Annotated in this window: 95 protein-coding genes and 9 tRNA genes (2 of these 104 only partly in view); 58 read left to right on the top strand and 46 right to left on the bottom strand. The window is 44.3% G+C overall.

Annotated elements, in window-relative coordinates; translation table 11 throughout:
- The 3 genes from OZ660_RS07625 to OZ660_RS07615 form a co-directional block, all read left to right on the top strand.
- A protein-coding gene (locus tag OZ660_RS07625; protein ID WP_342455366.1) for a protein kinase domain-containing protein crosses the window boundary here: on the top strand, positions 1–1,399 show its 3' portion. The gene continues 344 nt to the left of window position 1, outside the view; only the last 1,399 of its 1,743 coding nucleotides appear in the window; its start codon lies beyond the left edge, outside the window; it ends in the stop codon at positions 1,397–1,399.
- Positions 1,400–1,412: 13 nt separating this feature from the next.
- Positions 1,413–1,862, top strand: coding sequence for a cyanase (cynS, locus tag OZ660_RS07620; RefSeq protein ID WP_202264933.1), 450 nt, complete (start codon positions 1,413–1,415; stop codon positions 1,860–1,862).
- 131 nt (positions 1,863–1,993) lie between these two features.
- A complete protein-coding gene (locus OZ660_RS07615; RefSeq protein ID WP_274743071.1) occupies positions 1,994–3,511 on the top strand; it encodes a S41 family peptidase in 1,518 nt (505 codons plus the stop codon).
- Positions 3,512–3,562: 51 nt separating this feature from the next.
- Here the strand turns inward: OZ660_RS07615 and OZ660_RS07610 are convergent, their stop codons facing one another.
- The 6 genes from OZ660_RS07610 to OZ660_RS07585 all read right to left on the bottom strand — a co-directional run bounded on the left by OZ660_RS07610 (position 3,563) and on the right by OZ660_RS07585 (position 9,499).
- The gene (locus tag OZ660_RS07610) at positions 3,563–3,931 is read right to left on the bottom strand and encodes an SGNH/GDSL hydrolase family protein (RefSeq protein WP_274743070.1); all 369 of its coding nucleotides are present in this window, start codon (positions 3,929–3,931) and stop codon (positions 3,563–3,565) included.
- Between the two features lie 183 nt (positions 3,932–4,114).
- On the bottom strand, positions 4,115–6,202 hold the full coding sequence (gene fusA, locus OZ660_RS07605; protein WP_274743069.1) for an elongation factor G: 2,088 nt from the start codon (positions 6,200–6,202) through the stop codon (positions 4,115–4,117).
- A gap of 183 nt (positions 6,203–6,385) precedes the next feature.
- A complete protein-coding gene (rlmM, locus tag OZ660_RS07600) occupies positions 6,386–7,480 on the bottom strand; it encodes a 23S rRNA (cytidine(2498)-2'-O)-methyltransferase RlmM (RefSeq protein ID WP_274743068.1) in 1,095 nt (364 codons plus the stop codon).
- Positions 7,470–7,898, bottom strand: a complete 429-nt coding sequence (locus OZ660_RS07595; RefSeq protein WP_274743067.1) for a DUF423 domain-containing protein — start codon at positions 7,896–7,898, stop codon at positions 7,470–7,472. The genes rlmM and OZ660_RS07595 overlap by 11 nt, the downstream gene beginning before the upstream one ends.
- Before the next feature lie 76 nt (positions 7,899–7,974).
- Entirely contained in the window at positions 7,975–8,607 is a 633-nt protein-coding gene (locus OZ660_RS07590) for an alpha/beta family hydrolase (RefSeq protein WP_274743066.1), read from the bottom strand.
- Positions 8,600–9,499, bottom strand: coding sequence for a transcriptional regulator GcvA (locus OZ660_RS07585; RefSeq protein WP_202264921.1), 900 nt, complete (start codon positions 9,497–9,499; stop codon positions 8,600–8,602). Before OZ660_RS07585 ends, OZ660_RS07590 begins: the two co-directional genes overlap by 8 nt.
- A gap of 216 nt (positions 9,500–9,715) precedes the next feature.
- Here OZ660_RS07585 and OZ660_RS07580 point away from each other — a divergent pair, with 216 nt between their 5' ends.
- Positions 9,716–9,994: a hypothetical protein gene (locus OZ660_RS07580; protein WP_159625326.1), complete on the top strand. Its 279-nt coding sequence runs from the start codon at positions 9,716–9,718 to the stop codon at positions 9,992–9,994.
- A gap of 84 nt (positions 9,995–10,078) precedes the next feature.
- Here the strand turns inward: OZ660_RS07580 and kdsA are convergent, their stop codons facing one another.
- The 6 genes from kdsA to hemA form a co-directional block, all read right to left on the bottom strand.
- Positions 10,079–10,933, bottom strand: coding sequence for a 3-deoxy-8-phosphooctulonate synthase (gene kdsA, locus OZ660_RS07575; protein WP_159625328.1), 855 nt, complete (start codon positions 10,931–10,933; stop codon positions 10,079–10,081).
- 18 nt (positions 10,934–10,951) lie between these two features.
- Positions 10,952–11,323: a SirB2 family protein gene (locus OZ660_RS07570; RefSeq protein ID WP_274743065.1), complete on the bottom strand. Its 372-nt coding sequence runs from the start codon at positions 11,321–11,323 to the stop codon at positions 10,952–10,954.
- Between the two features lie 151 nt (positions 11,324–11,474).
- The gene (locus OZ660_RS07565) at positions 11,475–13,061 is read right to left on the bottom strand and encodes a response regulator (protein ID WP_202264917.1); all 1,587 of its coding nucleotides are present in this window, start codon (positions 13,059–13,061) and stop codon (positions 11,475–11,477) included.
- 109 nt (positions 13,062–13,170) lie between these two features.
- Positions 13,171–14,025: a peptide chain release factor N(5)-glutamine methyltransferase gene (gene prmC / locus OZ660_RS07560; RefSeq protein WP_274743064.1), complete on the bottom strand. Its 855-nt coding sequence runs from the start codon at positions 14,023–14,025 to the stop codon at positions 13,171–13,173.
- A 2-nt stretch (positions 14,026–14,027) separates the two neighbouring features.
- A complete protein-coding gene (prfA, locus tag OZ660_RS07555) occupies positions 14,028–15,113 on the bottom strand; it encodes a peptide chain release factor 1 (RefSeq protein WP_226433048.1) in 1,086 nt (361 codons plus the stop codon).
- A gap of 15 nt (positions 15,114–15,128) precedes the next feature.
- The gene (hemA, locus tag OZ660_RS07550; protein WP_274743063.1) at positions 15,129–16,403 is read right to left on the bottom strand and encodes a glutamyl-tRNA reductase; all 1,275 of its coding nucleotides are present in this window, start codon (positions 16,401–16,403) and stop codon (positions 15,129–15,131) included.
- Between the two features lie 130 nt (positions 16,404–16,533).
- Between hemA and lolB the strand changes: the two genes are divergently transcribed.
- The 4 genes from lolB to OZ660_RS07530 all read left to right on the top strand — a co-directional run bounded on the left by lolB (position 16,534) and on the right by OZ660_RS07530 (position 19,110).
- Positions 16,534–17,163 carry a lipoprotein insertase outer membrane protein LolB gene (gene lolB, locus OZ660_RS07545; protein ID WP_274743062.1) on the top strand — a complete coding sequence of 210 codons (630 nt, stop codon included), beginning with the start codon at positions 16,534–16,536 and terminating at the stop codon, positions 17,161–17,163.
- Complete coding sequence (gene ispE / locus OZ660_RS07540) at positions 17,160–18,020, top strand: 4-(cytidine 5'-diphospho)-2-C-methyl-D-erythritol kinase (RefSeq protein WP_274743061.1); 861 nt, start codon at positions 17,160–17,162, stop codon at positions 18,018–18,020. The genes lolB and ispE overlap by 4 nt, the downstream gene beginning before the upstream one ends.
- Positions 18,021–18,053: 33 nt before the next feature.
- Positions 18,054–18,129: transfer RNA gene (locus tag OZ660_RS07535), tRNA-Gln, on the top strand.
- Positions 18,130–18,162: 33 nt separating this feature from the next.
- A complete protein-coding gene (locus OZ660_RS07530) occupies positions 18,163–19,110 on the top strand; it encodes a ribose-phosphate pyrophosphokinase (RefSeq protein WP_159625344.1) in 948 nt (315 codons plus the stop codon).
- Positions 19,111–19,186: 76 nt separating this feature from the next.
- On the opposite strand, the gene OZ660_RS07525 is transcribed toward OZ660_RS07530, so the two are convergent.
- A complete protein-coding gene (locus OZ660_RS07525) occupies positions 19,187–19,495 on the bottom strand; it encodes a hypothetical protein (RefSeq protein ID WP_201283861.1) in 309 nt (102 codons plus the stop codon).
- 688 nt (positions 19,496–20,183) lie between these two features.
- Here OZ660_RS07525 and OZ660_RS07520 point away from each other — a divergent pair.
- The 14 genes from OZ660_RS07520 (at position 20,184) to OZ660_RS07455 (ending at position 27,102) form a co-directional block, all read left to right on the top strand.
- A complete protein-coding gene (locus tag OZ660_RS07520) occupies positions 20,184–20,639 on the top strand; it encodes a ribose-phosphate pyrophosphokinase (RefSeq protein ID WP_226433044.1) in 456 nt (151 codons plus the stop codon).
- Between the two features lie 228 nt (positions 20,640–20,867).
- Entirely contained in the window at positions 20,868–21,494 is a 627-nt protein-coding gene (locus tag OZ660_RS07515; RefSeq protein WP_274743060.1) for a 50S ribosomal protein L25/general stress protein Ctc, read from the top strand.
- A gap of 5 nt (positions 21,495–21,499) precedes the next feature.
- Positions 21,500–22,081: an aminoacyl-tRNA hydrolase gene (gene pth, locus OZ660_RS07510; RefSeq protein ID WP_159625350.1), complete on the top strand. Its 582-nt coding sequence runs from the start codon at positions 21,500–21,502 to the stop codon at positions 22,079–22,081.
- A gap of 41 nt (positions 22,082–22,122) precedes the next feature.
- Positions 22,123–23,214 carry a redox-regulated ATPase YchF gene (gene ychF / locus OZ660_RS07505; protein WP_071814375.1) on the top strand — a complete coding sequence of 364 codons (1,092 nt, stop codon included), beginning with the start codon at positions 22,123–22,125 and terminating at the stop codon, positions 23,212–23,214.
- 139 nt (positions 23,215–23,353) lie between these two features.
- The gene (locus tag OZ660_RS07500) at positions 23,354–24,304 is read left to right on the top strand and encodes a peptidylprolyl isomerase (protein WP_274743059.1); all 951 of its coding nucleotides are present in this window, start codon (positions 23,354–23,356) and stop codon (positions 24,302–24,304) included.
- A gap of 334 nt (positions 24,305–24,638) precedes the next feature.
- Positions 24,639–24,715, top strand: a tRNA-Met gene (locus OZ660_RS07495).
- A 32-nt stretch (positions 24,716–24,747) separates the two neighbouring features.
- Positions 24,748–24,832 (top strand) — tRNA-Leu (locus tag OZ660_RS07490).
- Between the two features lie 4 nt (positions 24,833–24,836).
- Positions 24,837–24,912 (top strand) — tRNA-Gln (locus OZ660_RS07485).
- Positions 24,913–24,945: 33 nt separating this feature from the next.
- Positions 24,946–25,030: transfer RNA gene (locus OZ660_RS07480), tRNA-Leu, on the top strand.
- Positions 25,031–25,032: 2 nt separating this feature from the next.
- Positions 25,033–25,108, top strand: a tRNA-Gln gene (locus tag OZ660_RS07475).
- A 53-nt stretch (positions 25,109–25,161) separates the two neighbouring features.
- Positions 25,162–25,238 (top strand) — tRNA-Met (locus tag OZ660_RS07470).
- Positions 25,239–25,273: 35 nt separating this feature from the next.
- Positions 25,274–25,358 (top strand) — tRNA-Leu (locus tag OZ660_RS07465).
- A 4-nt stretch (positions 25,359–25,362) separates the two neighbouring features.
- Positions 25,363–25,438 (top strand) — tRNA-Gln (locus OZ660_RS07460).
- A gap of 257 nt (positions 25,439–25,695) precedes the next feature.
- Positions 25,696–27,102: an alanine/glycine:cation symporter family protein gene (locus tag OZ660_RS07455; RefSeq protein WP_274743058.1), complete on the top strand. Its 1,407-nt coding sequence runs from the start codon at positions 25,696–25,698 to the stop codon at positions 27,100–27,102.
- Positions 27,103–27,186: 84 nt separating this feature from the next.
- On the opposite strand, the gene OZ660_RS07450 is transcribed toward OZ660_RS07455, so the two are convergent.
- A complete protein-coding gene (locus OZ660_RS07450) occupies positions 27,187–27,843 on the bottom strand; it encodes a cupin domain-containing protein (RefSeq protein WP_274743057.1) in 657 nt (218 codons plus the stop codon).
- Positions 27,844–27,873: 30 nt separating this feature from the next.
- Positions 27,874–28,656, bottom strand: a complete 783-nt coding sequence (locus tag OZ660_RS07445; RefSeq protein ID WP_274743056.1) for an SDR family NAD(P)-dependent oxidoreductase — start codon at positions 28,654–28,656, stop codon at positions 27,874–27,876.
- Between the two features lie 105 nt (positions 28,657–28,761).
- Between OZ660_RS07445 and OZ660_RS07440 the strand changes: the two genes are divergently transcribed.
- On the top strand, positions 28,762–29,109 hold the full coding sequence (locus OZ660_RS07440; protein WP_202264892.1) for a winged helix-turn-helix transcriptional regulator: 348 nt from the start codon (positions 28,762–28,764) through the stop codon (positions 29,107–29,109).
- A 24-nt stretch (positions 29,110–29,133) separates the two neighbouring features.
- Here OZ660_RS07440 and OZ660_RS07435 read toward each other — a convergent pair whose 3' ends face one another.
- Entirely contained in the window at positions 29,134–29,754 is a 621-nt protein-coding gene (locus OZ660_RS07435; protein WP_274743055.1) for a flavin reductase family protein, read from the bottom strand.
- Between the two features lie 145 nt (positions 29,755–29,899).
- Between OZ660_RS07435 and OZ660_RS07430 the strand changes: the two genes are divergently transcribed.
- A complete protein-coding gene (locus tag OZ660_RS07430) occupies positions 29,900–30,451 on the top strand; it encodes an acyl-CoA thioesterase (protein ID WP_202264888.1) in 552 nt (183 codons plus the stop codon).
- A gap of 60 nt (positions 30,452–30,511) precedes the next feature.
- Here OZ660_RS07430 and OZ660_RS07425 read toward each other — a convergent pair whose 3' ends face one another.
- Complete coding sequence (locus OZ660_RS07425; protein WP_274743054.1) at positions 30,512–33,073, bottom strand: TonB-dependent receptor plug domain-containing protein; 2,562 nt, start codon at positions 33,071–33,073, stop codon at positions 30,512–30,514.
- A gap of 427 nt (positions 33,074–33,500) precedes the next feature.
- Here OZ660_RS07425 and OZ660_RS07420 point away from each other — a divergent pair, with 427 nt between their 5' ends.
- The gene (locus tag OZ660_RS07420) at positions 33,501–34,589 is read left to right on the top strand and encodes a glycosyltransferase family protein (RefSeq protein WP_274743053.1); all 1,089 of its coding nucleotides are present in this window, start codon (positions 33,501–33,503) and stop codon (positions 34,587–34,589) included.
- 239 nt (positions 34,590–34,828) lie between these two features.
- On the opposite strand, the gene OZ660_RS07415 is transcribed toward OZ660_RS07420, so the two are convergent.
- On the bottom strand, positions 34,829–35,008 hold the full coding sequence (locus OZ660_RS07415; protein WP_159628111.1) for a hypothetical protein: 180 nt from the start codon (positions 35,006–35,008) through the stop codon (positions 34,829–34,831).
- 184 nt (positions 35,009–35,192) lie between these two features.
- Between OZ660_RS07415 and OZ660_RS07410 the strand changes: the two genes are divergently transcribed.
- Together OZ660_RS07410 and OZ660_RS07405 are read left to right on the top strand one after the other, a co-directional pair.
- The gene (locus tag OZ660_RS07410) at positions 35,193–35,378 is read left to right on the top strand and encodes a hypothetical protein (RefSeq protein WP_226433280.1); all 186 of its coding nucleotides are present in this window, start codon (positions 35,193–35,195) and stop codon (positions 35,376–35,378) included.
- Between the two features lie 16 nt (positions 35,379–35,394).
- The gene (locus OZ660_RS07405; protein WP_274743052.1) at positions 35,395–35,832 is read left to right on the top strand and encodes a hypothetical protein; all 438 of its coding nucleotides are present in this window, start codon (positions 35,395–35,397) and stop codon (positions 35,830–35,832) included.
- 26 nt (positions 35,833–35,858) lie between these two features.
- On the opposite strand, the gene OZ660_RS07400 is transcribed toward OZ660_RS07405, so the two are convergent.
- A complete protein-coding gene (locus tag OZ660_RS07400) occupies positions 35,859–36,410 on the bottom strand; it encodes a carboxymuconolactone decarboxylase family protein (RefSeq protein ID WP_274743051.1) in 552 nt (183 codons plus the stop codon).
- A 155-nt stretch (positions 36,411–36,565) separates the two neighbouring features.
- On the opposite strand from OZ660_RS07400, the gene OZ660_RS07395 reads away from it, so the two are divergent.
- The 5 genes from OZ660_RS07395 to OZ660_RS07375 all read left to right on the top strand — a co-directional run bounded on the left by OZ660_RS07395 (position 36,566) and on the right by OZ660_RS07375 (position 44,523).
- Positions 36,566–37,165, top strand: a complete 600-nt coding sequence (locus OZ660_RS07395) for a TetR/AcrR family transcriptional regulator (RefSeq protein ID WP_202264873.1) — start codon at positions 36,566–36,568, stop codon at positions 37,163–37,165.
- A 167-nt stretch (positions 37,166–37,332) separates the two neighbouring features.
- Positions 37,333–38,058: a TetR/AcrR family transcriptional regulator gene (locus OZ660_RS07390; RefSeq protein WP_274743050.1), complete on the top strand. Its 726-nt coding sequence runs from the start codon at positions 37,333–37,335 to the stop codon at positions 38,056–38,058.
- 14 nt (positions 38,059–38,072) lie between these two features.
- Entirely contained in the window at positions 38,073–39,170 is a 1,098-nt protein-coding gene (locus OZ660_RS07385) for an efflux RND transporter periplasmic adaptor subunit (protein ID WP_274743049.1), read from the top strand.
- Positions 39,171–39,172: 2 nt separating this feature from the next.
- Positions 39,173–42,259: an efflux RND transporter permease subunit gene (locus OZ660_RS07380; RefSeq protein WP_274743048.1), complete on the top strand. Its 3,087-nt coding sequence runs from the start codon at positions 39,173–39,175 to the stop codon at positions 42,257–42,259.
- Positions 42,260–42,453: 194 nt separating this feature from the next.
- Positions 42,454–44,523 (top strand): tetratricopeptide repeat-containing diguanylate cyclase, encoded by a 2,070-nt coding sequence (locus OZ660_RS07375; protein ID WP_274743047.1) that lies wholly within the window; start codon positions 42,454–42,456, stop codon positions 44,521–44,523.
- On the opposite strand, the gene OZ660_RS07370 is transcribed toward OZ660_RS07375, so the two are convergent.
- Both OZ660_RS07370 and OZ660_RS07365 read right to left on the bottom strand, forming a co-directional pair.
- A complete protein-coding gene (locus tag OZ660_RS07370) occupies positions 44,503–44,679 on the bottom strand; it encodes a hypothetical protein (protein WP_201284048.1) in 177 nt (58 codons plus the stop codon). The two genes, OZ660_RS07375 and OZ660_RS07370, sit on opposite strands and share 21 nt — an antisense overlap.
- Positions 44,679–45,854 carry an FAD-dependent monooxygenase gene (locus tag OZ660_RS07365; protein ID WP_274743046.1) on the bottom strand — a complete coding sequence of 392 codons (1,176 nt, stop codon included), beginning with the start codon at positions 45,852–45,854 and terminating at the stop codon, positions 44,679–44,681. Before OZ660_RS07365 ends, OZ660_RS07370 begins: the two co-directional genes overlap by 1 nt.
- A gap of 255 nt (positions 45,855–46,109) precedes the next feature.
- Here OZ660_RS07365 and miaB point away from each other — a divergent pair, with 255 nt between their 5' ends.
- From miaB to OZ660_RS07335, 6 genes are all read left to right on the top strand, one after another.
- On the top strand, positions 46,110–47,543 hold the full coding sequence (miaB, locus tag OZ660_RS07360) for a tRNA (N6-isopentenyl adenosine(37)-C2)-methylthiotransferase MiaB (protein ID WP_226433270.1): 1,434 nt from the start codon (positions 46,110–46,112) through the stop codon (positions 47,541–47,543).
- 36 nt (positions 47,544–47,579) lie between these two features.
- Positions 47,580–48,698 carry a PhoH family protein gene (locus OZ660_RS07355; RefSeq protein WP_202264859.1) on the top strand — a complete coding sequence of 373 codons (1,119 nt, stop codon included), beginning with the start codon at positions 47,580–47,582 and terminating at the stop codon, positions 48,696–48,698.
- Positions 48,695–49,165, top strand: coding sequence for an rRNA maturation RNase YbeY (ybeY, locus tag OZ660_RS07350; protein ID WP_446698956.1), 471 nt, complete (start codon positions 48,695–48,697; stop codon positions 49,163–49,165). Before OZ660_RS07355 ends, ybeY begins: the two co-directional genes overlap by 4 nt.
- A 122-nt stretch (positions 49,166–49,287) precedes the next feature.
- A complete protein-coding gene (gene corC / locus OZ660_RS07345) occupies positions 49,288–50,145 on the top strand; it encodes a CNNM family magnesium/cobalt transport protein CorC (RefSeq protein WP_159628093.1) in 858 nt (285 codons plus the stop codon).
- A 135-nt stretch (positions 50,146–50,280) separates the two neighbouring features.
- Entirely contained in the window at positions 50,281–51,792 is a 1,512-nt protein-coding gene (gene lnt / locus OZ660_RS07340) for an apolipoprotein N-acyltransferase (RefSeq protein ID WP_274743045.1), read from the top strand.
- A 103-nt stretch (positions 51,793–51,895) separates the two neighbouring features.
- A complete protein-coding gene (locus tag OZ660_RS07335; protein ID WP_446698976.1) occupies positions 51,896–53,140 on the top strand; it encodes a Xaa-Pro dipeptidase in 1,245 nt (414 codons plus the stop codon).
- 92 nt (positions 53,141–53,232) lie between these two features.
- Here the strand turns inward: OZ660_RS07335 and pta are convergent, their stop codons facing one another.
- Both pta and OZ660_RS07325 read right to left on the bottom strand, forming a co-directional pair.
- Positions 53,233–55,374 (bottom strand): phosphate acetyltransferase, encoded by a 2,142-nt coding sequence (pta, locus tag OZ660_RS07330; RefSeq protein WP_274743043.1) that lies wholly within the window; start codon positions 55,372–55,374, stop codon positions 53,233–53,235.
- 53 nt (positions 55,375–55,427) lie between these two features.
- Positions 55,428–56,609: an acetate kinase gene (locus OZ660_RS07325; RefSeq protein ID WP_274743042.1), complete on the bottom strand. Its 1,182-nt coding sequence runs from the start codon at positions 56,607–56,609 to the stop codon at positions 55,428–55,430.
- A 214-nt stretch (positions 56,610–56,823) separates the two neighbouring features.
- Here OZ660_RS07325 and OZ660_RS07320 point away from each other — a divergent pair, with 214 nt between their 5' ends.
- Together OZ660_RS07320 and OZ660_RS07315 are read left to right on the top strand one after the other, a co-directional pair.
- Positions 56,824–58,674: a tetratricopeptide repeat-containing diguanylate cyclase gene (locus tag OZ660_RS07320; RefSeq protein ID WP_274743041.1), complete on the top strand. Its 1,851-nt coding sequence runs from the start codon at positions 56,824–56,826 to the stop codon at positions 58,672–58,674.
- A 171-nt stretch (positions 58,675–58,845) separates the two neighbouring features.
- Positions 58,846–59,289, top strand: coding sequence for an Hsp20 family protein (locus OZ660_RS07315; RefSeq protein ID WP_159628083.1), 444 nt, complete (start codon positions 58,846–58,848; stop codon positions 59,287–59,289).
- A 142-nt stretch (positions 59,290–59,431) separates the two neighbouring features.
- Here OZ660_RS07315 and OZ660_RS07310 read toward each other — a convergent pair whose 3' ends face one another.
- The 7 genes from OZ660_RS07310 to dapB all read right to left on the bottom strand — a co-directional run bounded on the left by OZ660_RS07310 (position 59,432) and on the right by dapB (position 68,937).
- On the bottom strand, positions 59,432–59,818 hold the full coding sequence (locus OZ660_RS07310; protein ID WP_274743040.1) for a DUF3224 domain-containing protein: 387 nt from the start codon (positions 59,816–59,818) through the stop codon (positions 59,432–59,434).
- Positions 59,819–59,894: 76 nt separating this feature from the next.
- Complete coding sequence (locus OZ660_RS07305) at positions 59,895–60,434, bottom strand: NUDIX domain-containing protein (protein ID WP_274743039.1); 540 nt, start codon at positions 60,432–60,434, stop codon at positions 59,895–59,897.
- A gap of 72 nt (positions 60,435–60,506) precedes the next feature.
- Positions 60,507–62,492, bottom strand: a complete 1,986-nt coding sequence (locus tag OZ660_RS07300; protein ID WP_274743038.1) for a methyl-accepting chemotaxis protein — start codon at positions 62,490–62,492, stop codon at positions 60,507–60,509.
- A gap of 328 nt (positions 62,493–62,820) precedes the next feature.
- Complete coding sequence (gene greA, locus OZ660_RS07295) at positions 62,821–63,297, bottom strand: transcription elongation factor GreA (RefSeq protein WP_025254739.1); 477 nt, start codon at positions 63,295–63,297, stop codon at positions 62,821–62,823.
- Positions 63,298–63,415: 118 nt separating this feature from the next.
- Positions 63,416–66,637, bottom strand: a complete 3,222-nt coding sequence (gene carB / locus OZ660_RS07290) for a carbamoyl-phosphate synthase large subunit (protein WP_274743037.1) — start codon at positions 66,635–66,637, stop codon at positions 63,416–63,418.
- A gap of 13 nt (positions 66,638–66,650) precedes the next feature.
- A complete protein-coding gene (gene carA / locus OZ660_RS07285; protein WP_274743036.1) occupies positions 66,651–67,781 on the bottom strand; it encodes a glutamine-hydrolyzing carbamoyl-phosphate synthase small subunit in 1,131 nt (376 codons plus the stop codon).
- A 352-nt stretch (positions 67,782–68,133) separates the two neighbouring features.
- Positions 68,134–68,937 carry a 4-hydroxy-tetrahydrodipicolinate reductase gene (gene dapB / locus OZ660_RS07280; protein WP_274743439.1) on the bottom strand — a complete coding sequence of 268 codons (804 nt, stop codon included), beginning with the start codon at positions 68,935–68,937 and terminating at the stop codon, positions 68,134–68,136.
- 226 nt (positions 68,938–69,163) lie between these two features.
- Between dapB and OZ660_RS07275 the strand changes: the two genes are divergently transcribed.
- Positions 69,164–69,850 carry a cytochrome b/b6 domain-containing protein gene (locus OZ660_RS07275; RefSeq protein ID WP_274743035.1) on the top strand — a complete coding sequence of 229 codons (687 nt, stop codon included), beginning with the start codon at positions 69,164–69,166 and terminating at the stop codon, positions 69,848–69,850.
- A 4-nt stretch (positions 69,851–69,854) separates the two neighbouring features.
- Here the strand turns inward: OZ660_RS07275 and OZ660_RS07270 are convergent, their stop codons facing one another.
- The 7 genes from OZ660_RS07270 to grpE form a co-directional block, all read right to left on the bottom strand.
- On the bottom strand, positions 69,855–71,753 hold the full coding sequence (locus OZ660_RS07270) for a propionyl-CoA synthetase (protein WP_274743034.1): 1,899 nt from the start codon (positions 71,751–71,753) through the stop codon (positions 69,855–69,857).
- 209 nt (positions 71,754–71,962) lie between these two features.
- Positions 71,963–74,542, bottom strand: a complete 2,580-nt coding sequence (locus OZ660_RS07265; RefSeq protein WP_274743033.1) for an EAL domain-containing protein — start codon at positions 74,540–74,542, stop codon at positions 71,963–71,965.
- 355 nt (positions 74,543–74,897) lie between these two features.
- A complete protein-coding gene (locus OZ660_RS07260) occupies positions 74,898–75,383 on the bottom strand; it encodes a c-type cytochrome (protein ID WP_274743032.1) in 486 nt (161 codons plus the stop codon).
- Positions 75,384–75,585: 202 nt separating this feature from the next.
- Complete coding sequence (locus OZ660_RS07255; RefSeq protein ID WP_274743031.1) at positions 75,586–76,404, bottom strand: hypothetical protein; 819 nt, start codon at positions 76,402–76,404, stop codon at positions 75,586–75,588.
- 172 nt (positions 76,405–76,576) lie between these two features.
- Entirely contained in the window at positions 76,577–77,710 is a 1,134-nt protein-coding gene (gene dnaJ / locus OZ660_RS07250) for a molecular chaperone DnaJ (RefSeq protein WP_202264805.1), read from the bottom strand.
- A gap of 198 nt (positions 77,711–77,908) precedes the next feature.
- A complete protein-coding gene (gene dnaK / locus OZ660_RS07245) occupies positions 77,909–79,834 on the bottom strand; it encodes a molecular chaperone DnaK (RefSeq protein WP_274743030.1) in 1,926 nt (641 codons plus the stop codon).
- A gap of 119 nt (positions 79,835–79,953) precedes the next feature.
- On the bottom strand, positions 79,954–80,580 hold the full coding sequence (grpE, locus tag OZ660_RS07240) for a nucleotide exchange factor GrpE (RefSeq protein ID WP_274743029.1): 627 nt from the start codon (positions 80,578–80,580) through the stop codon (positions 79,954–79,956).
- 189 nt (positions 80,581–80,769) lie between these two features.
- On the opposite strand from grpE, the gene OZ660_RS07235 reads away from it, so the two are divergent.
- Positions 80,770–82,380 carry an L-lactate permease gene (locus tag OZ660_RS07235; RefSeq protein WP_274743028.1) on the top strand — a complete coding sequence of 537 codons (1,611 nt, stop codon included), beginning with the start codon at positions 80,770–80,772 and terminating at the stop codon, positions 82,378–82,380.
- A 160-nt stretch (positions 82,381–82,540) separates the two neighbouring features.
- Complete coding sequence (locus tag OZ660_RS07230) at positions 82,541–85,960, top strand: hybrid sensor histidine kinase/response regulator (protein ID WP_274743027.1); 3,420 nt, start codon at positions 82,541–82,543, stop codon at positions 85,958–85,960.
- Between the two features lie 5 nt (positions 85,961–85,965).
- Here the strand turns inward: OZ660_RS07230 and OZ660_RS07225 are convergent, their stop codons facing one another.
- From OZ660_RS07225 to OZ660_RS07210, 4 genes are all read right to left on the bottom strand, one after another.
- Entirely contained in the window at positions 85,966–86,976 is a 1,011-nt protein-coding gene (locus tag OZ660_RS07225; RefSeq protein WP_202264782.1) for a sensor domain-containing diguanylate cyclase, read from the bottom strand.
- Between the two features lie 111 nt (positions 86,977–87,087).
- Complete coding sequence (locus tag OZ660_RS07220) at positions 87,088–88,821, bottom strand: ATP-binding protein (protein WP_274743026.1); 1,734 nt, start codon at positions 88,819–88,821, stop codon at positions 87,088–87,090.
- Between the two features lie 111 nt (positions 88,822–88,932).
- Positions 88,933–89,562, bottom strand: a complete 630-nt coding sequence (locus tag OZ660_RS07215; RefSeq protein WP_274743025.1) for a response regulator — start codon at positions 89,560–89,562, stop codon at positions 88,933–88,935.
- A 138-nt stretch (positions 89,563–89,700) separates the two neighbouring features.
- Positions 89,701–92,046: a TonB-dependent receptor gene (locus tag OZ660_RS07210; protein ID WP_274743024.1), complete on the bottom strand. Its 2,346-nt coding sequence runs from the start codon at positions 92,044–92,046 to the stop codon at positions 89,701–89,703.
- 282 nt (positions 92,047–92,328) lie between these two features.
- Between OZ660_RS07210 and OZ660_RS07205 the strand changes: the two genes are divergently transcribed.
- Genes OZ660_RS07205 through OZ660_RS07190 form a run of 4 tightly spaced genes read left to right on the top strand, consistent with a single transcriptional unit; the run spans position 92,329 to position 96,732 of the window.
- Positions 92,329–93,624: a GntP family permease gene (locus OZ660_RS07205; protein ID WP_159628046.1), complete on the top strand. Its 1,296-nt coding sequence runs from the start codon at positions 92,329–92,331 to the stop codon at positions 93,622–93,624.
- 15 nt (positions 93,625–93,639) lie between these two features.
- Positions 93,640–94,896 (top strand): E22 family MetX-like putative esterase, encoded by a 1,257-nt coding sequence (locus OZ660_RS07200; protein ID WP_446698955.1) that lies wholly within the window; start codon positions 93,640–93,642, stop codon positions 94,894–94,896.
- Complete coding sequence (locus OZ660_RS07195) at positions 94,893–95,960, top strand: extracellular catalytic domain type 2 short-chain-length polyhydroxyalkanoate depolymerase (RefSeq protein ID WP_446698975.1); 1,068 nt, start codon at positions 94,893–94,895, stop codon at positions 95,958–95,960. Before OZ660_RS07200 ends, OZ660_RS07195 begins: the two co-directional genes overlap by 4 nt.
- A complete protein-coding gene (locus OZ660_RS07190; protein WP_274743022.1) occupies positions 95,953–96,732 on the top strand; it encodes a 3-hydroxybutyrate dehydrogenase in 780 nt (259 codons plus the stop codon). The genes OZ660_RS07195 and OZ660_RS07190 overlap by 8 nt, the downstream gene beginning before the upstream one ends.
- A gap of 24 nt (positions 96,733–96,756) precedes the next feature.
- Here OZ660_RS07190 and OZ660_RS07185 read toward each other — a convergent pair whose 3' ends face one another.
- Positions 96,757–97,917 (bottom strand): iron-containing alcohol dehydrogenase, encoded by a 1,161-nt coding sequence (locus tag OZ660_RS07185; RefSeq protein ID WP_274743021.1) that lies wholly within the window; start codon positions 97,915–97,917, stop codon positions 96,757–96,759.
- 180 nt (positions 97,918–98,097) lie between these two features.
- On the opposite strand from OZ660_RS07185, the gene OZ660_RS07180 reads away from it, so the two are divergent.
- The 9 genes from OZ660_RS07180 (at position 98,098) to OZ660_RS07140 (ending at position 107,181) form a co-directional block, all read left to right on the top strand.
- On the top strand, positions 98,098–100,464 hold the full coding sequence (locus tag OZ660_RS07180) for a fatty acid cis/trans isomerase (RefSeq protein ID WP_274743020.1): 2,367 nt from the start codon (positions 98,098–98,100) through the stop codon (positions 100,462–100,464).
- A gap of 102 nt (positions 100,465–100,566) precedes the next feature.
- Positions 100,567–101,442, top strand: coding sequence for an NAD(+) kinase (gene nadK, locus OZ660_RS07175; protein ID WP_202264770.1), 876 nt, complete (start codon positions 100,567–100,569; stop codon positions 101,440–101,442).
- A gap of 244 nt (positions 101,443–101,686) precedes the next feature.
- Positions 101,687–102,193 carry a DNA starvation/stationary phase protection protein Dps gene (gene dps / locus OZ660_RS07170; RefSeq protein ID WP_202264768.1) on the top strand — a complete coding sequence of 169 codons (507 nt, stop codon included), beginning with the start codon at positions 101,687–101,689 and terminating at the stop codon, positions 102,191–102,193.
- A 234-nt stretch (positions 102,194–102,427) separates the two neighbouring features.
- Positions 102,428–104,113: a DNA repair protein RecN gene (gene recN, locus OZ660_RS07165; protein WP_274743019.1), complete on the top strand. Its 1,686-nt coding sequence runs from the start codon at positions 102,428–102,430 to the stop codon at positions 104,111–104,113.
- 120 nt (positions 104,114–104,233) lie between these two features.
- Positions 104,234–104,590, top strand: coding sequence for an outer membrane protein assembly factor BamE (locus OZ660_RS07160; RefSeq protein ID WP_202264764.1), 357 nt, complete (start codon positions 104,234–104,236; stop codon positions 104,588–104,590).
- Positions 104,591–104,694: 104 nt separating this feature from the next.
- Positions 104,695–105,348, top strand: coding sequence for a thiopurine S-methyltransferase (gene tmpT, locus OZ660_RS07155; protein WP_274743018.1), 654 nt, complete (start codon positions 104,695–104,697; stop codon positions 105,346–105,348).
- A gap of 123 nt (positions 105,349–105,471) precedes the next feature.
- Positions 105,472–105,822 carry a hypothetical protein gene (locus OZ660_RS07150; protein ID WP_202264761.1) on the top strand — a complete coding sequence of 117 codons (351 nt, stop codon included), beginning with the start codon at positions 105,472–105,474 and terminating at the stop codon, positions 105,820–105,822.
- Positions 105,823–105,943: 121 nt separating this feature from the next.
- Entirely contained in the window at positions 105,944–106,489 is a 546-nt protein-coding gene (locus OZ660_RS07145) for a TlpA family protein disulfide reductase (RefSeq protein ID WP_274743017.1), read from the top strand.
- An 89-nt stretch (positions 106,490–106,578) separates the two neighbouring features.
- Positions 106,579–107,181: a DUF998 domain-containing protein gene (locus tag OZ660_RS07140; RefSeq protein WP_202264757.1), complete on the top strand. Its 603-nt coding sequence runs from the start codon at positions 106,579–106,581 to the stop codon at positions 107,179–107,181.
- Between the two features lie 8 nt (positions 107,182–107,189).
- On the opposite strand, the gene OZ660_RS07135 is transcribed toward OZ660_RS07140, so the two are convergent.
- Positions 107,190–108,476: a DUF445 domain-containing protein gene (locus OZ660_RS07135; protein WP_274743016.1), complete on the bottom strand. Its 1,287-nt coding sequence runs from the start codon at positions 108,474–108,476 to the stop codon at positions 107,190–107,192.
- A 629-nt stretch (positions 108,477–109,105) separates the two neighbouring features.
- On the opposite strand from OZ660_RS07135, the gene OZ660_RS07130 reads away from it, so the two are divergent.
- Both OZ660_RS07130 and OZ660_RS07125 read left to right on the top strand, forming a co-directional pair.
- Positions 109,106–109,777 (top strand): hypothetical protein, encoded by a 672-nt coding sequence (locus OZ660_RS07130; protein ID WP_274743015.1) that lies wholly within the window; start codon positions 109,106–109,108, stop codon positions 109,775–109,777.
- A gap of 32 nt (positions 109,778–109,809) precedes the next feature.
- Entirely contained in the window at positions 109,810–110,391 is a 582-nt protein-coding gene (locus tag OZ660_RS07125) for a sugar O-acetyltransferase (RefSeq protein WP_274743014.1), read from the top strand.
- Between the two features lie 5 nt (positions 110,392–110,396).
- Here OZ660_RS07125 and OZ660_RS07120 read toward each other — a convergent pair whose 3' ends face one another.
- From OZ660_RS07120 to OZ660_RS07110, 3 genes are all read right to left on the bottom strand, one after another.
- The gene (locus OZ660_RS07120) at positions 110,397–112,451 is read right to left on the bottom strand and encodes an alpha/beta hydrolase family protein (protein WP_274743013.1); all 2,055 of its coding nucleotides are present in this window, start codon (positions 112,449–112,451) and stop codon (positions 110,397–110,399) included.
- A gap of 199 nt (positions 112,452–112,650) precedes the next feature.
- Positions 112,651–114,474 (bottom strand): hypothetical protein, encoded by a 1,824-nt coding sequence (locus tag OZ660_RS07115; RefSeq protein ID WP_274743012.1) that lies wholly within the window; start codon positions 114,472–114,474, stop codon positions 112,651–112,653.
- Positions 114,474–115,343, bottom strand: partial view of an ABC transporter ATP-binding protein gene (locus tag OZ660_RS07110; RefSeq protein WP_274743011.1) — the 3' portion only. Its footprint extends 45 nt past the window's final position; only the last 870 of its 915 coding nucleotides appear in the window; the start codon falls outside the window, past its right edge — the gene reads right to left on this strand; its stop codon occupies positions 114,474–114,476. Before OZ660_RS07110 ends, OZ660_RS07115 begins: the two co-directional genes overlap by 1 nt.

Here is a 115,343-nt window from a genome sequence, read left to right as displayed (position 1 = left end):
TTTTCACGTTGGTGATTGTGAAGTGCAAATCGCTACATCGTTAGTTTGCAAAACCCTTACTCGAGGGCATCGACAGCCAAGCACAGAGTCGCCTGACCATAGTTATCTAGCAAACGCCCTGGGCATTTCTTCGCAGATTGCGATTGACTATAGTACGTTGACGTTATCGGAACGCAGTAGCATTGCACTAAGTAGTGATGGTGTCTTTGAATTTACAAGTATTTCAGATGCGTTAAGAGAGGCGCAAACCTTTCAATCATTGCCCGACGAATTCGCCAAGCAACATGTAAATCGCGCGCTTGATAGTGGTAGTGATGACAATGCAACTTTATTGGTAATTACCATCACTCCCAATTTTGTATCCACGCCGGACACTTTATTCGTGCCTCAAAGTGACCAAGCCTTACACCTCACTGTTGGCGATAGCGTTGACGGGCTTATAGTAAAAAGGCAGCTTTATACATCGGCTCGCAGCCACGTTTATCTGGCGACATCAGCGTCAGGTAACAAGGAAAATGAAACCTCTGGCCGCCACCAACTCGTGCTAAAAACACTTGCGACAGACTTCATTACTACTGACAAACCCACAACGTTAGACTGTACACTACTTCCTAATATCGAAAGTTGGTTTGCCAGACGGATAGATTGCCCTCATATCATTAAGCATCCGCTGCATGTTGAACTGGGCTTTTCTAACCCTCCATCTAAGCAATATTGCTTAAGTCAGTACGTAGAAGGCCAAACGCTTGCGCAATGGATGATGGATAATGATACGCCAAGCCTTGAACAGGTGAGAAGTATAATCGAGCAAGTTGCTACAGGCCTTCAGTCCATGCATCGACAAGGCATTGTGCACCGTGATATTCGACCAGAGAATATTATTATCAACCCAGAAGGCCATTGCACACTTATCGACCTCGGTGCAGCCTGCCTATTACAAGCGCCGTCTCTTTATCATAGGCAAGGCATTCCTGGCACAGCACTCTATGCTGCTCCCGAGTATTTTTTGGGTGAAGCGGGCTCAGTACAGTCTGATCAATATTCACTCGCGGTGCTTTGCTACGTAATGCTTTGTGGCCGCTATCCGTACAATAACAAAGTTGCCCATGGCAATACATATGCAGCCCAATACAAATTGAAGTACCAAAGTGTGCTAGACGCACAGCGCCCTATTCCTAATTGGGTCGATATGACACTTCGCCGCGCGTTGCACATCAACCCTACGAAACGCTTTGCTGCACTATCAGAATTTGTTCATGCCCTTCGCTACCCCACCGTTAATCAACAGTCTCAACCTGTACCATTAGTAAGACGCAGCCCATTAGCGTTTTATCAGGCCCTTTCACTTGCACTTGTAATAAGCAATTTAATTACGCTTGTTCTTATTTATTCAACTTAACAGAGGAATCAACATGATTACATCTCGCACTCAAGTTACAGACATGATCCAGTCGTCAAAAATTTTAAAAGGTATCTCATGGCGACAAATCGCTGAAGTAATTGGCCAATCTAAAGAATGGAGTACCGCAGCGTGTTTAGGCCAAATGGCCATGACCAAGCAACAAGCTGAAAACGTCGGTTCACTGCTCGAACTCAGTGATGAAGCCATTGCATGGTTGCAAATTGTACCCTACAAAGGCTCACTCCCGACTGAAGTACCAACCGATCCGCTTATTTACCGTTGGTATGAGTTGGTAAGTGTGTACGGTACAACACTAAAAGAACTCATACATGAGGAATTTGGTGATGGCATTATGAGCGCCATCGACTTTTCTATGGACTTACAACGTGAAAACGACCCTAAAGGCGACAGAGTTAGCGTTGTTATGTCAGGTAAGTTTTTGCCCTACAAAATGTATTAATGGTATTTGAGATGGTCGGTGAATGGCTTACCGACCACTAATGATAAACCTTCACCTTCCATTCACCTTACCCACTTTACCCTTTCTCGCATACACAATTCGTTTTTTAACATTACGTAAGAGAGGGATATATGAACAAGACAATATTATCGCGACTTGGGTTGTCACTATTAGCTGCATCAGTCATTGCAGGTTGTGGTTCAAGCAACGATCCAATTAACATTAATCCTACAGCATCGCTCGAAGATCCCATTTCTGAGGAATATCAAGGGAATTGGATTGCACCTGGCTATGGTCTTAGCATTGCAATAGGTAACGATTCAGCAGCAATTTATCAATATACCAGCGACTACTGTTTTGTTATGGGCATAGAAACTGAAGTTGACACTCTGTCTCTTGAGCGACTTTTAAGAAAAACGGACAGTGTAAATACACTTGAATGGTACTCCGGTACAGGTACGGATACTTTTGGCCCTCCTGGCTATCGGTTTAATAAAGCCGACGCATTGCCGCAAGCATGTGAAACAGGCCCAATCACCATTGATGAGAATTACGAAAGTAGTTTCGATAGCGTAGAGCTATTTGCTATGTACACCCAGATCTTTGAAGAATATTACGTAGATTTCGAACGTATGGGTGTTAATTGGTCCGATGTTGTTCAAACGACAGGTGCTGAGTTAACAACAAATTCAAATAGTGAAGCGCTGTTCGCGGCAATGGCTTACGCCCTTGAACCACTAGCCGACGGTCATAACTATGTGATTTCGCCACAAGGGTTAGAGTACAAAGTTACCACCAAGCAAACTCTGCTTGAACGTCTTGTTGAAGAGTTCGCCAATGACAATAGCTTAAGCTATCCCATTTCTGGCGATGACGTGACCACGGCACTATTGGAACAGCTTGAAAGCTACATTTTGAATAATTTAACACTGCAGTGGCAAATTGTGGCTAACTACGCACAAGACTCAAGTGATGTTAAGTCTACTGAAAACGATGCCATCCGATGGTTTCAAAACGAAGGATTAGGATATCTTTTTATTGGCTCTATGCAGGGGTTTGCTGAAAGTACCGATGACGAGCTGACCTTTAATCGCAATACACTTGCAGCCGTAGATGCGGCGTTAGATGAAGCCCTAACCGATCTCAAAGATGTTGAAGGTCTAATCATTGATGTGAGAACCAATGACGGTGGATTCGATTATGTTAGCATGGCTATCGCCAGTCGTTTTGCTCAAGAAGAGTTTCACGCATTTAGCAAACAAGCTCGTGATGGCAATAATAGGACTGAACTATTAGACATCAATATAGCGCCCCGCTCAGAGATTAATTACCTTGGACCTATTGTTGTTTTAACCAGTGCTAGTACGGTATCGGCAGCAGAAACGTTTACGATGATTATGGACGAAATGCCAAACGTTACACTTATTGGTGAAGCGACACATGGTGCATTTTCAAACGTATTGGAGTGGACGCTTCCCAACGGTTTCAATATCGGTATGTCAAATGAGTTTTACCTTACACCTGACGGCGAATGGTACGAAGGAACGGGCATTCCTGTCGATATTGAAGTGCCATTTTTTACGCGTGAACAACGCGAACAGGGTGTTGATTTAGGTATCGAGACTGCCGCTGCTTATCTACTAAACTAAGTAGTGTTTACACTTTCGCCGCTTTGTGTACTAACTGCACAAAGTGGCGCTTTAACTCCAACGCTTAATTGCATCCAGCGAATCATAAGGTAATGAATTAAATGCAATTTTTGCTTTAGGTGCATTGGCATGAACAATATTTATTACCTGTTCAAACAAGAGGAAATGGTCTGGGTCCGTTCTTACACCTGCGCCGATTAAAACGATATCAGGCTTTTCCTTTGCTAACGCCTCTTCCACCTGCTGCGCAGCGGTCTCCCCTTGATCGGTTAAGCACCACAATGAGTCATAGCCATTGTTGTTTAGTTCGCTCACCACTTGTTCGAAAGCCGCATCGAGTTTTTCCTTCGATAACTGAGGCCATTTTTCATAGTTTACGTTGTCTGACCGCAGTCCGATTAATAAAACCTTTTTAGACATCGATATATTCCCTCTGCTTTTCCTCTGTCGATACTCTTTCATTGTAGACTAAAACGATAAACACCTGAGTATTTACTCTCAGTGGCACAGCGTATTGTTTTGACAAACACAAAAAAACCGGCCATTAAGACCGGTTTTTAAATTTCGAAGCTGTTAGTTAACTAACAGTCACGTTAGCGCTAATTACTTAGCGTCTTTACGAGCTTTTGCTTCTTCAATTACTTTGTCAGCTACGTTCTGAGGACATGCTGAGTAGTGGCTGAATTCCATAGAGAACTGACCACGACCAGATGTAATAGTACGTAGGTGACCGATGTAACCAAACATCTCAGATAGAGGTACGTCAGCCTTGATGCGAACGCCAGTAGCGCCAGCTTCTTGGTCTTTGATCATACCACGACGACGGTTAAGGTCACCGATTACGTCACCAACGTTGTCTTCTGGGCTGAACACGTCAACTTTCATTACAGGCTCAAGAATTTGAGGACCCGCTTTTGGCATTGACTGACGGAATGCACCTTTCGCTGCAATTTCGAACGCGATTGCTGATGAGTCAACTGCGTGGAAACCACCGTCGAATAGCTCAACTTCAACGTCTAGTACTGGGTAACCCGCTAGAGGACCTACTTCCATCATGCTCTTGAAGCCTTTTTCAATCGCAGGGAAGAATTCTTTAGGTACGTTACCGCCCACAACAGTAGAAGCGAACGTGAAGCCAGAGTTAGTTTCGCCCGGGCGGATGCGGTAATCAATCTTACCGAACTGACCAGAACCACCAGACTGCTTCTTGTGCGTGTAGCTGTCTTCAACTGCTTGCGTGATAGTTTCACGGTATGCAACCTGAGGCTGACCAACTTCTAGCTCAACGCCGTAAGTACGCTTCAAGATATCAACTTTGATGTCTAGGTGAAGCTCACCCATACCTTTAAGGATGGTTTCGCCTGAATCTTCGTCAGTTTCAACTTGGAAAGATGGATCTTCTGCTACTAGTTTACCGATAGCGATAGACATCTTTTCGTTAGCGCCTTTGTCTTTTGGCTTAACAGCAATTGAGATTACTGGCTCAGGGAAGATCATTGGCTCTAGTGTACAAGGGTTCTTCGGATCACATAGTGTGTGACCTGTTTGAACGTTCTTCATACCAACAACAGCTAGGATATCACCAGCTTGTGCTGAAGTAAGTTCAGTACGTTCGTCAGCGTGCATCTCAACCATACGGCCGATACGCTCAGTCTTACCAGTTGCACTGTTAAGAATAGTGTCGCCTTTGTTTAGTTTACCAGAGTAGATACGGATAAACGTAAGGGCACCGAAACGGTCGTCCATGATTTTGAACGCAAGCGCACGGAACGGCTCGTCAACAGATACTGTTGCAACTTCGCCAGTAGGCTCACCAGTTTCTTCGTCAGTTAGTGGCTGAGGATCTACTTCTGTTGGAGAAGGTAGGAAGTCTACAACTGCGTCAAGAACTAGCTGAATACCTTTGTTCTTAAATGCAGAACCACAGTAAGTTGGGAAGAACGCTAGATCACGAGTACCCTTACGGATACAACGCTTGATGTCTTCTAGAGACGGCTCTTCGCCATCCATGTAAGCCATCATTAGGTCGTCGTCTTGCTCAACAGCAGTTTCGATTAGTTGCTCACGGTATTCGTTCGCTTTTTCAACCATGTCTGCTGGAATATCTACAACTTCGTAGTTCTCAGGAAGACCTGAATCGTCCCAGATGTACGCTTTCATGTCTAGAAGGTTAACAACACCTTTGAAGTCGTCTTCGATACCGATTGGAAGCGTCATTACTAGTGGATTAGCAGCAAGTACTTTCTTAACTTGGCCAACAACACGGTAGAAGTCTGCACCCATACGGTCTAGCTTGTTAACGAAAATACAGCGAGCAACGCCAGATTCGTTAGCATAACGCCAGTTAGTTTCTGACTGAGGCTCAACACCACCAGAACCACAGAATACACCGATACCGCCGTCTAGTACTTTAAGTGAACGATATACTTCAACTGTAAAGTCAACGTGTCCCGGAGTATCGATGATGTTCATGCGATGATCTTTCCAGAAACAGGTAGTAGCCGCTGACTGGATAGTAATACCACGCTCAGCTTCCTGCTCCATGAAGTCAGTAGTTGATTCACCATCGTGAACCTCACCAGTTTTATGGATTTTACCAGTAAGCTTCAAGATACGTTCTGTTGTGGTAGTTTTACCCGCGTCTACGTGGGCGAAAATACCAATGTTTCTGTATAAAGATAAGTCTGACATTAGTTCACTTTCATTGGTTCAGAGTAAAAAAACGGCCGGATTATAAAGGATTTTTGTACCAGATTTACACCTTTTTTAGCATAAACCTCAAATTCGTTTGCTAAAATCCGCACCACCATCAATTCTTTTCTATAAGTATCAACAACTTAACATGTTATGACACTTTTTTGAAAAATAACAAAATCACACCTCATCTTTTGAAGTGCGAACAATTGTTACTGTAACTTCATCTCTGTCGTGGTAGAGATGCCTCACCTTTACCGCAAATGCATCTTCTAACGCATTTAAACGGCTTTTTAGCAACGTCATGGCTTCAACTACAGTTTCATAACGTTGTTTCATAGGTAGCTTCAAGTTGAAAATCGCGTGCGTTGCCCAGTGTTTAACCAGCCAGTCACCCATCAACTTTGCTACCCTATCGGGTTGCTCTATCATATCACATACAAGCAAATCTACACGACCAAATTGTGGTCGATACGTAAATCCGTCTGCGGCATGATGCTCAACTAACCCTGTACTCATTAAACTGTCTGCTACAAGGCCATTATCAATGGCCTCTACATACATTCCACGCTTAACCAGTTGATATGTCCAACCACCTGGGCACGCCCCCAAATCAACTGCTCGTCCGCCCGTTCGAAGCACTTGTTCCTGCTGTTTTGCGCTCAGCATATTCACTAATGCGTCTTCGAGTTTTAGCGTCGAACGACTTGGCGCATCGCTTGGGAATTTTAGACGACAAATCCCCAAATGATCCGCACTTGCGTAATTGGGCAATGTATAGCCAATATGGCAAATTTCAAATGATTCAAAGAAAATATGTAGTTTGGGTTTTCCTGCGTTTTCCTTTGTAGTAAGCCAATTGGCTTTTCGAAGCGCTTGTCGCAAAGGAACGGTAAACTTTCTACAAAACTTTGCTAGGGTCTTCCCTTCTTCGGTATCAGGATATTCAACATCGACTGCGCCAAACAGTGGAAACGGTTTTTCTATATTGTTTAGCGTCTCTAATACCTGCCCTACACGGTCTTCTTTTTCAATGTCTGCCATACTGGCAAACACCGCAACTAGTTGTCGGGGGAAAATGCTCTCGCTAACCGCGAACTGACTCACTGTGTCCTCTAGCTGAGCAGCATCGTATAAATGATAGTGAACAAAGCCATTATTTTTCTTCGATACTGGGTAACCATAGCACCCTGCTTCACCATAACGCGTTGTTAATTCGTTGGCGGTGTCATTCTCATAACCCGGCCTACAATACGCTAAAATACTAGTTGTCATTACTTACCTTAATGGCGCGCTGGCCACGTACTAGAGTGAAAGCAAGCACTGCCCACCCCATAATGAAGAATAGGCCGCCCAAAGGTGTTACCGGCCCAAACCATTTTATGCCAGTGAGTGCCAACGCATATAAACTTCCCGAAAACAAAACGCCGCCCACCACGAAACACATCGCTGCGCGGTTAAGCCATTTAACTTCTGCATAAGTGGATAAAACTGGCAGTACTAGGATAGCAAGGCCATGATACATTTGGTAACGAACGCCAATCTCAAAAGTATTTAGCATCTGAGCAGATAAAAGGCTTTTTAGTCCGTGAGCCCCAAATGCGCCAAGCATAACACTTGTTCCGGCAAATATAGCACCAGCTGCAAGCAGCATGGGAGCCATGGACGATGTATTGTAATTTGTTGAACTCATTTGACACTCTTTTAGCACTGTTTGCTAACGTTTACTCGGTAGCGAATAATGTTGTAAGGCGATTACAGCGTTAATGTTAAATCGTATTTTTGATAAAGGCTGCTATCAGCGTTGAAGCATGCTCAATGTGTTCTTGATGTGTTTTTCCACTAGCCTTTCGTGGTTTTAAGCTGTGATCACCGTCAAGAAGAAACTCACAATGAATCGATGATGAAAGTGTATACGTTTCTACTTCATTTTGTGTACCAAACGTGTCGCGCTCTCCTTGCACAATCAGTATGGGTTTGGTGATTGTTTCGAGGTGCTCTGTTCTAGTCTTTCCAGGCTTTCCTGGCGGATGGAAAGGGTAACCAAGAATTGCCGCACCTTTTACGCTTTCAATGTCGTCTACCAACATTGTGGCCATTCGCCCACCCATTGACTTCCCACCGATAAAAGTAGGCAGTGATTGACGCGTTTGAGAAACGTGATCAACAACGTCTGAAAAATGCGCTAGCAGCTTTTCAGCTTTATCCGGCGGGCGGCGCTTTCCTGTCTCTTTAATAACTTGCATATAGGGGAAGTTAAACAAAACAACCTCGATACGATGTGCATTTAGCGCTTGTGCCACTGCCTGCATAAACTCATGCTCTTTGCCCGCACCTGCACCATGAGCCAGTATAAGCCTAGCCGCTGGGTTGGCGCCTTTGTGCACTTCAATATCAAACATCGTCTTGCTCTTCCTCGACTAACGCTAAAATCCAATCTCTAAAGGCAGCAATTTTGCCTAACTCTGCTTGTGATTCCTCGCACACTAAATAGAAAGCATCTCTACTTTCTACACGCTCCTCAAATGGCATCACGAGTCGCCCTGCTTCAATCTCAGGACGCGCAAGCACAGTATTGCCCAAGGCAATACCCTGCCCCAGTGCAGCAGCTTGAAGCACTAACATTGAGTGACTAAATACCGGCCCCTGATTTACATTCACGCCCACAACACCAACCGTTTTAAGCCAGTTTTTCCACGCTGCCCGACTGAGATCGTGAAGCAATACATGATGACGCAAATCAGATAAATCATTTAGCGGTTTAGGTCCTTGGAACAACAATGGCGAGCACAAAGGCGTAAGAAACTCTCGATGTAATTGGTCGGCTTGTAACCCCGCCCATCGCCCTTTTCCGTAATAAATGGCAACGTCCACGTCGTCTTCTAAAAAGCCTTCGTCAAAATCCACCGCTTTGATTCGAACATCGATATCTGGGTGCGCAAGACTAAATTTATGAATACGGGGTACCAGCCATTGGCTTGCAAAACTCGGTGGCATCGCCACGGTAATTGCGCCTTTGCTCCCCTTTGCTAATAACCGCTCTGTCGCTTCTTGGAGATGCTTAAATATATCTTTAAGCTCCAAAAAATACGCCTGTCCTTCTTCAGTCAGCAGCAAAGTTCGATTTCGACGAAGAAACAACTTCATCGATAAAAAATCTTCTAACGCTTTTATCTGGTGACTCACCGCAGCTTGAGTCACAAAAAGCTCATCGGCGGCTTTTGTAAAACTCAAGTGTCTCGCAGCTGCCTCAAAGGCTTTGAGCGCATTTAAGGGGGGTAAACGTCGATGCATATAAACTTTTCAACCCAGTGTGACCAAAGCATGACAAAAGCATTAGTTTTTCTAATGACCACCCATACTTTAACTCGTTTTATTTTTAACCCAATACTGACTACTATTTACCCGAAATTTAAAAAGAACTTTGAATTTCAGCGTTTTATACAGCTTACTTGTTAATCATTTTAACAAAAAGCAACATATTTTTAATTATTTTTATTAGGTGTGAAAATGAAAAAACTACTACTAGCTAGCGTGTCTGTAATGGCATTCGCAAGTGCCGCTGCAAATGCTAACGCACAACCAGAAAAGATCAATCTTCAATCATTAATTAACACTGCAATGACCAGCGTTAAAATGGCAGATGTACTGCCTGAAAATGACGCACACATTCTTGTAAGAAAGCAGTCAAAAGCAATTTTGGCTGAAGCCGTGCAGATAAAACTGCATGAAAATCTAATTGCTATGAGCAAACGTGAAGAGCGCGTGACCGTCGCAGAAAGCGAATAAGCCACTCTCACACCTGATACGCATGCCGGTGCACGCACCGGCATACGCCATCAACCTTACAAGATAACTAACGTCACGTATCGCTTAGGTATTACTGGTATCTAACGCATCAAAGCCTTTTACAAGTTCATCCAACGCTTTCATTTGCTGTAAATAAGGCTCTAGCTTAGCCAACGGCAATGCACACGGTCCATCGCATTTTGCCTCGTCTGGATTAGGATGTGCTTCAATGAACAAACCTGCAAGGCCAAGTGCCATGCCACTTCTAGCTAATTGCGCAGCCTGTGCTCGACGGCCGTCAGCTGATGTTGCACGCCCACCAGGCATTTGTAATGCGTGAGTTGCATCAAATATAACTGGCGCATATTCCTTCATCGCGTCCATACCCAGCATGTCTACCACAAGGTTGTTATATCCAAAGCAACTGCCGCGCTCGCATAAAATAACATTGTCGTTACCCGCCTCGCTTAGCTTGCCCATTATATGTCGCATCTCATGAGGGGCTAAAAACTGAGGCTTCTTAACATTAATTACATTACCGGTTTTCGCCATAGCAACCACCAAGTCTGTTTGACGTGCTAAGAAAGCCGGAAGCTGAATAACGTCTACCACTTCTGCCACTGGGGCTGCTTGATGGGGCTCATGAACGTCAGTAATTAACGGGACGTTAAACGTCGACTTAATTTCTTCGAAAATGCGCAAGCCTTCTTCCATTCCTGGTCCGCGATAAGACGTTACCGAAGAACGATTCGCTTTGTCGAAAGACGCTTTAAATACATACGGAATATTCAGCTTTTGCGTAACTTCAACATAATGTTCTGCAATACGCATTGCTAAGTCTCTCGACTCTAAAACGTTCATTCCGCCAAACAATACAAAAGGAAGATGGTTAGCGACTTCAACGTCACCAACGCGAATAATCTGTTGAGATTCAGACATGTTTATATCCAATATTAACTAAAAGAGGGGTTGCTTGGTGACTGCCACCATCGCTGTCGCCATAAGCACAGCTAACGCAGCAACAAAAAAGCCCCAACGTGCGACAGAGGTCTTGGCTTTCTTTAGCGCAAATAGGCCGAACACAATATAAAGCACAACGCCTATGACTTTGAATGTTAGCCATGCATTAACCAAGGGGTATTGAGATAGAATAACACAAAGCCAAATTGCACTTGCAAGTAATACTGTATCGATAATGTGGGGCAGAATTTTTACCCATTTTTTGGTGAGCGCGCTTGCATCAAACTGTGACCAAATAAATCTAAAAACGAAAAAAAGGATACTTAGTGCAACAGCCGTCAAATGAAGATGTTTTGCCATCATGTACATGGTCAATGTCTCGCTTATTGTTGTTATGGTTGTAAAAAAATACAGGTGCAAAAGCACCTGTAATTATCGTTGATTTAATTCGAAAAGTGTTACGCTTTTATGTGATATTCAAACTAAATGCCCAAATATCAATCACGACAGCTTCGCTGAATTATTTTGTGTCGTCAGGGTATTGCGCCTGTATCGCTAAAAATGCAGGTAAGTCGCTTAAAAGCAAAGACACTAACTCAGGGTCGAAATGCTTCCCACTTTCTTCGCGGATCACCGCTTCCACTTTATCGATAGTCCATGCTGGCTTATACGGACGTTCGTTAATCAATGCATCAAACACGTCGACAAGCGTTGCTATGCGGCTTTCGATTTGAATGCCATCTTGCGCTTTACCATCAGGGTAACCACGCCCATCCCAGCGCTCATGATGCTCTTTGGCCAATGTTGCAGCTAACTGAATAGTGGGTCGACTTGAATTCTTCAGTATTTGGTAACCGAACTCGGCGTGTTTGCGAATTTCAAAAATCTCATCTTCAGTGAGAGGCGTAGATTTGTGCAAAATCGATTTTGGCACAAAAGAGGTACCGATATCATGAAGAGGAATGGCGAGTTTAAGCGCGTTAACATCTTTTTCTTTTAGCCCTGCTTTTTGCGCAAGCAGTACTGACATCTCAATCATGCGTTTAATATGATTTGATGACTCGTTTTCGTGCTCAAGCACCTTACCAAGTCGCTCAATAATTTCACGCTGAGTTGCTTCGACATCTACCGTTTTAAGTACATTATCAAACGCGAGTTGCACACTATCAGAAAAGCGCTTTACAAGGTGTCTATCGCTTTCGCCAATTCTTCTAGGTAAACCAGAAAGATATAACAACGCCCCTTTATGCGACTTGCTATTACAATAAGCCACGACATGGTCTTCAGCGTAAACTATTTGTTTTTCGCGCATAGCTTTGGCGCACAAAGCGTATTCTTGGGGGCTGATTGCCTCTTTTAGCGCTACACCTTCCTTACTTGCATACTCGCCGTTGCCAGCAAAAACATAGAGCTCGTCTTTACCCATTGAGGATTTGACATTGCTTGGTGAATTAACCGTGTTTAACGTTCGTGACGTTGTCGCTACCGCTGTCGTAATGTAGGCCGCATCTTTAGAGCACCCTAATATTGAGGCTAACTGCTGGATGATACCCTGCATAAATTTTTCAAGGGAACGAGACGAAAACAAGTCGACCGAGGCGTCAATTATCTTTTCTAAACCGCGTCGGTTTTCTTCGATAACGATAATGTCTCTGTAGGAGCGTAGCGCAGCGATGATAACGGTAAACAGTTTTTGAGCCGTTAATTCAGTTTTTGATTTATAGTCGTTTATATCGTAATTGATAATAACGTCTTTCTCTGGGGCTTGACCGGGTTGCCCTGTGCGCAGAATTATACGAGTGAAGTGGTTATCGAGTTCGTTGCGAATATACTCGGCCACTTTTAACCCAGCGTCATCCGTTTCCATTACGACATCAAGTAAAACTACTGCAATATCATCGTGGTCTCTAAAGCAATTTTTGGCTTCCTCACCGCTGTAAGCACTGACAAATTCAAGCGTTTTACCATTTAAGCTAAAGTCGTTCAGTGCAAGTTTGGTAACGGCATGTACTTCAGGTTCATCGTCAACAATAAGTACTTTCCAACTACCCAGATCGTCATATTCATTTTCGTCATCGTCTTCTGCGAATAGAAAGTCGTCATTCATCTGGTACATCCTGTAAGGTAAAAGATTGTTATGCTTTACACTTTTTATTTTTATAGTGCGTCACAAAGATACTAATGCAAAACAGAATATAAGCAAACTTGCACGTTTTTCAACCACTAATTACACCAAATGTCACTCTGTCGTTTCCTCCGTAATCTTTAACCGATTTAACATCGCTAAATCCAGCTTCAAGCAGCAATGCTTGTATACGAGAAGCTTGATCAAACCCGTGTTCAAAGGCCAATAGTCCCTGTGCCTTTAAGTAATGAGGTGCATGTTTGATGATATGCTTGATATCGTCTAAACCGTCTTGACCTGCAATAAGGGCTGACTTAGGTTCAAAACGCACATCACCTTGAGCTAAATAAGGGCTTGTATCTTCGATATAGGGTGGGTTTGACACAATAACGTCAAACCTCAGATCGCCAAGGTCGCTAAACCAGTCGCTTTGTTTGAAGGTCGCATTTGAAATGGCATTTAACTTGGCATTCGACGTGGCCAAAGTCACCGCTTCTAAAAGAAAGTCGACACCAAAAACTTTGCTATCTTTGAGCTCTGAAGCGACAGCCAACGCAATTGCGCCGGTCCCCGTGCCAAGGTCACAAATATCAAGTGGAATGTCGTGCGCGGTCTTTAGGCGTTGATGAGCCCAATGCAGTACTTGCTCTACCAGTATTTCGGTATCAGGGCGAGGTATTAACGTGTGCGGTGACGTTTTAAGCGAAAGCGTCCAAAAGTCTCGCTGCCCAATAATGTAAGCGACAGGCTCACCTGATTGCCTTCTTTTCACTGCAACCTCGTACTGCGATTGCTCAATCGGACTTATTGTTTTATCCGGCCAAGTGAATAAGTGGGTTTGTGTTTTATTTAACACATGAGCCAATAATACTTTGGCATCAACCGAGGGCGATTCACCGCCCTCGAGTTGTTTTATTGCCCAATTGAGGGCGGTGTCAATTCGCATCGTTATTCGTCAGAAAGCGACGCCAATAAGTCAGCTTGGTGCTCTTGTAATATAGGGTCAATTAGCTGCTTTAAATCACCCTCTACAACTTCATCAAGTCGATAGATTGTCAGGTTGATACGGTGATCTGTAACGCGACCTTGCGGGAAGTTGTATGTGCGAATGCGCTCTGAGCGATCGCCACTACCCACCAAGCTTTTGCGGGTTGAGGCCTCTTCAGCGGCACGTTTTTCTTCTTCAATCTGATTCAAACGCGCTTGCAATACAGACATCGCTTTCGCTCTGTTTTTATGCTGTGAGCGCTCGTCCTGACATTCAACCACTAAGCCTGACGGCAAGTGAGTAATACGAATAGCAGAATCAGTTTTGTTTACGTGCTGACCACCCGCACCTGATGCGCGGAACGTATCAATTCGAAGTTCAGCTGGATTAATCTCAATGGCTTCTGACTCAGGAATTTCCGGTAATACCGCAACAGTACATGCAGAAGTGTGGATACGTCCTTGCGATTCCGTTTCAGGCACTCGCTGAACGCGGTGACCGCCTGACTCGAATTTCATAACGCCATAAACCCCGTCACCGCTAATATTAGCAATAACTTCTTTATAACCACCATGTTCGCCTTCATTGGCATTGACCAATTCAACACGCCAGCCTCTGCTCTCTGCATAACGACTGTACATACGGAATAAGTCGCCAGCGAAAATGGCAGCTTCATCACCACCAGCGCCTGCTCGAATCTCTAAGAAACAGTTATTGTCGTCGTTAGGATCTTTAGGCAGTAACAGCACTTGAAGCTCTGTTTCTAAGCGTTCAATGTCCGCTTTCGCTTCTTTCATCTCTTCTTGTGCCATTTCACGCATTTCTGCATCATCTTCGTTTAGCATTTCTAACGCAGACGCAAGATTTTCTTGGGCTTGCTGATAGGCATTAAAGCCAGCAACAACGTCTTCAAGCTGGCTAAACTCTTTGGATAGATTGCGAAACTTCTCTTGATCGCCGATAACATCAGGGTCACCTAACAGGGCCTGAACTTCTTCGAAACGCTCAACAAGATGCTCGAGCTTCCTAACTACCGACTCTTTCATATGCTTCTTATTACCTTATTTATTCTCTTCTGACATATAGTCAGACAATGCTAATGCTTGCCCTAGCCAACGACTTAACGCTGGATCATCGTGCATGGCGGCTTCGCGTAACGCCAATGTGGTAGGATGCAATAGCGCATTGGTTAACTTATACGCCATTTCTTCTAATACCGCTTCAGCTTCTTTTCCTTCTGCCAATTGTGCTTTGGCTTTTTCAACAATATCGTCACGCTGCGCCATGCCTTTTTGGCGATACTGTCTCACTAAATCGATTGATTGCTGCGACTGTTTCCATGTCATGTAGTCGCCAGCTTGCTTATCTATAAGCTTTTCAGCTTCGATTGCTGCCTGTTCTCGGTTTTCTAAATTCTTTTGAACAATATGCTGTAAATCGTCAACGGTATAAAGGTAAGCATCACCTAAGTCATTGACTTCTGACTCTATATCTCTTGGAACTGCGAGGTCTACAAGAAACATGGGCATGTTCTTTCGCTGCTTTAAAGCTTTTTCGACCATGCCTTTACCTATTAAAGGTAGTTGACTGGCCGTAGAACTGATCACTATATCGAAATCTTTTAGGTGTTCTGGCACCTGGGAAAGTGTATAAACACTTGCTCCGAGGGTTTCAGCCAATGCTTCGGCGCGCGCTACGGTTCTATTCGCAACCGCTATCTTGCTTACACCCTGCTCTTTTAAATGCTGCGCGACCAATTCAATCGTCTCGCCGGCCCCTACCAGCAGCACTGAGCGCTTGGGTAACTCGGCGAATATATGCTTGGCCAGCTGAACAGCTGCATAGGCAACGCTTACTGCGTTAGCACCAATATCGGTTTCGCTTCTCACGCGTTTTGCAACAGAGAATGTATGTTGAAATAACTTATCAAACTCGCTGTTGATCATTCCTGAGTGTTTTGCGTCACCGAAAGCTTGTTTTACTTGTCCAAGAATTTGCGGCTCACCCAGTATTAGTGAATCTAACCCGCTTGCCACACGCATGATATGCTTTACCGCTTCATCCTGCGCTAACACATAACTGTTGTTTGAAATTTCCTGTACATCTAAATGATGAAAATCACTGAGCCATTGCAGCAGTTTCTGGCCACTTTCATCTTGGGTATTCACATACAGTTCTGTGCGATTACACGTAGACACAATCACTGACTCGTCTACTCCTTCAAGCTTTTTTAGGCTCGCAAGTGCTTCCACCAATGAGTCAGGTGTAAAGGCCACTTTTTCACGTAATGCGACTGGGGCTGTTTTGTGGTTAATACCGAGGGCGAGTAAAGTCATTAAAATCTGTGCTGGCAACGTCGGAGCGGCATTGTACGAAAAAGCCAAAATGATTGAAAGTGTTGGTGAAACTGTGTTCCCATATTGTTACTACTATTTGTATTAATATTAATCAGGCGCATTTACTGAAATGATTCGCATTCTATTTTTATGTATCAGCACGTTTATTATGCTAAGTGCGTGTACCACTGCACCAAAAGGGCCACAGCACACGGTAAACCTTACTGCACAACTACAAAAAGTTGCCGAAGTTAACAAATGGCAAGTGCGTGGCAAAATTGCCTTTCGTCAGGGTAAAGAAGCGGCGAGTTTAAATCTAGTTTGGAAAAACGATTCTGGTAATTTCGAATTTCGATTAGCCAACTTTCTTGGCGTCACCATGGTAGACCTTAATGTTACCGATAATAAATCCGTTTTAGAGGCCGATGGTGAAACTTATATAGACGCTCAACCAGAACCGCTTATATATAATATTACTGGCATGATCATTCCTGTAGAATCTCTGCTCTCTTGGGTCAAAGGCCTTCCTCTTGAAAACGATTCTTACACGCTTACTGAAAAAGGCTTAGTTAATACTTTAGAAAGTACGTGCACCTTATGCCGTAACTGGAAAGTAAGTTATGGCAACTATGGAAGCGTTGAAACAGCAGCCAGTGACAACGTTTGGCTTCCACATAGTATTACACTTACACAAGAACAAACGGAAAATACACCGAAAACACAACTTAAAATAAAAATTTACGAGTGGACGCTCAATTGAAAACACAAGTAAACACAAAAGACTGGTGGCCTTCACCTGCCAAGCTCAATCTTTTTCTTCATATTCTTGGTCGCTACGAAAATGGCTATCATCAGCTACAGAGCTTATTTCAAATGCTCGACTACGGTGACAAGCTGGCCTTTACTATCGCTCAAAATTCAACCATAAAAATGTCCATGCCGTTACAAGGCGTTGCCGATGACGACAACCTTATTATAAAAGCAGCGCGTTTATTGGCAGAAAGAACACAATGCAAGCTGGGCGCAACAATAACACTTGATAAATGTCTCCCAATGGGCGGTGGCATTGGAGGTGGTTCATCAAATGCAGCAACCACCTTAGTTGCACTCAACCACTTGTGGAACACGGGTTTAAGTGAAGATGAGCTGGCAGCTCTGGGATTATCACTTGGTGCCGATGTACCTATTTTTGTAAGAGGGCTAACGGCATTTGCTGGCGGTGTTGGAGAGGAAATTACCCCTGCACCACAACCTGAGATGTACTATTTGGTTGCCAACCCTAATGTGCATGTGAGCACTGCACAAGTGTTCACAGCACCTGAATTGCCAAGAAATACCCCTGCAATACAATGGCAAGATTATAAATTTGAAAAAACTCACAATGATTGTCAGCAATTAGTCGAGAATCGCTATCCTGAAGTTGCAAAATTATTACAGTGGTTGGTACACTACGCACCGTCGCGAATGACGGGCACAGGTGCCTGCGTGTTTGCCACTTTTTCTGACCGCGCTTTAGCCGAGCAAGTTCAAGCAGAAATGCCTGATAATTGGCAGAGCTTTGTCGCAAAAGGTGTGAACCGCTCACCACTATTAGATAAATTAGAACAACAAAAATAGCGTGTACGCCACATCGGACAAGAACTTAAAAATTGGGGTATAGCCAAGTTGGTAAGGCAGCGGGTTTTGATCCCGCCATTCGTAGGTTCGAGTCCTGCTACCCCAGCCAAACCTCTTTTATCAACGCACTGAGGAACCACTTGTGCCAGATATGAAGCTCTTTGCAGGTAATGCCGTACCAGAACTTGCCCAGAAAGTTGCCGATCGCCTCTATACCAAACTTGGAAATGCCAAAGTTGGCCGTTTCAGTGACGGTGAAATCAGCGTAGAAATTCATGAAAACGTCCGTGGCTCGGACGTTTTTATTATTCAGTCTACCTGTGCACCTACTAACGATAACCTAATGGAATTGATCGTGATGATCGACGCATTGCGTCGCGCATCAGCTGGTCGTATCACGGCAGTGATCCCTTATTTTGGTTATGCACGCCAAGACCGTCGTGTTCGTTCAGCTAGGGTACCAATCACTGCGAAAGTAGTGGCTGACTTCCTGTCTAATGTTGGTGTTGACCGCGTTCTTACTATCGACCTCCACGCCGAGCAGATTCAAGGGTTCTTTGACGTTCCTGTAGATAATGCGTTCGGTACGCCTATCCTTCTTGCTGATATGGTAAGAAGAGATTTTGTAGACCCGGTTGTTGTATCACCTGATATTGGTGGTGTTGTACGCGCTCGTGCAACGGCTAAGCTACTTAACGATACGGATCTTGCCATTATTGATAAGCGTCGCCCTAAAGCGAACGTCGCTCAGGTAATGAACATCATTGGTGATGTGAAAGACCGCGACTGTATTATTGTCGACGACATGATTGACACAGGCGGTACGCTGGCAAAAGCAGCGGAAGCGTTGAAAGCGCATGGTGCTCGAAAAGTATATGCTTATGCTACTCACGCTATCTTCTCTGGAAATGCTGTAAACAATCTTAAAGAGTCTGTGATCGATGAAATTATTGTGACTGACTCTATCCCACTAAGTGCAGAAATGCAGAAAATGGGTAAAGTTAAGCAACTTACGTTGTCTGAGATGCTTGCAGAAACCATTCGACGTATTAGCAACGAAGAATCTATTTCTGCGATGTTTGAGTACTAATTGCACTTGATGTAAGCAAACAGCAAAAAGGCGAGCATGGCTCGCCTTTTTTAATTACATTCGCGAATGCAGCCCATTAGTTATCGTCGGTATCGTCATCTTCTTCGGGCATTTCAACATCAACTACCGGAACTTCGACTTCTTTAGTGACAGTACGCACTTCAACATCAGCTGTTTCTACTTCGTACTCTGGAAGTTCACCACCGTCGACGTCGACTGTTGGCATTTCTCCGTCCTCTGTTTTAACGACTTCATACTCAGGAATTTCGCCTGCATCAACGTCAACATCTGGCATCTCACCATCTTTCGTTTTATTTACATCGCACGCGCCCAGAGTAAGCGCAAAACTTGAGATTGCTAGAATTTTACCTAAATGTTTCATCATTTTCTCCTTAACGTATTGTTTCGCTGCGCTTATACATCCATGCACAGAAAATAAGGTATTGTGCTAAATAGCCCTTGAACCCAAAAACATATTTTGGGTTTAACACGCTCGTGCGACCTTAAAGACACCCTACCTTTCTTTGACAAAACGATTGTTGCAGTCATTATACCAAAGTGAATTACGTCTCAATTCTTATGAGATTCAAACGAATCTCGCCTGCTAAAAAATTTGCATTCAAAAAAGTGATAAAAAAGAATACTTTTTCTATGTATTACTCGTATGCACGACAACGCTAACCTACTGATTAAATTGCGTTTAATTCCTTCCCCTTCAATTAGATAGCGACGACATCAACGTTACAAAAGACACAATAATGCAGACTTTATTTTGTGACATGCATCAGGTAAATAGAGGTTAGTGACAAAATAATACAGGTGTGATTTGAAGTGATTTAAACCGGCTGTTAAGAAATGGTTATGGTCACAAGTGTATAATATGGTGTTAATCAATGTAGAAATTACTCAAGCTGAAAAAGAAGGAATGGCGTTTTACTCAATGCTTATCGCGCTAAACATATTTTGCCTCCACCTTCACTTTCTGCTAACACTATAGCCAAATAGTAGGTAAACACCTACCAGCTCGGTTGTTAATGTGTACAGCCGTAATTCTATTTACAAAAGGAAGAGAAATGAAAATATCCTCGCTATGTCTAATTACTGTAGCGACATCAACTCTGCTACTGTCTGGTTGCAATAATAAAGAAGAGAATGGAGACGCTACTGTGGCTGATAAAAAAGAGATGCAGAGTAATGCCGAAAGCGCCAAACCTAAAGCGCTAGAAGCAGAACCCGTCAAGCAAAGTGCGGCAATAGAATCGTCAAAAACGCAATCTGTCACACTCACAGGCTCTATTATATATAAAGAGCTGGAAGGCGGTTTTTATGCCTTTATTGCCGAAAATGGCGACCGCTATACCCTACATGGGCTAGACGAAACCTATCAAAAGAATGGGTTAATTGTCGAAGTTAATGGTGTTACAAAACCCGATGTAATGACATTCACTCAATTCGGTACCGTATTGCAAGTAAACACTATCAAGGTACTTGATACCAGTAAGGTGATTGATAACATTCAAACACAATAAACACACTATATAAGTTGCATCCGCATAAATAGTGTGATTACAAGCGCCTTAGTGGGCGCTTTTTGTTTGCTAGTAATTGTATGTTTGTAGTTGTGGTGTTAGAATTCGCCGCCCTTGAAATTCGAGGTGGTGTAATGACGTGCTTTTTGAGTACGGATAAACACAATTTAACAGTAGGTTTTGGTCGCAAAAACCTACACCATTAGACTTTATAATTGGAGACAGACAATGTCTGAAGCAATTTTTAACCTAGACGCATCTGTTCGTTCAGACCTAGGGAAAGGTGCGAGCCGCCGCCTACGTCGCGAAGATAAGCTTCCAGGTATCATTTACGGTGGTGAAGAAGCGCCAGTTTCTATCACGCTTGCACACAACAAAGTATTTCAAGCTTCTGAATTTGAAGCGTTTTACTCACACGTTCTTACTTTGAATGTAGACGGTAAAGCAACTGAAGTTCTTGTTAAAGATATGCAACGTCACCCGTACAAGCCAAAGATCATGCACATCGATTTCCAACGTGTAATCGCTGGTCAAGCTGTACACACTAACGTTCCTGTTCACTTCATCAACGAAGAGAAATCTGCAGCGGTTAAAGCTGGCGGTGTTGCTGAGCATCACCTAACAGAAATCGAAGTGACTTGTCAGCCTAAAGATCTACCAGAGTTCATCGAAGTAGACATGGCAGGCGTTGAAATGGGTCAAACACTACACTTGTCTGACCTAACACTTCCAGCTGGTGTAGCTTCTGTTGAACTTGCTAAGAACGACGAAGCACACGACCTAGCGGTTGTAACTGTTAAGCCTGCTAAAGGCGCAGCAGCTGAAGACAGCGAAGAAGAAGCTACTGAGGAATAATCCTCTTGGCTGATATTCGCCTTATCGTGGGTCTGGGTAATCCAGGCCCCGAATATGACAATACCCGACACAATGCCGGCGAATGGTTTCTAAACCAACTTGCCGACACCTATAACGCCCCGCTAAAACCAGAAACAAAATTCTTCGGTAAAACGGCTCGCATTACCATTGCAGGCAAAGACATTCGATTGCTCTACCCCACCACCTTTATGAATAAGAGTGGTCAAGCGGTTGCAGCACTTGCTAACTTCTACCGAATAGAACCAGAACAAATATTAGTTGCGTTTGACGAGCTCGATTTACCCCCTGGTGTAGCAAAGTACAAAGTGGGTGGCAGCTCCAGTCAGAACGGCGTGCGTGACATTGTGGCTAAAATGGGTAACAACAAGAATTTTTTACGTTTGCGTATAGGCATTGGGCATCCTGGACACAAAAGCCGTGTAACCGGTCACGTGCTAGGTAAGCCACCTGCAGATGAAAAAGCAGCAATTGACAGCGCGATTGATGAAGCGGTTCGCTGCACCGAAATTCTGCTTAAAGAAGACCTAAAGCAAGCGCAGAACAGGTTACACTCGCATAAAGCGTAACCGATTAACAGTGATTACTTTTCCAGACAAGGATCCATACCATGGGTTTTAAATGCGGTATTGTTGGCCTACCGAACGTAGGTAAATCAACACTTTTCAATGCATTAACTAAAGCGGGTATTGAAGCGGCTAACTTTCCCTTCTGTACCATCGAACCGAACACTGGTGTAGTACCTGTGCCAGACCTTCGTTTGGACAAGCTAGCTGAAATTGTAAATCCTCAGCGCGTTATTCCTACCACGATGGAATTCGTAGATATTGCAGGGTTAGTTGAAGGCGCGTCTAAAGGTGAAGGTCTTGGTAACAAGTTCTTGGCTAACATTCGTGAAACTGACGCAATTGGCCATGTAGTTCGCTGCTTTGACGATGAAAACATCGTGCACGTTGCTGGTCGCGTTAGTCCGAAGGACGACATTGACGTTATCAATACCGAGTTAGCACTTGCTGACCTTGAAACAACTGAAAAAGCGCTTCACCGTGTAGCAAAACGTGCTAAAGGTGGTGACGCAGACGCCAAGTACGAAATGAAAGTACTTGAGAAGATTAAGCCGCATCTTGACGAAGGCTTATTGCTTCGTTCACTTGAGCTTTCAAAAGAAGAACTGGCAGCTATTAGCTACATGAACATGCTTACGCTTAAGCCTACCATGTATGTAGCGAACGTTAACGAAGACGGTTTTGAAAACAACCCATATCTTGATCAAGTTCGCGAAATTGCAGCAGGTGAAAATGCGACTGTAGTGGCAGTGTGTGCTGCTATTGAAGCAGACATTGCTGAACTTGAAGATGACGAGCGTGAAGAATTCATGCAAGACATGGGTTTAGAAGAGCCAGGCCTTAACCGCGTTATTCGCGCAGGCTACAGCCTACTTACGCTGCAAACCTACTTTACTGCTGGTGTAAAAGAAGTGCGCGCATGGACCTTCCCTGAAGGCTCAACTGCACCGCAGGCAGCAGGTAAAATTCACACCGATTTCGAAAAAGGCTTTATTCGTGCGGAAATCGTAAGCTACGACCATTATGTAGAGTTTAATGGCGAACAAGGTGCGAAGGACGCGGGTAAATGGCGTTTAGAAGGTAAAGACTACATTGTAAAAGACGGCGACGTTATCCACTTCCGTTTTAATGTATAAAAGCGTTACCTTGATGTGTAAGCATCAATGACAAACTTTTGTTAAAGCCACCTGTTCAGGTGGCTTTTTTGTTTTAAGTTTGAGCAAACCTAAACACCCTGATATAAAAGTGTTTTCACGTCTCATCAACGGAAGCGAAATGAGTAGAAACACCGTATCTGACAAAAAAGCAGCCATCATTAAGCGTTTTACGCTAAAAACACTTATTCTGATGTCGTTGGGCGTGCCAATAGCAACGCTACCAGCGCTTGCTTCTGAACCTAGCGAGAAGTTGGCAAACACAAGTCAATCCACTGTGAACAGTAACACCGGTAAATGGTTTGAAGTCGCTCAACAACAAACTGTCACGTTTACTACACCATTAGGTGATGTGGTTATCGCGCTACACCCTGCCCTTGCACCTAAACATGTCGCTCGGTTTAAAGCGCTGATTAACGCTAAGTTTTACGACAATCAACATTTTTACCGGGTTGTTGATGGCTTTGTCGCACAAGCAGGAAGTAATGACAGCCATGATGCGACTAAATTCGAGCCTGCACTTTTGTCCGATATTGACGCTGAGTTTACGCAGCCCCTTTCTGGGAATGTCGTATCGATTGAAGACAAAGATATGTTTGCCCCTAAGACCGGTTTTTTAGACGGGTTTGCTGTTGGCATCGACAAAGATAAACAACAAATGTGGGGGTTACATTGTCCAGGTGTTGTTGCTTTTGCTCGTAACAGCGAAAAAGATACCGCGAGTACTGAGTTTTATATTGTGATTGGTCAAGCGCCGCGACATTTAGACCGAAATATGTCTGTGGTCGGCCGCGTTGTTAAAGGCATGGATGTTTTACAAAAACTGCCAAGAGGTAATCTCGCAAATGGCGGTGTACTCGATACATTGGTGGAAAACAGCACTATTCTTAGCGCCAAAGTACATAAGCCCCAAGATACCCCGTACTTTATACAGACTACAAACAATGAAGAGTTTAAACAGCGCATTCACATAGGTAGAACGCTCGATAACCCGTTTTTTCACGATAACAGTTATGGCCCTCGCCCAATCGATGTGTGCTATCACCAAACCAAAGCGACGACGACACCATAAACTCAATTATTTTGGTTAGCATGGAATTAAAATACGGCTTCAATGGTACGAGGCCGTATTTGTTAATCGCGGTTTAGCACTAAAGCATTGTATAAAACTTGTCCAATATGCTTTATTGATACTGCCTATCACTGCACTTTTGGCAAATGACAAACTATAATTCTATGCGGCAAGAATCTCTCAAGTTGTTCAAATTCGCCACTTTTTGAGTGTTATTCGTACCCCAGCGAACACTTAATAAGCATTTAGAAAAAGTTAGTAAAAAAGGGGTTGACGGTTGCCAGTCATATACGCATAATACGCGCCACTTCCTGAGAGGGAAGAGAAATAAAGAGGCTACGTAGCTCAGTTGGTTAGAGCACATCACTCATAATGATGGGGTCGCAAGTTCGAATCTCGCCGTAGCCACCATATTTCTCGATAATCTTAGGAAAATTAGCTGCGCGGAAGTGGTGGAATTGGTAGACACGCTGGATTTAGGTTCCAGTGCTTCACGGCGTGAGAGTTCAAGTCTCTCCTTCCGCACCACGACTGGGGTATAGCCAAGTTGGTAAGGCAGCGGGTTTTGATCCCGCCATTCATAGGTTCGAGTCCTGTTACCCCAGCCATTCTTTTTTAAGAATATTGCAGTTAATGTCTATGCGGAAGTGGTGGAATTGGTAGACACGCTGGATTTAGGTTCCAGTGCTTCACGGCGTGAGAGTTCAAGTCTCTCCTTCCGCACCAATTGGGGTATAGCCAAGTTGGTAAGGCAGCGGGTTTTGATCCCGCCATTCATAGGTTCGAGTCCTGTTACCCCAGCCAAATTCTTGAGAAACCGCTCACAGAGCGGTTTTTTATTGAAAATAAAAGTGTAAGGCTACGTAGCTCAGTTGGTTAGAGCACATCACTCATAATGATGGGGTCGCAAGTTCGAATCTCGCCGTAGCCACCAACTTTTATATTTCCTTAATTGGAAAGTCTACACATGCGGAAGTGGTGGAATTGGTAGACACGCTGGATTTAGGTTCCAGTGCTTCACGGCGTGAGAGTTCAAGTCTCTCCTTCCGCACCAATATTGGGGTATAGCCAAGTTGGTAAGGCAGCGGGTTTTGATCCCGCCATTCATAGGTTCGAGTCCTGTTACCCCAGCCATATTCTTGAAAAGCCGCTCTTTTGAGCGGTTTTTTATTATTTGCTATATCCAAGTTCAAAACTTCATAGTCACCCGCTTTTTTCTTCCCCCATTTTTGATAATGTCATGCTAGTATTGAGCTTTTATGACTGATGGACCTACTCTTTTCTATACCAGATCGGCAATTTAACCACGCGAAACTGCTATGCGGGTACGGTAGTGTTAATTTGCTGCGATGTGTTGTCTGAGTCCTAATAACAATAACAAAGGAAAGTGCGTGATCAACGAACTCGTTTCTATTGTAAACAACGTGTTGTGGGGAGATGGCCAAGTACTCATTATCATGCTTCTGGCGTGTGGTATTTGGTTTACGGTAAAGCTTGGCGGCGTGCAGCTGCGACACTTTGGCCATATGTTTTCCCTGCTAAAAGGCAGTAATACAGCAACAAAAGACGGCATAAGCTCATTTCAAGCGCTTTGTACAAGCCTATCAGCTCGGGTTGGAACCGGTAACTTAGCGGGTGTTGCCGTTGCCATATCTTTAGGTGGCTCTGGCGCTATATTCTGGATGTGGATGATTGCACTTTTGGGTATGGCAACGGGCTTTGCCGAAAGTGTGCTAGGCCAGCTTTATAAAGTGCGCGATGAAAACGGTGAATTTCGTGGCGGTCCTGCTTATTACATCAAACAAGGCTTAAATAAAACCTGGCTTGCAGTAGCATTTTCTTTGTGCCTTTTCTTCGGCTATGGGTTTGTATTTAGCGCCGTACAGGCCAATACCATTACAGATGCACTTAACAACGCCTATGCATTTCCAAGTGAATACGTAGGTGTTGCTATTATTGCCTTGGCAGCACTTATCGTTGTAGGTGGTTTACGCGGTATCGCACGCTTTGCTGAGTACGTTGTGCCTTTCATGGGTATAGGCTACGTATTAGTGGCACTTGCAATCACGTTTATCAATATTTCAGAACTGCCAGCTATGCTTCTCGATATCGTTAAATCAGCATTTGGTTTACAAGAAGCCGGTGCTGGTGCACTTGGCGCGGCGATTAAAAACGGTATTCAGCGCGGTTTGTACTCTAACGAAGCCGGAAGCGGCTCTGTACCTCATGCTGCAGCAAGTGCAGTGCCTAACCCTAATCATCCCGTTTCACAGGGTTATATACAAATGCTAGGCGTGTTTTTGGACACCATGGTGCTGTGTACCGCCACGGCATTTATTATTTTACTTGCCGGCGGTTCAAGCTCAGAGCAAATGGAAGGTATTCGCCTAACGCAAGACGCCATGAGCAGTCATTTGGGTGAAGGCGGAACAGACTTTGTTGCCGCTGCCATTAGCTTATTTGCCTTTACTTCTGTGGTAGCAAACTACGCCTATGGCGAAAGTAACCTGCACATGTTTAAGCTAGATAACCGCGCTGGACGCGCTGCGTATACCATTGGTTATTTGGGAATGATTTACTGGGGTGCGCAGGCAGCGCTTCCACAAGTGTGGGCAATGGCAGATATGGCGTTAGGCTTAATGACGGTAATTAATATTATCGCTATTGTGTGGATGACGCCGACTATTGTTTCTATCAGTAAAGACTACTTCAAGAAAAAAGACAGTGGCGAGAAAGTGGAATACAAAGCGGGCGATTGCGACATTCAAGGTAAGTCTGAAGACGGGGTGTGGGACTAACGCGCTCTAGTTAACGACTAGAAAAGGAGGCGAAGGCCTCCTTTTTTTGTTTTAGGTACTTGCCGTAATAGACAAGGCGGAATTTCACAACGCGACTGGCAAGTGTCCAGTCTTAACCCAAATCACTGTTTCTTCCTCAACGAAGGGGTGGTGTTGACTCATATGAGGGCTTCGAAGCCAAGTACCTTGAGGATAGCTACCATGTTCATCTTTAAACGTGCCAGACAGCACAAAGATTTCTTCGCCACCAAAATGTCGGTGAGGTTTAAACACTTCATTCGCTGGCCATTTTACCAACGCTACACTTTCATGCTCAAACTGATGCAAAGGCATCACCTGTAAACCACCCTGCCCCTGAAGCCATGGTGTCGTGTTCGTATTGACTCTCACCTCATCAAGGTCGCGCTTATCAAACTGGTTTAGCTTCACCAAAATTACGCACCCTTCTTTACTAAAAGGGCTGTGCTTGCTCCCAGGCGGGTTGCGAATATAAGTCCCTGCGGGATAGTCGCCATGTTCGTCAGAAAACACGCCTTCAAGTACAAAGATTTCTTCCCCTAACGGATGGCTGTGTTGTTTAAAACTGGCTCCTGCTTCGTACTTCACTATGCTGGTTGTGTGGCCCGACTCTCTCGCTTCGCGCTCAAGGGGCTTACGCCAAACCGTGCTTGACGGCGACGCCTGCCATGGCTCACTTTGCGTTTCAATAGCGAGTCGTATGTCAAAATTCATGTTTAGCATAAGCTACCTTCTCGTTTAACTTGTTAATACTTAATTTCTACCTGCCATCACGCCGCCATCTACATCGATAATGGCGCCAGTCGTCCAACTTGCTTGGTCAGACAATAGAAAAGCAATACTGCTGGCGACATCGTCTGGTGTACCTATACGTCCAATTGGATGAAAAGCGTCAAAAGAAGCGAGTACTTCATCCGTTTCATTCTCTGGAATAAAGGCATTGTAAATGGGTGTTTTTACCACCGCTGGCGAAACAGCGTTAACTCGAATATTGTGCTCGGCGAGCTCCATAGCAAGGTGTTGCGTCATCGCATGTAAACCTGCTTTTGCCATTGAGTACGCAGACGATGGCGTAGCCTTAACCGCTTGCTTTGCCCACATAGAGCCGACATTAACGATATTGCCGCCCCCCGCACTTTGCATTGCAATAGCCACTGCTTGGGTAATAAAAAACACGCTTTTATTAAGCGTATGGTATTGATCATAGTCACTCGGCGTGTGTTGCGTAAAGGCTGTCGGATTAAAATAGCCAGCCGCATTAACCAAATACTGATATGGTGTGGCTTGCGCTTTTACGTGTGCAATTAACGCTTCCACATCGCTATCTTTATATAAATCGACACTCAATGAGTCTACATTCACTCGACTATCTTGAACTGCGTTTTTAAGCGTTGCGACGGCACGTTCAAGCTTCTCGGTATTTTTACCCACAATGGTCACACTTACGCCACTGCTAACTAAGCTAACAGCTGTTGCTAAACCGATACCACTTGAACCACCTACAATTAAAGCTTTACCACTAAATGAAAACGTCATAATAACTGTCCTTCAATTTGAAAATTCGTGGTAACCTTACGCTTCAGATAAGCCAATGAATAGTAAGTATAATTTGGTACGGTAGGTACTTTTTGGTACATCTTTATGAATACTAAAGAAAAACAAATTGAAAGAAAGTTGCCGCCTCAAGACAGCGCGCGCATGGTCGAAACCATTTACGGCTGCAAATGGTCGCTTACGGTGTATCAATTGTTAGCTAATGGCGTCAATCGACCAGGGGAAATGGTACGCTCGGTTGAAGGGTTGAGTACAAAAGTGCTAAATCAGTGTTTAAAGCGCAATGTAGATTTTGGCATTCTTAAAAAACAGGTCTACCACGAATTACCGCCAAGAGTGGAATATGAAGTTACGCCTTTTGGTGAACGCTTTTTATCAGTACTAGAACAGATTGAGGCCTTACAAGAAGACCTCACGAGTACCGCCGAAAATTAGGCGTCTTTGCCTATTGTAACGCTATTATTGTGGCCTCAGCATTTCAAAATAATCTGCTTCACTGATGCTATAGTAGTCACCAGCACCACCACCTCGCATAACAGGCTCGCCTTTTAGTGTCTTATACACACCGTTTTCAATTAGCGATTTATCGATATGCACGCCCACTACTTCACCCATAATAAACCAGCTATTTACAGCCTCACCTCGCGCATCTTTTAGTTGAACAATGTCAGTCAACTTACATTCCATGCTCACAAGGCTCTCTTTTACGCGGGGTACGGATACGACTTTACTGTTGACAGTTTTAAGCCCTGAAATTGCAAATTCACTTTCTTCAGGGGGTAAGGACTTACTTGTCTGATTCATTGCGCTTGCCAGAGGTCTAGACACTAAGTTCCAACAAAATTCTCCGGTTTCTTGCACATTGACTAAAGAGTCTTTTTTTCCGCCTACACAGGAAAAGCCAATAATGGGAGGCGTGTAGTTAAGGGCATTAAAAAAACTGTAGGGCGCCAGGTTAAGCACGCCTGCTTTGGACTGTGTTGAAATCCAGCCAATGGGACGCGGCGCAATAATGGCGTTAAATGGATCATGGGCTAAGCCATGTCCATGCTGCGGTTCATAAAAGTGAAAATTAGCCAAGAAAACTCCTTATTGATAAATGCACCGAAAAATAGGAAGTCACGTCGCAAGCTTACGTTAGTTGCAAACATATCGCATGTCGTGCTTACTGTAATACTATACTGAACTTATATGTACGCTAATTCACTTAAATTCAAGGTGATCAATGAACGCAAGAACCGTCGCATTTTCACGAACTCGTCTTACCGAGCTCATGGTCCCCTCTTTCGCTAATTTTGGTGGCAAAGTACATGGCGGCGTTATTCTTTCGCTAATGGATAAAGTTGCCTATGCATGCGCTAGCAAACATGCGGGAGCCTACTGTGTAACGGTTACCGTTGATGGCGTCGAGTTCTTGCAACCTGTGGAAGTCGGCGACCTTTTGCACTTAGATGCAACCGTACACTACGTGGGTAACACCTCGTTAGTGGTTGGTATAAAAGTAACCACAGAAAGCATTAAAAGTAATGAAGTTAAACATACTAATAATAGCTTTTTTACCATGGTGGCTAAAAACGACACTGGCGAACCTGTGACGGTGCCAGAACTTGAACTTTCTACGCAACAGGAGATTCGCCACTTTGTGACAGCGATACGTAGAAGTAAGATGCGAAAAGAATCACAAGCTCGTCTTCAGCAAGACTACGACGCTTTTATCCCTGACGATGATGTTGCTCTATTAGCGACACACCGCTGCTTAATTAACCTTAACCAGTAAAAGCCGCAATGAAAAAAGGCCGATACAAGGTATCGGCCTTTAGCGTGCTGCACGTGTTGTTTAGAAAGCGTAGTTCACTTTTGTGTAAACAAAACGACCTGTGAACCCATAAGGTGAAAAACCTGAATACGGGAAGATGTTTGAGAATGTAGTCACATCGTCAACGAGATTTCTTGTCGCTTCTGGATATACATCAAATAGGTTATTCGCCCCTACTGAAATGCTCAAACCGTCGGTGATTGCAACGCGAACATCAAGATCAGTGATCCATTCTGATGGAATAATCTCGTTGCGCGCTTCAATTGAGCTAGGATCTTCAACCTCACCATAGCGCGTGGTGCGCAAGGTAGCGTTATAACGGTCATATGACCATGTTACCCCAAGGTTTACCTTACTCTCCGGTGACGCGGTTTCAAAGCGACGAAGCTCAACATCATTGAACAAGTTGCTTTGGTCGAAACCTGCACCTTGCAATACTTCTGGTGCATCAAGAATGTCAGTTACTTCATTATCATTGAAGTTAATACCTGCGTTAAAATTAAACGCACCTAGATTTGATGTATTCAACGTATAGGTCGACACAATATCAACACCTTCGGTACGTGAATTAATCGCATTTAGGAAGAAACGCGCACGGTTAGCGCCAGTACCCGCCAACAATGCTTCAATAGCATCACCTGATAGGTTATTAGACAGTACAATTCTATCGTCAATATCAATACGATAAAAATCAACCGTTAAGTTAAAGTCTGGTGTCGGAGAGTAAGTAAAACCGGCACTGAAGTTATCTGACTCTTCCGCATCCAAGCCCGGGCTACCTAACGCTTGCGCAACATCGCTTGACGGTGCAAATGTACCGGTTTCAGTGGGTACGCCATCAACAAATACCGTAGCAATTGAAGTGAAGTATTGCTGCTGCAGTGATGGTGCTCTAAACCCTGTCGAGACAGATGCGCGCAGTGCAAATGCATCGGTTAACGTTACACGGTGAGACATTTTCCAATTAAACGTACTGCCAAAGTCAGAATAATCTTCGTAGCGCCCAGCCACTGCGACATTCCAATTTTCAACAACATCGGCTTCTAGGTCCACGTAAAAACTGTAATTATGACGACTATTGTCACCCGCAGACGCTGGTGTGAACCCTGGGAATACCTGAGAACCAGCGGCACCAAAAGGGCCATTTACAGGGTCAGTTACCGCCCCGCCTGGGCCAAACGTACCACGAATGTATGAGCTTTCTTCGCCAGCTGTAATTTCGTAGCTTTCTCGACGATATTCAGCGCCCATTGCAAAGTTCATCTCGCTGTAGAAATATCCGGTATCAAGCAAGCGAGATGCATCAGCATTAACAATGGTAGTGGTATATTCTAAAGCCCCTGCGTCGAAACGGGTTTGGCTACTTGGGCCTAATGAGGTGTTTAAGCTGTTGACCACACTGTACTCAAGCTCATTGCCGCCATGAGTAAGCGACAAATCATAATTCCATACATTGCCATAACCCTTAATGCCGGCAAGCACTGACATGTCTGTAATATCAGTTTGAATGGATGGCAAGAAACCGTTTGGATAGATATCGAGTACATTTCGGCTATCTTGGGCACGACGATAAAAACCGCCACCGATAGAATCGCGAGTACTCACCCCCGCTGTGGCATAGAATTCAGCATTGTTAGACACGGCTTTACCTGCATTAACAAATAGCGCGTAGTCTTCAACTTCACCATTGCCATACACATGGTTATAGCGATTTACTGTAAGCTCTCGTTCATCCAGCGCGCCGTTTTCATCGCGGGCGTAGTTTTCCCTAGGGTCAAAGTCTGCGCGGTTTGATTGGCCTCGGTCGCGGTACTCCGCCGAAATATTAACAAAGCCGTCATCACCCCATTCAAACCCCATATTGCCACGCAGCGTAAACGTTTGGCCATCAGTGAGGTCACGGTCTGAACCGGTGTTAAATGCTAAATTCCCCTCTGTGTCAACACTGACACTCTCTAAATTCGCAACCCCATCCATAGAGGTAACATTCGCGCCGTAGGTCGCAGATACGTCACCGCCTTCGCTGGCGTCTTTCAATACAATATTAATAACACCTGCAATGGCGTCTGAACCGTATTGTGCGGCTGCACCATCACGCAATACTTCAATGCGCTTAATCGCGTTAGCTGGAATGGCGTTTAAATCAACCGCAGACGAGCCACGCCCCACTGAACCATTTAGATTTAGTAATGCTGATGTATGGCGTCGTTTTCCATTCACCAACACGAGTGTGTGATCAGGCGCCAAACCTCTAAGCTGAGCAGGACGCACGTGGTCGGTACCATCAGTAATTGAGGGTTGAGGAAAGTTAAAACTTGGCAGTAATGTATTGAGGATCATGTTGGTCTCTGTGAGACCTGTTGCTTCAATAGAAGACGAATCGATGATATCAATTGGAACTGGTGAGTCGTTAACCGTACGACCTACGCGACGTGAACCGACAATTTGTATTTGTTCGACGTCTTGTTCATCAATGGAGGTTTGCTCCTGTGCGAACGCACTAGAAGAAAACGGCATGCCTGCCATTGCACCAGCAATTAAGGAAAACTTGAAAACCGAAGCGTTAAATTTTGCCTGTTGCATTGTGATGTTCCTGAATGTTGTGAATTTTATTCAAAGCGCAGTGTGTTTTCACGCTTGCACATGATCAACTTTCCCTTTCGGCTACTTGTTAAAGTAGCCACTACAAAGTGGTCAAAGCTGATTTCTTTTTTCTGTCGTTGGAGTACTGTTAAATGCTAGGCGCGTCTGAACAGACTTATTATTGTTAGAAGTGAGGAGTCACTAGCATTAGCGTGAGTAAATCATAAATCAAATTACACATACAAGACTAAAGTTGTAATAAATTCTTAACTTCTGCTTACACTGACACACACCGCACGGTAATATTGTAAAAATGTGGGAGTTATTGTCTATTTTTCAGCATCTTCATGCATTTTGAGATCGGCTTAAAATAAACACTACATCAGTAAAATCAATCAACTTGGAAAAGTGGCAGCATCAATCAATTATGAAAGCACTCGTGCTAACAGGGCAAAATCAATATCAGGTCGTTTCTTACTTTTTAGACGGTATCGCCCACGATTTAACGTTACTTGGCTATGATGTTGATTTTCTCAATGTGCAAAGCGAGTCGACAATCAAAGACGGTCTAGTTCACATATTACCCTTGAATGACTATGACATGATCTTCAGCTTCAATGGTGTTGGACTTGGGGAAGTTTCTGAAAACTACAACACATTAGACTACGCAAAAGAAAAGCCCCTCTACGTATTCTGTGTCGACAACCCAATTCATTTAATGTTGAGATTTTTTGGTCAACCGGTAAAGGTGCTGTGCGTGGCGCAGGAGCACGAAGCTTTCCTACGCGCATGTGGTGTCGAGGCATATTACTTTCCTCATGCAGTACCATCCAATTTTTCAGTTCCATCTAGTCAGCCTGCTTCTGATACTTGTGCTATACCTCTTCTTTTCCCAGTGTCCTTTATAGACAAAAAGGCGTTTAAGAAGGAATTAGCACCTGTATGGGGTAAACTTGGGCAGGTCATTGAAGCCAGCCATACTGTCACTGACTTTCTTCAATTTATTGGTGTTATGCCCTCACCACAGGGTCCAGCCCGAACGCAGCTAAATGAAATGATTTTGCGGATTTCGGCAACGGTAGATAAATACCTGCGCGCCAAACAGCGAGAGGCCTGCCTTATTGACTGTGCAAATCAGAATCGAAGACTAACGGTAATTGGGAGAGATGTTACACGCTACAGTGAAGTATGTGACTTTCATCAATACAAAGATAGTGTGTCGTTTTCTGAACTCCTGTCTTTAATAGCACAATCTGATTTTGTTGTGCATCAATCACCAGGTTTTGAAAGAGGTTTGCATGAAAGAGTGCTTTATGCACTAGCCTCTGGCACGGGCGTATTGTCGTATCACGCGCAATTTGCTGAGTCTATATTTGCAAGCAAGGGCGTTTTTGGTTTTGAACACACCTTACCCAAGGCAACAGATAACGCTTATTTAGAAGCAGTAAAAAAAGGACAAGAAACCGTGCTTACACAACACACGTGGCACAATCGCCTCGCGCTTTTACTTAAATGACAGGTCGATAATAAAAAGAGCGCCTATCGCGCTCTTCAAAACTAATAAGTTCAAGTCGTTTCGGCAATAAAGGTGTAGCCGAAAAAAATTGACTGCCTATTTCGCTTTTTTTAGTTTCTTTTTCAATTTCTTAAGCTTCCCTTCTTGCTTTGAAATTTTCGCTTTTGTCACTTTAATCTCTTTCTTAAGCTTTTTAACTTTAGCCATTGTTCTATCCTTATTTTCAGTGTTTTGCTGACTTACAGCGTGTTTTGTTCATTGTGTTTGGCAATGAACTCGCGAATAAAGCGGCGTACTTCACGCGCAGCTGACGTATCGAGATCTTCGCATAACGAAATAAACTCAGCGCGTTCTTGATCATTGATGCGAATAATCATCTGGCTATTCTTTTTCTTCTTTTTGTTGTTTTTATCAGGCACTGACCACTCCACGCGCTATACACCATTCATTCGGTATATAAAAAATATATGCAGTGTATATACATTTCAAGTATTGATTTTGTATTGTGTTTTCGCTATTCATAAAAAAGTAACACTCATGTAATGAGATTGTCTTTTTGATTCGACAAAGTGAAAACCCAATAAGTAGTAAAAGAAGCGCTTTATGATTAATACCGAATCTTCCTCTCACCTTTCTTGTTTCATTGAAGCAATCGCTATTGCAAAGCACACAACATGCACAAGTTGTGAAGACCTAGTGCAACAGCTTCAAGAAAAAGGTTATGAGGACATTGTTACTGTAGATACAGTCAATGAATTACGCTCACAGCTAACTTGGGTGACACAGTAAGCTAAGGAGCTATCGTGTGACGCAGTTTATACCTCACGGTGAAGTCGCTGTAACCCGTGACGGAAGAATTATGACGGTAGAAGGCCGCGGGCCTTGGAATTTAGAAGCAGTGAAACGCTCCGAGCAGGCTGCACAAACTATTCTGCAAGATTTGTCGGATGGACCTTGGGGGGTGGTAATCGTAATTTACGGTGAGCCTATTCATGTTCCAGATGCAAAAAATCGTCTAGTAGAATTAGTCAAACAAGATATCGAAAACGGTCGAGTGGCCACGGCATTGGTTGTTGGAGAGTGTGACTCTCCAAACTTTGCCAAAAATCATTTAGGCAGCATATACCAAGACGCCGGTGACAACTTGGCATTCTTTGAAGATGTAACACAGGCGAGAAGCTGGGTACAAAAACAAATCGAAGACACTGGCGGTAAAAAGCTAATTACTAAAAACGGAAGCTAGGCTTCCGTTTTCACTTAGTAAACTTCTTACTTCGGTGACCAATCGAACTTTTTAAACGGCTCATCCACTGGCGTATCGGCCAGGTGATTCGTGTAATTACTCATTACCTTCTGTGCAAGAATAAGGATAATTTCTAGCAACTGTTGATGAGAATAGCCCGCATCATAAAATGCGCTCAATTGAGCTTGTTCTATATGTCCTCTCCCTCGCGTTACAGCAAGAACAGTTTCTTTTAGCGTATTAAGTTTTGTATCAGACAAGGTTTCGTCATTGCGAAGCTCTTCAATAAGGTCATCGCGTACCTTCATGCTTTTTGCAATGCCAGTATGGGCAGGCACGCAATAATGACAAGCATGCTCTACATTTACCACCTGCCAAACAACGGTTAGTTCTTCTGCGTTAAACGACGTTTCTTGTGCAAGCTTATGAAGTACTTGATAGCCTTCTAGCAACGTTGGGGCCTCTGCCATTACCGCATGCAAATTAGGAATCATGCCAAACGCTTTCTGCGAATTATCAAGTAGCGGCTTTGCTGCTTCAGGGGCTGTTTCTTTTGTATGTAACGTAAAATCGCTCATGTCACTCTCCTATCGATGTGAACAAAAAATCGAGATGCCGGTATGTACCACCACTCTTCTATACTGTACTGATGACAATAATAGGTTTACTTGAACGATCGTTCAAGCAATAATTGAACACATGTTCAAAACTTTCGTGAATAAGGTATGCGCCAATGAAATATGACCAAGACGATATTATCGAAAAGGCTACTGCTCTTTTTTGGAAACGAGGTTTCCAAGCAGCCGGAATGCGTGATATTCAGCAAGCTTTGGACATGAGACCAGGCAGCATATACGCGCGTTTTCAAAGCAAAGAAGGCCTTTTCAAATTGGTCGTCGATAAGTATGCGCAAGTAAGTCAGCAAAAGCTTAATGCTGTCGCTGAATCATCTTCGCCGCTTCAAGCGCTTCGCTCTTTTTTTGAAGATTCACTTGTTCATCCAAATGAGCAGCGCTATATGCGCCAATGTCTTTTGGTGAAATCTATCGCTGAACTCGACTTAATTGGTGAGATGGCCAAAAAGGCCGTACTGGAGGGCATGGAGAATGCAAAGGTCTGTTTCGAGAACGTAGTGGCCTCAGCGATAGATAAAGAGGAACTGCCTGCACATACGCCAGTTAAGCTCGCTGCAGACTGGTTACAAAATCAGTTTGTCGGCCTACGAGCATTTGCACTGATGCAAGAAGACACTGACAAGATCCAATCAATGATCGACAAAGTGCTGCTCGATCTTAAAGGTCAATGGCCCTCTAGTATTGAATCTAGCCATTAAGCAAACCTAAACCGATACATCCAGCACCACAAACTAGGTGACAAAACACACTTTTGGACTATACTTGAACTTCATTCGAACATTATTCGAATGGTACTCAAGTGTATCTCAAGGCATAAGTCACAAGACTATGCTTATCATTATTTAGTTCAAAAAGTGATTTAGTCATGGCACCAGCCCCCAAATTTAGCGTTGAAGAACAACAAGTAAAAATAGTAAACGCTGCTATAGAATGTATTCTGACGTCGTCTGTTACCAGCTTTACAATGGCAAACGTTGCCTCAAAAGCAGAATTATCCATGGGTTCTGTCTACAAACACTTTCAGTGTAAAGAAGATATTGTCATGGCACTTGCCCACCAATCTTTTTCACATATTTCTACCGTCTTTCAACGCGTTTTTGATCTCGCTCTTACTACTCCTGAGAAAGTCATTGCTATTTGCTTGCTCTCTCCAGAAAAAATGCAGTGCTTCCCATTTGCTAATGAACTCGAGTCTTTTGCTACCAATGATGCGGTCATCCAAAAAGCTTCAGCGCAATGGACTCAAAAAATGATAGATGCAGGTGCGCGATGCGAGCAGACGTTTAAAGCGCGTTTGTCAGACGGCATTACGGCTGATGAGTTTAAAGATGCGGTCAATGTTGAAGAGTTTATAGAAGAAATAACCGTTAGTGGGTGGGCAATGAACGTTGGTTACGAGCAAGTATTACGCGTTCAACAGTCGCGACAGATTGTCGAGGGCACAGCATCAATTATGGCGCCCCTTTCTCCTTCAGACCCACTTATTCGCAGTATGATACGCCTCATAAATAGTTACCCATGGCGTCACCCGCTCACACAAGACGCTGTAACTCGCGTCGTGAATCTGCTTACAGAATTACATTTTCGCTAATTGAGACCACTATTATGAATATTAAACGCTGGCTTATCAGTATCGCGCTTATCTTTGTTGTGATTGCCTCTTTGGGGTTTTTGAAGTTTCAACAAATTCAGGCAGCCATTGCTTTTGGAGAATCGTTCCCCGAACCATCGGGAAGTGTACAAAGTGCCTTTGCAAAAATTATGGAAATTGAAAATAGCTACGAGGTCATCGGTGAAGCAAAAGCGCCTAAATCGCTGCGGATAACCACAGAATATGCAGGCCCTATTATTTACGTTGGTTTTGCGCCAGGCGATAAGGTAACACAAGGACAAATACTGCTGCGTCAAGATAGCCAGATTGAACGCGCTAACTTAAAGGCAGCGAAAGCAAGATTAGCGTTAGCAGAAGCGCAGTTTAAACGGCAGGCCACACTACTTGCCCAAAATCGCACAAGTCAAAATGACGTTGATATGGCACAAGCCGATAAGTCTATCGCAGAAGCGGAAGTGGAAAATCTTTCTTCTGTTATTCAAAAGAAAACCCTTGTAGCGCCTTTTGACGGAATGGTAGGGCTTGAAGACTATCAGGTTGGCCAGATGCTTGATGCTAACACGCAAATAACCGAGATTGTAGGCACTAGCGATAAGATATGGATAGATTTTGCTTTGCCCCAAACCGCGCTGCAGCCAAGCATTGGCGATATGATAACCGTGTCGACCATAGGCCAATCAAGTACTGCATTGACTGCCAGAATTATTGCGAGAACCCCGACAGTTAACAGTACATCGCGACAAATTGTGTACCGAGCACTTCTGGATAATAGCAATAATGCGCTAAGCCCCAATCAAATGGTTAGCGTTACAGTGAACGGCGCGCCGAGCAAGCATGTTATTGTGCCTACCACATCCATTTATCGCGACCACACAGGCAACTATGTTTATGCGTTAAAGCGTGATAGCAACAATGATTGGCGTGCCCACCCTATTAAAGTGCAACTTGGTCAAAGAATAAAAGACAGTCAGGTCATATTAAGCGGCCTTACCGGTAATGAATTTATTGCAACAGAGGGCGCATTCAAACTTTCAGAAGGCCTATTGGTTTACACGCAAGCGACCAAAGCCGAGAGCGAAAGTGGAGAATAACCATGAGTATGCCTAACGATAATAAGCCCTCAATAATGGACGCCTTTGTAACGCGACCAGTGCTTGCCATTGTCCTTTCGATATTGATTTTATTAGCGGGGCTTAATGCCGCGAATACAATTTCAGTACAACAATATCCCAAGATAAAAAGTGCATCACTGGTTATCAATACGGTCTATACCGGCGCGTCTGCAGAAGTGGTTAAAGGCTATGTAACCGAGCCCATCGAACGTGTTACCTCAACCGTACCGGGTGTTGACTACGTTGATTCTGTGACAACCGCAGGATTAAGCAAAGTTACCGCGTGGCTAGAGCTTAATCATGACACTACAGATGCACTGTCAGATCTGACAACGAAACTTAATCAGATTAAATTCGAGCTTCCCACTGGTGCAGAGGACCCTGCTATCGATATTGTTCGAGCAGACAGTCCTTATGCCGTGTTTTATCTCGATGTGGAAGCAACCAATGAAACTCGCAGTGAAGTCAGTGACTATCTAATCCGCAATGTTGTACCGGTACTTAACGATATCAATGGCGTACAAAAGGTAACACTTGAAGGTGGTCGTAATCCGGCAATGCGAGTGTTGCTAGACCCCAACAAATTAGCTGTGTACGGGTTGAGTGCAAATGAAGTTTTCAGTGCTCTGCAATCCAATAATACGATAGCTACCTTGGGCTACAGCGAAAATAATCAGCAACGCATTGATTTAATGGCTAATACTAACCTTGCGTCTGTTGAAGACTTTGAAAGATTGATCATACGAGACGATGCGGGTAGCCAGTTAACGCTTAGCGATGTCGCAGATGTCACGCTAGGTGAAGCCGAGGGTATAGTCACCGCGCGTTTAGACGACAGAACAACGGTATTTCTTGCTGTTTGGGCACTGCCAGGCGCTAATGAAATAGATATTGGTGACGCCTTGTACAAAAAGCTTGATGCCGTTAACGCCACACTACCTGAAGGAATGCACATCACTACGGGCTACGATGGTACGCTTTACATGCGAGATTCCATCAAAGAGATATTTACAACCCTTATTGAGACAGTACTGCTAGTGGGAATTGTAATTCTGTTAATGATGGGCTCATTTCGAACAGCATTGGTACCATTGGTCACTATTCCTATTTCTGTTTTAGGCGCAATTGCTGTCATCTCAGCAATTGGTTTTTCACTAAACCTGTTGACCATCCTTGCAATTGTTCTATCGGTTGGCCTTGTTGTTGATGACGCTATTGTTGTGGTTGAGAACGTCGCACGTCACATGCGCGAGGGAAAACCTCGAATTCAAGCAGCGCTGATTAGTTCACGACAGTTATTAATCCCCGTGATCGCAATGACACTAACCCTAGCCGCAGTCTATGCGCCTATTGGATTTTTAACGGGCCTTACCGGTTTCTTATTTAGAGAGTTTGCTTTCACCTTAGCCATTGCCGTGTTAATTTCCGGTGTTGTTGCAGTAACCTTGTCACCTATTATGAGTGCATACGTAAACCCTGAAGGCGGCAAAGAAGGCCCGTTTACCAGAAAGGTCAATAGCTATTTCGACAGTTTACAACGTGGCTATCAACGCGTACTCGCTCACTGCTTTAATTGGCGTGCTCAAATTACCTTAATTGCTATTGTATTTTCGTTGTTGAGCGTCCCCTTTTATATGCTGTCACAAAAGGAACTCGCGCCCACAGAAGATCAAAGCGCCATCAATGTAGTGGTAGAGGCCCCACCAGAATCTTCTCAGCAATATACTTCACAGAGAATGAATGACACCGTTGAAGTATTAAACGCATCTGAGGGCGCAAAATTTACGTGGCAAATACTCACTGCATCAGCAGGGTTTGGTGGTGTTGAACTCGCTCCATTTGAGGAAAGAGAGCACTCCGTTCACGATATGATTTACGACCTTTACGGTCGATTAAGAAGCGTAACTGGGCTTACCTTGTTTCCCATATTACCCGCCTCACTGCCGACCGCCGGGCAATTTGATGTTGAAGTGGTATTTCGCACTACTGACGACCCTGTCACAATGAAAGAGTATGCAGATAAAATTATCAGCCAAGCAAACGCTTCGGGTAACTACCTGTTTGTTAATACCGACTTAAAAATCGATTTACCTCAGGCCGAACTCAAAATTAACAAAGCCCTACTAGCCGATTTGGGCCTATCGGTTCAAGAGGTCAATGACCAACTTAGCGTATTGATGTCGACCAACTTTGTTAATTACTTCAACAAGGAAGGAAAGGCATATCGAGTAATTCCCATTGTTAATGATGACAGTCGCTATAATCCTGAATTGGTACTTGATATGAAAGTACGTACTGACTCAGGTGCACTCGTACCGGTTTCGTCATTTGCTTCTCTGGACACCTTTACCAGCCCGCGCGTTCTGGGCTCCTTTAACCAGCAAAGCTCATTCAGAATACTGGCAGGTGTATTGCCTCATATCACCAAAGAGCAAGGGCTTAGCACCATAGAATCTATCGCCGCAGATATTCTCCCCCCCTCTTATTCAATAGACTACGCCGGAGAATCTAGGCAGTTACGCAAGGAAGGTAACACCATGTTAGGGGTGTTGGGCGTTGCATTGATCATTGTTTACTTCTTACTAACCATTCAGTTTAACAGCTTCAGAGATCCCCTTGTTGTTCTGCTTGGTTGCGCACCACTAGCACTTGCTGGCGCATTAATGCTGCCATTTTTGTCACTTACAACCATTAATATTTACAGCCAAATTGGTCTGGTCACGCTAATTGGTCTTATAGCCAAAAACGGTATCTTAATTGTTGAGTTTGCCAATCAATTACAGCTAACGGGCAAAAGTAAACTTGATGCTGTTAAAGACGCTGCAGCTACTCGACTCCGTCCCATTTTAATGACAACGGGCGCCACTGTATTAGGTCACTTCCCGTTGGTATTGGTAACAGGTGCGGGGGCCGAGGCACGAAACAGCATCGGTATCATACTTGTTGCGGGCATGCTGATTGGTACGTTCTTTACACTAATCGTGTTACCGCTACTTTATGAAAAGCTGGCTACTAATCACCAGCAAGCTCCTCATATTGCCGAGCCGCAACTACAACAGGCAGCCTAACACTCCATTTCAAGTGCTCAGCATTCGCTGAGCACTTTGTTTTAAATCTGCTGTCCTCACCGGTTCAACATCGCGGTTACTTGCTCTGCCGATGAGTATCTAGAAGTTCATCGCGCCGCAGGTACCAGACATAAAGTAGTGCTCACGTTTATTTCAGATTATACTTACGAATTCGTTCTTGTATTCGCGGTGTCATGAAGTTGCTTTTACGCGTTGCTATTACACTTACCTTTCTATTGCTGGGAACACTACCGGCTTTCGCGTTGCCCACCGACGATATTGTGCAATTACGCGAAGCGGGCAAGCTAGACGAGGCGCAGCAACAAGCCATAGCATTGCTTCAACGAGCCGAGCAACAAAGCGACACGCAACTTGAGGCCGACACGTTATTCCAACTCGGCAAAATTGCTATGGAACGCAACGACTACAAAGACGCACAACAATGGCTCAACCGCGCTCTTGCCCTGTACCAAGATACCAATAATGAGCTAGCTGCCGCGAAAACCTATCGCCAAATAGGGCTAACCTACCGCTACCAATCTAATTACACTGTTGCACTTGAATATCTTTATATGGCATTAGCGGTTTTCCAATCAAACGGCTCAGAACAGGATATGGCCAGCATCAATAATAGTCTTGGGGTTGTTCTTGAGAAAATGGGGCAATTTAACGAGGCTGTTGATTATCATCAAAAAGCACTTGAGTCGAATTATGCATCTGGCAATCAACAAGGCATTGCATCTGCGGTATATAACCTTGGTGATATTCGGCGTGTTATGGGCGATTACGAACAAGCACTTAGCTATTTTGAACAAGCGCTTACCATCGATGAAGCCAGTGGCAACAAAAAAGACATTGCCTACAGCAGTTACAAAATTGGCTATGTGAATATGCAAATAGGCAATTACGACATTGCTTCACACTACATGCAGCGTGCTCACTCCCTCTTTGTCGAAATAGGTGCTAAACGAGACATCGACTGGGCGCTTTCTGGCTTAAGTGACTTGGCAGTTAAACAAGGCAACTTACTTGACGCTGAAGTCATGGTAAAGGGAGTCATTGAGCGCGCTGAACAAGGGCAATACAAAAGTTTACTGCTAGACGGATATCAAACGCTTATTGAAATTTATACTCAGCAAGAACGCTATAACAACGCGTTAGCCCTTATCGAACAGGCGATTCCCCTTGCTGAAGAAATGGGCGAACTGCACCAAGTGTCACAACTATTGGCGCTAAAAGTTACCACGCTAGAAACGTTAGAAGAGGTCAATAAAGCCTACCAGGCATTAAAACAGCAAAAGCAATTAGACGAATCGCTGTTCAATCAAAAAAGACTTGATGCGCTTGCTTCTACTCAAGCCCAAACCGAGTTCATTCGTCGTGCGAACGAAATTGAGCTGTTAAAACAACAGCAAGCTACCCAGCAGGTTCAGGCTCAAAGCGAAAGAGAAAGCCGACAAACTCTCTTTCTAATTGTGCTTCTGTTAGGGCTTTTAGCATTTTTGATTTACTCTCGTCGAGCTCAGTCGAAATACACTAAACAATTAAAACAAGAAGTAAGTGCACGAACTGCAGAGCTCAAAAAAGCGAATGAAGAGCTTGCAGCAATGAGCCTTACTGATAAGTTAACTTCTTTACATAACCGACGCTTTCTTGAAAGCCACATAGATGCCGACATCACTACTGCATTGCGCAAATATCAACATAGCAACAATGTACGACCGCAAGAAGCCGATTTATGCTTTTTTGTCATCGATTTGGACAATTTTAAACAGATCAACGATACCTATGGTCATATCGCTGGCGACAAGGTATTACAACAAACGGCAAAACGACTTAAAGCGATATTTCGAGGGTCAGATTATCTTATTCGCTGGGGCGGTGAAGAATTTGTTGCAGTAGCACGGTTTATCGACCGGCAAAACGCCACTTTATTAGCAGAGCGCGTAGTCAGCGACATCAAACAAATACCATTTGTACTCGATGAGGGACAAACTAAGTCAGTCACCTGTAGTGTTGGGTTTGCCTGCTTTCCCTTTGCTTGTGAAAGTGAGCGAAAGCGCCAGCTTGTAAGCCCACTAGATACCATTTTTCACGCTGCCGATCAGAGCCTATACGCAGCGAAAACTTCAGGTAAAGCGACATGGGTAGGAGTGACTGATATTGTTGAATGCACAGCATTGCCATTACCTTCATCAGTAGCTGATTTAACTGCACTGGAGAACGAAGGCATGATCACTTTATCAAGAGAAAATAAGCCTTAATAACTGGGCAATGAGTAAAATCCCCATTAGCGGCCAAATCCACTTTGCCCACTTCGCTGCGTCCTCGTTACTCACGCGCATTTTAGAGCGCTCAATCAAAGGTATTACTATGGCCAATGCACCAAAAAGCACTGCCAACAAAATTAATACTTCCATTATCGTATTCCTATCGCGTACTTAAGTACTTGCTTCTTTGCAGGCTCAATGTTTTGCGCTACTGAAAGAAGCTGATTTCTTATCCATTTAATGGGGGCTATATCATTACTAAACAAGGTATAAAAGCCATCCATTGCAGTCATCATCACAAGGTTATCGCGCCGCCTTGGTGATTCGAAATCTCGCGAGAGCGCCTTTGCAAACTCCAAAGAATCTAATGGTGCATGATTTGCGGTAACCGACAAGAAAGTTTCTACATCTTTAAAGCCCAAGTTTACCCCCTGCCCGGCCAAAGGGTTAATAGTATGTGCCGCATCGCCTAGTAGCACGCAACAGCCTTTTACATAACTATTTGCATGAGAACGCGTTAGTGGAAAGATAGCTTTATCGACAATAGTGAATCGATTGTCGTTTTGGGTTAATTCGTGAGGAAATGCATTGATGACTTCTTGTGAAAGCTGCGTATTGTTCAAACTTTTAAGACGTTTAAGCTCATCAGCACTGTCATACCACACAAGAGACGCATAATTATCGAACATGGGCAAAAAGGCTTTCGGCCCGCTGGGGGTAAATTGCTGCCATGTTATTGCGTCAACGGGCTTGTCTAACTTTATGGTAATCCCCATCGCTTGCTGTGCGTATTGCCACCCTGTGCTGCCGATGCCTGCCGCTTGTCTCACTTGAGAATTAGCGCCATCTGCTCCTATAAGCCACTGAGCTTCAATACTATTGCCATTATCTAAAGTGACATTAGCGGTGTCGCCGAGCGAGAGTGATTGTACTTTAGTGCCGCTAATCACGGTGACATTGTCGTAATGCTCAAGGGCTTCTAGACAGCCTAACTGCAACAACCTATTTTCGACAAAATAGCCAAGTTGCTCAACATCAATACTGTCTGCGGTGAAGTCAGTACGATGTTGTGGGTCATCCCATACACTTAAACCGATATAGGGCTTTACACGCTTAGCCTTAATGTAATCCCACGCGCCTAGTGCTTTAAGAAGTGTGACAGACGATTCACTAATGGCCGAAACGCGAAGATCTGGACCGTCACTTTCGTTAAAAGCACTTGGCAAGTAAGGCTCAATTACCACCACCTTGTATTGTTGCTGAGCAAGACCAAGCGCTAGTGCAGCACCCACCATACCACCGCCGTTGATACAAAAATCGACCATTTACACTCCTTAAATCACGCACTTGCATTATGTCGTAAAACACTTCGCTGTGTGAAGTAAAACGTAGAATTGGTTTGCCTTAGATCAAATCTCAATGAATCATCGCATTACACTGGGAATATGCGTGCATAACAGGTAAAATATGCGGCTATTTTGAACATCTTCCAGCAACTGGGGCTGTGCGAAGCAAGTGTTAACTTGCCAATAAAGCACGACCACTTGTTTGGAACTCTATCAGGTTAACGAATAGTTGTTATGACTAAAAAGCTGTATATCAAAACCTGGGGCTGCCAAATGAACGAGTACGACTCGGAAAAAATGGCAGACTTACTCGACTCAACGCATGGCTACAGTGCTGCAGAAAGTGCTGAAGAAGCCGATGTAATCTTGCTTAATACCTGCTCTATTCGTGAGAAAGCGCAGGAGAAGGTGTTTCACCAGCTAGGCCGTTGGAAAACGCTAAAACAAGATAAGCCAGAACTAATTATTGGTGTGGGCGGCTGTGTAGCCTCACAAGAAGGCGATACTATTCGCCAGCGTGCACCTTTTGTTGATTTGGTATTTGGACCGCAAACACTGCACCGACTACCTGAAATGATCAATCAATTACAAGGTGGCGCAAAGTCAGTTATTGATGTGAGCTTCCCTGAGATTGAAAAATTCGACCGTTTACCCGAGCCTCGTGCTGAGGGCCCTACGGCGTTTGTTTCAATTATGGAAGGTTGCTCAAAATACTGTACGTTCTGTGTAGTACCATATACGCGTGGCGAAGAAGTCAGTCGCCCTGTGGACGACGTGTTACTTGAAATAGCGCAACTTGCCGGCCAAGGCGTACGCGAAGTGAACTTGTTGGGTCAAAATGTAAATGCCTATCGCGGCGAGCACTTCGATGGCACTATTTGTCGCTTCTCTGAACTACTTGAACTTGTGGCCGCGATTGACGGTATCGACCGCATTCGTTACACCACGTCTCACCCCGTAGAGTTTACAGACGATATTATCGAAGCGTATGCGTCTATTCCCGAGTTGGTTGACCACCTGCATTTGCCGGTTCAAAGCGGTTCAGATCGTATTTTGAATTTGATGAAGCGTGGACACACAGCGCTGGAATACAAATCTAAGATGCGTAAATTGAAAAAGATTCGTCCAAACATCAGCTTATCTAGCGACTTCATCATCGGCTTTCCGGGTGAAACTGACGCTGACTTTGAAGCAACGATGGATTTAATTCAGGCCGTTGATTACGACCTGAGCTTCAGCTTTATCTACAGCGCTCGCCCTGGAACACCAGCAGCTGATGCGGTTGATGATGTAAGTGAAGAAACCAAAAAGCAGCGTCTGCACCTTCTTCAACAGCGCATCACGCAACAAGCATTGCGTATTGCGCGCCATATGGTAGGTACCGAGCAGCGTATTTTAGTAGAAGGCCCTTCTAAGAAGAACCCAATGGAGCTTTCTGGACGTACAGAAAACAACCGTGTTGTGAACTTCGAAGGTACACCAGACATGATTGGTGAATTCGTCGATGTGAACATCACCGATGTGTTCACAAACTCACTACGTGGTGAAGTTGTGCGCAGAGAGAGCGAAATGGGCTTGCGTGTTGCAGTTTCGCCCCAATCTATTATGGCAAAGCATCAGGCAGACCTGCCAGATGAGTTAGGTGTGGGCCAATTTAACCCTGCCTAACAACACAATATTGAGTAAAGCGAGGAATAAAGTAGCTTGAGTACATTGGTAAGTAATGAATTTGATTTAGAACCGGCAGATACAAAACGTTTGTCCAGTTTATGTGGTCCCTTTGATGATAATATCAAACAGATTGAACGTAGGTTAGGCGTAGAAATTACCTACCGCAATAACGCGTTTAAAGTGTTAGGAGAACCACAGCAAATAAAAAGCGCCAGCGAACTTCTAAAGCTACTTTATATTGAAACGCAACCTGTCAAAGGTCGCGTTCCTGATTTGGAAGCTGAACAGGTTCACCTAGCCATTCAAGAAGCCCGCGTCATTGAGAAAGACGCGACTGGCGGTTACGGCAAAGAGGTGAACATCAAGACTAAGCGCGGTGTTATTAAGCCGCGCAATCCAAACCAAGCGCAGTACGTGGCAAACATTGTTAACCACGACATAACATTTGGTATCGGCCCTGCTGGAACAGGTAAAACCTATCTAGCAGTAGCCGCTGCCGTTGATGCACTGGAACGTCAGGAAATTCGTCGTATTTTGCTAACTCGCCCTGCAGTTGAAGCAGGTGAGAAGCTAGGTTTCTTACCTGGTGACCTTTCACAAAAAGTCGATCCTTATTTGCGTCCACTCTACGATGCCCTGTTTGAAATGCTGGGCTTCGAAAAAGTGGAAAAACTTATGGAACGCAACGTCATTGAGGTTGCTCCGTTAGCCTACATGCGCGGTCGTACACTTAACGACGCTTTTATTATTTTGGACGAAAGCCAAAATACCACGGTAGAACAGATGAAGATGTTCTTAACGCGTATTGGTTTTAATTCAAAAGCCGTAATTACGGGTGATATCACACAGGTGGACTTACCACGCGGCGCAAAATCAGGGCTTCGCCACGCCATTGAAGTGCTTAGCGAAGTAGATGATATTTCATTTAACTTCTTTAACGCCGAAGACGTTGTTCGACACCCCGTGGTCGCTCGCATAGTACGCGCTTATGAAATTCATGATGCAGAGCAAGAGCGCTTGCGCAAAGAGCGTAAAGAAGAAGCGTTAAGATTGCAGCGTGAGCAGGCGGCAAGTGAAGCTAAGCCAGAGACACCTGCTTCGACGCCGGCCTCAAATGCGAGCACCACAAAAAAAGACGATAGCCAATCGTGACCGCTATTATCGATTATCAACAAGCGTACGAAGGTGAAGAAAGCGTGCTAAACGCTATTCCTTCACCAGAACAGCTTACAATTTGGGCTAATGCCGTACTCGCTTTCGAAGGGCTAACTGAGCAAGAAATAACAGTCCGCTTTACAGACGAAGATGAAAGCCAAAGCTTGAATTATGAATATCGCGGAAAAGACAAGCCAACGAATGTGTTGTCTTTTCCCTTTGAAGCGCCGCCTGGCGTCGAAATGGACCTGCTAGGCGACCTTGTAATTTGCGCCCCTGTTATTAGCCGCGAAGCGGTAGAGCAAGAAAAGCACGTTATCCACCACTACGCACACATGACTGTGCATGGCATCTTGCATTTAATGGGTTATGACCATATAGACGATATCGAAGCCGAAGAAATGGAAAGCAAAGAAATTGCAATCCTTGCCGGTTTGGGTATTGAAAACCCCTACGAGGTTTAAGCGCAAACGCTTCATATAAGCCCTTGTAAAGCTTAACCATTTATACTTAATAACAATAAATCATTGACGACCAGCACGAAGCATTTTAACGTTGGCGTTGAACTAACTAGTAAACGGACATTATGAGCGACGATAATCCTCACTCTACCAACGGCTCATCAGGCAAGAGTTGGTTAGATAAACTAAAAAATTCAATTTCTGGCGAGCCGAGAAGTAAAGAAGAGTTAGTATCAGTCATTACTGATGCTGAACAAAACGAAATCATCGACCCTCAAACCCGCGAGATGATCGAAGGGGTAATTGGGGTAAATGAAATGCGAGTTAGGGACATCATGATCCCGCGCGCTCAAATGACCACTATAGATGTTGAGCAAAAGGTAGAAGAATTTTTACCTGTTATGCTTGAGTCTGCCCACTCTCGCTTCCCTGTTATCAGTGAAGACAAAGACCATATCGAAGGCATACTATTAGCGAAAGACTTACTCGCATTTGCTTTTAACGCCGAAAAAGAATTTAACCTTCGCGATATTCTTCGCCCAGCGGTTATCGTACCTGAAAGTAAACGTGTTGATGTATTACTTAAAGAGTTTCGTCAGCAGCGCTATCACATGGCCATTGTTGTTGATGAATACGGTGGCGTATCTGGTTTGGTCACCATCGAAGATATCCTTGAAATCATCGTAGGCGAGATTGAAGACGAATACGATACCGAAGAAGACGGTACAGATGACATTCGCCCATTAAATAAATCTACCTATTCCGTTAAGGCCTTAACGCCTGTTGATGATTTCAATGAGTTTTTTGAGACCAAATTCAGTGAAGAAGAAGCTGATACCATTGGCGGCATTGTGTTGAAAGCATTCGGGCATATGCCAGAAACGAATGACGAAATCACCATAAATGATATTCAGTTTAAGGTGACAAACTCTGACAAACGCCGACTAATACAGCTAAAAGTGTCAGTGCCATCACTAGAATAAGTTGACGGTATTCAAATGAAGAAAGCAGGTGTTTAATGGCACCTGTTTTTTTTGGCTTAGTGTCTTTACAGGCACTTTTTTGTGTAAACAGTATACGCCATTAACAACAATAAACACGGTTGCTTTTTTACTATCATGTTAAAGCCCTATATTCCCCATTTCCTACTTGTCCTTAGCGGCGCAAGCTTAACACTCGCTTTTGCCCCATTTAATTTATGGTTGATCACCATTCCAGCATTGGCCTTAGCACTTCGCCAAGTCATTAAATTAAAACACAAACCGTTTTTGGCTGGCTGGTTGTTTGGCGCTGGTTGGTTCGGTGCAGGGGTAAGCTGGGTGCACGTTAGTATTGCGGATTTTGGTGGCTTGCCACTTATTGCCTCAGTGGGCTTAATGGCATTATTGTGCGGATATTTGGCCCTATACCCTGCCCTTGCTACAAAACTGACAGCAAAGTACTTTTCGCCAACGCTATGGCCTATGGCACTGCCCTTTTTCTGGGTACTGGCTGAGTGGTTAAGAAGTTGGATGCTCTCTGGCTTTCCTTGGCTTTCACTTGGCTATAGCCAACTCGACAGTCCACTTAGCGGCTTTGCACCCATTATTGGTGAGACAGGTATCTCTGCGCTTTTGGTATTGAGTGCAGCCATGCTTGCATTGGTAAAAAACAGGCGCTCACTTGCTAACGCCACCATCGTTATTTCATGCTTATTTGTAAGTGGTTATGTGCTTAGCCAACACGCTTGGGTGCAACCTAAACACACTTACCGCGTAGGGATGGTACAAGGAAATATTGCACAAAGTTTGCGCTGGGTGCCAGAACAGGACGCCCCTACCATGCAAACTTATTGGGAGTTAACGCAAGGTTTGTGGGACAACGACTTAATCATCTGGCCAGAGGCAGCCGTGCCCAAGTTAGAACCACTCGCGCAGCCATATCTTGCTAAAGTCAATGAACGGGCGTTTAATGAAGGGACAGCCCTTATCACCGGGATTGTAAACTATAATTGGGAAACTGATGAAGCGTGGAACAACCTGATTGTCTTGGGTAAACGCACTGCCGATTCTGCAAGTCCAGACTATCACTATTTTCATAATAACCGCTTTTCCAAACACCACCTTTTACCTGTTGGCGAGTTTGTTCCTCTTGAAGACTTTCTTCGCCCCCTTGCGCCGTTATTCGACTTACCCATGTCGTCGTTTTCACGCGGCGAATTTGAGCAACCGAACTTAGAAGCAAACGGCATTAAGCTAGCGCCCGCAATTTGTTTTGAAATTGCATTTCCACGGCAAGTGTTAGCCAATATCCACGCTGATACCGATATGATAATCACCGTAAGCAATGATGCATGGTTTGGTCGCTCACACGGCCCAGCTCAGCATTTACAAATAGCCCGAATGCGTGCACTTGAACTAGGCCGTCCTGTGTTAAGAGCCACCAATAATGGCATTACTGCCTTTATAAACTATAAGGGGCAAGTAACTTCGGTACTTCCTCAATTTGAAACGGCAAGTATTACGGCACCAGTTATCGCAACAACCGGCTTTACACCGTATTACCACCTGCAAGATTTAGGTGTTTGGTTTATAGTTTTAACGCTTTTAGTTGGGGCGGTTTATATCAAACGAAACGATTCTAAAAATTAACGTACGCCCTAACACGCTCTATCAACTACTGTTATTGAAGGAATATGTCGTGACTTGGGCTACCCGTTTTACTAAATTATCATTCGCTGCAGCGTTTGCCGCAATAGCTTCTACTTCTGCAGCGTTAGCGCAAACGCTCGTCATAACGGCTGATCGCATGGTTGATGTTACAAAAGGCCGCATTGTTGAGCGCGCAGCAATTGTTGTTACTGACAATGTAATTAGTGCATCAGGACAACTCGATTCACTCACCCTACCAAGCGATGCCAAGCGCATCGACTTAGGCGATGCTACATTAATGCCGGGCCTGATGGATATGCATGTTCATTTAACAAGCGATGCAACACGTCATGGCTATAAACGTTTAGAAGTGTCTCTTCCTCGCGCTGCGATTACGGGTGTAAAACACGCCAAAGCAACTATCGAAGCGGGGTTCACCACCGTTCGAAATGTCGGAGCACCAGGTTTTGCCGACGTTGCACTACGCGATGCCATTAATGCAGGCGATGTCGAAGGCCCACGTATGTTTGTGGCAGGCCCTAGCCTAGGCGTCACCGGTGGTCACTGTGATAGCAACCTTCTTCCCTACGAATATAACAATTACAGTGAAGGCGTCGCTGATGGCCCGTGGGAAGTCAGAAAAATGGTGCGTCGCAATATCAAATATGGCGCAACTGTTATTAAATTTTGTGCCACTGGTGGTGTATTGTCGAAAGGGACAAAAGTAGGCGCACAACAATATACCTTTGAAGAAATGAAAGCGTTAGTGGATGAAGCCCATTTACGCGGTTTAACTGTGGCGACACATGCCCATGGAACAAGTGGTATCAAAGCCGCAATTAAAGCAGGCGTCGACTCAGTAGAGCATGTGAGTTTACTAGACGATGAAGCAATTAGTTTGGCGAAAGAGCATGGTACGTATTTTTCGATGGATATTTACGTTACTGAGTACATCTTAGGCGAAGGCGAAAAAGCAGGAATTTTACAAGAGAGCTTGGACAAAGAGCGAGTTGTAGGCAAAACCCAGCGCCAAAACTTCGAGAAAGCTGTTAAGGCAGGCGTAAACATGGTATTTGGCTCTGATGCTGGCGTTTATCCTCATGGCGATAACCCAAAACAGTTTGCACGCATGGTGCAATTTGGCATGACACCAATGCAAGCCATTCAAGCCGCTACCATCAATCCAGCGCGTTTATTAAAACAAGACGCAACACTTGGCAGTTTAGATGAAGGGAAGCTTGCAGATATTGTTGCTGTCCCGGGCAACCCGATGAAAGACATGAGCCTTATGGAGAACGTAGGGTTCGTTATGAAAGATGGGCGCATAGTAAAACAGTACGCGATGTAACTACTTAATAAGGCATTGCCATTTAAAAAGACATTGGAAAAATGGCGCTCTGATATTACATGAGCGCCATTTTTTACTTGAGCCTTTACTGCCTATTGGCTGCCTGCCGCTTGGATTGCCGTCAGAGCAATAGTAAATACGATATCGTCCACCAGTGCGCCACGACTCAAGTCGTTTACTGGCTTTCTCATCCCTTGAAGCATTGGCCCAATACATACCAAATCAAAACTACGCTGTACTGCCTTATAAGTGGTATTGCCGGTGTTAAGGTCAGGAAATACAAACACATTTGCCTTGCCAGCTACCGGGCTATTAGGCGCTTTGCTCTTGCCAACACTTTCAATTGCAGCGGCATCGTACTGAAGTGGGCCGTCAATAAGCAAATCAGGACGTAATTCTTGCGCTATTCTTGTCGCTTCACGCACTTTTTCTACATCGCTACCAGCACCTGATGTTCCCGTACTATAGCTAATCATTGCAACACGAGGCTCGATACCAAACATTTGAGCAGAAGTCGCAGACTGAATCGCAATATCTGCTAACTGCTTAGCGTCTGGATCAGGGTTAATAGCACAGTCACCGTAAACGAGTACCTGATCAGGCAATAACATAAAGAAAACCGATGACACTAACGATGCGTTTTCCGCGGTTTTAATAAGCTGCAGTGCAGGCCTTATGGTATTTGCAGTGGTGTTCACAGCGCCAGAGACCAAGCCATCCACATGATTTTGCTGCAACATCATTGTGCCTAGCGTTACGTTATCGTCTAATAACTCTTTGGCAACGACTTCCGTAACTCCTTTGTGACCGCGAAGCGCAACCAAGCCAGAGATATAGTCTTGTTTAATCTCACTGGGTGACAGAATTTCAACACCATCGCCCAACACTACACCTTGTTGCTCTGCAACGCGCCTAATTTCTGTTTCATCACCTAGTAGGACAGGACGAGCCAAACCACGTTTAGCACAAATTGACGCAGCAACTACGGTGCGTGGCTCATTTCCTTCTGGCAGCACAATACGCTTATTAACCTGTCTTGCACGATTAGTAAGATAAAAGCGGAACGCTGAGGGCGATAGTTTCTTCTGACGCGATATTTTTTGCGTCAGTGAGGTAACCCATTTTGCATCTAAACTTTCAGCCGTATGTACCATCACTTTTTCAATGCGCTGACTATCATCAACAGGGACTTCTTGATTAAACGCATGAAGATTTTGTGCGGTTTGCCAGGTATTAGTGTTCACCAGCATTACCGGCAAGCCGGTTTCCATCGCCTGGCTGCATAGTGCCATAATGTTTTCATCAGGCTCGTAGCCGCCGGTTAAAAGCAGTGCACCTAGCTTAGTGCCATTTAAGGCCGCTAAACAACACGAAACAAACACATCGCCGCGATCACCAGACATCACAAGTAATGCGCCAGGCTTTAGAGTATGTGTCATATTGTGAATTTCACGGGCACAAAAGGTTACACTACTCAAGCGACGAATAGCCAAGTCACCTTCATTTAACAGTGTGGCATTTAAGTGCTTTGCAACATCAGTTGCACGAGGCGAAACAAGATCAGCACTCCAGTCAATCGTGCCTAGTAAACTCAACCCTTTCTTAAAAATGGGAAGTTCGCGAAGTGCCTGTGTGCGTGCTTCATCATGCTCAGGTGCCTCTATAGCACCAATGTCGGCTCTAAGTCGCCCATGTTCATCGAACGGCGCATTAACCTTGTTGAAAATACATCCCACCACTTTTTGGCTTTTGTGGCCGCCATAGGTGTCGACTACAATTTCAAGACGATGATTAAGATCGGTTACCGAGTCGTTACCCGGCACTGCAACAAAGACAATATCGGCATCAAGCGCGCGACTTATTTCCAAATTCAGGCGCTCAGCATAGGGGTGATGTCGTGTAGTAACCAACCCTTCTATTACAGTGACAGCTTCTTGCTCAGAGTTATCTTCAAAGCGTTCAATAATTTCTTCAAGTAGTTCGTCAGTATTATCGTTACTGATCATGCGCTCTACATAGTCTAGCGAGAAGGGAGTAATCGGCGATACGCTAGCGTGGTGCGCGATAATAGCAGTGGAACGCTCTTCCCCGTTGTCGCCTTTCCTCGGCTGCGCAACAGGTTTAAAAAAGTTTAGTTTAATACCTTGCTCTTCGATAGCACGAACAAGACCCATGCTGACAGTAGTAAGACCGACACTGGTTCCTACTGGGATCAACATAATTCGGCGAGACATAGCGACTCCTGTACGTGCCGTTAGTATATAACGGCAGTTTCTCTTGATAAAAATTAAGCGAACTTAGCCGCTTCGGCGGCAATAACCCACTCTTCGTTAGTGGGCACTACAAAAACTGATGTAGTAGATGAAGACGTGGAGATTTCTCCCCCTTTTCCAAATCGAGCCTCAAGGTTCTTTTGTTCATCAACTGTGATACCAAAATGTTTAAAATAGCCCATAGTGGTTTCGCGAATAAGTGATGAGTTTTCACCGATGCCACCCGTAAACACAATGGCGTCTAAACTTGGAACACTGACCATGTAACCAGAGATATATTTAGCAAGGCGATAACAAAAAATCTCAATTGCAAGCTGCGCACCTTCATGGCCTTTAAGCGCTTCATCTTCCAACGTTCTGCAATCATTGCTAAGCGCTGATATGCCAAGCAATCCAGACTGCTTGTTGAGTAGGTCATTAATTTCGTCAGCCGTTTTGCCAAGCTTTTTCTGTAACGTACCCGGTAATGAAGGGTCGAGGTCACCACAACGTGTTCCCATAACTAGCCCTTCAAGTGGCGTAAAACCTAGGCTAGTATCAACCGCTTCACCCTGCTCAATAGCAGATACACTGCATCCGTTGCCCAAGTGAGCGCTGATAATACTGGTTTGTGACACAGGCTTATTGAGCAAACCAGCAGTGCTATCTAGAATAAATTTGTGACTGGTGCCGTGGAATCCATAACGTCTGATGCCATGTTCTTTATACAATTCAATGGGCAGTGCGTAAATAAAAGCCTTTTGCGGCATACTTTGAAAGAAAGAAGTATCAAATACTGCAACATGCGGTAAGTCTGGATAAGCCATTTGGGCTGTGACTATGCCTTTAAGATTGGCCATATTGTGCAGTGGCGCCATGCTGGCATAGGCTTCAATGGCCGAAAGAACGTCTTCATTCACCAAGGCGGCTTGTTTGAATTTTTCACCACCGTGAACCACGCGATGTCCAATTGCAATAGGCTGCACACCGGTTTTTGCAATGACCCCTTGAATGGCATTAAGTGCTTCTGTGTGGCCTGCATTTTCACCTAAGCGCTGTTTAGATTTTTCACCATTAAGCTTATATGACAAACTAGCGTCACTGTTACCTAGACTTTCTGCAATGCCAGATAACCCTGCTACGCCAGTATCAGCATCTAAAATGGCAAACTTCACCGATGAGCTGCCGCAATTCAATACAATAACTTCTTTTTTCATTTGGCTTTTTAAGTAAAATTGTTGAGATATCGAGTCAGATCAAATTGTAGCATTTATAATCAGCAGCGTTGGTTAACGTTATGCTAAATATTCTATAAAAATTATCGCATACACTTGTTTTTGCTAAGGTCTTTGACTTTATTTATGAATAATGACTTCGCCGTTGCTTTCATGGTTAAGACGCTAATGGCGAGTAAAAAAGGTAAAATCAGCAATGCGAGTTGTCCTCATCGTTTTCTTTTTCATAGCTATAAGCACCAACAGTCTTGCTCAAGAAACCACTTTTGAAGATGTTTCTGACTATTTTGAAAGCGATATTCCCTATGAACAGAAACTACAGTTTCTAAAACAACATGAAACGATAAGTAAGCAGTGGACGTCTCTGCATCAAGGTGTCTTTCAGCAACTTTTAGGGACGACCTATGGCGAGATGGCAATGCTGGAAGAGGCGCAAGTACATCTAACCGCTTCTATCGACATTTTAACGTCGCAGCCTGAAAGTAAACACTTGGTTCACAGTCTATTAGAGCGGTCTTATTTTCAATATGTTGCTACCAACGATACCGCGGTGTACTGCCCTGACAGATACCGCGCACTCGAGATTGCCCGTGTGGTGAATGACCCTGAACAACTAGTACAGGCTCTCACTTCAGCGGCGTTTTGCGCCAGTGACACCCGTGATTTTGCGAGAGGCATGGGACTGTTACAGGAAGCCATTTCACTACACGATACTTACCAGTTTCCACCTTCACAAGAAGCGCTTATCTATAACGCAACAGGCAATATCTACAAACTCAACGGACTATATCAAGACGCGTACCACTACATTGGTAAAGCATTAGCTGCATGGGAGAGCATCAATAGCACAGAAAGTACTTTCAATATGCGCTTTACACTCACAGACCTTGCACTGCAGCTTGAAAAATTCGGCGAAGCACAACAACACGTGAATAACATGTTTTCTATGGCCAACGCAGCCAATGCCAATCAAGACTTTTTGTTCTTCAGCCATATAAGCCAAGGCAACGTTTATGAAAAACAAGGTTATATCGAACAAGCTTATCAGCAATTTCAAAAGGCACTTGCGCTAAAAGATACCACCGTAGAGGCAGGTTACATCAACCTGTTGTATTTCAAACTTAGCATTAGCGCTTTTAAATTAAAGAAATTCGAACTGGCGAAGCAGTACATTAATAACGTCGCCAACAGCCTCGATAATTTACCGCGTTATAAATTTGTAGTTGATGTACTTCAAACAGGGCTTGCGCAATCGCCCGATGTCATTGAAGTGGTTGATAAAGCGTTAGCATTAGACCATTTTCACGCACAAAGCATAAATGAGCTCATTGAAGGTCAGGTCATTTTAACGGCCTATACCCATAATGCCACCATCAATAGAATGGAAACTCAAATACTGCAGCAACAGTTAGCCGTTACTCAGCTCGAACTAGAAAATCAGTTAGCACGTGAACGCTACAATACGCTGGTCGTTTATGTCTTCATTTGCATTACGCTAGCGCTATCCATTGCTGCTTATTTTCTTTTACGAGGCAGAAATTATTATAGAAAAGCAGCGAATACAGACTTTCTTACTAAATGCTTTAACCGTCGCTGGGCATTCGAACAAGGCGAAAAGCGCTTTAAAGAGGCCAAACTCAACAATTCCTCAATGTCGGTTGTCGTATTAGATGTCGACTATTTTAAACATATAAACGACCGATACGGTCACGATGTTGGCGATAAGGTATTGAAGTTTATTGTAAGAACGTTAAGTGCTCAACTTAAAACGCACGACATACTTGCTCGCTTAGGCGGTGAAGAGTTTGTCGTTATTTTGCCTAAGTCTGACCTTGAAAATGCGTCACAGTTCGCAGAGAAACTGCGCTTATCACTGTGTGAAACGCCTTTTGTTACCAACGGTGAGCGACTTCGAATTACTGCCAGTTTTGGTGTTGCTACTCTAGACAATGCACTTTCATTTGAGCACATAGTTAACAATGCTGACAAAGCACTTTATGCTGCAAAAGAAAGTGGCCGAAATAAAGTTGAAGTAAAAATACAATAAAATTCAACACCTTAAAAAAATTTAGATTTTTTTCGCTTTTTTAGCATTGAAAAGAAATCAACCAATCCTATATATAATTTGTCGGCGCTGAAAGGTCAGGTCGACAACACCGCCGCCGCGAAGTCGGGGCACATTAATTTAAACATATTGCTTAATTTTGAGGATATGACTATGCGTACTATCGATCTATCTCCACTTTACCGTTCTTTTATTGGTTCAGACCACCTAGCGTCACTTATTGATGCAGCATCTCGCGCTGAGAAACAAAGCACTTATCCGCCGTACAACATCGAACTGTTAGGCGATGACAAGTATCGGGTGACCATGGCAATCGCCGGCTTTAGTAAAGATGACGTTTCAATTCAAGTTGAAGAAAACACGCTTACTATTACTGGTACCAAAAAAGCGGAAGAGAAAGAAAATAAAGAGCGTAAGTTCTTACACAAAGGTATTTCTGAGCGTAATTTTGAACGCAAATTCCAACTGGGCGATCACGTAAAAGTGCTTGCAGCAGATATGGAAAATGGCCTTTTACATATCGATATGGAGCGAGTCATACCTGAAGCCAAGAAACCTCGTCAAATCGAAATTGGCTCTCGCTTACTTGAGAACTAATACGTAAAAATTCTTGGTTTGTTTCCCAACTTTTTAGCGGCGCCGCATGGCGCCGTTTTTTTATTTGGGGATTCTTTTCTTAGAAAGTTTCTAGGTAAGTTTCTTGTTAAGCATTAGCGTAAAACGCAAAGGTTAATACGCCTTAGTCTATAAAAATCGTGTAATTGGCTTTACCCGCTTCAGACGATTGAAAGTGCCCGTGAATCTCCTTCCCCGCTAACTCTCCGGTAGCCGAGGCAGCTATTGCGTTAAATTCGCTGCTTGCAACGCCACCTATAAATTTACCACTGTGCACTAAAGTCACCGTTCCACGTAAACCATTTATCACACCAACAAACGATTCGAAGCCAGTAAACCTAGCTTCTGCTGGAGACTGATAACTCATAAGAAATTCAATGTCTGCCTCGCCTGCCATATCACCAGAGTAGGCCTGACTAATGGAAGCATGTGAAGTTTTAACCCCTTCACATTTTTCTGAAAGTGTCTCTTCTTCCCAACGCGTGATTAAGAATTGTCCTTTACATTCCATTACTTAAATCCTGAATTTTTTGCCATGCTAACCTGCTTCGCAAAAAAATCAAAGTGCGGAAATTGTAACAGGCTGTTCAGATAAGTCCTTTAAGCGTGGCAAGTCCGAAGGCATTACACGTGCTGGCATCTTTGATTTCGCCAGTGAGGATTCTTTCTCGTAACTCATTTAGTGCCAGCGGGACGATACGCAAATCTTCTTCCTCGACGTCAAGCTTCTGCTCGCCCTGACTCAGTCCTTTAGCAACATAGATATGATATCCCTGATTGCAAAAACCATAGGCCAGATACTGGAAACCCACGTAAATCATTCGTGTCGCCGAAAGGCCGGTTTCTTCCTTAAGTTCCCCAGCAGCAAGCTCTGCGGGGTCGGCATCAGGATTTGCCTCCCATGCGCCTTGGGGGAATTCAAGTTGACGCTCACCAATGGTATAACGATACTGTTCAACCATATACACAACATCATTTTCTATTGGCAAGATAATCGCAAAATCAGGCTTTTCTACTACACCATAGATACCTTCATTTCCGCTTTTGCGGCGAATTTTGTCTTCCCGCACCGTAAGCCATTTGTTTTGATACACCACTTTTGAATCTAGTGTTTCTATATCAGCCATCGTTTTTCGTATTCTTCTTTTAGACAATAAATTAGCGCGGTATTGCGAAATCAAGTTTATCTACAATAACGACTAATCGGCTTTAAATCCATCGATGGTATGCTGTAATAGCTGATTGTTGGCTTGCATTTCACCTGATAGATTTGAAAGATTCTGTGCAATTTCAAGCTCATGTCTTGCGGCTTCTTCCACTGTCACCAGTTCTTTGGCAATCTCTTCTGTCGTGACAGACTGCTGTTCAGCGGCGGATGACATATTGTTCGCCATATCCTCTACATTACCAGCGGCCTCTTTTACTTGCTCGGCTGTTTTGCGCCCTTCTGTGGTAGTTTCCATAGAGTTAGATATCGATTCAACGTTCTTATTAATATCGTTAACAACGACGACGCTTGCTTCTCTTAGACTAGACAGAAGCGTCGAAATTTTATCAGACGACTCTCGGCTACTTTGCGCCAGTTTTCGTACTTCATCTGCGACAACAGCAAATCCGCGCCCATGTTCGCCTGCACGCGCAGCCTCTATCGCAGCATTAAGTGCTAGTAAGTTGGTTTGATCTGATAATGTGTTAATAGTTTCTAAAATGGTAGAGATTTCGCCAACTTTCATCTCCATCTCGCCGGCATTTTTTTGCACGCCTTTAATATCATCGGCAAGCATTTCCATACTGTTTCTAATATTTTGGTTAGCTTTTAAAGATTGATTCGCCAACTCATCTAATTGCTTACTGGCACTAAGTGTATCAAGTGAGGACTGCGCAATTTCCCTGCTTGTGACTGCAACCTGCTCCACTGCAGAGGCTATATTTGCGGTCAGTTGTTGAGTATTCCCTGCATCTTTAAGCATTTCACTGCTGGCTTTCTCAAGCTGTGCTGATAACCGACTGCTTGTCGCTATTGATGTCCCTAAGCCTTTCACTAGATCACGCAGTGCTAGTATGGTGGTATTTACTGAACGAGATATCTCACCTAATTCATTGCTGGTACTCATACTCACATCAACGGTTAAATCACCTTGTGCGGCGATTTTATCCAAATTAGCAACGAGTACCTTTAACTGCTTGGTAATGATACTTATTAGAGCCTGATAAATAATTGCGATAAATACGATAACTAGCACAACCATAAGTATGGTAATGATAAGAGCAGAATAAGCACTACTCGCTTTATCATCGGCGTTTTGCTTAACTTGCTCGAACACCGTGCCTAATATTTTGGCTACTTGACCGATTTGTTCAGTCGCCATACCGAACCACTCACTGCTGCTAGGCAATGTGGTGAAATCTGGTGAATCTTGAATGGCTCGCGCAGAAATGTCATCAATACGCTCAGATACTGAACTTGAAGACAATGCTTTAAATTGACTAAGAAACTCATCACTAAGGTTCAGTACAAGCTTGTCTGTTAAGTAAGTAATCTCTCGATTGTAAGCTTCTACTTCATCTCTTACGGTTTCACTGATCGAACGCTTTGCCATGACCGCGTTCAGTTTACCCCGTCGCTGGCCTAGTTTTTCTTTCATTTGGGCTAGTAAAAGCCCTTGGGTTAGCAATTGCTTTGCACTGCTGTCTGAAACCAGAAGCGTAAACGAATTTGCCGCATTAAGTGCTCTTGAATTTAGGCCACTATAATATTTAAATGCCTCTTTTCCTTGAAGGTTGTCCACATTTGAACGTACGGAACCTTTATTGTTCTCCCAAGTGTACAGTGGATTCAAAATATTGTTCACTTGAAGCGTTTCAGGCCAATCACCGTTGGCGACAGTGCGAAGGTTATCTAGCGCGTTATCGGCTTTTTCTCTCTGTGCTCTTACTTTAGCGCGCGCTTCTTCAGTTGGGTTACCTAAAAAGCCTGCGGTTAGGCCGCGCTCTACTGCATGGTGATGAGCTACACGTTCAACTGCCGATACCAAGGTGACAAGGTCCGTATCCAAATCGGCGTTTACCATTTCAGTGCGGGATTGATTAATGTCTTTAAACGCTAAAAATGCAATAGACAAAAACAGTGTGCCTGTACCTATAAGCGTTAATTGGACGACGGAAAGTCGATTAATGAGTACCAAGATATACTCCTCCTTTTGTTCGACTAAACAGTGTTGAGCGCGCGTAGAATTAGACAGTTTAGACTATCAAGGGTGAGAGCTTGGATCTTACGTGTTTCTGGCGGATTCTTTTCGTTCTATTTAATTAAATAATCTCTTTGCAACGTAAAAACCAGAAAACGTACAAATATGTTGTTTCTCCACCCTTTGTACACAAAAAAAGTATAGGTGGTAATTTAAAAAGTGAGAGATGAATTAGCTAAATTATTATTTTATTTAGGTATAGATGAAAAAAAACGCCACTAATGCGTATTAATGACGTTTTTTGTTTAGGACAAGCAGAGTATAACTAAATGTATTCTACTTCGATGATTTCAACTTCTACTGCACCTGCTGGCGTTTGAATAGTTACCGTGTCATCAAGTTCTTTACCGATAAGACCACGGGCTATTGGTGAATTAACCGATATCAGGTTGTTTTTAATATCAGCTTCATCATCTCCAACTATACGGTATGTCGTTTCTTCATCAGTATCGACGTTCAAAATCGTAACAGTAGTGCCGAAAATGACCTTGCCTGTGTTCTCCATCTTTGTAACGTCGATTATCTGAGCATTAGAAAGCTTGCCTTCAATATCCTGAATACGGCCTTCACAGAAGCTTTGCTGTTCACGAGCAGCGTGATACTCGGCATTCTCTTTAAGATCGCCGTGCTCGCGCGCTTCAGCAATCGATTCGATAATACGCGGACGGGTTTTAGTTTTAAGTTCGTTTAATTCGTCACGCAGCATTTGAGCGCCACGCGCTGTCATTGGATACTGACTCATGAATACAGTCTCGCCTAACTAGTAATTTAAAACAGAAAAGTGCGCCGCATAGGCGCACTTTTTATTCATTCACACAAATGTAATACAACTAGGATACCTCGTATCCTAGCGTATGTCATTAGTGTTTAATTCTAGCGTGTAGTTCTTGAACCGAAGCTACTTTATTGCGGTCATCAGCCGACTTCGCACGAATAGTCGCAAATGCGGCATTCATGGTCGTTGTATAGGTTACTTTGTTCAGTAACGCTTCACGACGAATGTACACCGAGTCAGTGATGGCTTGGCGACCTTCAGTTGTGTTAATCAAATAGGCGTATTCACCGTTTTTGATTGCATCAACAATGTTTGGACGACCTTCAGACATTTTGTTCACAACTGTGCTCATGATGCCTGCATCATACAGCGTAGTTGCAGTACCGCGTGTCGCTTCAATTTTGAAGCCAGCATCTACAAGTGCTTTTGCCAGTTCAATCATACGAGGTTTGTCGTTATCACGAACCGAGATAAGTGCTTTACCCTCTTTCGGAAGCGGAGCACCGGCGCCTAGGTTTGCTTTAGCGTAAGCTTCTTCAAACGTATCGCCTACACCCATTACCTCACCCGTAGAGCGCATTTCTGGGCCTAGTAGTGGGTCAACACCTTGGAACTTAGCAAACGGAAGTACCACCTCTTTCACTGAGTAGAAAGGAGGAATGACTTCTTCCGTTACGCCCTGCTCTGCCAAGCTAACACCTGCCATTGCACGTGCAGCCACTTTCGCAAGTGGAATACCTGTGGCTTTAGACACAAACGGAACGGTACGCGCTGCGCGTGGGTTTACCTCGATTAGGTACACTTCACCGTCTTTAATGGCGAACTGTGTATTCATCAGGCCCACTACGCCAAGTTCAAGCGCCATAGCTTTCACTTGCTCACGCATTACGTCCTGAATTTCTTTAGACAGTGAATGCGGAGGCAGTGAACATGCAGAGTCACCAGAGTGAACACCCGCTTGTTCGATGTGCTCCATAATTCCGCCGATAACCACTTCTTTACCGTCGCAAATCGCGTCGATATCAACTTCAATGGCATCGTCTAGGAAACGGTCAAGCAATACAGGGGCGTCGTTAGACACTTTTACCGCTTCGTTTAAGTAGCGCTTCAGGTCTTTAATGTCGTATACGATTTCCATCGCGCGACCACCTAGTACGTAACTTGGGCGAACAACTAGCGGGAAGCCAATTTCTTCAGCCATCGCTAGGGCTTGCTCAACGTTAGTTACCGTCGCATTTGCTGGCTGCTTAAGGTTAAGCTTGTTCACCATCTGCTGGAAACGCTCACGGTCTTCAGCGCGGTCAATAGCTTCCGGTGAAGTACCAATAATTGGTACGCCAGCCGCTTCAAGTGCGCGTGCTAGTTTAAGCGGTGTTTGACCACCGTACTGCACGATAACGCCTTTCGGGTTTTCTTTAGCAACAATCTCAAGCACGTCTTCAAGGGTTACGGGTTCGAAGTATAGGCGATCTGACGTGTCGTAGTCGGTTGAAACCGTCTCAGGGTTACAGTTAACCATGATAGTCTCGTAGCCGTCTTCACGCATAGATAGCGCAGCGTGAACACAGCAATAATCGAACTCGATACCCTGACCGATACGGTTTGGACCACCGCCCAATACCATGATCTTGTCATTATCTGTTGGCGCCGCCTCACACTCTTCGTCGTACGTTGAGTACATGTAAGCCGTACTGGTAGAAAACTCTGCCGCACAGGTATCTACACGCTTATATACTGGTGAAATGCCAAAGCCACGGCGCGTTTCACGTACATCGCTTTCTGCTACTTTGGTAAGTTCAGCAAGACGCGCATCAGAGAAGCCTTTACGCTTAAGCGAACGCATAAAGTCTGCATCAATGCAAGGTAAACCAAGCTCAGCCACTTTAGCTTCAAGAAGAATAAGGTCTTCAAGCTGCACTAAGTACCAACGGTCGATGTTGGTAAGGTTGAATACTTCTTCAACCGTCATACCCATGCGGAAGGCATCGCCAATGTACCAAATACGCTCTGCGCCAGGCTGGCGTAGTTCGTAAATAACCTTATTGCGCGACTCTGGGTCGTCAAGGTCTACCATAGGGTTTAAGCCAGTTGCTCCTACTTCTAGGCCGCGAAGGGCTTTTTGCAGTGACTCTTGCTGGTTACGACCAATTGCCATAACCTCACCTACCGACTTCATTTGAGTCGTTAGACGGTCGTTTGCACCAGCGAACTTCTCAAAGTTAAAGCGTGGGATCTTAGTGACAACGTAGTCAATTGAAGGCTCGAACGACGCAGGTGTAAGGCCACCAGTGATATCGTTCGCGAGTTCATCTAGTGTGTAACCAATTGCTAGTTTTGCTGCCACTTTTGCAATTGGGAAACCCGTCGCTTTAGACGCAAGTGCTGATGAACGCGATACGCGCGGGTTCATCTCGATGATAACCATGCGACCTGTTTTAGGGTCTACACCAAACTGTACGTTTGAACCACCGGTTTCAACACCAATTTCGCGTAGTACAGCCATGGCAGCATTACGCATGATTTGGAATTCTTTGTCGGTTAGCGTCTGTGCTGGTGCCACAGTGATAGAGTCACCCGTGTGAACGCCCATAGGGTCGAAGTTTTCAATGGTACAAACAATAATGCAGTTGTCTGCTTTATCGCGTACTACTTCCATTTCGTACTCTTTCCAGCCTAGTAACGACTCATCAATAAGCAGTTCGCTAGTAGGTGAAAGGTCAAGGCCGCGGTGACAAATTTCATTAAATTCATCAATATTGTAAGCAATACCGCCACCGGTTCCGCCCATAGTGAAAGACGGGCGAATAATACAAGGGAAACCAATGCGGCTAAGAACATCATGGGCTTCGTCCATGCTGTGCGCAATTTCTGCACGTGGACATTCAAGGCCGATGTTTTTCATCGCTTGGTCAAAACGCTCGCGGTTTTCCGCTTTATCGATAGCATCTGCCGTCGCACCGATAAGCTCACAACCGAATTCTTCCAAAACACCATGTTTGTCTAAATCTAACGCACAGTTAAGTGCCGTTTGACCACCCATAGTTGGAAGGATCGCGTCTGGACGTTCTTTTTCAATAATCTTGCGCACTACTTCCCAGTGAATTGGCTCGATGTACGTTGCATCTGCCATTTCTGGGTCGGTCATTATGGTGGCTGGGTTAGAGTTCACCAAAATAACACGGTAGCCTTCTTCGCGAAGGGCTTTACACGCTTGCGCGCCTGAATAGTCAAATTCACAAGCCTGGCCGATAACAATAGGGCCAGCACCAATGATAAGAATACTTTTTATGTCGGTACGTTTTGGCATAGCGGGCTAATTCCTACTGCTTGTGTTGTTCAATGAGTTCAATGAAGTGGTCAAATAACGGTGCCGCTTCATGTGGACCTGGGCTGGCTTCAGGGTGGCCTTGGAAGCTAAACGCAGGCTTGTCGGTGCGGTGAATACCTTGCAACGACTTGTCGAACAACGAAATGTGAGTTACTTCTAGGTTATCTGGCAAGCTAGACTCATCAACAGCGAAACCGTGGTTTTGGCTGGTGATCATAACTACATTACGCTTGAGGTCTTTAACCGGGTGGTTTGCACCATGGTGACCGAATTTCATTTTCACTGTTGTTGCACCACTTGCTAGCGCAAGTAGCTGGTGACCAAGACAGATCCCGAAAACAGGAATGCCAGTCTCAACAATGGTTTTGATAGCCGTAATCGCGTAATCACAAGGCTCAGGGTCGCCCGGGCCGTTTGACAAGAATACGCCATCTGGATTCATGGCTAACACATCTTCAGCAGGCGTTTGTGCGGGTACCAAGGTGACTTTGCAACCACGGTCAGCAAGCATGCGAAGAATGTTGTTTTTAACACCAAAATCGTAAGCTACAACGTGGTATTTTGTTTCACTTGGCGTGACATAACCTTTACCAAGTTCCCAGCTACCTTCAGTCCATGTTTTTGGCTCAGTAATGCTTACTACTTTTGCCAAATCCATGCCTTTAAGGCCAGGGAAAGCTTTTGCTTGCGCTAATGCGCTAGACTCGTCTAATTCATCAGTACAAATGATGCAGCCATTTTGTGCACCTTTGTCTCGCAAAATACGCGTTAAACGGCGTGTATCTATATCAGCAATACCCACAACGCCTTTCGCTTTTAGGTATTCAGACAATGTTTGCTGTTGACGAAAGTTACTAGCAACAAGAGGTAGGTCACGAATGATAAGACCTTTTGACCAGATTTTATCTGCTTCAACGTCTTCGTCGTTAGTGCCGGTGTTGCCAATGTGTGGATAAGTAAGGGTGATGATTTGTTCAGCGTAGGATGGGTCGGTGAGAATTTCTTGATAGCCAGTCATGGAAGTATTAAAAACGACTTCCCCGACGGCGGAGCCTGTAGCGCCTATCGCCGTACCTTTAAAAACAGAACCATCCTCTAACACCAAAAGGGCAGAATTAGCCAAGTCAACCTCCAGATTAAGGATAACTATGTGTTTGTGCAGTTTTTTGCACAAACCCCACAAAAAACGGGAGTTATTGATAACAATACATCCCGTTTTACGATCTTTGCAGCTAATAAAACCGCACTCTTCAGCCATTTTCACAGCTTCAGAATACGAAATTCTGGCAAATTCCGGCGAGTATACATCACTCATCGAAAATGGCAAATTTATTTGTAATAATTTATCAAAATAACGCTTTTATCACCTTTTTTGCTCAGAACCATCGAAAGTACGGCTTATTGCTCATTAATAGTGCAACTTTAGGTTAACTTATTCGACAACTACTCATTGCAAGCGTTATCAGCTAGAGGAGTTACACCTTTAAATTAAGTACATCCACCATGGAGTATAGACCAGGTTCCTTGCCATACAACCATTGCGCAGCATGAACAGCACCTTTCGCAAAAGTTAATCGACTTGAAGCCTTGTGCGTTATTTCTAATCGCTCACCAATGTCGGCAAAAAGCGCAGTATGCTCACCTACAATGTCCCCTGCCCTGACAGTTGCAAAGCCGATTGTCCCTTGATCGCGCTCTGGCTCTTTTCCTTCTCTACCGTATACCGCACACGTCTTTAAGTCTCTTCCTAACTCATCTGCAATAGCTTCACCAATTGCCATTGCCGTACCCGAAGGTGCGTCTTGCTTAAATCTGTGATGGGCTTCTGTAATCTCAATGTCGGCGGTATTACCTAGTACACTTGCGGCTTGGCGAACCAATGACAACATAAGATTGACGCCAACACTGTAATTAGCTGCAAAAACAATTGGGATGTGCTTAGCAGCGTCGTTTAAAGCGGCTAACTGCTCGTCGTTAAGGCCAGTTGTGCCTATCACTACAGGCATCTTATGTTTCACGCACCACGCTAGATTATTTTCGATAATCGATGGAAGCGTGAAATCAATCATTACATCGGCGTCATCTCCTGACAGCAATGAAACCGCAGTGCAATCTACCTCTTTTTTACCAATTCCTGCTAGCTCACCCACATTCATGCCAACCCAAGGCGAGTCATCTCTTACCGTAGCGACACTAAGTTCTGCGTTTTCACTTAAGTCAAGTGCCTCTATCAGCACGCGTCCCATACGCCCATTGGCGCCAAATAATCCTACTTTCATCATTATGCTTACACTTATTCATTACCTTCAAACTTGCTGGCATTGTGCCAAATACCGAGCCTAATGCAATGTGATTATGGTATTAGATATATTAATGCCGATGGTACGGGTTGGTTTGTTTGCCCGCAAGCCAACCATAAAACAAAAAGCTACCCTTTAAACCAGTTTAATAGCCCCGTATTTTAGGTAATATGGTGGTTTATTTATTGGGATCGAAGAACTTTATATGGAAAAAGTGCTTATTTGGGATTTGCCCACACGTGCATTTCACTGGTTGTTAGTAGTAAGTCTTATTGCGCAGTATGTGACGGCCGAATGGCTCGATAATGCCATTCAGTGGCATTTTTATATTGGTTATTTCACGCTATTTCTTATTACGTTTAGGGTGATGTGGGGAATAATTGGAACTGAGCACGCCAGGTTTGCCAGTTTCGTGAAAGGGCCTCGCGCGGTTTGGGGCTACGCAAAAACACTTTTTGATAAAGACTCACCAGAATCTCTCGGTCATAACCCGCTTGGTGGCTTGTTTGTTATTGTTATGTTGCTGCTAGTGGCGGTTCAAGCCATTTCAGGGTTGTATATGACCGACGATGTATTTCTCGACGGTCCCTACCGCCAGTTAGCTGATGAAGAGACGTTAGCAATAATGAGCACAATACATCACGTAGCCTTTGATGCATTGCTTTACGTTATTGGTCTGCACATCGCAGCCGTTGTGTTTTACACAATCTACAAAAAGCAAAAACTTGTACCGCCCATGATAGATGGTGCCAAAGAAACACGAGACCTCGGCATTTTTCATTCCCGTATGCGTTTGGCACTGGCTGTTGCCATAGTCGCCGCAGCAATCGTCTATGTTGCTATAGAGGTGTACCCACCAACACCAGGTGCAGGTGAGTACTATTATTACTAACTATTTATTCGGCGTTTAATACCAAACCTTTCTCTTTCATAAGCGAGGTTATTTCGCTAACGCTGGCAGGGTCGTCAATGGTAGACGGTACAGTTACCGACTCATTGGCGGCTATTTGTCTAAGTAGTTTGCGCAAAATTTTACCTGAGCGCGTTTTGGGTAATCGATTGACTACAATGGCTCTTTTGAAACTAGCAACGGGTCCAATGGTCTCTCTTACACGAGTAATCAGTTCTTTTTCCAGCTCCGCTTCATCAATATTGACACCATCTTTGAGCAATACGAGTCCCACCGGCATTTGTCCTTTAAGTGCATCGTGGATCCCAATAACACTGCATTCTGCTACGGCAGGGTGCGCTGCAAGGACTTCTTCCATTTCTCCTGTTGATAGGCGATGGCCTGCCACGTTTATGACATCGTCGGTACGTCCCATGATAAAGACAAAACCGTCTTCATCAATATAGCCGTTGTCACCTGTACTGTAGTAGCCCTCAAATTCTCGCAGGTAACCATCAACAAACCTCTCATGATCCTGCCAAATTGTCATCATGCAGCCAGGCGGTAGTGGTAATTGAATTGCGATAGCACCTTTTTCTCCCCTCTCCTGCTCTTGGGTAGCACTTTGCAGTACTTTTACATTAAAACCAGGAGTGGGAACACTCGACGAGCCCGGTTTAGTTTGCATGGCTTCAATTCCCATGGGATTTGAGCAAATTGGCCAGCCTGTTTCGGTTTGCCACCAGTGATCAATAACAGGAACGCCCACTTTCTCATGGGCCCAATAATAAGTAGGAGGATCGAGCCGTTCACCAGCCATGAACAGCGTACGTAAACTTGAAATGTTGTATTGTTCAATGAAAGAAGCTTCGGGATCTTCTTTTCGAATTGCGCGAAAAGCGGTAGGGGCTGCAAATAAGACATTGATACGGTGGGCTTCCACCATCCGCCAAAATGCCCCAGCATCGGGTGTACCCACTGGCTTGCCTTCATACATAACCGTGGTCGCACCTTTGATTAGTGGCCCATAAACAATATAAGAATGGCCCACAACCCAACCCACATCAGATGCAGCCCAGAACACGTCATTTTGGTTAATGCCGTAAATGGCCTCCATAGAATAGTTTAGGGCTACCGCGTGCCCACCATTGTCGCGTACTACCCCTTTGGGCTTTCCGGTTGTACCTGAAGTGTAGAGTACGTAAAGCGGATCAGTTGAATCAAGTTCAGTAGCCGCTACGGCCTCGCTTGTAGACATAAGATAATCCCAATCGTGGTCGTATCCCGTATCGAGTTTAGCTTTGTGCTGAGGGCGCTGAAAAAGAATGCATCCATTTGGCTTATGTGTCGCTAACTGAATTGCTTCATCAACAAGTGGTTTGTAAGGCAGTAATTTCTTGCCTTCAATACCACAAGAAGCCGTAACAATGAGTTTTGGCGTAGCATCATCAATTCGAACAGCCAGTTCATTTGATGCGAATCCACCAAATACAACTGAATGAATGGCCCCTATTCGGGCACAAGCCAGCATTGCAATTGCTGCTTGTGGGATCATAGGCATATAAATAATAACTCTATCACCTTTGCCCACATTAAGCCTTGTTAAGGCCCCCGCAAATGTTGCCACCTCATTTAAGAGCGCTTCGTAGGTATAATGTGCAACTGTGTTTGTCACTGGCGAGTCGTAGATAAGTGCGGTCTTGTCACCGCGCCCTTCCTTAACGTGATGATCGAGTGCCAGATAGCTGGTATTAAGCTTGCCGCCCTTAAACCAATCAAAATAGCCATTTGAAGACGATGTGCAGCCTTTTTGTGGTTTGCTGAACCACGCTAGCGCACCAGACTTTTCTAACCAGAAGTCATCAGATGAATTGGTAGAGGCAAGGTATTCATTTTTATAGTTCATAACCATATCCATTGTAGGGTTTACTGAAACACTACAACGGATCGTTCAATACTGCTTATAAGACTTCAGGCTTATAGTCGACAAACCATTGAAAAAAATGAAAATTAATTGATTACTTTTACGAAAACAGTCGTTAAAAACACTTCGCTAATACTTCACTTCATTTGTCTTAAGAAAACGTGATTCACACTAGCCGCGCAATGAAAGGGTCATTGTGGTGTTGAGAACTGAAACTTATCTTTCCACTGTGAAACGCCCATGGGCTTATCAAGAAAGTAGCCTTGAAACGCGATGCAGCCACATTGTTTTGCATGGCTAAGTTGTTCTTCATTCTCTACACCTGACGCCACTACGTTTAGGCGCAAAGATCGTGCGAGATAACAAAAGTGCTTTACTGCCAACCGATCAGATGTAGAGCTTGCCAAATTAGCTATAAACTTTTTGTGTACTTTAATTTCTGTTAGCGGCAACGTCTGCAGTATATTGAAGTTAGTATTTGCGGTACCAAAATTGTCGATGGAAACAAGAAAGCCTAAATTGACTAATTCATATACTCTGGCTTGTATGGTGTTAACGCTGTCAACTAAAGCACTTTCTCTTAGCTCTAAAGAGAGTAAATTACGAGGCAATTTCCATTTATCAACGATTGCAATGAACTTACAAATGAAGTCACCCCGCGCCAGATGTCGCGCGCTTAAATTGAGCGATAGTAGTGTAGGCGCGCCATTCTCAATACACTCACTGAGTAGTTCACACGCCGCATTACACACCCATAAATCGAGGTCGGCGATGTAGTCGCACTCTTCGGCAACAGTAATGAAGTCTTGTGGAAACATCACGCCTAATTGTGGATGTTTCCACCTCACCAATACTTCTGACTTAGTAAGCTTTCGATCGTCATTGTATTGCGGTTGAAGTTCAATAAAAAACTCGCCTTGTGCCAGTGCGCGGTTAAAGGAATGCTTTATGTAGTTGTGGCGCTCAACGTCAAGGTTATTAACACGACAATATTCAGCTGAAATAACACAGTCCTTGAGGGGAAGGTAGCGTCTATCTGGTCTGTCGCATAACAAGTCAAACAACTTCCTACTGGATAAATGTCGGTATAATAAAATGCAACTTGATAATTGGGCATGCACTTTCAATAGGTCATTGTGCATATTGACTGGCAGCAAAACATGTTCCTGCAAGAGCATATAGGCTGTATCAATTGCTTTTGCTGCCTCTTCTTCCGAATGAAAAAATGCCTTTATAAACAGATAAAATGTGCTGCCTTCGGCCTTACATAACAGATAATCTTGACTCGGATTATTTTCAAAAACGCGATGGAGACGCTGTGCAAATACCCGCAGTATGTATCCCACGGTTGGCTGTCCGTATGCGCGCTCATATTCTTCGGTATTTTTCACTGACACCCGTAAGCAGGCACAATGAGACTTAAGTTGCTCAGATGAAGGGTTTAATTCATTAATATAGTGAGTAAGTAAATGGGTGTTTTGTAAACCCGTTACACTTTCTCTAAACGCTAACTCTTTTAAATGCTCCAATTGGTGAATGTGAGTCGTAGCGTCGCTAATGGTTGCTATTGAAATATTCTGGTTATGAATAGTGTTTTGGACCACTCGTATCTCACAGGCTATTCGCCGACCACTTTTATGACGTATTGCCTCAATTGAACCGCAGTTTGGCAAACATTGTTGCTCGTCTGTGGCATTCGCAAGAAGTATTGAGCGTTGTTGTGCATCTTTGCGATAAGTGATCAGCAACCTCACATCTTGCCCAATCAAATCCTCAGGCTTGAACCCGAGCATGGTATCTACGCGATTGTTTACAGACAAAATTGTGCCCGATTTATCAAAACTCATCACTACGACCTGAGCACTATTTAAAAGCGTAGCCATATATTCTGTAAAGTTCTGCTGAGATTCAGACAACCTCTGAACATCAGAGTCGTCTTGAATTGCGCCATACAGACGTGAAACTCTTCCTCGTTGTGCTCTTTCAGTTGAGTACTGCAAATGCGTAGTAAGCTTAACACTTTTGCGCTGACCTTTTGCATTAACAAAATCGAAGTAATGCACAAACGATTTATCTCGCCTAATCGCTTTGTGTAATAGTTTGCGCAACTGCTGACGCGTATCACTATCAAAAAAGTCGAATGCACGTCTTATGTTAATTTTCGACAAATGCTCTAGTCCTAACAACTCCTTAGTCACTGAAGTGGCCGTTAACACGCCAGAGAGTCGGTCTACCTCCCACGCCCCCACTTTAGACAGTGTACTAACTTCTTCTAATAAATTAATCTGGGTTTCTAAACGCTCAGAGTAAGGATGTTGCGACAATTGATAATGAAGGCCTATTTCAACTTTTTGTCGAGCAATATCGACGTAATCTTGCTGTTGTGCGGTAAGAAATGGCGTTTTGAAGAAAGAAAGTAACACACCCACAACTTCATTTTGAAGGTTGCTAATTGATGCGATGACGATAAAGCCATCTGAGAATTGCTGTAACGCCGACGGTAGTGCAAAATCGCATGCGGAGATTGGCGCACTGAGTGTGGTCATTGATACCATTAAACTGACATGCATTGGACATTTAATAACATCGCCTTCTAAAAAAGCATATTCGCTGTCTGTTTCAATGATAGTTGCATTTCCGTTATGTGGGTTGATAGACGCAAACAATACACAACGAGCGTCGGCTCGCTGCTTAGTATTATCAAGAAGCTTGTTGAACTGTTGTTGTGAACATTGAATGTTCATCAACATGCGTTTACTGCGTAAATCCATCTATGCCAACCTTTCGAATACTTGCTTATGTTGTAGCAAAACATTCGGCGTAGTACAGCATCCGGAAAAAAAACACTTGCGGGCTATAGGCTACAAGCGAATAGGAAAAGAAACGCCATCGAATACATTAAAACATTACTGAAAAACTGTTCGATATTCCAGCAATAATGAAAACAATATTCATTTCACTTAATAAATAAAAGAGTAAACGTGCGAACGTTGAGAGACGCAATAATCACTACAGCATTGTACGAACGCTATTAGACTAAAATAGGAATTTGAGTAAAGTGAGTAAGGCTAATGAGCAAAAAAGGCGCCTTAGTTATTTTTCGTAAGTCGCCTTTTATACAGAGAGTTAGTCTTTTTTATAATCGTCGTGGCACGATTTGCAGCTTGCACCTATTTTTCCGATGGCACCACGATAAGCACTCTCATCGCCCGCTTTTACGGCTGCTTGTAGACCTTGTGAGGCTGTTTTCAATGCCATTATCTTCGTTTCCACATCCGAAAAACTTTCCCAAATTTCGTCTTTCGCGCCTGTTTCCACATCAAATTTTCTTGTATCAACAGCGAGGTAATCTCCCATCATGTCAGCCAATTGCTCTAGGCGCACCGCATTGGTCTGCATTACGCTTTCATCGAACGGCAAGGCCCCTTTGGCCATGCCGCCAAGCGGCCCCATGTTACTTCTAACCAGCTGAAACATCGCTTGACGATATTGCGTAGCTGCCTTCGCGTGTTTTGCCGAAGAAGCTTCGGTTACTCCACTTGCAACTACGGTACTTGAAATTAGTGTTGCCGCAGAAGCAGCGGCTACCATTAGTTTTGAAAAACGTCTCATGCCTGTTCCCTTTAGGTTTATTTTTCACTTGGTTACGGTTCGCTTTAAAAAACGAAACTCGTTAATAATATTCTTTCATCGTGACTAAGTTTTTTGTTTAGCACAAGCGCTAATGTGCAATGCTGAGATGAAAGCACGGGTAAATCAGGACAATGGGTGTTAAACATTAGTCAATTCAGCCCACAGCCAAACCAAGCCGATATTACGAACAAGAGACTTCAGCCTGCATCATTGCCTCATCGCCGTTAAAGGCTACTCTGCATTGTGGTCTCATACTCGAATCCATTGATTCGAAAAACGTTCTCACTGCATCCATGAAGCCGTTCAGTACTCTGGTTGGAAAACTCGCTTTAAACGTTAACTCAGAACCACTATGATCACTTTTATTTCCTTTTGCTGCAAAATCAGCACTCACGCTCTGGGTACCATCGGCGGCATAAATTAAATATGAGGGTTCACCAGAAGGTTTGGTAACTAAAATAAAACCATCCCTATTGTTTTCGGAATTAAACCTTTCCCACATATCCGACGCTACTTTTGCAATACTGGTTTCTGACTGTCCATTTTCAATCACCGATGACCAGCGCTGTCCTGCGTCGTTCGTTACTGGCTCGGTGACACTCATGCCGTTAATTTTAACATAGCGCGAGGAGAAGCCGCCGCTGTTGGCCGCTGATTCCATACCCACCTTAATGCTATCTATAAAGGCCTTCGCACTCGAAATAGCCGTACTGGATTTCACCACTATATTGTAGTGTTCGAATTTAATTTCATCGCCACGGTGCACAATGATATCGGTATTAAATGAGACGTCGTCGCCATTTGGCTGTTTGAAGCTGGTGGTTAGTGTAAGGTACTCAAATTCGTATTTAACGCAGTATTGCATTTGGCTAGTTTCAAAGTTGTCGACACATCTATCGCCCACCTTGCCAAATCTTGCGCTGTAGTGTGAAAAAAAGATTGCACCACCAACCACTACAAGTAGTAAAAAGATGCCGATATAAAATAGTAACTTCGCCACTGCAAAATCCTTCTCGGGTATGAATTATCCGTAATTACCGTATTACAGTATCAAAAAAAGATTTTACTTTAAACGCGCTAGGAATAGCGCAATGGATGGAATGTTTCAAGAGAAAGCGTTGGCCAGCGAAATGGAAACGCATTACGCTGGCCGAAGAGTAAGCTGGTGAGACTTAGTTAGTTAAGTCGTCAAAGAACTTCTTCACACCGTCAAAGAAGCCTTGCGCTTTCGGGCTGTGCTTACCAGATGCCTTGCCAACCGAGTCTTCAAGCTCTTGTAGCAATTCTTTTTGGCGTGCAGATAGATTTACTGGTGTTTCCACCACAACCTTACACATCAAGTCGCCCATTGCACCACTGCGTACTGACTTAACGCCTTTACCGCGCAAGCGGAACATACGGCCGGTTTGCGTTTCTGGGCTAATTTTAAGCTTAACTTTGCCATCAAGTGTTGGCACTTCTAGCTCACCACCCAGTGCAGCGGTCGTAAAGCTTAGCGGTACTTCACAGTACAGGTTGTTTCCATCGCGCTGGAAAATATCGTGGTCGCGCACGTGCACTTGAACGTAAAGGTCTCCTGCTGGTGCACCGTTTTCGCCGGCTTCACCTTCGCCTGAAAGACGGATACGATCGCCTGTGTCAACGCCCGCTGGAATCTTAACATTAAGGGTTTTGGTTTTCTCTTTGCGACCGTGACCGTGACAGCTGTCACACGGGTCTTCAATGATCTTACCTTTACCAGAACATGTTGGACATGTCTGTTGCACTGCAAAGAAGCCCTGACGCATTTGCACTTGCCCGTTACCATGACAGGTTGGACAGGTTTTTGGCGATGAACCTTTCTTCGCACCAGAGCCATCACATACATCACATTCGACAAGGGTTGGTACGCGTATATCTACGCTCTTGCCACGCACAGCTTCCTCTAGCGACAACTCCAAGTTGTAGCGAAGATCTGAGCCTTGACGGGCACGAGACTGACGGCCACCACGACCGCCACCACCGAAGATATCACCAAATACATCACCGAAAATATCACCAAAGTCAGCACCGCCGCCGAAGCCGCCGCCACCACGATTTGGATCAACGCCTGCGTGACCATACTGGTCATAAGCGGCACGTTTTTGCGAATCTGACAGAATTTCGTAGGCTTCCTGGATTTCTTTAAACTTATCTTCCAGTGCTTTATCGCCTTGCGTACGATCAGGGTGATACTTCATCGCCAGCTTTTTATACGCTTTTTTGATTTCGCGTTCGCCTGCGCTCTTATCTACCCCGAGTACTTCGTAGTAGTCACGTTTCGACATATCGTTCACTTATCCTACTTTTTTGTCGATAAGCGTTTAACGCCCATCGAATCTACATCTGACTGTTGTGAAAATAACCTGACCTTTTAACTAAATGTTCCAAGTCATTTACACAACAAAGGCGCAACAAGAATTTCCTGCTGCGCCTGAACTGCTAAAAACAGCCCACTCACTATACCGTGGGCCTTTCGCAACAGCTTATTTTTTATCGTCGTCTTTCACTTCTTCGAACTCAGCGTCAACAACGTCGTCATCTGCTTTACCAGACGCTTGTTGCTCTGCACCTTCAGCGCCGCCAGCGGCCGCTTGTTGTGCTTGCGCTGCTTCCATCAGCTTGCTAGACGCTTGAATAAGTTCTTGCGTTTTCGCTTCGATTTCCGCTTTGTCTTCGCCTTTAGACGCTGTTTCAAGAGCAGTAAGCGCTTCTTCGATTGGCGCTTTGTCTTCAGCACTTAGTGCATCGCCCACTTCTTCAAGCTGCTTACGCGTAGCGTGGATCATGCCATCTGCTTGGTTACGCGCTTGAATTAGCTCTTCAAACTTCGCATCAGCTTCTTTGTTCGCTTCTGCGTCTGCTACCATTTTTTCTACTTCTTCATCACTTAGGCCTGAAGAAGCTTTGATAGTGATCTTCTGCTCTTTACCTGTGTCTTTGTCTTTCGCAGACACGTGTAAGATACCATCAGCATCAAGGTCGAATGTTACTTCGATTTGCGGCACACCGCGCGCTGCTGGACGAATGCCTTCAAGGTTGAACTGACCAAGAGACTTGTTGCCGCTTGACTGCTTACGCTCACCTTGTAGTACGTGTACTGTTACCGCAGACTGGTTATCTTCCGCTGTCGAGAACGTTTGCGACTTCTTAGTAGGGATAGTCGTGTTCTTCTCAATAAGCGCAGTCATCACACCACCCATTGTCTCGATACCTAGAGACAGAGGCGTAACGTCTAGAAGTAGTACGTCTTTAACGTCACCAGAAAGTACACCACCTTGAATTGCCGCACCTACTGCTACTGCTTCATCAGGGTTAACGTCTTTACGTGGCTCTTTACCAAAGAACTCAGTCACATACTTCTGCACAAGTGGCATACGTGTTTGACCACCAACTAGGATGATGTCGTTGATGTCGCCAACAGAAAGATCCGAATCAGCTAGTGCCTGCTTAAGCGGCTCAAGTGAATTCTTAACTAGGTCTTCAACCAAAGACTCAAGTTTTGCACGAGTAAGCTTAATCGCTAAGTGCTTAGGACCTGTTGCATCAGCAGTGATGTAAGGCAGGTTAACTTCTGTCTGTTGTGAAGAAGAAAGTTCGATTTTGGCTTTCTCGCCCGCTTCTTTAAGACGCTGCATAGCTAGCGGATCTTTACGAAGGTCGATGCCTTGATCTTTCTTGAACTCTTCAACTAGGTAGTTGATAACACGGTTATCGAAGTCTTCACCACCAAGGTGTGTGTCACCGTTAGTCGCTAGTACTTCAAACGTGTGCTCGCCATCTACTTCATCAATTTCGATGATAGAGATATCAAATGTACCACCACCTAAGTCGTATACCGCAACAACGTTGTCGCCTTGCTTCTTGTCCATGCCGTATGCAAGAGCAGCAGCAGTTGGCTCGTTGATAATACGCTTAACTTCAAGACCTGCGATACGACCCGCATCTTTTGTCGCTTGACGCTGAGAGTCGTTGAAGTATGCAGGAACAGTGATAACTGCGCCTGTTACTGGCTCGCCAAGATAATCTTCAGCGGTCTTCTTCATTTTCTTAAGTACTTCGGCAGAAATCTGCGGTGGCGCCATTTTCTCGCCTTTCGCTTCTACCCATGCATCACCGTTATCAGCGCCTACAATTTTAAAAGGCATGATGTCGATGTCACGTTGTACTTCTTTGTCTTGGAAGCGACGACCAATTAGACGCTTGATAGCGAATAAAGTGTTTTCAGGGTTTGTTACCGCCTGACGCTTCGCTGATTGACCTACAAGTGTTTCACCATCGTTTGTGTAAGCGATGATTGAAGGAGTTGTACGGTCGCCTTCCGCGTTTTCAATTACGCGAGGTTTGTCGCCGTCTAGAACTGCGACACATGAATTCGTTGTACCTAAGTCGATACCAATGATTCTACCCATTTCGTGTCTCCGAAAAAGTTTCTTAATTCTGTACTTTTAGTGGGGTTATTCCCCAATCTTTTCAATAGTTGTCAGTAAAAAAACTGACATTTTTGTGTGTTTATCGCAAAAAGCGTGACTTACGCTTGCGTGTCCACACCACCACTTGGCGCACGCGATACCATAACCATGGCAGGGCGTAACAAGCGGCCGTTAATTTGATAACCTTTTTGCATAACCGCCATCACCGTATTTGGCTCGTGGTCTGCACTTTCTTGCATCGACATTGCCTGATGCAAATCAGGGTTGAAGGTTTCGCCCTGCGGATCAATAAGGCTTAATCCGAATTTCTCAATAGTGCTAAGGAAAGTTTTGTGGGTCATTTCCACACCTTCCAACAAAGGCTTCACAGCTTCGTTCTCAGCATCGGTCATTTCGATAGCACGCTCTAGGTTATCGATAACCGGAAGGAGTTCGCCAGCAAAGCGTTCTAGCGCAAACTTACGCGCTTTTTCTACTTCGCCTTCCGCACGACGACGGGCATTTTCAGCGTCGGCTCTGGCACGAAGTACACTGTCTTGCTGCTCTTTTACTGTGGCTTGCGCCTCAGACAATGCAGTTTCTAGCTCGTAAATACGCTGTGCGTTTTCATCAAGCGGTGCGTCAGCACCCTCAACCGCATCTGCGTCAACCTGCGCATCCGCCGCTTGCACAGTTTCATCTACTGTATTTTCTTGTTCTGCCTGCACGTCGCGATTATCGCTCATGCCTACCTCCAAACGTTTTTCTAATTAGGCATTGACCAAAAACTACGATGAGTTTCTGGAAATTATTCTGTTGCGCTTATTAATGGGGCTAGTTTTGGGGCGATCAAGGGTATCCACATTATTTTTGTGGATGAATTTTAAAAAACCTCGCCCTATTATTATTTCATGCAATTTTGTTAAGGAATAACAATGCCTTCTTCGTTGCTTCTACTGTGTGCCTACTTCCCTGTAGCATTCCTTATCTACCTGATGGTAAAGAAAAAAAGTTTACCGGCAAGCGTGGCACTTCCTCTATCAGCCGCCACTGTCTATCTGCTTTGTCTATTTGTTTTTCCTTTCACTTCGCTACAGGTACACGCCAATGTAATATTAGGAGGCTTACTCTCACTGACACCTGTACTAATTATTGGTAGCGCTATTTTTCTTTTTAAGGTGCTCGATAGTACTGGCGCAATGGAAGTAATAAAGTCGCACCTCAACAACGTTTCGACTAACCCCGTGGCACAACTTGTTATCGTTGGGTGGGCGTTTCCCTTCTTAATTGAAGGTGCAAGTGGTTTTGGCACCCCCGCGGCCCTTGCCGCCCCTATTCTTGTGGGTATTGGCTACGCTCCGCTTCGTGTTGCTGTACTCGTTTTGGTCATGAACTCAGTACCTGTCTCATTTGGTGCCGTTGGCACACCAACATGGTTTGGCTTTGCACCTTTAGCGCTATCTGAAGATGTGCAGCTCACCGTTGGCAAGCTATCAGCGCTTATTCATTTAGTATGTAGTTTTGTTATCCCTTTTATCGCGCTTAAATGTGTGCTTAGCTGGCAACAGATAAAAGCAAATGCTTTGTATGTATTGTTGTGTATCACCGCCACCATGCTTCCTTTCGTTGCCGTTTCTTTTTTTAGTTATGAGTTCCCTTCGCTTATCGGCGGTCTTATTGGGCTTGCGGCATCAATTATGTTTGCCAAAAGAGGTGTAGGGTTGGAAAAGGCGGCAACATCTTCTGCTGATTCTGCTAACGCCTCCAATATTCCTTTGATGAGGCTTGCAAAAGCCAGTTTTCCGATTTGGGGAACTATTTTGGTATTAATTGTCACTCGTCTACCATTTCTGCCCTTTAAATCATGGCTATCCTCTCCCCACCCAATGGTCAGCTTTTCAATTGAAAATATAGGGCGATTTACTATAGGCCATTCAGGTGTAATAAGCTGGGAAGCTATCTTAAACACGCAAACAGAGTGGAGCTTATCACTCCTCTACATTCCGGCGATTTTGCCATTTTGGCTTGTGTCCTTTGCGATGCTCGCTATCTGTAAAAGCAGCATTTCAGAGGTATCTCAGGTGGTGAGTAACACCGTCTCGCAAATGAAAAAGCCGCTTTTTGCACTCACTGGGGCACTTATATTTGTGACCTTGATGATGATGGGTGAAAAAAGCGCACCGGTGTACCTGATAGGTAATAATCTCGCTAATACGTTTGGTGGCGCGTGGCTTTTCTTCGCGCCTTTTTTGGGAGCGTTGGGTTCCTTTTTTTCTGGCTCTGCAACAATTTCAAATTTAACGTTTGGCGCTATACAGACCGAAGTAGCCAGCCGTACGGACTTTCACCTCACACTTGTCCTTGCACTTCAATCCGTCGGCGCAGCATTGGGTAACATGGTATGTATCAACAACATTGTTGCTGTAGCAAGTGTACTAGGGTTACACAATGCGGAAGGCCAGATCCTGCGAAAAACGGTCTTGCCTATGTTGGTCTATGCGGTTTTGGCAGGAGTCGTCGCGACGTTTCTGTGGATAGTGATATAGCACTAAGAAAACGGTGCCTCTTTTAAAGCTCAACTGCCGCCCAACAGCACTAGAGTACGGTATAAAACCATACACAATTAAACGACGACTTGTAAAAAGCGTGTTAATGTAAACACCGTGCTCGAGATTAACTGAGCTGTTGTTTTTTCACGGATTTCTTATGTTAAGTATTTGGACAGTAGGCACCCTTGTTGGCGTGTACTTGTTTGCGCTTTTTGCCGTCGCGTTTTGGGGCGATAAGCGCCTGCGCGATAATCAGCAACATCCCATCCTTTACAGTCTAGGTCTTGGTGTACACTGCACTTCTTGGGCTTTTTTCGGCACAACGTCACAAGCGGCGCAATACGGTTGGGCAATTATTCCCACCTACATGGGGATCATCTTAACCATGGCATTTGCGTTTCCGGTTGTTTTGCATATTAGCCGCTTATGCCAACAACATAATATTAGTTCGCTGGCCGATCTTATCTCGCTGAAATACCGGCACTCTCACTTAATTGCGGCCTTCGTTACGTTGTTATGTTTTGTTGGGGTTATCCCTTACATTGCGCTTCAGCTTGATGCTATCACAAAGTCCATTAGCCTTATTACAGGCGATCAACAATCAAGTAACCCTCAAGTAAGTATTTATGTGGCAGGCCTAATGGCGCTTTTTGCCATCATATTTGGTACCCGCTCTTTGAACCTTACCGACAAGCACCCCGGGCTATTGCTGACTATTGCCTTCGAATCTTTGATTAAGTTACTCGCCCTGTGGGCAGTTGGTATTTTCGTGTGTTTCTCTCTTTTTGACGGCGTGCTTGATCTCGTGGCAAAGGCCTCGTCTAACGACGCAGCCAGAGAAGTCATTTACGCAGATAGTGCACCCTGGGTGTATTTGTCACACGTTTTATTGGGTATTTGCTCTATGTTTGTGCTGCCCCGCCAATTTCATATGAATTTTGTCGAGCACAATGGTGAGGGTGAACTACGTACTGCAAGATGGCTGTTCCCGCTTTATTTATTGGGTATGACGCTATTTCTCATTCCAATTGCATTGGCGGGCAAAATGCTGCTGCCAGCAAGTATCAATTCTGACGCTTACGTATTGGCCTTGCCTCTCCAAGCGGACAACATCGCCGTCTCTTCATTTGCATTTATCGGTGGACTATCGGCAACCACCAGCATGGTCATCGTAGCCACATTGGCCATGGGAATTATGATTTCAAACAACGTCGTTACGCCGCTGTGGTTAAAGGCTCGGTTAAAAACAGCCTCTGGTCACTCTATGCAGCCAAACCAGATATTGACCATACGGCGGCTAACCGTGTTGGTGGTATTAAGTATCGCGCTGTGGTATCACCTTAACATCAGTCAAGCCGCTCCGCTTGTTAAAAGCGGCGTGCTGGCCATCGCGCTGTTAGGCCAATGCCTGCCTGTTCTTATGTTTGGCCTGTATTGGAAAAAAAGTACCCGCGCTGCCGCTTTACTTGCGCTACTCGCAGGCTTTATTTGTTGGTGTACTTTTCTACTCTACCCAAGTTTATTATCCAGTTATTACTTTAACCCGCCTCCTACTGACGAAGCCTTAGGCCTTGGGTTTGGCTATTCGTTGTTGGCCAATTGCGCTACCTTTATTGTTGTTGCGCTGGCAACACACGCTAAGGCGTCCTTGCCTGACGAAGGTAACGCTCAGCATGCTACTGCACCGAGGTTTATGGTAAAAGTGAAAGATTTGATGTCGCTTACCGAACGGGTGCTTGATGTTGATGCACAGCAAAAACTAACGCAACAATTATCGGTAGATGTGGATCGCGCCTTTGCCGGAGGTTACGCCAGTCACGCACTTATAGAACGCGTTGATAAATTGCTTGCCGCACAAGTAGGTGCGCCGAGTGCCCGTATTTTACTTGGGGCCGTTGCTGACACCGGCAGTGACGCACTACCTGAGTTAGTGGATTGGGTTGAAGAAGCTTCTCAATCATTTCAGTTTAACCACGAAGTACTGCAGTCCTCAGTGCAAAATATCGAGCAAGGGATCAGTGTGCTTGATGAGAAACTTCAACTTCTGGCCTGGAACGATAGATATATCGAGCTTTTCAACTACCCGAAGGGCTTTTTAAAAGCCGGCATGCCCATTACCGATATTCTTAATTACAATGCTCAGCGCGGCCTTTTTAGTGCCTCATTGCAAAGCCAAACGCCCTCACAAGCAATTCAAGACGAAATAAATAAGCGCGTCGACTTTATGCTTAATGGAAGCCGTCATAAATTTATTCGAAAGCAACCTGATGGCAGAGTGATAGAGCTAAACGGTGCTCCACTTCCAGGTGGCGGCTACGTGACTACTTACAGTGACATAACCGAATATATTGCGATTCAAAAGGCGTTAGAAACAGCGAAATCAGAGTTAGAAGCTCGCGTTGTAAAGCGCACCGCAGAACTCGAAGAAGCCAAACGCCAAGCGGTGCAAGCCAATGACAGTAAAACAAAGTTTCTTGCTGCTGCGGGGCACGATCTTATGCAGCCGTTCAATGCCGCGACCTTATTTGCATCTATGTTAAGCAAAAAAACAGCGGGCGGTGAACTGTCTAGCTTATCTGAAGGCGTGGTCAACTCATTGAATAACGCGCAAAGCCTGCTGACCATGCTTCTTGATATGACGAAGCTAGATGCGGGCGTATTAAAGGCCCAAAAATCCATATTCTCATTAGATGAAATGCTTTCTTCGTTGGTTCAAGAGTTCACCATAATCGCACATCAAAAAGGCATAGCGCTTCGCTATGTGCCCACAAAAGTATTCGTTTACAGTGATAAGAACCTACTTAGAAGAGTATTACAAAACCTGCTTTCAAATGCGGTTCGTTATACGCATACAGGTAAAGTATTAGTGGGTGTCAGAAGAATACTGGATGCTGAAGATATAAAAGTGGTGGTGTATGATACTGGTAGCGGTATTGCCGCGCATCAGCAGCAAGATATCTTTAGCGAGTTTCATCAGTTAGAAAATCATAATAGCAGTGAAGGTATTGGTTTAGGGCTCACTATTGTAGATAGAATATGTCGCCTGTTAGCGCATCGTATCACGCTTAAATCCGAGCTGGATAAAGGGAGCAGTTTCTCTGTGCACGTTCCACTGGCTAATCAAAATTCGGCTAGCAGCCAGACACATTTATCTAAACAAAGTGTGAAGCAGCGTGACGAAGATGCAGCAAGTTCGCTTTCAAGCCACCATGCATTTTTAACCAACCGAACAATATTGCTGATCGAAAACGACGAGCAGGTTGCCAGTGCAATGCAATCACTTTTAGGTGATTGGGGAGCCAGCGTGACATGGATAAAAGGGGTAAAAGATAAGCAGCCCGAAAAATTGCACTTTGATGTTTTGCTTGCTGACTACCATCTCAACGCGGGAGAAACAGGTACAGCATGCGTAAATGCGCTTCAACAACAAGGTGTGTCTTTTGATGTCACCTTACTGATCACCGCTAACCGCAGCAACGAAATTAGAGAAGAAGCCGCATCGTTAGGAATGGCGTATTTACCAAAACCTGTTAAGCCAGCCGCGCTCAAACGTCTTTTGAAACAAGGTTTGGGTTAGAAGCGCTACCCCACTGATTTATGTTTTTCTTTTTTTTGGCGATACATGTTTTGATCCGCCACTTCCATCAACGTGCTCACGGTTTGACCATCATCAGGGAAGATTGAGTACCCCGCACTTGATTGTAGTTGCAGAGTTTGGCCCTGCCAGTTCCATGACTGTGCCAACTGACGAAACAATACGCTAACCATGTTTTGTACTTGCTCTTTCGACACAACTGAAGGAAAAATAGCGGCAAACTCGTCCCCTCCTAATCTTGCAACTAAACCCTGCGATTTATAAGTTTGAGACAACAGATTGGCAAAGGTCTTAATGGCTTCATCTCCTGCACTATGCCCATAGGTGTCATTGATGCTTTTTAACCCATCCATATCAAACAGCACTAGCGAAAACTTACTGTTGTTCTTTTTTGCCAGTTCTATTCTTTGGCGCAGGTCGTCGTAGTGCTTTGCACGATTACCAATACCAGTAAGCGAGTCATGTGTTGCCTTGTAGTACAATTCGTCCTTGGAAAACTCGATAGCATGAAAGATGATTGCTGCGACCATATCTGAGATTAACGACAGTATATAGGTTTCAGAATGTCCGAAGAACTGAGTGGTTTTAGATGCGACTTTTAACACCCCTACACAACTATCGTGATATTTAAGCGGCACTACAAGCATCGAGTTTATCCCAACGCGTTTACAGGCTGTTTTATCAACTCTATCGTCTTGCATAACATCGTCGCTATAAAGAATTTTTTCTTGTGCGACGCATAAGCCAGACAAACTCGAATTTTGCGCTAACCTCAATCCCAAAAAAGGCGCTAGGAGACCGGACGCGGCGCGATAAACCATGTCGCCTTGTTCGGCAAGTTCAATGACAGCCCCATCAGCATCAAGTAACTCCATCGCTTTTTCAGTAGTTAGCGACATAACCATACCAAGATCCAATCCGATTTTTGATATCTCAGTTTGAGCCTCAATAATTTTGAGCATTTTGCTGGGAGGAATAGGAGCAGGTTGCTGTTTCATAATAATAGAAGCGAAGCTGGAATTGGTTGTAACGTTATCAGAAGATTAAATTTTGCGCAGCAAAAATTGGGGTATTGTGTTTTGTACTCGGTTTAGTCGTTGATGGATGAATTAAATACTGCATCTTATTTTTGAGTACGATGCCAAAACGTTTTTTAATAAATCAACATTGACGGGTTTAGTAAGGTAGTCATTCATTCCTGCGTCAAAACACTTCTTTTTTTGACTTTCCATAGCATCTGCGGTTAGCGCAACGATAGGTAGGTTTTTGACGTTATCACCCGCCTTTCCCGCACGTATCATACGAGTGGCTTCATAGCCGTCTATATTGGGCATTTGACAGTCCATTAAAATGAGGTCGTATACATTCGTATTTGTCTTCAACAATATGTCTATCGCTTCTTCACCATCTCGAGCGACGTCAACTTTACAACCCAAGTTATCTAAAATCGCTAACATAACTTGCAAGTTTATTTCATTATCTTCTACCAATAACAAAGCGATATCGATGTTCGATGGCAAAAATTGTGAATGTTCAGTAATACTGCTGATATCATTTCTTCCAGGCAATAGGGTTACAAAAAATGAGAATACAGAGCCTTTTTTCGGTGTACTAGTTACTGTTATCTCGCCGTCCATCAACTCACACAATTGCTTGGTTATTGCAAGTCCTAATCCCGAACCACCGAACTTTCTTGTCGTTGAACTATCTGCTTGTGAAAATGGATTAAAAAGATGATCAATGGCGTTCTCGCTTATACCTATCCCTGTATCAACAACTTCTACTTGTAATTTCACTGCATCTTCGCAACTTATCGTTTTATACCGAATGGTAACGCCGCCTTTTTCTGTAAATTTTATGGCGTTTGAAATAAGGTTATTGAAGATTTGTTTCAGCCGGTATGGGTCGCCAATAACGTTGTTATTCTCAATGGATTGAGGTTCAAATCTTAGCCACAACGCTTTGTTTTCTGCCTGAACTTTATGCTCTTGTTGCAGATCAGTTGTCAGCTTAAGAATATCAAACTCAATATTTTCAAGACTCAACTCACCTGCTTCTATTTTTGATATATCCAGAATGTCGTTGATGATGACCATTAGTGAATTGGCGCTACGTTTTGCCGTCTCTATTAACTGTGCCTGTGTATCCGCTAAATTGCTTCGACTAATGACATCTATCACACCGATTACGCCATTCATGGGTGTCCTGATTTCGTGACTCATATTTGCTAGAAACGTACTTTTAGCTTCGCTCGCCGCTTTTGCTTTTAATTCATGCGCTATTGCGTTATCTCTCTCTTGTCCTAATTCAACCTGCTTGATGATCAACTTTTGTCTTGCAAGGTGAGCAAACCAGCTTAAAAAGGTTGCCATGATTAACGCAAAAAGAAAATGCATCATCATGGGCATGTCGACAGACAGGTTTACAAAAAGCCAGCCAATCCAGTTGAGCGCTATTACTGTTACCCAGTCGCGCCTATTAGACAAAACGATACCTGAAGCAAGGATAACTATAACAATATTGGTCGCTTGCTCAGGAGATTGTGATAACCAGAAGTGAAGAAAACTGTTAACTGTACCGAATACAAGAAGCGATAGAATACCTAGACGCTGTTTTGTCGCGCCTATTCGTGTCGCAATAAGCATTAACACCAAGCTATACACGGTGGTTGTGATAGCAGTAACAACCAAGATCCATTTGAAGTCATCAGTAAGTAACAACCAATGACTTAACGACAGCATTGCATAAAGAATAAAAAAAGCAGCAGCCATTGGCTTTAACAACTGCGTTAACAGCGCTCGTGGTTCTCCTTTTTCCTCGAGCATAACCTCGTTGTTGTCCAATTTTTAATCCCTATATTCACACGTGTTTTTAGAAGCGTAGTAGAGATAGTGGCAAATGTATGTATTGTTACCCTAAAGTATGAAGGGAATGCCGTTATCTATTGCCATTTTCTACACCTGCATGGCATTTTTAAACGCAATTCCCGCTTTGGTCCTATTTATCACGCCAAGTTTCTTCAACACAGCCGACACATGCTGTTTAACCGTAGATTCAGAGATGGCAAGCTCATACGCAATCTGCTTGTTAAGCAAGCCGTCTGATACCATGCGAAGTACTTTGAGTTGATGCGGAGTTAATTGACGCAACTTGCTGGGAAAGTCATCAATTTCATCAACAAACTGTTCTTGCTGTAAATTAGATGGCGCCCATGTTTCACCATCGAGAACTTGCTCTACAGCTTCAACAATAGTCTCAATTGACGCAGATTTTGGAATAAACCCACTGGCGCCAAGTGCCAAAGCTTTTTGCACTAATGAAGCTGACTCTTGAGCGGTGACAATAACAACCAGAACATCTGGGAATTGGGCTTGAATACTTGATAAGCCATGTAGGCCTTCATTGCCTGGCATAGTTAAGTCAAGGAAAACAAGCTCAATGGCATCATCTTCTTCAAGGCAAGAGAGGGTTTCAGGAAACGTTGACGCTTCAACTAGCGCCGTATCAGCCATGGTACTGAGTGCATGGCACATCGCTGCGCGAAATAAGGGATGGTCATCAGCAATCAATATTTTAACAGGCATGAGGCAATCAACGTGTAACAACTTTGTTAATTTATATACTATCACGCCGAGCCAAAATAAGTAGTGTTCGAACACCCATTTTGACCCGACGCGTGACATAGCATTACGCAACTTCGTTGCTAATTAAAATGCATAGACTTAAAAGCGGTAGCCCACGGTGAGGTGTACTGTACGAGGATCGCCATAGTAACCAATAAGCGTTGTATCACCGCCTAGCCCAGGGCCAAAGTTGCCTTGCTCATCACGGGTTACAAAGTCGTAACCGCCTACGAGGTATTCTTCGTCCGTTAAGTTTTTAACATGTAATCCTGCGTACCAATCGCCTTCAACACTCTCCCAACGCGCACTCAGATTTACCATGCCATAAGCATCTTGCTGAATAAGATCACTGGTTTCAAAAATCAAATAATCGTCGCGGTAGTAGTAATTGGCGTTAAACGAGATATCACCGAAATCAGTTTCAAATAAATAGTTCGCGTTAAAGTTGAACGTATTTTCAGGCGTACTCGCTAGGCCAATAAGCGGTGGCGTTGCATTGTTTTTCTTAATTTCAAAATCAATGTACCCATAGGCTACATCGAATTGTAGGTTATCAGTAGCAACCCATGTCATTTCAACTTCAGCACCCTTGGCCGCAGTTTCAGCCGCATTTCTTAGACGCTGATCAAGTGCAGTCGGATCGGAAAGGTCGCCTTCTACACCGATGTATTGTCTATCTTTGTGGTCATAGGAAAACAAGGTAACATTCATACGAAGCGCGTCAGTTAAATCGCTCTTCACACCTAATTCAAAGCTATCTACAACTTCAGGTTCTACACCTGGCTCGTTAACTTGGGCACGAGGGTTAAACGTGCCTGACTTGAAGCCTTGTGAATAGCTCGCGAAAAACATGGTATCGCGGTTCATTTGATACTCAATGCCGACTCTTGGCGTAAAGCGAGACCAACTTTGCACGGCTGGTGCATCAAGTACACCGTCACCATCGCTATCAGACCCCAGAACCTGCGGCACTAACTGGCCATCAGGACGGACATAGCCATCGATCCAATCGGTATACGGATAAACGTTGGCAAAAATAAGACCGTTGTTCACCACTGCCGACTTTTCTTCATCTGTATAACGCGCACCTAATGACAATGAAACTTTGTCACTAATGTCATAGTTAAGTTGTGCGTACGCAGCCCAACTCTCAGAGTTGTTACAGCCTGTGACTTCTCGGGTCAACCCAGGTGCGCCAAGCGCCACACCAAGTACCCCTAGTATTGCATCGAAATTACCGCAGCTTTCACCGTCGTAAAAATACAAGCCAGACACTAAGCTAAAGTTTGTGCCTGCATAATTTGCTTGCAGCTCATGGGTATCATTACTGTCATCATATTCTGCAGGCACATCAAAGATAGGAAGCGGCGTATTGTCAAAATCGATATTGGTTGGCGAGTAGCTCTCGCGATGCGAACCGATATATTTAAGCTCTAAATTTTCACTGACATTGTAGCGCGCCAACCAGCTGTAACCTTCTAACTCAACCTTGTTCCATGTAGGTAGGCTGGTATAAGAGTCATATACTGAGTCAGGTACAGGTGCATCGGTTAAAATACTGGGTAACAGACGATAGCCGCCTTTGGCATTTGATGTATCTTCCGTTTTGTCCCATCCGATTCTAAAAAATAGGTCGTCACTTGGATGAATTTCTAAGGTGACTCGTGCTGCCCATAAATCTTTGTTGTAGTTCTCTTTATCTTGATTAGGCAAGGCGCTAAGTAAATATTCGCCAAAACCATCTCGATTGAGATTCGCATAGCCAACACCTAAGTAAACGGTATCTTCAACTAATGGAAATTGCCCAGTAACACGCACATCTCGTTGGCTGTAGCTACCTACTGTCGCCTCAACGTTCATTTGCGTTTCACCAGACATTTCTTTGGTCACGTATTTAACCGCGCCACCAATAGTATTCTTACCATAGAGTGTGCCTTGTGGACCACGTAGTACTTCAATGCGCTGCACATCCAGTAAATCAAGCACCGCACCTTGAGGACGTGCAATATAAACATCATCAACGTAAATACCGACACCCGGCTCGTAACCCCATAGTGGGTCCTGCTGACCTAAACCGCGAATAAAAGCGGTTAATGTAGAGTTGGTACCACGACTGGTTTGTAATGTTGTATTAGGCGAAAACTGTTGTATCTCGGTTAGGACACTAATCCCCTTTTCACCCAATTCAGCTGCTCCAACTGACGTAATGGCAACAGGGGTTTCTTGCAATGACTCTACGGTTTTACGCGCTGTCACTTCAATACGTTCTAACTTTCCTTTCTCATTTTCCGCCGCTGCATTTTCTACGTCTTGCGCCAACGCAGGCAATGATAATAGCCCTGCCGCCACAGCAACAGCGCAGATGCTACGACGCATCCGTGGTGAGTTTGTGTCATCGCTTGTACGTGTAGAAGCGACAGATGTTGTGTGTGTAGATGGTGACATAGTGAGTCCTTTTTTCTTTTAAGTTTTGTTCACTGCCGGATGTATTGCCTACGGTCCAACTCACTTTAGTTAATTATTTGTTAACAGTATGTAGTACCATCGTACTATGGGATTTTCACAAAAGTAACGTCAAACTTTGAAACTGAATTTTATGCTTTTAATTGATTTGTATCGCATTTATACGGTGTCTTTCTATTTTGAACGACGTCGCGCTATACAAAACTCGTATCGACTTAACTGTTCCGGATCATCTGCGGTCACAGATTTTTAAAGGAAATAACTATGTTAAGTATGATTGGCTTAGTAGGCGGATTGTTGCTGCTTATTGTATTAACAATACGCGGAATGAATCTGTTTATTGCAGCCCCTTTATGTGCGTTAGTCGTTGCACTAACCAACAACATTGCCGTGTTTACCGGCGACGTAAACTTTGTTGAAACCTACATGAGCGGATTTTCAGGGTTTATTGCGTCGTGGTTTTTCATGTTCTTACTTGGTGCGTTGTTCGGTAAGTTTATGGAAGATACGGGCGCTGCCGACGCAGTATCTCGATGGATTATCACTAAAATAGGCTACAAACGCGCGGTGTTGGCCGTCGTGTTGGCATGCGCTATTTTAACCTATGGTGGCGTAAGTGTTTTTGTCGTCGCATTCTCGGTGTATCCAATGGCCGTGAGCCTGTTTAAAGATGCCAACTTGCCGCGACGATTCATTCCTGCTGCAATGGCGTTTGGCTCAGTGACATTTACCATGACATCGGCAGGTTCGCCTGAAATCCAAAACTGGATCCCCATAAAATACTTGGGCACGTCGCCCTTTGCCGCGTGGGAAGTAAGCCTGGTGGTAGCATTGTTTATGGCCGTATTTGGGTATTGGTGGTTAGCCAAAATGATCAGAAAAGCGGTAAATGACGGTGAAGTTTTTGAAGCCCGTGAAAGCGATCCAGAAGTACGCACGCGTGCTCTACCTCATCCGCTTACAGGCATAATTCCGCTTATTGTCGTGTTAGTGATTTCATTTTTGTTTCATGAGTCTTTAGCACAACTGGCGCTTATTTTGGCTTTGGGAGGCGGCGTATTGTGTTTGCTCGCCATTAATTATTCGCACTTTCATAGTTTGTCCTCTGCCATAAATGCAGGTACGACAGGTGCGCTAATTGCAATCGGTAATACTGCTGCAGTGGTAGGTTTTGGCTCTATCGCCAAAAACACCGATGCCTTTCAAAATACCGTTGAGTTAATGACGGCTATTCCCGGTAACGAGTTAATCGGTGCTGCAATTGCGGTAAGCGTAATTGCCGGTCTTACTGGCAGTGCATCTGGTGGGCAGGCCATTGCCTTACCACTTGTTGCTCCGCACTATTTGGACCAAGGCGTTGAACCAGACCAGTTACACCGTATTGTATCAATTTCATCAGGTGCATTAGATTCCCTGCCACACAATGGCTACGTAGTGACAACCATACGAGCAATTTGTCACGAAACCCATCAAGCAGCTTACTGGGCAGTTGGCGCACTTACTGTTGTAGTGCCACTTATTGGTCTTGCGATGGCGATTGGCCTGTTTAGCTTTCTTTAAAGGATGAACATCGACATGATAATGCGTTTTTGCAACACATCAGAATTACGGTTTTCAGTAAACGCTTTCTGTGTGTTCGTAATGTTTGGCTTTTGTGTTCAGTTCGCGCATGCAACGACTGCGGACAACTCAACAGTAGCAAGCCGTAATGGCCATATGCTGGTTGAAAAGCAGGTTTTCACACTAGATAGCTTCACGACCTTCGGTAAAAAGGAAATCAAGCAAGTAAAAGTAGGCTGGGAAGCGTATGGGAAATTATCGAAAAACAAAGATAATGTGGTTCTGATTACCCATTATTTCTCAGGGAGCTCACACGCTGCGGGTAAATACAGCCCACATGATAGCGCACCGGGCTACTGGGACTCTATTATAGGGCCGGGCAAAGCAATTGATACCAACAAGTTCTATGTGGTGAGTGTTGATACCCTTGCTAATTTGAATGCGTTTGACAGCAATGTGGTTACTACTGGCCCTGCGAGTATTAATCCAGAGACAGGTAAACCCTATGGCCTTTCGTTTCCGGTAGTGACTATCAGAGATTTTGTAAACATTCAAAAGGCATTGCTCGAGAGCCTTGGCGTGAGCAAGCTTCACGCTGTCGTTGGACCTTCTATGGGCTCAATGCAAGCCATCGACTGGGCAAGTGCCTATCCTGATTGGGTTGATAGAATGATTTCGGTCATTGGCGCGGGCGAGAGTGATGCTTGGACAACTGCATTTCTTGAACATTGGGCTACCCCGATAAAGTTGGACAGACACTTTAACAACGGCAACTATTACGGTAATACCCCGCCTCGCGATGGCCTTGCTGCATCGTTGATGCTCATTACGCAAAACGCGCTGACACCAGACTTTTTTAATCAACAAGGCAATGCAATAGATTTTCACAATATTGAACAAAACCCGCTGAACGACATTACCGACGACCATTCTATCGTCAAGTGGCTTCGAGAACGTGCTTACGATAGAAGTAAAAACATGGACGCGAATCACCTTTTATATTTAGTAAGAGCCTGCCAGCTGTTTGTAGCAGGTCATCAACAATCGCTTCAGGAAGGCTTAAAAACAATAAAAGCGAAAACACTATTTATTCCATCAACGTCTGATTTGCTCCTAATGCCATATTTAGCTGACAACGCGTATCAGCAATTAACACAAATGGAACACAGCAGTACCTATCGCACGTTAGGTGGAAATTTAGGACACCTGGAAGGTGTAGCAAACATCGAAGCACAGGCCGACGCAATAAAATCATTTTTAGAAAAGGAATAACCATGACAACAAGGTTCAAAATGCTAACTGCTAGCGTCAGTGCGCTTGGGCTATTTGTTTCCACCTGTACGTGGGCACAAGAAATAAAAAGCACAGATCCTGTACCTGCTTTATCGCTGGACGTGAGCAATGTCACAGTGTCAGGGCTCTCATCAGGGGGCTATATGGCGACACAATTTCATTTGGCTCATAGCAGTTGGGTAAAAGGTGTGGGGGTCCTTGCCGCAGGCCCTTACTTCTGTGCAAAAGGCGATATAACTACAGCCCTCGCACAATGCGTCAATAAGGTTGAAGGCAATATTGATTTAAGTGCGCTAGACGAGACTGCTTTGCAATATGAAGCGGCAGGCAAAATTGATTCACTGAGTCATCTCAAAAACGCCAAAGTTTGGCTGTTTCATGGTACGCAAGACACCAGAGTGATCGCAGAGGTCAGCAACTTACTGCATCAGCAATACACATCGTGGACAGACACTTCAAATATCAAATACATTAACGATAAGCCTATGGCTCACGTATTTCCTACCGTATCAACAGGCGTTAACTGTATGAAAGCAGAAAGCCCTTTTATTGGTAATTGCGATTACGATGCCGCTGGCGACATGCTTAATCACTTAATAGACGGACTTAACGCACCAGATAAGGCGCTTAGCGGTAAATTGCACACTATTGATCAGCAAAAAATTGCTGGCAGCAACGCTAAGACACTAGCAAGCGAAGGCTTTGTCTATGTTCCAGAAAGCTGCGCAAAGGGACAAGCATGCCGCGCGCACATCAGCTTTCACGGCTGCAACCAGTATGCCGATGCGGTAGGCGACGCATACACAACACAAACAGGCATCAACGAATGGGCGGATGGCAACAATATTGTTGTGCTTTATCCGCAAACTAAAAAATCACTCTTTATGCCGTTAAACCCGCAAGGTTGCTGGGACTGGTGGGGTTACTCTTCTTCCGATTATGCCAACAAAGAAGGGGCACAAATAATAGCGGTAACGCAAATGCTGCAATCACTTTCAGCCTCTGTAAATCAAACTAATACAGATGGAGTAGCCAATGACTAAGCGTACGGTATTTATCACTGGTGGAGCTAGCGGCATCGGTTTTGGTATGGCAAACGCTATGGTGCAACAAGGGCATCACGTCATCATCGCAGACATCAATGAACAGGCAGCCCAAGAAGCCGCGGCAAAACTTGCCCACGATTCAGGTCATCATGGCGGCTCTGCAAGTGCAGTGGCGGTGGACGTGTGTAATGCGCAACAGGTCTCAGCATTACCGGAAGTACTTGGAAAGCTTTCAGTAGATGTGCTTGTTAACAACGCCGGCATTCAGCATGTGTCTCGACTTGAAGATTTCCCTGCCGACAAATGGCAACAACTTATCAATATCATGTTGGTTGGCCCCGCATTACTCACACAGGCGTTCTTGCCTAGCATGCGAGCTCAAAACTTCGGTCGCATCATTAATGTCGGCTCTATCCATTCGGTTGTTGCTTCGCCCTATAAATCGGCTTACGTCGCAGCGAAGCACGGTTTGCTAGGTTTTGCTAAAACCGTTGCGCTTGAAACTGGCGATTGTGATGTCACCATAAACACACTGTGCCCTGCCTATGTCAAAACACCTTTGGTTGAGCAACAAATTGCTGCGCAAGCCAAAGAAAATAACCTAACGAAAGACGAAGTTATCAATAAAATAATGCTGGAACCAATGCCTAAGAAGCAGTTTATTAGCCTTGAGGAATTGGCCGATACCGCATTATTTTTAATGTCAAACAGTGCGCGTAATATAACGGGTCAAACCATGATATTAGATGGCGGCTGGACTGCACGATAGTTAATTCTAGGTTTTATGGTGTACTTACTCCCACAGTGCACCATAAAGCTCTACCATCTCATCGATAGTTGGAATTCTCGGGTTATTACCCGGCGAGCCTGAAGCCAATGCTTGTTCTGCCATGGTGGTAGTCATCGCCATAAACGTGGCTTTATCAATCCCAAAATCAGCAGGTGTAGGCACCTGCAGATCAAGATTCAAGGCCCGCAATTCATTAAGCAGCTTGTCATTAGCCAATTCATCACTGTCAGATTGCGTTGCTACCCCCATGGCGCGAGCACATTGTGCGTATCGCACTTTTGCACTAGGAATAGAAAAAGCCGTGACAGAGGGCAGTAACATGGCATTGGATAGACCGTGAGGCACATGAAATGCGGCGCCAATTGGACGGCTCATACCGTGCACTAAAGCAACCGACGCGTTAGAAAATGCGATACCCGCCAAGGTTGACCCTAACATCATCGATTCTCGTGCACGCTCATTGCTAGGGTCGGCAAACACCATACGCAAATTAGGTGCGATTAACGCCATTGCTGACAATGCTTGCGCATCGCTGTATAAATTTGCCTTTCGACTGACATAAGCCTCAATGGCATGGGTTAACGCATCAATGCCAGTATCGGCGGTCACGCGCCGGGGCAAGCTTAGGGTTAAGGAATAATCCACCAAGGCCGCTGTCGGCATAAAGCCGCGCCCTACGCATAACATTTTCTCACTGGTCTCATCATCAGTAATTATGGTAAAGCGGGTGACTTCAGAGCCGGTACCAGCTGTGGTAGGCACGGCAATAATCGGTAACCCAGCATCATCAGTAACCTTGGGAAACTTGTAATCGCGCATTTGTCCGCCGAATTTACCCAATATAGCAATGGCTTTAGCACTATCAATGGGGCTGCCACCACCAAGCGCGACAATACAATCGTAATCCCCCTCGCGCACAATATCCACGCCGGCGCGAATAGAAGAAACCGTAGGCTCTGGCACCGTGTCTGAAAAAATATCCATGTGAATATCGCGTTCTGCCAGATAAGCGGCCATCTTGGCAGCGTACCCCAATTCAACCATGACGTGGTCAGTAACCAGTAATGGTTTGCTGCATTGAAGGCTTGTAAGTGTATCTACAATACGCTCGCTGGCGCCCTTCCCTATGTGCATAAACCTTGGCAAGATAATTTGATATGACATGATTGCTCCTTGTGCCTATTAGGTCATTTAGTGTAGCCCATACAAAGCGTAATAATGCATACGCTAATACAAATCGAAAACCGACTGGCTACCGTAACAAGTACAATAACAACAATTTATTTACGCTATCACTAAAAGATAGTGATAGTGTGAAGTAAGATTTAAGTAAGGATACGTCTGATGAGTAATTTGGTAAAAACCGTAGTTGTACTCGCGGTACTGGCAGTGGCGGTTTTGATTTGGCAATGGATTAAGCCCGATGCCCAACTGCTCAGCCCGGCGCAAAATACGTCATTTTCACAGCCACTTCCCGAACACTTTTTTACCCAACAAGTAAACCCTGTACTTACCAAACGCTGTGTGGTTTGCCATGCATGTTATGACGCGCCCTGTCAGCTAAAAATGACCTCACCGGAAGGCGTGTCACGGGGAGCCAATAAAGAAAAAGTTTATGAAGGCACTCGGCTGACTGCGGCAACGCCCAATCGACTCTTTTTAGACGCGCACACTATCGATGAGTGGCGTGAGCGCGACTTTTTTGATGTTTTACCAACAAATGATGATACTTCCGCCCCCACACAAACGTCGGTACTAGCGCAAATGTTGTTACTTAAGCGCCAGCATCCACAACCCACTTCAACGCATTTGGGCGAAGGATTTGATATTAGCCTCAATCGCGCTCAACAATGCCCTACTATAGATGAAATGGACAGCTATATTGCCAAGCAGCCTATGGGTGGTATGCCTTACGCATTACCTGGGCTAAATGATAAGGAACATACAACCTTATTACAGTGGTTGCATCATGGCGCACCAATGCCGAAACAACCAAACCTAAACGAGGCGCAGCGCAAATCTGTGGCCGAATTTGAACAATGGATAAATGCAGAGGGCAACAAAGCGCAACTTTCTGCTCGTTATATTTATGAACATTTGTTTACTTCACATCTTTACTTTGAAAATGCTTCAGATAACCAATCAAGCGAAACACCACAGTTTTTTAATTTGGTGCGTTCGCGGACACCGCCAGGCAGTGCTATTGACGTAATTGCAACAAGACGCCCATTTGACGAACCTGGCGCTGAACGTGTGTATTACCGTTTACAAAGCGTACACTCCACTATCGTTAGTAAAACGCACCAACCCTACGCCATAAACGATGACCTTATGGCGAAATGGAACACGTGGTTTGTAGATGCCGACTTCGATGTGCCTGCGCTTCCTTCTTATAAGCCGGAGGTAGCAGCGAACCCGCTTACCGCTTTTACTGATTTACCCGTTAAAAGCCGCTACCGCTTTATGCTTGAGCGCGCTCAAAATACCATTATGGGTTACATCAAAGGGCCAGTGTGCCGAGGACAAGTCGCATTAAACGTAATCAATGACCGATTTTGGGTGTTTTTTGTCGAGCCAGATGTAGCTGCCGCCGATGACGTCAATGCGTTTTACTCTTCGCAACAACACAACCTGCATCTACCGGCAGAAAAAGACAGCACTGCATTGGCGGTCAATTGGGTAAAATACGCAGAGCGCCAAGGCGATTACATGCGGGCGCGAAATAAATTTCTTAGCAATACATTTAAGCAAGGTGAGCACTTAAATATCGACAGTATTTGGGCAGGCGATGGTGATAACACGAATGCGACGCTTACGGTATTTAGGCATTTTGACAATGCTACTGTTGTAAAAGGCATGGTTGGCACTGCGCCGAAAACGGCTTGGGTGATTGACTACGCACTTCTTGAACGAATTCACTATTTGCTGGTAGCAGGCTTTGATGTTTACGGCAACTACGGTCATCAACTAATGACACGGCTTTATATGGATTTTCTTCGTATGGAAGGCGAGTCAAATTTCTTGAACTTACTCCCCCCAGATACTCGTAAGACGCTGTTGGCCAAGTGGTATCAAAATTCGAGCAAAGAGCTTACAGACTACCTCGAAGGTGACATTAATAGCTTTGACCAACAAAGCGGTATTACTTACTCTTCATCAACACCGCAAAAAGAACTCTACACTATGCTCGCAGAACATTTAGCACACGTACAGCCGCAACCAGAGCGCTTAGCACCTGCCGTGTTGAACCAACAAAAACACAATATTCTTTCATCAATTAACGACTTGCCTGCCAAGCAGGCCACGATATTGCCTGAAACCACTATTTTGATGATAAGAGACGACGAAAAACCGGACAATATTGACGTGTATACTATTTTGCGAAACAGCGCCCACTTTAACGTCAATAGTTTGTTTGAAGAAGAGGAAAACCGAGATGTAGCAAACGACTCCTTAACATTAGTGCATGGTTTTTTGGGAAGCTATCCAGATGCATTTTGGCAACTGAATGCCTCTGAGGTTGAGCAAACACTCACACTACTACGTCAAATGGAAAGCGAGGAAGACTACGAAGCATTGCTAGATAAAGTGGGCATGCGTCGCACTAATCCAAATTTCTGGGCATTTAGCGATACACTTTTGCAGTGGTCAGAACGCCACTACCCCATAGAGGGTGGCTTGTTAGATTACAACCGCTTAGAAGATCGTTAAACAGGTTACTTTAGGTGACCCAATAACACTTTAACGCTTTCCTTTTGCAAAATACCTGTGCTAATGTCCAACTCATTGGAAATGAAAGGACATTAGCGTTCCATGCCCTATCAAACCGTTGCTTTAATTGGAAAACCTCAACACGCTGCTACTCACGATAGCTTGAATATTCTTGCTGACTATTTACTGGCCAAAGGCTGTGAATTGCTAGTTGAAGAAAGTATTGCTGAAGAGTTAGAAACCGATAATTTTCGAAGCTGCAATCTTGTTACCATCGGCAAAGAAGCTGATTTAGCGGTCGTTGTTGGCGGTGATGGCAGTATGCTTGGCGCAGCGCGTGTATTAGCGCGATTTGATATTCACGTTGTGGGGGTAAATCGCGGTAACCTTGGTTTTTTAACAGATATTCATCCTGATGAAATCACACAGCAACTCGAATTACTATTTACCGGCGAGTGCGTGGTCGAGGAGCGCTTTTTACTTGAGGTAGAGGTCTACCGTCACGAAAAGCTCAAAAGCAATAATTCGGCAGTAAACGAAGTCGTCCTTCACCATGGCAAAGTAGCGCACATGATGGAGTTTGAGATATACATTGATGACCAGTTTGTATTCAGCCAGCGAAGCGATGGACTTATCGTTGCCACGCCTACCGGGTCGACTGCCTATTCCCTGTCTGCCGGGGGGCCTATCATTATGCCCAAACTAGACGCATTAACATTAGTACCCATGTTTCCTCACACGCTAAGTAGCCGCCCTATTGTGGTGGATGCCGATAGCCAAGTGTCGATGAAAGTCTCTAAGGTTAACAGCGATTCACTTCAGGTAAGCTGCGATAGTCATATCGTTTTACCCGTACTACCCGGTGATGAAATTCGAATAAACAAAAGCGCTGACAAGCTACATTTGGTCCATCCAAAAGGCTACAGCTATTTTAACGTATTACGTAAAAAGTTAGGTTGGGGCAGTAAGCTTTACTAAGCGTGCCTCGTTACCTGATTACCTCGTTCAATAATTCCTGCACTTATTACACGTGTGTGTAGGTTTTTCTTAATGTTAGCCTTTTGAAAAATAAAGATTTTTTAATAATTTCATTTTTTCTCATATAAATCTAGCGCTTACCGTTTCTCCTGAGTTCGGCATGGCCGTTGCACCACTCTTATTACGTTTTTCAAGAAGCGCTAGAAAGCATCTATTTTTTTGCACTAGATAATCAGGAGATATCATGAGCACGACCAATATCAAATTTACGGCACCCGGAATGGATAACGACGCCGCTGCAAAAACCATTGAGGTATTGGAGAAGCGTTTAGTGGCCTTACTCGACCTACAACTAACACTAAAACATATTCACTGGAATGTCGTTGGTCCAAACTTTATTGGCGTACACGAGATGTTAGACCCTCAGGTTGACGCCGTACGTGACATGACAGATACCATTGCAGAGCGTATCGCAACCCTAGGTGGAGTACCTAAGGGAACCCCTAAGGCCATTGTTGAAGGTCGTACTTGGGACGACTACAACATTGGTAAAGGCTTAGTAATGGATCACCTAAAAGCACTCGATGCGGTTTATGCTGGCGTTAATGGCGACCACCGCAGTGCGATTGAAACTCTCGGTGACCTCGATGCAGTATCAGAAGATATGATCACAGGTCAATTAGCTGACCTTGAGCAATTTCAGTGGTTCGTGCGCGCGCACATTGAATCTGGCAGCGGCGAGCTGCAGTAATTATTACAATTTATGGTAATAAAGAGAGGCTTTGCCTCTCTTTTTTTACGTTTGATATACAGTGATTTGAGTCAACGTACTTACATCACCATGAGAAAAATAAACACTTTATAATCATAAGGTTAGCCCTTCACTAACGTCTTCATACACACTCTTCTCTTTACACAGAAAAAATACTGTATATATTTACAAGTACTGTATAAATCATCATGTTCAACTTTTTCGAGTGTGGTTATGTTAGCGCATCTTTCTATTTCAAATTTTGCAGTTGTTAAACAATTATCGGTTCAGTTAGAAAATGGACTTACCGCTATTACTGGTGAAACAGGTGCGGGTAAGTCTATTGCAATTGATGCACTGAGCCTGTGTTTAGGCGAGCGTGCTGATGCCAATGCGGTAAGAAAAGGTACGGCAAAAGCAGAGATCATCGCGCACTTTTCACTAGATGATAATGTAAAAGCGAAAGCATTTTTAGATGAACATGAACTCACGTCTGATGAAGACGACAACGCATGCTTTATTCGACGTGTAATTTCAAAAGAAGGGCGTTCCAAAGCCTTTATCAATGGCGTGCCTGCTTCGCTACAACAACTGAAGGGGTTGGGACAGTACTTGTTAGCCATTCACGGACAAAATACGCACCTGCAGCTACTAAAAGAAGATCACCAGCGCCATTTAATTGATAGCTACGCTAGGCACCCTACTCTACTTGAAGCCGTAAAACGTGCCTATAATTTATGGCGTGATAAACAGAAAACACTGAGTGACTTACAGGCCCAAGCGCAGCAACGTGAGGATCGCCTTCAACTACTCACGTATCAAGTTCAAGAGCTTGACGAATTCGCAATAGAAGACGGTGAGTTTGAAGAATTAGAAGTAGAGCATAAACGCCTAAGTAATGGACAGAGCTTGCTGGAGCAAGCACAAACGAGTGTTTACAACTTGTATGAAAGTGATGAAGGCAACGCGCTATCGGTGATTCAAAACAGCATTGAGCGTTTGGGCGAACTCGAAGCACATGATGCAACGTTAACCCCTATTATCGCGATGCTAAACGATGCTGCCATTCAAGTAGAAGAAGCAGCGGGTGAACTTCGCAGCTATTGTGACCAATTAGAGATTGATCCATTGCGTTTACAACACGTTGAAGCCCGTTATGCAAAAGCGATGGAACTTGCCAGAAAGCATTCAGTAATGCCTGAAGACTTATATAGACACCATCAAGAGTTAGCGGGCGAATTCCGTTTACTTGGTGAGCAAGAGTCACTGCTTGGCACGTTAGAGTCTGAGGTGGAAGATGCAAGAAAAACATATTTAACAACGACTAAACATCTATCAGAAAGTCGAATTGTTGCCGCAGCTAAGCTATCTAGTGACATTGAAGATCAAATACAGCAAATGAACATGCCTCACGCTAGGGTATGCATAGACGTTAATTATGATGAACTTAGAAAGCCAATCAGCACAGGTTTAGATACCGTTGAATTTAAAGTGTCGACAAACCCAGGCCAAGACGCTGATAAGCTTGAGAAAGTGGTGTCAGGTGGAGAGTTATCTCGTATCGGCTTAGCTATCCAGGTTATTGCTAGCGATAATGATGCCACTCCAACTATGATATTCGATGAAGTAGATACGGGTATTAGTGGGCCGACGGCATCAATTGTTGGTGGCCTACTGCGCAAATTAGGTAAGCAATCTCAAGTTATGTGTGTTACTCATTTACCTCAAGTTGCAGCGCAGGCGCATAATCAGCTTTTTGTCACCAAACTCACCGATGGGGAAAGTACTGAAACACAAATGCTTGCACTTACCAAACAAGACAGAATTGATGAGTTAGCACGCTTACTAGCAGGTGATAAAATAACCAAATCTGCACTTGCTAATGCAAAAGAACTACTTAAAAGCGCTGCATCGAACTAAAATGCAGTTGATTGGTCATAGTTGTCAATGTAGCATGCTTTCGCGCTTGCAATAAAACAGCCTGTTTTTAACTTTATTAAGGACAGGCACGAACAAAGGCAATACTGGACACAATAACGCATGAAGTTGCAACACCTATTAGTAATTCTTAGCATCACTCTTACCACAACCGCTTGCTCTAACTGGATTTATCGAATTGACGTACCTCAGGGTAACTTCCTTGACCAAAGGGATGTAGAGAAACTACGCGTTGGCATGACAAAAGAACAGGTTATTTACGTTTTAGGCAACCCGGTTGTTCAAGACTCGTTTGACGACGATACATGGTATTACGTTTACGATATGAAGCGCGGCATGAAAAAGCGCGGCGAAGATTTTCAAAAGCAGATGATCATCAACTTTGTTGATAACAAAGTCACCACGGTAGAAGGTGATTTTGAACTGTCTGAAGACTTTAATACCCCACTCGATAACTAAGAAAAATCTCAAAGGTAGCGGATTGTTTTTGCTACCTTTTTCTTTTGCTCTCACTTTAAAAGACTTTATATTCTGCATTAAAACCTACTTTCTAAGGGGCACATATGGAACATAGTTTTTGGCACAGCAAATGGCAAAAAAATGAAATTGGATTTCACGAGCCCAAAGGCAATGCGCTACTCGTTAAATATGCAGAAAAGTTACTAGAGCCGGACACTTCAAAAATACCGCGAATATTTGTACCGTTATGTGGCAAAACTAGGGATATCAGTTGGCTGTTGTCTCAAGGGGCTGAGGTAGTCGGCGCCGAATTGAGTGAATTAGCGATTGAACAGCTTTTTGAAGAACTGGGTGTGTCACCGAATATCACTACTACGCCCAAGGGTAAGATTTATTCGAAAGATACCCTAACTGTATTCGTTGGTGACATTTTTAAACTCAATTCACAAGACATCGGCGATGTATCTGCCATATACGATAGAGCCGCCCTAGTAGCCCTTCCTGATACCCTAAGAGCGCAATATGCCTCTCATTTAGCCCAAATCACAAATAATGCCACGCAACTAATTATCTCGTTTGAATATGATCAAAGTATAATGGCAGGCCCACCGTTTAGTGTTAATGAACGTATGGTCGATACACTTTATGCTGATAAATACCATGTTACTCGCTTAGAGCGCTCTGAATTAATTGGAGGCCTAAAAGGCAAAGTCGACGCAGACAATTTGGTTTTTCACTTAGTTGCGAAACAGAAATAAAGTACACGTCAAAATAAACAGCCTTTATGCAGTTGACTGCTAATTTGCAAAGCGACTATTTTGAAGCTTGGTTAGTGAATTGAACACAATCAGTGGTGAAGGGAATTACATGGAAGGAATTGGATGGAAACTAAAACTCGGACAATAGTAACTACCCTCGCCTCTCATGGTGAAAATGGTTGTGGGTTGATTTCACTCTCGCTTGAAACTGGCATTAGCCAAGACTATCTTCGAGCATTCTTAAAGCAGCACAAGCAATACTGCGCTTCTATCGACAACTATAAATTCAAGATTAACAGGCAAGCTGAAAACTCAGAATCGTTAGATGACATCATAAAGTCAATTGAACAAACGCGAACTGAAAAATACATTAAGGGTCGAGTCAACAAGGCTTTTTGTTTGGGCGTTATAGTGGCAACCTGCATTCCAGTTGCGTTTAATTTCTTATTCTATTTATACGAATTGTGGTTTTAGCTTAGCGCGTATCAAGCTTAGCTACATCATTCATATTGAATTGGCAATAAAACACGTTGTTAAGCTAGTATAAAGACCGTGAAATCGTTCTAAAGGACTGATATATGACAAGTCGGAGGTCATGTTGAAAACAATACACCTATTATTTCTTTTTAGTTGTTACAGTGCGGTTTGTAACGCAAGCACGTACGAAGAAAAAGTTGCGCTGTCAAAAGCGTTAGTTGGACAACAGGTTCAGACACCTACGTTTTTAACTTCATCGGGTAATGAAGTGTCCTTCCCCTCTTTAGAAGGTAAACCTACTGTTGCCTACTTCTTTGCATCATGGTGTGCTCCTTGTTACAGCTCATTGAAAAACTTACAAGCAGTTCAAAGCGAACATCCACAATCGGTTAATGTCGTTGCTATTTCGGTTGATGATGACTGGGACGAGCTAAATACAATGCTTGAGAAAACGGGATACACTGGCACAGTGTGGAAATCTGAAGCTGACAGCGATGTTCTGATTAAAAAAATGTTTGGAAACTATGCAGGCTCAATTCCTTACACCATTAAAATAAGTGCAGATGGCGTGCTCACAGAGTCGAGTTACTCAATCAAAACCGAGCCACAGTGGAAAGCAACGTTAAGTAATGAAGTATCACTGGAAGACGCTGAGCTAAAATAGTACAAACTGATAGCTTCTGAACGCGAAGAATATACGCATTTAACCCAAAGAACTGATTTTATTTTCCAATATTTACGGGGCGATTGAGAGTGGACACCTTTTTATCTTTTGCAGGCATCCTCGCATCAATTTGGATTGTGCTGGGTATTTATATCGCATCGCGATTTTATCCAAATTATAGTCATTCAAGGCAATTCTGTAGTGAACTTGGCGCTTTTGGCAGCCCCACTCAAACGTTATCACCCGCTATCAATAATTATCCATTGGGCATTTTGTTCGTGCTTTACGGAGCTTACGTAAGCTATCGTTTTCATATACACGTGCCCACCCTATTTATTGGCTTGATGATCATTGTTCATGGAATCGGAACTTGGATATGTGGCATCTATCCTATGGATGCTGATCCATATACAACAACACCTTCGAAGAGCTCTAAAATTCACACGTGGTCAGGCCTAATAATGCTGATTTCATTTATCATTGCACCCGCCATTGTGGCTTTTTCTAGTGTCTATCCAACATCGCTTCGGCTTATATCAGTGTTGTGTATCACGGGCTGCTTTTACTATTCTTTCAAACTGGCAAAAGCACTTGAGCAACGAACCGTTCCCGGCCTATATCAAAGGCTTAGTTATGGCTTTCAAATACTATGGTTGTTCGTTTATTCTCTCTATGTCGTAGCGATGTACTGAAGCCGTTTTCACAGACCAACGAGTGTTTCAATGCCAAACAGGATTGCACCAATAAGCCCGCCAACTATTGTGCCGTTTATACGCACTTTTTGCAGATCACGTCCGATATTAAGCTCTACCTGTTGCGCCATTTCACGCTCGTCCCAACTGTTAATGGTATCTCTGATATGTCGAGTTAAGAATTCAGCAAGTTCCGGTGCCATATATTTCGCGGCTTCGCCTATGTGCTTATTGAAAGCTCGTGACAACTCACTATCACTTGTGAGGTTTGTACCAATATCTTTAAGCAAAGACGCTACCTTAGTTTCAGCTTTCCCCTCTTTCTCATCAAGCGTTGCTAGCAACCAAGTATGAAAGCGCCCCCACGACTGATGCACGTAATTTTTGAGCGCAGGATCATTCACAATCTTCTCTCGATAGCCATTCACTTTCTTTTCCATTAACGGGCTATGCTGTAATTCGTACAAAAATTCATGAACTTGCTCATCAAAAGCATGGCGAATTGGATGCTCTTCATCGTGATAGATATCTTCCAGTATGCTCGACACCGCTTTAACCGCGATTAGCGCCCCCTGTTCACTTAACCAGCTTGACGGCAAAATTTTCTCTAATCGGCTGTATTCAGTTTTAAGCCACACCACTAGCGTATCTGCGATATAAATTTGTGTATCTGGCTGCGCCATTAAATTTGTCAATTTGCCTAACACGCGATCAAGCACAACCTGATGTTGCCGCTCCCGCGTGACAGCGTTAAGCGATGTCGCCATAAGCTGGCGCAAGTCGAGTTGTTTAATGCCTTTTTCAGCAGTACGGGCAATAAACGCCTTAACAGGTTCGTCGTCCAGCACTCGCAGCACGCCTGCAAGGGCATCGCAAATAAAGCGACTTAACCGAGTAGCATTAGCATCGACAACTAGCCATCGCCCCGCGCCCTTGGCAGGATCGCTGCTGCTGATTAAATTCTCTATCGCTTCTGGGTGAAAAAATTTCTCTTTCACAAATAGTGAAAGGTTATTCGCAATAACACTTTTGTTATTCGCAACTATGTTGGTATGAGGTATGGGATATTTTGCTGGTATAGGTTTAAACAGCGCAGTCACCGCGAACCAGTCCGCTAGCCCTCCAACTAAAGCAGCTTCACTGGCCATTTTAATAAGACCAAGCCACCAAGCGCTGGCTAACTCAGGTATAAATTTAGGTGCTGCTGTGGTTATCATAAAAACACTAGCGGCGAAGATTAAACACCCCAATGCCAGTCGCTTGGCCTGCGCTAACTGCGTGTATTTATCCTGCATGAAATCTCCATTTACAATCTTCAATCTTGCCGTATACCATCACCAGCAAAGGGTACGCTGGCGAAATAGCGTTTAAAATGTTCTCTTACCACACCGTGATATTATGCAAGCACATGCAAGCAATAGGCCTTTGTTAAGCAACGTTAGCCCTTAAGGACAAATCAACCCTTCCACTTTCATGCTAAACCACTTTACAGTATCTAAGCTTGCATTGATTTAGACAGCCATCTTTTTAACACTTTCCACTATTTAGGACAGACACTTTTTAGCAATATTTAGGACAGTCACTTTTTTCACGCTAAACAAGTGGGTGTCCAGTTTTGACATTTGTTTTTTACCCAACGCCAATTTGTAGAATTCTCGCTCACAAAACAATGTTCAAATTCCCTATAAAATAGTGAGTTACGCCAACTTTAAGTCAGTCAAACTTTCTGGCTTTCTACTTTTCACCCTAAAAACATGTAACTCACTGTTATTAATAGATAAATAATAGTGGCACATAATATGATTACCAATAACGTAAAACTGGTTATTGCTAGTTACGATTATTTACATTTAATAACAACGTTTTGCGTTACATTGAGCGACAATCCCCTCGCTCATCTGCTGTTCAAAAAGGAAATAAGAAAATGAAAAAGTCTATGATTGCTGGTGCTGTATTACTTGCTTCTGCTTCAATGTTGTCTGGCTGTGTTATCCATGTAGGCAACGCCAGCGCAATGGACGGTAGCGATTTTAGTTCGATATTGGGCAACATTGATATCGCTGAAGGTAAACACGCGGGTGATATTTCATCTGTTAATGGTAATGTTGAAATTAGCGACCATGCTGGTGCAGACGATGTCAGCATTGTGAATGGTAATTTAGAAATGGAAAGCCATGTTACGGTTCGCAGTATCGACATCGTTAATGGCGATATTTCAGCAACATCACACCTTAGTGTCTTAGGTAATGTTGAATCAGTAAATGGTAATATTACTCTACCGAAACAAAGCACCATAGGCGGTCATGTAGAAACGGTAAATGGGGATATCACTGCCACTGATACCGTAATAGAAGATGATGTTGAAACACTTAACGGTGACATTACACTTAAAGGCAATACGCATATTGTCGGTAACATCATTTATCGCGATAGCGAAAGCTCATGGGGCGAACGCTCGGACAACAAACCGACACTGACTATCGAGAGCGACGTTGTGATTGATGGTACTATTATCTTAGAGCGCCCTGTTAATTTAGCATTCGACAATGACGCATTTGATAAAAAAGTGGTTGTCAGTTACGGCGGAGCGCAGTAACGTAGCGCTTTTTCAAGTGCTAGCACCTACCTATGACCGAACAGGAAAAGATGTTGTCAGGCGAGTTGTACTACCCGTCTGACAAATTACTCACCACGCTGCGAAAGCAGTGCCGTCAACAGCTCGACCTCTTAAATGCCACCTGCCAAACCGAGCATAAGAAGCGCACCCAACTCTTAAAAACCTTGTTTGGAAGCACCGGTAAGCGGCTTTATATCGAATCGACATTTAAGTGCGACTATGGCGAGAATATTCATGTTGGCGAAAACTTTTACGCTAATTTCAACTGCGTTATTTTAGATGCTGCTCGTGTAACGATAGGCGACAATTGTATGCTCGCCCCTCAGGTAGGGCTATATACAGCTACTCACCCCATTGACCCGCTACAAAGAGCCACCGGCATTGAGTTCGCCAAGCCTATAACACTTGGCGATAACTGTTGGATTGGCGGTATGGCGGTGATAAACCCAGGCGTAACGCTTGGCAATAACGTTGTTGTTGCCTCTGGTGCTGTGGTGACAAAGTCGTTTGGCGACAATGTGGTACTAGCAGGTAATCCCGCCAAAGTGATAAAACACATAGAGCCAGGCGAAAACCCGCTAGTTAACCCGTAAACGCTTTAGTTACCCACGCTATTGGTGTCGATAGCCATAAATTTATCGAAATAGCGTGTGAGCGATGGTGTCATTTTTTCCTCCATTCTCCCATGAAGGTGTGTAAACAGCGCACGCTCAAGCAAGTAAAGGTAACCGTCTTTGGCAAGTGTACTGTTTGGGCTGTGCCCTTCTCGGGCATCACTCACTAAACTAATGGCCTTGCCATCGGCCTGTAGCCTTAACGCAAATTCTCGCACATCTTCAATCGCTACCCTATCATCTTGCGCACCAGCCCACATATACAGAGGCTTATCAATCTTCTGCCAATGCTTATCAGGCGACTTTTCATAAAGGTGTGTCACGTCTTGGCGATTGGTAATATCAACCATCAAAGCGGAAAAGCGAGGCAAACGCATTGGCAAGAAAACTGCGGGTATAGCTGATTTGTAGTGCCTGATGGTATTAGACATATTGTTGGGAGCGGCGGCGGCAAAAGCAACGCTAAATTTATCGGGTGTAAACGCCAATGCATTAATTGCGCTAAAACCACCAAACGAATGCCCAACAATAGCTAAACGATCTGCACGGCCCACACCATTTTCAAGCAAGTAATCAACACCGTCGATAATATCCTGCTGAACACGTCCGTTACCAAAATCGCGCTGAGCGCTTGTCATGTATGCCTGTCCCATACCCGTTGAACCCCGAAAATTGGGCTCGAACACCGCATAACCCCGGTTCGCCATAAACTGGCTAATACGATTGTAGGAGCCATGACTTCTATTCCACGGTCCTCCATGAGGAAAAACAACCAAGGGAACCTCGCTGGCCTTATAACCATTAGGTAATGTCAGGTAACCAAACAACTGCATACCATCAGTGGCTTTGTACTGAATTGGCACTCTAAGCGCTGACCATGTTGCGTCTGTTTGCGAGGGTTCGATGTGCGATAAAGGGCTTATCCAGGTGTCAGACTCGGCCAAATAAAGCCTAAAATGCACGTTTCCACTTTGCTGATCTTCTTCGGCAACCAGCCAGTGTGTTAACGACTTATCAGGGGTAAAACGATAAATATTATCACTTATTCTGCTCGTCAGCCTATTGAGCAACGCCTCGGCATTTGGCGTTAACGCTTCGTAGTGAACATACTGAGTTTCATAACCCAAAAGAAACGGTTTGCCCTCCGGTGATACAAAAAACTGTGAAGCATCAAACGGTGGACTATTTTCGGTTGTAATGGCTTCCTTGATTCCAGTCTTCGTGTTTATGGCGTGAAGCGTCGCGGTGTCATTGTCAATTTGACCAGAGAGCAGCAATGTGTGTGTTTGCGCAGACCAGTGATGTATTTTACACGTATCGAACACCTCGCACTTTATGATTTCTCGTTCTTTATCAGCAAGCAGCTGAACAATGCTTTGATAATCGTTACCCATTAGTGAGACAAACCTTACCGCCTCTTCATCTGCCCAAAAATTCATTATTGGAAGTGGCGAGCGGTACTGAATAGATTCGTTTGTGTGACTGTCCGGTTTTGAGTGACTGTCCGATTGCTCACCCGAATTGCGTTTGAAGTGACTGTCCTTTTTTAGATTTGAGTGACTGTCCACTTTTATTAGCGAGTACATGCTTTGGCTAACATCGTATTTAAGCAGCCAAAATGCGTCGGGGTTATGGCTGTCTGTTTTAACAAACAAGGTATTGGCATCGCTTAGGCGATAGCGCGTTTGCGCAAGCTGTTGTGTAGATAGCCCAACAAATACAATCCGTTTTGCGTCCACATAAACAAGGCGATTGCTGTCGGCTGTCCAACTTAGGTTTTCAAAGTTGTGCGCAGTGATAAGCTTTACATGGTTATCCGACGCAACGTTATAAACCCAAAGTTGCTTGCGCTTATTTTCCTTAATGACGTAGCTCATTTTAAGGCCATCGGGCGATAGCAATACGCTTTCGACAGGCTGCTCTTTATTAAACACAGCCCTACTGATTAACGCAGACTTCGGTTTAGAAAGCGCCTCCTGCTTTGCTCGCTCAATGGGTACATATTCATTGTTTTCCTGCGCGGCGTAGGATGCTTTCATTGCAATACCCACCCAGGACACACATAACCATAGATACACTGATACCTGCCATCTGGTATTCATAGCATTCCTCTAAAATTTAAAAACGGATTGAGGTTGCAAACACCACCTTAGCCGAGTGTTTGCTAGCGGCAACCACGTTTTGTGCCTTACATGATTGCCGTTTGGTAGTTAACTCTTTGGTAAGTATTTCGACGTATTAACTTCGCCTTAGCGGCTGAAGCAACACAAAACTGAGTAACGCGGGAAGCCCCAACATCATGCCTAATACACGCCAGGTAAGGCGAAGACTCGCTTTGTCGACAAGGGCTCTGGTAAGGCGCCACAACACTAACACCGAGGCGAATTGAAGCAGTGCGGCAACCACCCAAATGTAAAGCGGATAGTGTTGATTTTTTATGTCTTCAAGGCTCATGTAGCGGCTTTCAAATGGGTCAATGAAATGGGCAAGCAGCTCTTCCGACACAAAGATAAACGGCGCTACAATAAAGTTATAGTGTCGTACCCAACCAGGTAAACTGTGTAAATAGAACTCACGCTCCCCCAGTTTTTCGCTACTGCCATCAAGGCGAGTAATAAATACTTCTGCGCCTGGGCGATCAAACCCGAAATAGTGTTCGCCAGTAAAGATAAGTAAATATCCATCGGCCACTTTTAACCCATATGCGGTGTCAGCTCCACCAACACTTGCTGGATAAACAAACTGATAATCCACCACAAACTCGGCAAAATCATCATATAGCGTATTGCGATTAAACATCAAAAGCTGTGTAGAGGTGGAAATTCTGCCTACCTGCTCTGACAACCATAACGCACTGGTATAGCGCTCACCAGCATTAGGACGGTGTTTGACAAGCAAGGACTTTGTTTCAAAATCGATGCTGTATAGGCCATCTGGCGTCGATAAGAACTTGCCTTGGCTTAAATGAGGCACAAACTTAAAACGGTCATTGTTTTTCGCATCATTAACCGACGCCAGAAAGCCATCGCGCCCAATCGCACCTAACGACTTCCCAGAGTAACCATCAACGCCTACAAGCAGCATTTCATCATGTGAAAACTTCCACACATTGCGCGTATCGGGGTCGACAATAGCGTCTTGATTATCAAATCGGTGCAGCTGATTTTTTCGCGCCGACTGCCATCGAGTCACTGGTAGCGACATAACGTCCGCAAGCTTGGCTTGATTTGCATAGTGCGCGGCTTGCGCATGACCACTGCCCTCTAGTATGTAGCCTACCGCATTTTCAAAGTTATTTTCCCAGATCAGCTTTCGTGTGCCATCAACCGGGTTCATATCAGGGTGTTTACCTATCGCCATCATCGGCAAGTGATAAAATACGGTGGTAGCAAGTATGAGCACTATGACCACACTATAACTCACGCCGGTTGCCAACAAGCCTGTGCCCAAGGGAGTATCCAGTGGTTTATTCAAATCTGGCTTAAAGCTTTTAATGTTTAAATAGAACAAGGCGCAAAGCATAAACACCAGAGGTACGTATTGCGCTACGGTGTTTTTTGGCTCTGGGAAAAAAGCAATAAATAATGTGTAAAACACCAAAATAGCAAACCGAGAACGATGCAATACTGAGAGCGTTCCCACCATGTAGCAAGACGCATTAAGTAAAGTAAGATAGCCAATAAACTGGTAATGACGCCAATCGACAACTTTATTGGTAAAGTTATCGTACCCCAGCGTAGTGATAAGTAACGACAAGGAAATCGTACTCATAAGAACGGTAATGCCTGCCAGCATAAGGCTTAGGTAAATTTTGCTGCTGTCTAAGGGCCGGTGGATAAGAAAAACCCAGAAGTTTTTCTTCTTCCATAACAGAGCGTGCACAATACCAAAAACGAGCGAGACAATAATGCTTCCCACCGTAAGTAAAAAACCCATATTGCGATGCAAAATATCCCACAAGCCCATTTTGGGCAGCATTAAGTATGCCGCAAGAAGTAAGGCTAACGCCGTTGAGGCGAGCAACGCAAAGCGTTGAAATTCGCTTTTATAAAGTGCAAACATTACGACAGCTCCACAGGCTTGTTATGGTTTCTGGTGAGGTAAGCGTTAACCGCGTTTTCAAGGTTCACTGGCATAGACTGCACAAATTTGGCCCCCATAAGCTTTAGCAGGGATGCAAAGTTTGTATCGCTTACTTGGTCGGCCACCACAATGTGATGCAGCCCTTCGATAATTTTGTAGGTCAAAAAGCCCGGAATATTTTCTGGCTCAAAAGCCCTGCCGTCGAAATCTACCGTCCACGCAGTGACTTTAGAGAGAAACTCATCGGGCGAACAATTATTGATAAGCCTTCCCTTTTCCATAAGAATGAGGTTGTCTGCCAAGCGCTCTATCTCTTCCATTTGGTGTGAACAGTAAATAATTGCCGCATCTTGTTCAGTGCCTATCAGCATCAATGACTCTAAAAAGCTTTGCTTAGCCACCACGTCTAACCCAAGCGTAGGCTCATCTAGAATCAACAGTTTAGGCTGCTGCGCCAGTGCTAAAGACAAGCTAAAACCTGCCCTTTCCCCTCTTGATAGCCCCGACACCTTCTGTTTTGGATCGATATCGAAGTAGCTAATAGTTCGGTTAAATACATCTTGTTCCCATTGTGGGTAAAAGCTACGCTGCAATTTCATTACACTGGACACAGACATCCACTCAGGCAATGTATGCTCTTCGTTTACATAGCCTATTTGAGCGCGGTCTTTAGACGTTAGGTGTTGGGAAGGTCTTCCTAAAACATGACAGCTTCCTGAAGTTGGCGTATCAATGCCAAGCAACAGCCTAAATAGCGTAGATTTACCTGCTCCATTACTGCCTACAATGGTATGAATACCGCTGCGCGGCACTCTCAGCGTGAAACCATCTAGCGCCTTTTTATTACC

This window comes from Alteromonas sp. 009811495 (assembly GCF_028865455.1).
Lineage (GTDB): Bacteria > Pseudomonadota > Gammaproteobacteria > Enterobacterales > Alteromonadaceae > Alteromonas.
This window is presented reverse-complemented; position numbering and strand designations above follow the sequence as displayed.

What these genes read in the sequence shown, in the direction of transcription:
- cynS (WP_202264933.1), top strand. Translation starts at nt 1,413, where the DNA reads ATGATTACATCTCGCACTCAAGTTACAGACATGATCCAGTCGTCAAAA.
- OZ660_RS07205 (WP_159628046.1), top strand. Translation starts at nt 92,329, where the DNA reads ATGTTAAGTATGATTGGCTTAGTAGGCGGATTGTTGCTGCTTATTGTA.
- OZ660_RS07260 (WP_274743032.1), bottom strand. Translation starts at nt 75,383, where the DNA reads ATGAGACGTTTTTCAAAACTAATGGTAGCCGCTGCTTCTGCGGCAACA.
- OZ660_RS07230 (WP_274743027.1), top strand. Translation starts at nt 82,541, where the DNA reads ATGTTAAGTATTTGGACAGTAGGCACCCTTGTTGGCGTGTACTTGTTT.
- OZ660_RS07210 (WP_274743024.1), bottom strand. Translation starts at nt 92,046, where the DNA reads ATGTCACCATCTACACACACAACATCTGTCGCTTCTACACGTACAAGC.
- miaB (WP_226433270.1), top strand. Translation starts at nt 46,110, where the DNA reads ATGACTAAAAAGCTGTATATCAAAACCTGGGGCTGCCAAATGAACGAG.
- OZ660_RS07275 (WP_274743035.1), top strand. Translation starts at nt 69,164, where the DNA reads ATGGAAAAAGTGCTTATTTGGGATTTGCCCACACGTGCATTTCACTGG.
- grpE (WP_274743029.1), bottom strand. Translation starts at nt 80,580, where the DNA reads ATGAGCGATAATCGCGACGTGCAGGCAGAACAAGAAAATACAGTAGAT.
- fusA (WP_274743069.1), bottom strand. Translation starts at nt 6,202, where the DNA reads ATGTCAGACTTATCTTTATACAGAAACATTGGTATTTTCGCCCACGTA.
- OZ660_RS07130 (WP_274743015.1), top strand. Translation starts at nt 109,106, where the DNA reads ATGAAAAAGTCTATGATTGCTGGTGCTGTATTACTTGCTTCTGCTTCA.
- OZ660_RS07385 (WP_274743049.1), top strand. Translation starts at nt 38,073, where the DNA reads ATGAATATTAAACGCTGGCTTATCAGTATCGCGCTTATCTTTGTTGTG.
- OZ660_RS07525 (WP_201283861.1), bottom strand. Translation starts at nt 19,495, where the DNA reads ATGATGAAACATTTAGGTAAAATTCTAGCAATCTCAAGTTTTGCGCTT.
- OZ660_RS07145 (WP_274743017.1), top strand. Translation starts at nt 105,944, where the DNA reads ATGTTGAAAACAATACACCTATTATTTCTTTTTAGTTGTTACAGTGCG.
- tmpT (WP_274743018.1), top strand. Translation starts at nt 104,695, where the DNA reads ATGGAACATAGTTTTTGGCACAGCAAATGGCAAAAAAATGAAATTGGA.
- OZ660_RS07310 (WP_274743040.1), bottom strand. Translation starts at nt 59,818, where the DNA reads ATGGAATGTAAAGGACAATTCTTAATCACGCGTTGGGAAGAAGAGACA.
- corC (WP_159628093.1), top strand. Translation starts at nt 49,288, where the DNA reads ATGAGCGACGATAATCCTCACTCTACCAACGGCTCATCAGGCAAGAGT.
- dnaK (WP_274743030.1), bottom strand. Translation starts at nt 79,834, where the DNA reads ATGGGTAGAATCATTGGTATCGACTTAGGTACAACGAATTCATGTGTC.
- OZ660_RS07320 (WP_274743041.1), top strand. Translation starts at nt 56,824, where the DNA reads ATGCGAGTTGTCCTCATCGTTTTCTTTTTCATAGCTATAAGCACCAAC.
- OZ660_RS07180 (WP_274743020.1), top strand. Translation starts at nt 98,098, where the DNA reads ATGAGTAATTTGGTAAAAACCGTAGTTGTACTCGCGGTACTGGCAGTG.
- OZ660_RS07410 (WP_226433280.1), top strand. Translation starts at nt 35,193, where the DNA reads ATGATTAATACCGAATCTTCCTCTCACCTTTCTTGTTTCATTGAAGCA.
- lolB (WP_274743062.1), top strand. Translation starts at nt 16,534, where the DNA reads ATGATTCGCATTCTATTTTTATGTATCAGCACGTTTATTATGCTAAGT.
- OZ660_RS07500 (WP_274743059.1), top strand. Translation starts at nt 23,354, where the DNA reads ATGAGTAGAAACACCGTATCTGACAAAAAAGCAGCCATCATTAAGCGT.
- OZ660_RS07610 (WP_274743070.1), bottom strand. Translation starts at nt 3,931, where the DNA reads ATGTCTAAAAAGGTTTTATTAATCGGACTGCGGTCAGACAACGTAAAC.
- OZ660_RS07400 (WP_274743051.1), bottom strand. Translation starts at nt 36,410, where the DNA reads ATGAGCGATTTTACGTTACATACAAAAGAAACAGCCCCTGAAGCAGCA.
- ychF (WP_071814375.1), top strand. Translation starts at nt 22,123, where the DNA reads ATGGGTTTTAAATGCGGTATTGTTGGCCTACCGAACGTAGGTAAATCA.
- OZ660_RS07370 (WP_201284048.1), bottom strand. Translation starts at nt 44,679, where the DNA reads ATGGAAGTATTAATTTTGTTGGCAGTGCTTTTTGGTGCATTGGCCATA.
- OZ660_RS07585 (WP_202264921.1), bottom strand. Translation starts at nt 9,499, where the DNA reads ATGCATCGACGTTTACCCCCCTTAAATGCGCTCAAAGCCTTTGAGGCA.
- recN (WP_274743019.1), top strand. Translation starts at nt 102,428, where the DNA reads ATGTTAGCGCATCTTTCTATTTCAAATTTTGCAGTTGTTAAACAATTA.
- OZ660_RS07380 (WP_274743048.1), top strand. Translation starts at nt 39,173, where the DNA reads ATGAGTATGCCTAACGATAATAAGCCCTCAATAATGGACGCCTTTGTA.
- OZ660_RS07450 (WP_274743057.1), bottom strand. Translation starts at nt 27,843, where the DNA reads ATGCTAAACATGAATTTTGACATACGACTCGCTATTGAAACGCAAAGT.
- OZ660_RS07235 (WP_274743028.1), top strand. Translation starts at nt 80,770, where the DNA reads ATGCCTTCTTCGTTGCTTCTACTGTGTGCCTACTTCCCTGTAGCATTC.
- OZ660_RS07215 (WP_274743025.1), bottom strand. Translation starts at nt 89,562, where the DNA reads ATGCCTGTTAAAATATTGATTGCTGATGACCATCCCTTATTTCGCGCA.
- OZ660_RS07615 (WP_274743071.1), top strand. Translation starts at nt 1,994, where the DNA reads ATGAACAAGACAATATTATCGCGACTTGGGTTGTCACTATTAGCTGCA.
- OZ660_RS07315 (WP_159628083.1), top strand. Translation starts at nt 58,846, where the DNA reads ATGCGTACTATCGATCTATCTCCACTTTACCGTTCTTTTATTGGTTCA.
- OZ660_RS07425 (WP_274743054.1), bottom strand. Translation starts at nt 33,073, where the DNA reads ATGCAACAGGCAAAATTTAACGCTTCGGTTTTCAAGTTTTCCTTAATT.
- nadK (WP_202264770.1), top strand. Translation starts at nt 100,567, where the DNA reads ATGCCCTATCAAACCGTTGCTTTAATTGGAAAACCTCAACACGCTGCT.
- OZ660_RS07515 (WP_274743060.1), top strand. Translation starts at nt 20,868, where the DNA reads ATGTCTGAAGCAATTTTTAACCTAGACGCATCTGTTCGTTCAGACCTA.
- OZ660_RS07125 (WP_274743014.1), top strand. Translation starts at nt 109,810, where the DNA reads ATGACCGAACAGGAAAAGATGTTGTCAGGCGAGTTGTACTACCCGTCT.
- carB (WP_274743037.1), bottom strand. Translation starts at nt 66,637, where the DNA reads ATGCCAAAACGTACCGACATAAAAAGTATTCTTATCATTGGTGCTGGC.
- OZ660_RS07365 (WP_274743046.1), bottom strand. Translation starts at nt 45,854, where the DNA reads ATGGTCGATTTTTGTATCAACGGCGGTGGTATGGTGGGTGCTGCACTA.
- pta (WP_274743043.1), bottom strand. Translation starts at nt 55,374, where the DNA reads ATGTCTCGCCGAATTATGTTGATCCCAGTAGGAACCAGTGTCGGTCTT.
- prmC (WP_274743064.1), bottom strand. Translation starts at nt 14,025, where the DNA reads ATGCGAATTGACACCGCCCTCAATTGGGCAATAAAACAACTCGAGGGC.
- OZ660_RS07565 (WP_202264917.1), bottom strand. Translation starts at nt 13,061, where the DNA reads ATGAATGACGACTTTCTATTCGCAGAAGACGATGACGAAAATGAATAT.
- OZ660_RS07225 (WP_202264782.1), bottom strand. Translation starts at nt 86,976, where the DNA reads ATGAAACAGCAACCTGCTCCTATTCCTCCCAGCAAAATGCTCAAAATT.
- OZ660_RS07595 (WP_274743067.1), bottom strand. Translation starts at nt 7,898, where the DNA reads ATGAGTTCAACAAATTACAATACATCGTCCATGGCTCCCATGCTGCTT.
- OZ660_RS07430 (WP_202264888.1), top strand. Translation starts at nt 29,900, where the DNA reads ATGAACGCAAGAACCGTCGCATTTTCACGAACTCGTCTTACCGAGCTC.
- greA (WP_025254739.1), bottom strand. Translation starts at nt 63,297, where the DNA reads ATGAGTCAGTATCCAATGACAGCGCGTGGCGCTCAAATGCTGCGTGAC.
- kdsA (WP_159625328.1), bottom strand. Translation starts at nt 10,933, where the DNA reads ATGTCTGAATCTCAACAGATTATTCGCGTTGGTGACGTTGAAGTCGCT.
- OZ660_RS07520 (WP_226433044.1), top strand. Translation starts at nt 20,184, where the DNA reads ATGAAAATATCCTCGCTATGTCTAATTACTGTAGCGACATCAACTCTG.
- lnt (WP_274743045.1), top strand. Translation starts at nt 50,281, where the DNA reads ATGTTAAAGCCCTATATTCCCCATTTCCTACTTGTCCTTAGCGGCGCA.
- OZ660_RS07440 (WP_202264892.1), top strand. Translation starts at nt 28,762, where the DNA reads ATGAATACTAAAGAAAAACAAATTGAAAGAAAGTTGCCGCCTCAAGAC.
- prfA (WP_226433048.1), bottom strand. Translation starts at nt 15,113, where the DNA reads ATGAAAGAGTCGGTAGTTAGGAAGCTCGAGCATCTTGTTGAGCGTTTC.
- OZ660_RS07190 (WP_274743022.1), top strand. Translation starts at nt 95,953, where the DNA reads ATGACTAAGCGTACGGTATTTATCACTGGTGGAGCTAGCGGCATCGGT.
- dapB (WP_274743439.1), bottom strand. Translation starts at nt 68,937, where the DNA reads ATGAAAGTAGGATTATTTGGCGCCAATGGGCGTATGGGACGCGTGCTG.
- OZ660_RS07420 (WP_274743053.1), top strand. Translation starts at nt 33,501, where the DNA reads ATGAAAGCACTCGTGCTAACAGGGCAAAATCAATATCAGGTCGTTTCT.
- OZ660_RS07325 (WP_274743042.1), bottom strand. Translation starts at nt 56,609, where the DNA reads ATGAAAAAAGAAGTTATTGTATTGAATTGCGGCAGCTCATCGGTGAAG.
- OZ660_RS07160 (WP_202264764.1), top strand. Translation starts at nt 104,234, where the DNA reads ATGAAGTTGCAACACCTATTAGTAATTCTTAGCATCACTCTTACCACA.
- dps (WP_202264768.1), top strand. Translation starts at nt 101,687, where the DNA reads ATGAGCACGACCAATATCAAATTTACGGCACCCGGAATGGATAACGAC.
- OZ660_RS07590 (WP_274743066.1), bottom strand. Translation starts at nt 8,607, where the DNA reads ATGTTTGATATTGAAGTGCACAAAGGCGCCAACCCAGCGGCTAGGCTT.
- OZ660_RS07305 (WP_274743039.1), bottom strand. Translation starts at nt 60,434, where the DNA reads ATGGCTGATATAGAAACACTAGATTCAAAAGTGGTGTATCAAAACAAA.
- OZ660_RS07375 (WP_274743047.1), top strand. Translation starts at nt 42,454, where the DNA reads ATGAAGTTGCTTTTACGCGTTGCTATTACACTTACCTTTCTATTGCTG.
- rlmM (WP_274743068.1), bottom strand. Translation starts at nt 7,480, where the DNA reads ATGACAACTAGTATTTTAGCGTATTGTAGGCCGGGTTATGAGAATGAC.
- OZ660_RS07395 (WP_202264873.1), top strand. Translation starts at nt 36,566, where the DNA reads ATGAAATATGACCAAGACGATATTATCGAAAAGGCTACTGCTCTTTTT.
- OZ660_RS07265 (WP_274743033.1), bottom strand. Translation starts at nt 74,542, where the DNA reads ATGGATTTACGCAGTAAACGCATGTTGATGAACATTCAATGTTCACAA.
- dnaJ (WP_202264805.1), bottom strand. Translation starts at nt 77,710, where the DNA reads ATGTCGAAACGTGACTACTACGAAGTACTCGGGGTAGATAAGAGCGCA.
- OZ660_RS07580 (WP_159625326.1), top strand. Translation starts at nt 9,716, where the DNA reads ATGAAAAAACTACTACTAGCTAGCGTGTCTGTAATGGCATTCGCAAGT.
- OZ660_RS07270 (WP_274743034.1), bottom strand. Translation starts at nt 71,753, where the DNA reads ATGAACTATAAAAATGAATACCTTGCCTCTACCAATTCATCTGATGAC.
- OZ660_RS07390 (WP_274743050.1), top strand. Translation starts at nt 37,333, where the DNA reads ATGGCACCAGCCCCCAAATTTAGCGTTGAAGAACAACAAGTAAAAATA.
- OZ660_RS07200 (WP_446698955.1), top strand. Translation starts at nt 93,640, where the DNA reads ATGATAATGCGTTTTTGCAACACATCAGAATTACGGTTTTCAGTAAAC.
- OZ660_RS07135 (WP_274743016.1), bottom strand. Translation starts at nt 108,476, where the DNA reads ATGCAGGATAAATACACGCAGTTAGCGCAGGCCAAGCGACTGGCATTG.
- OZ660_RS07445 (WP_274743056.1), bottom strand. Translation starts at nt 28,656, where the DNA reads ATGACGTTTTCATTTAGTGGTAAAGCTTTAATTGTAGGTGGTTCAAGT.
- OZ660_RS07570 (WP_274743065.1), bottom strand. Translation starts at nt 11,323, where the DNA reads ATGTACATGATGGCAAAACATCTTCATTTGACGGCTGTTGCACTAAGT.
- OZ660_RS07185 (WP_274743021.1), bottom strand. Translation starts at nt 97,917, where the DNA reads ATGTCATATCAAATTATCTTGCCAAGGTTTATGCACATAGGGAAGGGC.
- hemA (WP_274743063.1), bottom strand. Translation starts at nt 16,403, where the DNA reads ATGACTTTACTCGCCCTCGGTATTAACCACAAAACAGCCCCAGTCGCA.
- OZ660_RS07115 (WP_274743012.1), bottom strand. Translation starts at nt 114,474, where the DNA reads ATGTTTGCACTTTATAAAAGCGAATTTCAACGCTTTGCGTTGCTCGCC.
- OZ660_RS07120 (WP_274743013.1), bottom strand. Translation starts at nt 112,451, where the DNA reads ATGAAAGCATCCTACGCCGCGCAGGAAAACAATGAATATGTACCCATT.
- OZ660_RS07150 (WP_202264761.1), top strand. Translation starts at nt 105,472, where the DNA reads ATGGAAACTAAAACTCGGACAATAGTAACTACCCTCGCCTCTCATGGT.